Origin of the sequence: Oricola sp. (assembly GCF_022763245.1) — a bacterium.
GTDB lineage: Bacteria > Pseudomonadota > Alphaproteobacteria > Rhizobiales > Rhizobiaceae > Oricola.
Map to the genome: position 1 here is coordinate 788,122 of NZ_JALEGV010000041.1, position 92,358 is coordinate 880,479.

The 92,358-nt window shown below is 65.1% G+C and carries 97 protein-coding genes, 1 tRNA gene and 2 pseudogenes (1 of these 100 only partly in view); 59 read left to right on the forward strand and 41 right to left on the reverse strand.

The window, feature by feature from the left end:
• The 5 genes from MRY80_RS24385 to MRY80_RS24405 all read right to left on the reverse strand — a co-directional run.
• Positions 1–52: the beginning of a hypothetical protein gene (locus MRY80_RS24385; protein ID WP_293294002.1), read on the reverse strand. 293 nt of this gene lie to the left of the window's left edge; 52 of the gene's 345 nt are visible here — the first part of the coding sequence; the start codon lies at positions 50–52; its stop codon lies off the left edge, out of view.
• Between the two features lie 335 nt (positions 53–387).
• Entirely contained in the window at positions 388–885 is a 498-nt protein-coding gene (locus MRY80_RS24390; RefSeq protein WP_293294003.1) for a YHS domain-containing (seleno)protein, read from the reverse strand.
• A 222-nt stretch (positions 886–1,107) separates the two neighbouring features.
• Complete coding sequence (locus MRY80_RS24395) at positions 1,108–1,581, reverse strand: nuclear transport factor 2 family protein (protein WP_293294004.1); 474 nt, start codon at positions 1,579–1,581, stop codon at positions 1,108–1,110.
• A 2-nt stretch (positions 1,582–1,583) separates the two neighbouring features.
• Complete coding sequence (locus tag MRY80_RS24400; protein WP_293294005.1) at positions 1,584–2,207, reverse strand: pyridoxamine 5'-phosphate oxidase family protein; 624 nt, start codon at positions 2,205–2,207, stop codon at positions 1,584–1,586.
• 67 nt (positions 2,208–2,274) lie between these two features.
• Entirely contained in the window at positions 2,275–2,820 is a 546-nt protein-coding gene (locus MRY80_RS24405) for a peroxidase-related enzyme (RefSeq protein WP_293294007.1), read from the reverse strand.
• Between the two features lie 122 nt (positions 2,821–2,942).
• Between MRY80_RS24405 and MRY80_RS24410 the strand changes: the two genes are divergently transcribed.
• Both MRY80_RS24410 and MRY80_RS24415 read left to right on the forward strand, forming a co-directional pair.
• Complete coding sequence (locus MRY80_RS24410; protein ID WP_293294009.1) at positions 2,943–3,848, forward strand: LysR substrate-binding domain-containing protein; 906 nt, start codon at positions 2,943–2,945, stop codon at positions 3,846–3,848.
• Positions 3,849–3,926: 78 nt separating this feature from the next.
• Positions 3,927–4,961, forward strand: a complete 1,035-nt coding sequence (locus MRY80_RS24415) for a nucleotidyltransferase family protein (protein ID WP_293294011.1) — start codon at positions 3,927–3,929, stop codon at positions 4,959–4,961.
• On the opposite strand, the gene MRY80_RS24420 is transcribed toward MRY80_RS24415, so the two are convergent.
• Positions 4,958–7,258 (reverse strand): glycosyltransferase, encoded by a 2,301-nt coding sequence (locus tag MRY80_RS24420; protein WP_293294013.1) that lies wholly within the window; start codon positions 7,256–7,258, stop codon positions 4,958–4,960. The genes MRY80_RS24415 and MRY80_RS24420 overlap by 4 nt on opposite strands.
• Before the next feature lie 40 nt (positions 7,259–7,298).
• On the opposite strand from MRY80_RS24420, the gene MRY80_RS24425 reads away from it, so the two are divergent.
• A complete protein-coding gene (locus tag MRY80_RS24425; protein ID WP_293294015.1) occupies positions 7,299–7,700 on the forward strand; it encodes a hypothetical protein in 402 nt (133 codons plus the stop codon).
• Between the two features lie 210 nt (positions 7,701–7,910).
• Here the strand turns inward: MRY80_RS24425 and MRY80_RS24430 are convergent, their stop codons facing one another.
• On the reverse strand, positions 7,911–8,138 hold the full coding sequence (locus MRY80_RS24430) for a hypothetical protein (RefSeq protein ID WP_293294017.1): 228 nt from the start codon (positions 8,136–8,138) through the stop codon (positions 7,911–7,913).
• A gap of 193 nt (positions 8,139–8,331) precedes the next feature.
• Here MRY80_RS24430 and MRY80_RS24435 point away from each other — a divergent pair, with 193 nt between their 5' ends.
• Both MRY80_RS24435 and MRY80_RS24440 read left to right on the forward strand, forming a co-directional pair.
• On the forward strand, positions 8,332–8,595 hold the full coding sequence (locus MRY80_RS24435; protein WP_293294018.1) for a hypothetical protein: 264 nt from the start codon (positions 8,332–8,334) through the stop codon (positions 8,593–8,595).
• A gap of 196 nt (positions 8,596–8,791) precedes the next feature.
• Positions 8,792–9,079: a PqqD family protein gene (locus MRY80_RS24440; RefSeq protein ID WP_293294020.1), complete on the forward strand. Its 288-nt coding sequence runs from the start codon at positions 8,792–8,794 to the stop codon at positions 9,077–9,079.
• Positions 9,080–9,110: 31 nt separating this feature from the next.
• Here the strand turns inward: MRY80_RS24440 and MRY80_RS24445 are convergent, their stop codons facing one another.
• Entirely contained in the window at positions 9,111–10,325 is a 1,215-nt protein-coding gene (locus tag MRY80_RS24445; protein ID WP_293294022.1) for a tetratricopeptide repeat protein, read from the reverse strand.
• A 213-nt stretch (positions 10,326–10,538) separates the two neighbouring features.
• Here MRY80_RS24445 and MRY80_RS24450 point away from each other — a divergent pair, with 213 nt between their 5' ends.
• The 4 genes and pseudogenes from MRY80_RS24450 to MRY80_RS24465 form a co-directional block, all read left to right on the forward strand.
• A complete protein-coding gene (locus tag MRY80_RS24450) occupies positions 10,539–11,672 on the forward strand; it encodes an aminotransferase class V-fold PLP-dependent enzyme (RefSeq protein WP_293294024.1) in 1,134 nt (377 codons plus the stop codon).
• 359 nt (positions 11,673–12,031) lie between these two features.
• Positions 12,032–13,762, forward strand: a complete 1,731-nt coding sequence (locus MRY80_RS24455; RefSeq protein WP_293294025.1) for a DEAD/DEAH box helicase — start codon at positions 12,032–12,034, stop codon at positions 13,760–13,762.
• A gap of 108 nt (positions 13,763–13,870) precedes the next feature.
• Positions 13,871–14,731, forward strand: coding sequence for an abortive infection family protein (locus MRY80_RS24460; RefSeq protein WP_293294026.1), 861 nt, complete (start codon positions 13,871–13,873; stop codon positions 14,729–14,731).
• Between the two features lie 326 nt (positions 14,732–15,057).
• Positions 15,058–15,335 (forward strand): annotated as a pseudogene (locus MRY80_RS24465) (GIY-YIG nuclease family protein); the annotation flags it as partial.
• A gap of 175 nt (positions 15,336–15,510) precedes the next feature.
• Here the strand turns inward: MRY80_RS24465 and MRY80_RS24470 are convergent.
• The 9 genes from MRY80_RS24470 to MRY80_RS24510 form a co-directional block, all read right to left on the reverse strand.
• Positions 15,511–17,727 carry a 3-hydroxyacyl-CoA dehydrogenase NAD-binding domain-containing protein gene (locus MRY80_RS24470; RefSeq protein ID WP_293294027.1) on the reverse strand — a complete coding sequence of 739 codons (2,217 nt, stop codon included), beginning with the start codon at positions 17,725–17,727 and terminating at the stop codon, positions 15,511–15,513.
• Positions 17,724–18,368 (reverse strand): FMN-binding negative transcriptional regulator, encoded by a 645-nt coding sequence (locus MRY80_RS24475; RefSeq protein WP_293294029.1) that lies wholly within the window; start codon positions 18,366–18,368, stop codon positions 17,724–17,726. The genes MRY80_RS24470 and MRY80_RS24475 overlap by 4 nt, the downstream gene beginning before the upstream one ends.
• Positions 18,369–18,373: 5 nt before the next feature.
• Positions 18,374–19,582 carry an acetyl-CoA C-acetyltransferase gene (locus tag MRY80_RS24480; protein ID WP_293294031.1) on the reverse strand — a complete coding sequence of 403 codons (1,209 nt, stop codon included), beginning with the start codon at positions 19,580–19,582 and terminating at the stop codon, positions 18,374–18,376.
• A 21-nt stretch (positions 19,583–19,603) separates the two neighbouring features.
• A complete protein-coding gene (locus tag MRY80_RS24485; RefSeq protein WP_293294033.1) occupies positions 19,604–20,008 on the reverse strand; it encodes a DUF4259 domain-containing protein in 405 nt (134 codons plus the stop codon).
• 9 nt (positions 20,009–20,017) lie between these two features.
• On the reverse strand, positions 20,018–20,671 hold the full coding sequence (locus tag MRY80_RS24490) for a glutathione S-transferase family protein (protein ID WP_293294035.1): 654 nt from the start codon (positions 20,669–20,671) through the stop codon (positions 20,018–20,020).
• 1 nt (position 20,672) lies between these two features.
• Positions 20,673–21,845: an acyl-CoA dehydrogenase family protein gene (locus MRY80_RS24495; protein ID WP_293294037.1), complete on the reverse strand. Its 1,173-nt coding sequence runs from the start codon at positions 21,843–21,845 to the stop codon at positions 20,673–20,675.
• Positions 21,846–21,854: 9 nt separating this feature from the next.
• A complete protein-coding gene (locus tag MRY80_RS24500; protein ID WP_293294039.1) occupies positions 21,855–22,100 on the reverse strand; it encodes a hypothetical protein in 246 nt (81 codons plus the stop codon).
• A 72-nt stretch (positions 22,101–22,172) separates the two neighbouring features.
• Positions 22,173–23,969 carry an acyl-CoA dehydrogenase C-terminal domain-containing protein gene (locus MRY80_RS24505; RefSeq protein WP_293294041.1) on the reverse strand — a complete coding sequence of 599 codons (1,797 nt, stop codon included), beginning with the start codon at positions 23,967–23,969 and terminating at the stop codon, positions 22,173–22,175.
• A gap of 311 nt (positions 23,970–24,280) precedes the next feature.
• Positions 24,281–24,697 carry a MerR family DNA-binding transcriptional regulator gene (locus tag MRY80_RS24510; RefSeq protein ID WP_293294043.1) on the reverse strand — a complete coding sequence of 139 codons (417 nt, stop codon included), beginning with the start codon at positions 24,695–24,697 and terminating at the stop codon, positions 24,281–24,283.
• Between the two features lie 455 nt (positions 24,698–25,152).
• Between MRY80_RS24510 and MRY80_RS24515 the strand changes: the two genes are divergently transcribed.
• The 3 genes from MRY80_RS24515 to MRY80_RS24525 all read left to right on the forward strand — a co-directional run bounded on the left by MRY80_RS24515 (position 25,153) and on the right by MRY80_RS24525 (position 31,047).
• Positions 25,153–29,061, forward strand: coding sequence for a peptidoglycan-binding protein (locus MRY80_RS24515; protein WP_293294045.1), 3,909 nt, complete (start codon positions 25,153–25,155; stop codon positions 29,059–29,061).
• Between the two features lie 157 nt (positions 29,062–29,218).
• Positions 29,219–30,142 (forward strand): sulfite exporter TauE/SafE family protein, encoded by a 924-nt coding sequence (locus tag MRY80_RS24520; protein ID WP_293294046.1) that lies wholly within the window; start codon positions 29,219–29,221, stop codon positions 30,140–30,142.
• Positions 30,139–31,047, forward strand: coding sequence for a TIGR02186 family protein (locus MRY80_RS24525; protein ID WP_293294047.1), 909 nt, complete (start codon positions 30,139–30,141; stop codon positions 31,045–31,047). The genes MRY80_RS24520 and MRY80_RS24525 overlap by 4 nt, the downstream gene beginning before the upstream one ends.
• 13 nt (positions 31,048–31,060) lie before the next feature.
• Here MRY80_RS24525 and MRY80_RS24530 read toward each other — a convergent pair whose 3' ends face one another.
• Together MRY80_RS24530 and pdeM are read right to left on the reverse strand one after the other, a co-directional pair.
• Complete coding sequence (locus MRY80_RS24530) at positions 31,061–31,987, reverse strand: hypothetical protein (RefSeq protein ID WP_293294049.1); 927 nt, start codon at positions 31,985–31,987, stop codon at positions 31,061–31,063.
• A gap of 74 nt (positions 31,988–32,061) precedes the next feature.
• Entirely contained in the window at positions 32,062–32,784 is a 723-nt protein-coding gene (pdeM, locus tag MRY80_RS24535) for a ligase-associated DNA damage response endonuclease PdeM (protein ID WP_293294051.1), read from the reverse strand.
• A 116-nt stretch (positions 32,785–32,900) separates the two neighbouring features.
• On the opposite strand from pdeM, the gene MRY80_RS24540 reads away from it, so the two are divergent.
• Together MRY80_RS24540 and MRY80_RS24545 are read left to right on the forward strand one after the other, a co-directional pair.
• On the forward strand, positions 32,901–33,074 hold the full coding sequence (locus tag MRY80_RS24540; protein WP_293294052.1) for a hypothetical protein: 174 nt from the start codon (positions 32,901–32,903) through the stop codon (positions 33,072–33,074).
• Positions 33,067–33,363, forward strand: a complete 297-nt coding sequence (locus MRY80_RS24545; protein WP_293294054.1) for a type II toxin-antitoxin system RelE/ParE family toxin — start codon at positions 33,067–33,069, stop codon at positions 33,361–33,363. Before MRY80_RS24540 ends, MRY80_RS24545 begins: the two co-directional genes overlap by 8 nt.
• Positions 33,364–33,601: 238 nt before the next feature.
• On the opposite strand, the gene MRY80_RS24550 is transcribed toward MRY80_RS24545, so the two are convergent.
• A complete protein-coding gene (locus tag MRY80_RS24550) occupies positions 33,602–36,130 on the reverse strand; it encodes a ligase-associated DNA damage response DEXH box helicase (RefSeq protein WP_293294229.1) in 2,529 nt (842 codons plus the stop codon).
• A 121-nt stretch (positions 36,131–36,251) separates the two neighbouring features.
• Here MRY80_RS24550 and MRY80_RS24555 point away from each other — a divergent pair, with 121 nt between their 5' ends.
• A complete protein-coding gene (locus tag MRY80_RS24555) occupies positions 36,252–36,728 on the forward strand; it encodes a hypothetical protein (protein WP_293294056.1) in 477 nt (158 codons plus the stop codon).
• Positions 36,729–36,744: 16 nt separating this feature from the next.
• On the opposite strand, the gene MRY80_RS24560 is transcribed toward MRY80_RS24555, so the two are convergent.
• On the reverse strand, positions 36,745–37,773 hold the full coding sequence (locus tag MRY80_RS24560; protein WP_293294058.1) for a methyltransferase: 1,029 nt from the start codon (positions 37,771–37,773) through the stop codon (positions 36,745–36,747).
• Between the two features lie 150 nt (positions 37,774–37,923).
• Here MRY80_RS24560 and MRY80_RS24565 point away from each other — a divergent pair, with 150 nt between their 5' ends.
• From MRY80_RS24565 to MRY80_RS24585, 5 genes are read left to right on the forward strand one after another with little or no spacing between them, the layout of a single operon-like run.
• Positions 37,924–38,187 (forward strand): type II toxin-antitoxin system ParD family antitoxin, encoded by a 264-nt coding sequence (locus MRY80_RS24565; protein WP_293294059.1) that lies wholly within the window; start codon positions 37,924–37,926, stop codon positions 38,185–38,187.
• 1 nt (position 38,188) lies between these two features.
• Positions 38,189–38,515, forward strand: a complete 327-nt coding sequence (locus tag MRY80_RS24570; RefSeq protein WP_293294061.1) for a type II toxin-antitoxin system RelE/ParE family toxin — start codon at positions 38,189–38,191, stop codon at positions 38,513–38,515.
• A 40-nt stretch (positions 38,516–38,555) separates the two neighbouring features.
• Positions 38,556–39,566, forward strand: coding sequence for a ligase-associated DNA damage response exonuclease (locus tag MRY80_RS24575; RefSeq protein WP_293294063.1), 1,011 nt, complete (start codon positions 38,556–38,558; stop codon positions 39,564–39,566).
• Positions 39,563–40,435 carry a hypothetical protein gene (locus MRY80_RS24580; RefSeq protein ID WP_293294064.1) on the forward strand — a complete coding sequence of 291 codons (873 nt, stop codon included), beginning with the start codon at positions 39,563–39,565 and terminating at the stop codon, positions 40,433–40,435. Before MRY80_RS24575 ends, MRY80_RS24580 begins: the two co-directional genes overlap by 4 nt.
• A complete protein-coding gene (locus MRY80_RS24585) occupies positions 40,432–42,036 on the forward strand; it encodes a cisplatin damage response ATP-dependent DNA ligase (protein WP_293294065.1) in 1,605 nt (534 codons plus the stop codon). Before MRY80_RS24580 ends, MRY80_RS24585 begins: the two co-directional genes overlap by 4 nt.
• 201 nt (positions 42,037–42,237) lie before the next feature.
• Here MRY80_RS24585 and MRY80_RS24590 read toward each other — a convergent pair whose 3' ends face one another.
• A complete protein-coding gene (locus MRY80_RS24590; protein ID WP_293294067.1) occupies positions 42,238–43,740 on the reverse strand; it encodes an alpha/beta hydrolase in 1,503 nt (500 codons plus the stop codon).
• A gap of 208 nt (positions 43,741–43,948) precedes the next feature.
• Between MRY80_RS24590 and MRY80_RS24595 the strand changes: the two genes are divergently transcribed.
• The 10 genes from MRY80_RS24595 to MRY80_RS24640 all read left to right on the forward strand — a co-directional run bounded on the left by MRY80_RS24595 (position 43,949) and on the right by MRY80_RS24640 (position 51,040).
• The gene (locus MRY80_RS24595; protein ID WP_293294069.1) at positions 43,949–44,794 is read left to right on the forward strand and encodes a MurR/RpiR family transcriptional regulator; all 846 of its coding nucleotides are present in this window, start codon (positions 43,949–43,951) and stop codon (positions 44,792–44,794) included.
• 240 nt (positions 44,795–45,034) lie between these two features.
• A complete protein-coding gene (locus tag MRY80_RS24600; RefSeq protein WP_293294071.1) occupies positions 45,035–46,066 on the forward strand; it encodes a TRAP transporter substrate-binding protein in 1,032 nt (343 codons plus the stop codon).
• Positions 46,067–46,094: 28 nt separating this feature from the next.
• Positions 46,095–46,664, forward strand: a complete 570-nt coding sequence (locus tag MRY80_RS24605; protein WP_293294073.1) for a TRAP transporter small permease subunit — start codon at positions 46,095–46,097, stop codon at positions 46,662–46,664.
• A complete protein-coding gene (locus MRY80_RS24610; RefSeq protein ID WP_293294075.1) occupies positions 46,661–47,959 on the forward strand; it encodes a TRAP transporter large permease in 1,299 nt (432 codons plus the stop codon). The genes MRY80_RS24605 and MRY80_RS24610 overlap by 4 nt, the downstream gene beginning before the upstream one ends.
• Positions 47,960–47,961: 2 nt before the next feature.
• Complete coding sequence (locus MRY80_RS24615; RefSeq protein ID WP_293294077.1) at positions 47,962–48,621, forward strand: aspartate/glutamate racemase family protein; 660 nt, start codon at positions 47,962–47,964, stop codon at positions 48,619–48,621.
• Positions 48,622–48,705: 84 nt separating this feature from the next.
• Entirely contained in the window at positions 48,706–49,122 is a 417-nt protein-coding gene (locus tag MRY80_RS24620) for a hypothetical protein (protein ID WP_293294078.1), read from the forward strand.
• A 202-nt stretch (positions 49,123–49,324) separates the two neighbouring features.
• Entirely contained in the window at positions 49,325–49,582 is a 258-nt protein-coding gene (locus tag MRY80_RS24625) for a hypothetical protein (protein ID WP_293294079.1), read from the forward strand.
• 18 nt (positions 49,583–49,600) lie between these two features.
• Positions 49,601–50,203: an SCO family protein gene (locus tag MRY80_RS24630; protein ID WP_293294081.1), complete on the forward strand. Its 603-nt coding sequence runs from the start codon at positions 49,601–49,603 to the stop codon at positions 50,201–50,203.
• 100 nt (positions 50,204–50,303) lie between these two features.
• Positions 50,304–50,564, forward strand: a complete 261-nt coding sequence (locus MRY80_RS24635; protein WP_293294083.1) for a DUF6460 domain-containing protein — start codon at positions 50,304–50,306, stop codon at positions 50,562–50,564.
• Positions 50,565–50,569: 5 nt separating this feature from the next.
• A complete protein-coding gene (locus tag MRY80_RS24640; protein WP_293294085.1) occupies positions 50,570–51,040 on the forward strand; it encodes a CAP domain-containing protein in 471 nt (156 codons plus the stop codon).
• Here the strand turns inward: MRY80_RS24640 and MRY80_RS24645 are convergent, their stop codons facing one another.
• Positions 51,041–51,946: a histone deacetylase gene (locus MRY80_RS24645; RefSeq protein WP_293294086.1), complete on the reverse strand. Its 906-nt coding sequence runs from the start codon at positions 51,944–51,946 to the stop codon at positions 51,041–51,043.
• A gap of 76 nt (positions 51,947–52,022) precedes the next feature.
• On the opposite strand from MRY80_RS24645, the gene MRY80_RS24650 reads away from it, so the two are divergent.
• From MRY80_RS24650 to MRY80_RS24660, 3 genes are all read left to right on the forward strand, one after another.
• The gene (locus MRY80_RS24650) at positions 52,023–52,745 is read left to right on the forward strand and encodes an SDR family NAD(P)-dependent oxidoreductase (RefSeq protein WP_293294087.1); all 723 of its coding nucleotides are present in this window, start codon (positions 52,023–52,025) and stop codon (positions 52,743–52,745) included.
• Between the two features lie 96 nt (positions 52,746–52,841).
• A complete protein-coding gene (locus tag MRY80_RS24655; RefSeq protein ID WP_293294089.1) occupies positions 52,842–54,176 on the forward strand; it encodes an MATE family efflux transporter in 1,335 nt (444 codons plus the stop codon).
• Between the two features lie 107 nt (positions 54,177–54,283).
• Positions 54,284–55,327 carry a nucleotidyltransferase domain-containing protein gene (locus tag MRY80_RS24660; protein WP_293294091.1) on the forward strand — a complete coding sequence of 348 codons (1,044 nt, stop codon included), beginning with the start codon at positions 54,284–54,286 and terminating at the stop codon, positions 55,325–55,327.
• Between the two features lie 18 nt (positions 55,328–55,345).
• Here MRY80_RS24660 and MRY80_RS24665 read toward each other — a convergent pair whose 3' ends face one another.
• Together MRY80_RS24665 and MRY80_RS24670 are read right to left on the reverse strand one after the other, a co-directional pair.
• Complete coding sequence (locus MRY80_RS24665; protein WP_293294092.1) at positions 55,346–56,437, reverse strand: quinone-dependent dihydroorotate dehydrogenase; 1,092 nt, start codon at positions 56,435–56,437, stop codon at positions 55,346–55,348.
• Positions 56,434–56,781, reverse strand: a complete 348-nt coding sequence (locus tag MRY80_RS24670) for a DUF952 domain-containing protein (RefSeq protein WP_293294094.1) — start codon at positions 56,779–56,781, stop codon at positions 56,434–56,436. The genes MRY80_RS24665 and MRY80_RS24670 overlap by 4 nt, the downstream gene beginning before the upstream one ends.
• Positions 56,782–56,938: 157 nt before the next feature.
• Between MRY80_RS24670 and MRY80_RS24675 the strand changes: the two genes are divergently transcribed.
• On the forward strand, positions 56,939–57,367 hold the full coding sequence (locus MRY80_RS24675; protein ID WP_293294096.1) for a hypothetical protein: 429 nt from the start codon (positions 56,939–56,941) through the stop codon (positions 57,365–57,367).
• Positions 57,368–57,498: 131 nt separating this feature from the next.
• A tRNA-Phe gene (locus tag MRY80_RS24680) sits at positions 57,499–57,573 on the forward strand.
• Positions 57,574–57,645: 72 nt separating this feature from the next.
• On the opposite strand, the gene MRY80_RS24685 is transcribed toward MRY80_RS24680, so the two are convergent.
• The 4 genes from MRY80_RS24685 to MRY80_RS24700 form a co-directional block, all read right to left on the reverse strand.
• Positions 57,646–58,740, reverse strand: a complete 1,095-nt coding sequence (locus MRY80_RS24685) for a tyrosine-type recombinase/integrase (protein WP_293294098.1) — start codon at positions 58,738–58,740, stop codon at positions 57,646–57,648.
• A complete protein-coding gene (locus MRY80_RS24690) occupies positions 58,740–58,973 on the reverse strand; it encodes a hypothetical protein (RefSeq protein WP_293294100.1) in 234 nt (77 codons plus the stop codon). The genes MRY80_RS24685 and MRY80_RS24690 overlap by 1 nt, the downstream gene beginning before the upstream one ends.
• A 3-nt stretch (positions 58,974–58,976) precedes the next feature.
• Entirely contained in the window at positions 58,977–59,582 is a 606-nt protein-coding gene (locus tag MRY80_RS24695; protein WP_293294102.1) for a hypothetical protein, read from the reverse strand.
• Between the two features lie 82 nt (positions 59,583–59,664).
• Positions 59,665–60,372, reverse strand: coding sequence for a hypothetical protein (locus tag MRY80_RS24700; RefSeq protein ID WP_293294104.1), 708 nt, complete (start codon positions 60,370–60,372; stop codon positions 59,665–59,667).
• Between the two features lie 88 nt (positions 60,373–60,460).
• Between MRY80_RS24700 and MRY80_RS24705 the strand changes: the two genes are divergently transcribed.
• From MRY80_RS24705 to MRY80_RS24720, 4 genes are all read left to right on the forward strand, one after another.
• A complete protein-coding gene (locus MRY80_RS24705; protein WP_293294105.1) occupies positions 60,461–60,685 on the forward strand; it encodes a helix-turn-helix transcriptional regulator in 225 nt (74 codons plus the stop codon).
• Positions 60,686–60,690: 5 nt separating this feature from the next.
• Positions 60,691–60,945, forward strand: coding sequence for a hypothetical protein (locus tag MRY80_RS24710; RefSeq protein ID WP_293294107.1), 255 nt, complete (start codon positions 60,691–60,693; stop codon positions 60,943–60,945).
• Positions 60,946–61,093: 148 nt separating this feature from the next.
• The gene (locus MRY80_RS24715) at positions 61,094–61,501 is read left to right on the forward strand and encodes a hypothetical protein (RefSeq protein WP_293294109.1); all 408 of its coding nucleotides are present in this window, start codon (positions 61,094–61,096) and stop codon (positions 61,499–61,501) included.
• A gap of 31 nt (positions 61,502–61,532) precedes the next feature.
• Complete coding sequence (locus MRY80_RS24720) at positions 61,533–62,036, forward strand: hypothetical protein (RefSeq protein WP_293294111.1); 504 nt, start codon at positions 61,533–61,535, stop codon at positions 62,034–62,036.
• A gap of 56 nt (positions 62,037–62,092) precedes the next feature.
• Here the strand turns inward: MRY80_RS24720 and MRY80_RS24725 are convergent, their stop codons facing one another.
• From MRY80_RS24725 to MRY80_RS24755, 7 genes are all read right to left on the reverse strand, one after another.
• Positions 62,093–63,940, reverse strand: a complete 1,848-nt coding sequence (locus MRY80_RS24725) for a hypothetical protein (protein ID WP_293294113.1) — start codon at positions 63,938–63,940, stop codon at positions 62,093–62,095.
• Between the two features lie 142 nt (positions 63,941–64,082).
• Positions 64,083–64,328 (reverse strand): hypothetical protein, encoded by a 246-nt coding sequence (locus MRY80_RS24730; RefSeq protein ID WP_293294115.1) that lies wholly within the window; start codon positions 64,326–64,328, stop codon positions 64,083–64,085.
• 70 nt (positions 64,329–64,398) lie between these two features.
• The gene (locus tag MRY80_RS24735; protein ID WP_293294117.1) at positions 64,399–65,646 is read right to left on the reverse strand and encodes a phage major capsid protein; all 1,248 of its coding nucleotides are present in this window, start codon (positions 65,644–65,646) and stop codon (positions 64,399–64,401) included.
• 165 nt (positions 65,647–65,811) lie between these two features.
• Positions 65,812–66,327, reverse strand: coding sequence for a hypothetical protein (locus tag MRY80_RS24740; protein ID WP_293294119.1), 516 nt, complete (start codon positions 66,325–66,327; stop codon positions 65,812–65,814).
• A gap of 349 nt (positions 66,328–66,676) precedes the next feature.
• A complete protein-coding gene (locus MRY80_RS24745; protein WP_293294121.1) occupies positions 66,677–67,093 on the reverse strand; it encodes a hypothetical protein in 417 nt (138 codons plus the stop codon).
• Positions 67,083–67,622, reverse strand: coding sequence for a helix-turn-helix domain-containing protein (locus MRY80_RS24750; RefSeq protein WP_293294123.1), 540 nt, complete (start codon positions 67,620–67,622; stop codon positions 67,083–67,085). Before MRY80_RS24750 ends, MRY80_RS24745 begins: the two co-directional genes overlap by 11 nt.
• Positions 67,622–68,035, reverse strand: a complete 414-nt coding sequence (locus MRY80_RS24755; protein WP_293294124.1) for a hypothetical protein — start codon at positions 68,033–68,035, stop codon at positions 67,622–67,624. Before MRY80_RS24755 ends, MRY80_RS24750 begins: the two co-directional genes overlap by 1 nt.
• 77 nt (positions 68,036–68,112) lie before the next feature.
• On the opposite strand from MRY80_RS24755, the gene MRY80_RS24760 reads away from it, so the two are divergent.
• The gene (locus tag MRY80_RS24760) at positions 68,113–68,334 is read left to right on the forward strand and encodes an Arm DNA-binding domain-containing protein (protein ID WP_293294125.1); all 222 of its coding nucleotides are present in this window, start codon (positions 68,113–68,115) and stop codon (positions 68,332–68,334) included.
• Here MRY80_RS24760 and MRY80_RS24765 read toward each other — a convergent pair.
• Positions 68,304–68,447: pseudogene (locus MRY80_RS24765) on the reverse strand (transposase); the annotation flags it as partial. The gene MRY80_RS24760 and the pseudogene MRY80_RS24765 sit on opposite strands and share 31 nt — an antisense overlap.
• Before the next feature lie 74 nt (positions 68,448–68,521).
• Between MRY80_RS24765 and MRY80_RS24770 the strand changes: the two are divergent.
• The 9 genes from MRY80_RS24770 to MRY80_RS24810 all read left to right on the forward strand — a co-directional run bounded on the left by MRY80_RS24770 (position 68,522) and on the right by MRY80_RS24810 (position 78,627).
• Positions 68,522–68,704: a hypothetical protein gene (locus tag MRY80_RS24770; RefSeq protein WP_293294127.1), complete on the forward strand. Its 183-nt coding sequence runs from the start codon at positions 68,522–68,524 to the stop codon at positions 68,702–68,704.
• 628 nt (positions 68,705–69,332) lie between these two features.
• A complete protein-coding gene (locus MRY80_RS24775; RefSeq protein WP_293294129.1) occupies positions 69,333–70,700 on the forward strand; it encodes a CapA family protein in 1,368 nt (455 codons plus the stop codon).
• 84 nt (positions 70,701–70,784) lie between these two features.
• A complete protein-coding gene (locus tag MRY80_RS24780; RefSeq protein WP_293294131.1) occupies positions 70,785–71,837 on the forward strand; it encodes an ABC transporter ATP-binding protein in 1,053 nt (350 codons plus the stop codon).
• Positions 71,834–72,784: an oligopeptide/dipeptide ABC transporter ATP-binding protein gene (locus MRY80_RS24785; RefSeq protein ID WP_293294133.1), complete on the forward strand. Its 951-nt coding sequence runs from the start codon at positions 71,834–71,836 to the stop codon at positions 72,782–72,784. Before MRY80_RS24780 ends, MRY80_RS24785 begins: the two co-directional genes overlap by 4 nt.
• A gap of 4 nt (positions 72,785–72,788) precedes the next feature.
• Positions 72,789–73,739, forward strand: coding sequence for an ABC transporter permease (locus tag MRY80_RS24790; protein WP_293294135.1), 951 nt, complete (start codon positions 72,789–72,791; stop codon positions 73,737–73,739).
• A complete protein-coding gene (locus MRY80_RS24795; RefSeq protein ID WP_293294137.1) occupies positions 73,736–74,692 on the forward strand; it encodes an ABC transporter permease in 957 nt (318 codons plus the stop codon). Before MRY80_RS24790 ends, MRY80_RS24795 begins: the two co-directional genes overlap by 4 nt.
• A 24-nt stretch (positions 74,693–74,716) precedes the next feature.
• Entirely contained in the window at positions 74,717–76,390 is a 1,674-nt protein-coding gene (locus MRY80_RS24800) for a peptide ABC transporter substrate-binding protein (RefSeq protein WP_293294139.1), read from the forward strand.
• A gap of 64 nt (positions 76,391–76,454) precedes the next feature.
• Positions 76,455–77,411: a D-2-hydroxyacid dehydrogenase family protein gene (locus tag MRY80_RS24805; protein WP_293294141.1), complete on the forward strand. Its 957-nt coding sequence runs from the start codon at positions 76,455–76,457 to the stop codon at positions 77,409–77,411.
• A 1-nt stretch (position 77,412) separates the two neighbouring features.
• The gene (locus tag MRY80_RS24810) at positions 77,413–78,627 is read left to right on the forward strand and encodes an MFS transporter (RefSeq protein ID WP_293294142.1); all 1,215 of its coding nucleotides are present in this window, start codon (positions 77,413–77,415) and stop codon (positions 78,625–78,627) included.
• Positions 78,628–78,644: 17 nt separating this feature from the next.
• Here MRY80_RS24810 and MRY80_RS24815 read toward each other — a convergent pair whose 3' ends face one another.
• The gene (locus tag MRY80_RS24815; RefSeq protein ID WP_293294143.1) at positions 78,645–79,550 is read right to left on the reverse strand and encodes a LysR substrate-binding domain-containing protein; all 906 of its coding nucleotides are present in this window, start codon (positions 79,548–79,550) and stop codon (positions 78,645–78,647) included.
• 141 nt (positions 79,551–79,691) lie between these two features.
• Between MRY80_RS24815 and MRY80_RS24820 the strand changes: the two genes are divergently transcribed.
• The 4 genes from MRY80_RS24820 to MRY80_RS24835 are packed head-to-tail and all read left to right on the forward strand — an operon-like array spanning position 79,692 to position 82,541.
• The gene (locus MRY80_RS24820) at positions 79,692–79,859 is read left to right on the forward strand and encodes a rubredoxin (RefSeq protein ID WP_293294231.1); all 168 of its coding nucleotides are present in this window, start codon (positions 79,692–79,694) and stop codon (positions 79,857–79,859) included.
• Positions 79,860–79,861: 2 nt separating this feature from the next.
• Positions 79,862–81,028 (forward strand): FAD-dependent oxidoreductase, encoded by a 1,167-nt coding sequence (locus tag MRY80_RS24825; protein WP_293294145.1) that lies wholly within the window; start codon positions 79,862–79,864, stop codon positions 81,026–81,028.
• A 35-nt stretch (positions 81,029–81,063) separates the two neighbouring features.
• The gene (locus MRY80_RS24830) at positions 81,064–81,813 is read left to right on the forward strand and encodes a hypothetical protein (protein WP_293294147.1); all 750 of its coding nucleotides are present in this window, start codon (positions 81,064–81,066) and stop codon (positions 81,811–81,813) included.
• 5 nt (positions 81,814–81,818) lie between these two features.
• Complete coding sequence (locus tag MRY80_RS24835; protein ID WP_293294149.1) at positions 81,819–82,541, forward strand: transporter substrate-binding domain-containing protein; 723 nt, start codon at positions 81,819–81,821, stop codon at positions 82,539–82,541.
• A 575-nt stretch (positions 82,542–83,116) separates the two neighbouring features.
• On the opposite strand, the gene MRY80_RS24840 is transcribed toward MRY80_RS24835, so the two are convergent.
• Genes MRY80_RS24840 through MRY80_RS24850 form a run of 3 tightly spaced genes read right to left on the reverse strand, consistent with a single transcriptional unit; the run spans position 83,117 to position 85,603 of the window.
• The gene (locus MRY80_RS24840; RefSeq protein WP_293294151.1) at positions 83,117–84,364 is read right to left on the reverse strand and encodes a CoA transferase; all 1,248 of its coding nucleotides are present in this window, start codon (positions 84,362–84,364) and stop codon (positions 83,117–83,119) included.
• Positions 84,357–84,788, reverse strand: coding sequence for a PaaI family thioesterase (locus MRY80_RS24845; RefSeq protein ID WP_293294153.1), 432 nt, complete (start codon positions 84,786–84,788; stop codon positions 84,357–84,359). The genes MRY80_RS24840 and MRY80_RS24845 overlap by 8 nt, the downstream gene beginning before the upstream one ends.
• Positions 84,785–85,603, reverse strand: coding sequence for an IclR family transcriptional regulator (locus tag MRY80_RS24850; protein WP_293294154.1), 819 nt, complete (start codon positions 85,601–85,603; stop codon positions 84,785–84,787). Before MRY80_RS24850 ends, MRY80_RS24845 begins: the two co-directional genes overlap by 4 nt.
• Before the next feature lie 355 nt (positions 85,604–85,958).
• Here MRY80_RS24850 and MRY80_RS24855 point away from each other — a divergent pair, with 355 nt between their 5' ends.
• The 6 genes from MRY80_RS24855 to MRY80_RS24880 all read left to right on the forward strand — a co-directional run.
• Positions 85,959–87,515, forward strand: a complete 1,557-nt coding sequence (locus MRY80_RS24855) for an AMP-binding protein (protein ID WP_293294156.1) — start codon at positions 85,959–85,961, stop codon at positions 87,513–87,515.
• Positions 87,516–87,552: 37 nt separating this feature from the next.
• Positions 87,553–88,692, forward strand: a complete 1,140-nt coding sequence (locus tag MRY80_RS24860; RefSeq protein ID WP_293294158.1) for a MaoC family dehydratase N-terminal domain-containing protein — start codon at positions 87,553–87,555, stop codon at positions 88,690–88,692.
• Between the two features lie 75 nt (positions 88,693–88,767).
• Positions 88,768–89,271, forward strand: a complete 504-nt coding sequence (locus MRY80_RS24865; RefSeq protein ID WP_293294159.1) for a TRAP transporter small permease subunit — start codon at positions 88,768–88,770, stop codon at positions 89,269–89,271.
• Positions 89,272–89,290: 19 nt separating this feature from the next.
• Positions 89,291–90,295: a TRAP transporter substrate-binding protein DctP gene (gene dctP / locus MRY80_RS24870; protein WP_293294160.1), complete on the forward strand. Its 1,005-nt coding sequence runs from the start codon at positions 89,291–89,293 to the stop codon at positions 90,293–90,295.
• Positions 90,296–90,370: 75 nt separating this feature from the next.
• Positions 90,371–91,660 carry a TRAP transporter large permease gene (locus MRY80_RS24875; protein WP_293294162.1) on the forward strand — a complete coding sequence of 430 codons (1,290 nt, stop codon included), beginning with the start codon at positions 90,371–90,373 and terminating at the stop codon, positions 91,658–91,660.
• Between the two features lie 25 nt (positions 91,661–91,685).
• A partial coding sequence (locus MRY80_RS24880) for a carboxyl transferase domain-containing protein (protein WP_293294164.1) occupies positions 91,686–92,358 on the forward strand: 673 nt, incomplete at its 3' end.

Here is a 92,358-nt window from a genome sequence, read left to right on the forward strand (position 1 = left end):
CCATGAACAGCGTGGCGACGAGACCGATTTTCCTGATCGATATGGTTTTCATTACGCTCTCTCCTTCTCGTTAACCAAAGACTAGGTGCGGCTTTCATCTGCCCCTGTGTGATCGATCACAGGGCGGGAAGCCGATGACTTTTGGGGAAGGTGACGGAGAAGACTGGAGATGCGGCTGCGATTGCTTGGGGAGGTCAGTCGGCCCGGCTTGGAAAGGCAGGCACGCTGGTGACGCAGAGGGGGGCGCCACCAGCGACCTGGGGCCGGCATCCGGGGGGAGAGATGCCGGGGCCTGGAGGCCGCGGGCGAAGGGGGGAGGGCTTCGCGCGGCATGCGTCCAGGATCGGTCGATGCGGATGGTGCGAACCTGTCAGGTCGCATCCTGCATCAAAGGCCGTTCACGTCCTCCACGGTGCGGTGTTCCATGCCGGGCCAGTTGGCTTCGGCCTTGGCGATCGTGCCGGCCTTGTCCTTCTTGTAGGCCTCGAAGACATCGGCGTTGAGGAAGAGGTAGAGCTTGCCGTCGACCACGTCTGCGAAGCGCGGGCTGCCGTCCAGTTTCAGGCCCTTGGCGACGCCGAAGGCGCAGAAGCCGCCATATTGCGGGATGAAGGCGGCCGGGTCGGCCGAGAACTGCTTCATCGTCTCCCTGGAGGAGAAGTAGTAGGCGACATTGTCGTGCACGACGGTGAACTTGGCATGGCCGGGGGTCACGTCCAGGCCGGTGAACAGGGCGACGGAATCATTGCCGCGCAGCGCGACGCCGTGGCCGTCGACGGTGGTGCCCGTCGAGACGTTGTATTCGTCGGCGGCAAAGGCGGCGGAAGCGCCGGAGATCGTGCCGATGACGCAGGCGATGGCCATGATGGCGTTGAGGTTCTTCATGTCAGTCTTCCTTTCAAGTCGGCGCCGCGCAGGCGCCGGGTTGGAGCCGCAGGCCCCATGCCGGCGGCTGCGACGTGCAATCGAAGCGCCCCGATGGGCGATTGCGACGTCGACCTGTCTGGATCGGCCGGAAATCGGCACGATCGATCCCATGACCGCGAGCAAGGGCTCGCGGATCGAGGCGGCCTTGAAGGCCGCGAAACGAGTGATGTCCGGGTGGCCCTAGAGGCCGAGTTCGCTCAGGCCCGGGTGCTCTTGCGGCCTCGGTCCGAGCGGCCAGTGAAACTTGCGGTCGGCAGCGCCGATCGGCGCGTCGTTGATGCTGGCGACGCGGCGGCGCATCAGGCCGTGGGCGTCGAACTCCCACAATTCGTTGCCGTAGGAGCGGAACCAGTGTCCGCTGTCGTCGCGCCACTCATAGGCGAAGCGGACCGCGATGCGGTTCTCGCGAAACCCCCAGATCTCCTTGATCAGCCGGTAGTCGAGCTCGCGGTCCCACTTGCGCGTCAGGAAGGCGACGATGGCGTCGCGGCCCTCGAAGAATTCCGCGCGATTGCGCCACCGGCTGTCCGGCGTGTAGGCCAGCGCGACACGCTCGGGGTCGCGCGTGTTCCAGGCGTTTTCCGCGAGCCGGACCTTGGCGACGGCGTCCTCCATCCCGGTGAAGGGCGGCAGCGGCGGGCGTTCGGTTTCCATCGTCAGTCTCCTTTGCTGCTGGCAAGCTTGGCTCGCAGCTGTTCGTTTTCCGCTTCGAGAACGGCGAGCCGGTCTCGCAGCGGCGTGACCGCAGCGGCGACGTCCGCCTCGGTGAAACGGGGGGTGATGTGTTGTGCGCAGTTCCAGTCGAAGGCCGCGAGGCGGAGCACGAAGACGCGCTCAAGCCTTGCCTCGTAGGCCGGCTCGGCGACGAGCGCGGCGAGGTCGTCGTCGATCGCAACCGCCTCGACACGCGCATAGATCTTCAGGCGGGCGCGGGCCGGATAGTCGACGAGGATCAGCGCGGCGCGGGCCTCGGCGGCGAGGTTGCCGACGCTGATGTACTGGCGGTTTCCGCGGTAGTCGGCAAAGGCCAGCGTCTGGTCGTCCACCAGCTTCAGGAACCCTTTCGGACCGCCGCGGTGCTGGACATAGGGCCAGCCGGTCTCCGAAACGGAGGCCATGTAGAAGCTGTCGCGCGCCGCGATGAAGGCGGCTTCGTTCGGCGTGAACCTGTCGAAGGCGCGGTCGCCCCTGAAGTTGCGGTAGGCCCGGTCGCTGCCCATGGCCCGTTGCGCCGCGCGGACGCTTGGCGTCGATGCGATGTCGAGAAATCCGTAGGCCATGGCTTGGGTTCCTGGCGGGGTCCTGGTGGGTGTCGAGCGGGCCGGGCGAGCCCGCCCGTCTTGCGTGTCAGGCGGCGCGGTTGGCCTGGACGACGGGGAAGTCGATGTCCGTCTGCGCGACCACGTTGAGCAGGTTGGTGAAGATGTTCTCGGCGACGACGGCGACGATCTCGACGATTTGGCCGTCGGAGAAGCCGGCGTCGCGAAGCGCCGCGATGTCGAGGTCGGTCACGCGGCCACGGTCGCGAACCACGCCGGTGGCGAACCGGACCGCCGCGTCGGCCTTCGGATCGCCCGAACGGCCCATGCGGTTGAGCGCGATCTCCTCGCCGCTGATCTTCGCCATGTTCATGCCGAGATAGCTGTGCGCGGACAGGCAGTAGTCGCAGCCATTCACCTCGGCGACGGCAAGCGCGATGCGCTCGCGCGTCTTGACGTCCAGCGTCTTGGCGAGGGCGGCGTTGTTGGCGGTGTAGCCCTGAAGGGCCGCGGGGCTCGAGGCGATCAGCCGAAACATGTTCGGCACGACGCCGAGCTGCTTTTCGACGGCGTCGAGGATCGGCTTGGAGCCGGCGGGGACGTCGTCACGGGCGGGGATGGCGAGGCGGGGCATGATGTCTTCTCCTGTGCGGTTTCGAACCCGGTGCGGTTCGTTCGCAGGGAGGAGTATTCCATTCCACATCGAGAGATAATTCTGTAAGATTGGAAATCAGTATCTCGAATTTTGGAATAATGATGGACCGGCTCGAAGCGATGAGACTGCTGCTGAAAGTGGCCGAGAGGGGCAGTTTCTCGGCCGCCGGCCGCGACCTTGGCGTGCCGCTCGCGACCGTCAGCCGCAAGGTGAACGAGCTGGAGGGGCATCTGGGCGCGAAGCTCCTGATCCGCACCACGCGCAAGGTCGCGCTGACCGACACCGGCGCCGCCTACCTGGCGTCGGCCAGACGGATCCTGGAGGATGTCGAAGAGGCCGAACGCATCGCGGCGGGCGAGTTCCACGCGCCGCGCGGCGAACTGACGCTGACGGCGCCCGTGCTGTTCGGCCGGCTGCACATCCTGCCGGTCGTCACGCAATTCCTCGCCATCCAGCCGGACATCAACGTTCGCCTCGTCCTGTCGGACAGCAATCTCCATTTGCTCGACGAGCATGTGGACATGGCGGCGCGGATCGGCCGGCTGCCGGACAGCACGATGATCGCCACCACGATCGGCGCGATGCGAACCGTCGTCTGCGCAAGCCCGAAGCTGATCGAGCGATGCGGCACGCCGGAAAGGCCGGAGCGGCTGGCCGCGCTGCCAGGCGTCAATTTCGAGTTCCTGTCGCCGGCTTCGAGCTGGTTCTTCCGGTCGCCCGACACCGGCGAGGCGATCGACGTGCCGATATCGCCGCGCCTTGCCGTCTCGACCGCGGAAGCCGCCGTCGAGGCCGCCGTGCAGGGTGTCGGCGCGACGCGCGTGCTTCACTATCAATGCGCCGAGCGGGTGCGCGACGGCGCGCTCAGGATCGTGCTGGAGGAATTCGAGGTGGATCCGCTTCCCGTCCACCTGATCCATGCGGCGCGCGGTGCGCTGCCGTCGAAGATGCGGGTCTTCCTCGATTTCGCGGTTCCCATGCTGAGGGCGAGACTGAAATCGCTGTGAGACGGCTGCACCGGCCGCGCGGTCTCGTGGTAAGTTGCGGCTTTCACAGGCCATCGCGATGAGTGGGGCGTTCGATCCGTGACTGACACCGGCAGGGGACTGATCGCGCTGGAAATGCGCCTCTTGTGCGACCTCGCGGATCCGCAGGCGGCGCCGGTGGGCATCGAGGCGTTCGACGGGGCCGATGTCGGCGTGCTTCTCGACGCGGCGCGCGATCACAATGTCGAGCCGGTCGTGCTGCGCAAACTGAAGGGGCTGCGCTTTCCCGAGGCCGAGGGGTTCGAGGACGCGCGGCGCGCGGCGTCACGCGACCGGATGTATCTCGCCGCCGTCGCGCTGGCGCTGAGCGACCAGGCCGCGCGGGTGATGGCGGCGTTCCGCAAGGCCGGCGTGCCGCACGCGCTGGTCAAGGGCCAGGCCTTCGCCCGCGACCTCTATGACGAGGCCTCGGACCGGCCGTTCACCGATATCGACCTTATTCTGCCGGCAAGCGCCGCGGCGCGGGCGGGGGAGGTCATGGCCGAACTCGGCTATGTCCAGTTCAAGCGGGAGCGCTTCGACAAGTCCGAGCAGAACGAGGAGCAGAAATGGGGCCTGCAGGGCGACCGGCTGATGCTGGTCGAATTGCACGGAAACCTGGTGCATGTGCCCGCGCTGAGGCGCCGGATCTCCTTCGGCTACGCGGAGCATGCCGACGCCTGCGCCGGCGGTGACCGGCCGGTGGCCGGGCATTTCGTGACGGCGGTGATCCACGCCGCCGCCGGCCACAAGTTTCACCAGTTGCGGCTGCTGGTCGACGTGATGCAGGCGATGCGACGGCTGACCGGCGACGATCTCGACCATCTGGCCGGCGTGGTCGCGCGGCTGCGGATCCAGCCGGAGGTCGCCATGTCGCTCCAGCTGGTCGACGCGCTGTTTCCGGCGGTCCGGGCGACGGGCCGCGCGGGCGACATTCGCGAGAGGCTGCGGCTCAGGCCGGTCCCGCCGATCGTCGACGCGCGGTCGGTGCTCGACGCGCCGGGCGGAGCGTTCTGGCGCTCGAAGGTCAGGCGCCACGCCTTCCGGCTCTACCAGATGTCGCTGGCGCGCCGCAGAAGCCTGCCGCGGGCCTAGGCGCTTGCGGCAGTTGCCGCCTGGAGCCTGACCGCACCGGAGCGCGCGAAAAAGCGGTCGAGGCCGCCTTCGGCATCAAGCCATTGCGCCATCGCCTCGGGCGTCGCAGGAAGCGCCGCCAGCAGCCTGCCGAAATGCGGGCTGTTATGCGCGACGGCGGTGCCGCTGCCCCCAGGTGACAGCATGTCCCAGTCGTCGGCGTCGATGCGGCCGGCGAGGCGTTCGATCTCCTGCAGCGCATCGCCGTCGAAGACCGTGTCGTCTTCGAGGACGAGGACGTTCTTCAGGCCGCGCCGCTGCGCGTCGAGGATCGCGGCGCGGTGGGAGAGCGCGCGGCCGGTCTGGGTGTCGTCCGGCGTCGGGATCGCCGACAGCCGGCTGACGAGCTGGCCGATCCCCAGCGCCGCGAAACGCTCTTCCATGGTCTTCAGCCGGTCCGGCCTGGTGTCGAGATTGATCAGGCGGATCGCGTCGAAGCGGTTGAACGGGTTCGCCAGTTCGGCGTGCACCTCGGCGAGGATCTTCGCCGCCGGTTCCGCGCCGAGCAATTCCTCGAAATGCGCCGCGATCGGCGCCTCGTCGAGGCCGAGCTCGCGAAAGCCGATGACGTAGTTGCGCACGCGGTCTTCCCAGCTCACCTGGTAGGGCACGCCCATCGGCCGCGCGAAGCGGTGCAGCCAGCGCAGGAAGGGCAGGCACAGCGTGCGGCCGCCGCGCTGGCGGAACTTCTCGTGGATGTAGCCTTCTTCGCCGCCGAAACCGCGGAATTTCAGGTTGAAGCCGGGCCAGGCGTCGCGCCGGCAGGCAAACAGTCCCATGCCCTGCATCGGGATGTCGAAGGGCTCGGCGTCCGGATCGTCGGCCCGCGTGTCGGTGCCCCAGACGCCGTACATCCCGCCCTTCCAGACGGGCTCGAAATGGGTCGAGCGCTGGTCGAGCTGGTCATAGACTAGCGGCCCTTGCAGGAGGTCCGGCGTCTCCGGGTTGTCCTCGAAATAGCGCATCAGGCGCGGAAGGGCGCCTGGCGCGAGCAGGACGTGGCTGTCGAGGCACAGCACGAATTCGCCGCGCGCCTCGGTAAACAGCATGTCCTTGGCGATCGCCGTGCCGCGATTTCCGAAGAAGGGCACGTAGCGATAGGTCGGGCAGGCGTTCTCCAGCGCCTTCAGCGCCTCGGCGCAGCGGCCGGTCGGGTTGTTGTCGATGACGACGAACTCGATCTCGCCGGCCAGGTCCGGATTGTTGAGCCGCAGCGACTGCAGGGTGAAATAGGCGCCGTCGAAATCGTCATAGGTCGCCATGCCGACGGTGAGCTTGAAATCTCCGCGCGACGGCGTCGGCGCCTTGATGTCGACGGGCTGCGCCGCTGCCGCCGGCGCCGGTGAGGCCGGCGTGTGGCCGGGCGGCATGTCGGCCGTCCCGCCGCCGAAGGCGTCGTGGATCCGGTGCCAGGCCGTGGCGGACAGCCTGGAGGCGAGCACGTCGTCGACGACCTCGTCCAGGAAACCGTCGAGCTGGTCGAAAGTGGCGTAGGTGAGCCGGAAGGCGGGCAGGCTGCCGGCATAGCGCGCGAGCGTCGACAGGCCGCCATCGGCGAAATTGGCCGCGTTGAGATTGTTCTCCAGGAGCCCCCGGGCGGACCGGCCGCTGGTGAGCGGCTGGATGCGGAATTCGGCGTCCGGCATCCAGTTGGGAAACAGGATCATCCCGGCCGCGACCGGCGCCGCCTCTGGCGCCGGAATGGGCGCGAAGACCACCTTGTCGCCGCAGGTCAGGCGCTCGCTGTCGGGCGCGATGACGCCATGCGCCTCGAGCGCCGCCACCGCGTCGGTCCGAAGGGTCAGGGGGCGCCGGAAGGGCACGACGTCGAGCGACGCCTCGCCGGGCAGGATCACCAGCTCGTCGGTCAGGTGGCGGAAACCGTTGCGGGCCATCCAGGCGGTCAGCGTCGATTTGCCCGCGCCGGACACGCCGGCGACGAGGATCGCCTTGTCGCCGCGCGCCAGCGCCGCCGCGTGGATCGCCACGCCGGACGCCTGGTCCGTGACGAGGGCGCGGATGACCGCATCCATCAGGAAGTCGGCGAGGTCGGCGGATTTCAGCTTTTCGACCGGCGGGGCGACCGGCGAGACCAGCCGGAATTCGTCCTCGCCGGTCTGGGTGACCGTGATGGCGCGGCGGGGCCGCTCGGCGGGCGCGACGAGGCCCGCAAACAGGAAGGTGACGATCTGATCGATCGCCGGCGGATAGGTAAGGGACGCCGTCTGGCCGGCATATTCAAGGATCAGGCTGGGCATCGGGCGTCTGGTCGTTGGGGGGCAAGCCGACTCTGGCGCCATGCCGAGCCCATGCTTGCCGAAAGGCGCATCGGCGTGGCTTTCGTCCGTGCCGGAGATTCTGCGTCGGGCCGATCAGGCCGGACCGCTCGGTGCCAGGGTGGTCGTCGTCGTTGTCGTGGTCGTGGTCGGCTGCGCTGTCGTCGTAGTCGTGGTGGTGGTCGTCGTCGTAGTGGTCGTTGTCGTCGTGGTGGGCTCGGACGTCGTCGTGGTGGTCGGCGTGGACGTCGTGCCGGTGGTGGTGGGCGAGGACGTGGTCGCCGGTGCGGAGGACGCGGCATGCGCCGGGGTGACGACCAGTTCGACCACGGGCTTCGTCCATTTTCCGGGAAGCATGATCCCGGTCGCGACGCCGCCGATGACGACGGTCTTCATCATTCGCCGGCGTGTGGTCTTGTTCTGATCGTTACTCGACATGAAAAGTCCCCCGACTTGAACAGTGCCTGTGCAGGCTGTCTTTTAGCATTATTTGCTTTTTCGCACCAGCAGTTCACACCGGTGTGGGGCGATATTCTGCCCTAGCGGAAGCATAGAGCTGCCCGGCTTGCGGGTTTGCCGCCACAGTGCCCGGACGGCGGTGCGATCCGTGTGACGCCCCGTGACGCGAGCCGGCTCAGGTCGGCGTCGTCGGAACGGATGTCGTCGTGGTGGTCGTGCCGGTGGTTGTGGGCGAGGATGTCGTCGCCGGCGCGGAGGACGCGGCATGCGCCGGGGTGACGACCAGATCGACCACTGGCTTCGTCCATCTTCCGGGAAGCATGATCACGGTCGCGACTCCGCCGATGACGACGGTCTTCATCATCCGCCGGCGTGTGGTGGTGTGCTGATCCTTGTCCGACACAGTGAACCCCCCGGGTTGAACCGCCTCTCTGGTCGCTGTCTCCTAGCATTTTTCGCCCGTCCGCGCCAGTCGCGGCGGAAAATCCTGACGCAGCGTAATCGATCGCGCCGCCGTTCCGCTGCCATGCTCGCAAACTGCCGCCCGCCCGTCCGTCGCCGGACAGGCGCCGCACCTCACGCCGACCTATCCCGGGATGACCGTCGTCGTGGGAATCGGCGGCAGCGGCGGGGTGGGCGACGGCGAAGGCGTTGGCGTCGGAGTGGGCGCGGAGGTGGTCGTTGGCGGCGCGGAAGACGCGGCGTGCGCCGGAGTGACCACCAGATCGACCAGAGGCTTCGTCCACTTGCCCGGAAGCATGACCGTCGTGGCGACGCCGCCGATGACGATCGTCTTCATCATCTGCCGCCGCGTAATGCTGTGCTGCGTGTTGTCCGACACGGAAAATCCCCCAATTTGAACCATCCCGCTGCTAGCATCGTTCAAGGGTGCAGGCCAGCGTTTTCAGCAACCGCAGGTCGAAATGCTGGAACCGCGACGTCAAACGCTGTAGTGAGGGGACCGGATTCGGCGCCGCGCGCGCCGAGGGGGTCGGGATGGCCGTCAATGCGGGCCGCGTGTCGCGCGCCATCCCCTGTCAGACGGTTGCTTGGCTCATGATGAACAGGTCGCGGACGCTTCGGCAAAACAGCGCGTATTTCTCCGTCGAGGTGGATGGCGAGCGGCTGCTCTATCGGCCGGGCTCGCAGAACGCGATGCATCTCGACACGATCGCCGCGCTGATCTGGCAGATGTGCGACGGCACCCGCACCGCCGACGACATCGCCGCCGAATTGTCGTCCTTCTATCCGGACGACGCCGGCACGGTGCAGGGCGAGGTTCTGGCGGCGATCGAGAACCTGTTCGACGGTGACGCGCTCGTCCACGAGGCGGTCGGCGGCTGAACGCCGGTCTCCGGCCTGCCGCTCGGCGGCCTCAGAAGAGGCCGCGATAGCCGACGAGGGCGGCGGCGATCTCCTGGCTGAGCCGTGCCGCCGGCGCGTCATCCGGAGCGAGCGCGAGGCAGCGCTCGATCGCCCTCTGCGCGCCCTTGGCCATGCCGGCCTCCAGCAATGCCTTCGCCTCGCGGAAATGCGGCCGCGGCGACTGCGGCGCGCGCCGGGCGGCCAGATGATATTGCTCGATCGCCTCGCCGGTGCGCCCGGTCATGGCCAGCGCGTCGCCCTTGCGCAGATAGCCGATCAGCCTGTCGGGCCGCTTCTGCACATAGATGTCGAAATCGCGGATGGCGGTGTTGAATTTCTCCAGCGCCATGTGGATGTCGCCGCGCAGCGCATAGGCGCCTGACACGGCGGGGTCGCGGGCGATGGCGGCCTCGACGTCCGCCAGGGCGGCCTCGGCCTCGTCGAGCGACAGTTTCGCCTCCGCGCGCCACAGATAGAGCGAGGCGACGGTCCGGCCCAGCGCCTCGGCCCGGTCGAGCGCCGCGACGGCGCGTTCCGGCCGTTCGGCGCGCACCAGCGCCTCGCCCAGCACCGCCAGGTAGCCGGCATTGTCGGGTTCGCTGCGCACCGCCTGCTCCAGGTCGACGGCGGCGTCGTCGGGCTGGCCGCATTCCAGCCGGCAGATGCCGCGCCGGAAATGGACGGAAGCCGACCGGTCGCCGGCCTCGATCGCCCTGGTGAAGCTGAGGAGGGCGGCGGTGTATCGGCGCGCGCGCATCTGCGCGACACCGGCGAAGAAGCGCGCGTCGGCGGCCGGGGCGCCGTGCAGGCGTGCCTTGTCGAAATCCTCCTCGGCGGCGTCGAATGCGTCGCGGCGCAGGTGGCAATGGCCGCGCATTTCGAGCGCGCGCCAGTTGCGCGGCTGCAGGGCGATGACGCCGTCGAGCGCCTGAAGGGCCGCGAAATGGTCGCCCGCCTCGAACGCCGCCTTCGCCTTGCGCAAGCCCTGCCGGGCGCGGCTCTCGTCGAGGGCGACCGACGATGCCGCCGCCCGGTCGCGGGCGATCTCGATCGCCAGGTCGTGCATCCCCAGATGCGCCGCGCCCCACGCCGTGTCGCCGCGCCGGATGGCGGCCCCGGCCGCCGCCGCTTCGCGCTGATAGGCCTTCTGCGCCTGCTTGCGGTCCCAGTCCTGGTTGTCCCAGCGGATATGGTCGTTGCGCGCGCGCAGCTGATAATCGTCCATGGCCCTCGCCCCTGTTTCGCTTTGCCCCGACCCTATCGGCGCGCGGAAAGGCGGGGTGTGCGATATCGCTCATGGGGGTTGGGGCGGCTCGCGGGGCGAATGGTCGCCCCGCACCGCTATCTTGCCCGCCGTGCCTTCTCTGTGTCGTCAAACGGGTCTATAGCGTGCGGCGAAATCCGTGAATGTGTACATCTGGCATGAGGAGTTGAGGGCATGAACGTGGCGGCGGCACCGGTGGATCCGGACGGGCTGATGGAATTTTCGGTGGTCTTCACCGATCGGTCCCTCAATCACATGTCGAAGGTGTTCCAGGGCGTCATGAACGACCTCTACGCCATGCTGACCGAGGTCTATGGCGCCGAGGCGGCCGTGATCGTGCCCGGCGGCGGCACCTATGCGATGGAGGCGGTCGCCCGCCAGTTCGCCACCGACGCCAAGGCGATGGTCATCCGCAACGGCTGGTTCTCCTATCGCTGGACGCAGATCTTCGAGATGGGCGCCATCCCGTCGGAGACGGTGGTGGTCAAGGCGAGGCAGGTCGGCAACGAGAGCACCTCGGCCTTTGCGCCGGACGCCGCCGACGCGCTCGCCGCGCGCATCCGCGAGGAGCGGCCGGGCGTCGTCTTCGCGCCGCATGTGGAGACGGCGTCGGGCGTCATCCTGCCGGACGGCCACATCAAGGCGATCGCCGACGCGGCGCACGAGGTCGGCGCGCTGTTCGTGCTCGACTGCGTCGCCTCCGGGTCGATCTGGGTCGACATGGCGTCGACCGGCGTCGACGTGCTGATCTCCGCGCCCCAGAAGGGCTGGAGCGCCTCGCCGGCGGCCGGCCTCGTCATGCTGAGCCCGCGCGCGCTGGAGCGGCTGGGCGAGACGACGAGCACGAGCTTCGCGATCGACCTGCGCAAGTGGCACGACATCATGCAGGCCTATGTGAATGGCGGCCATGCCTACCACGCGACCATGCCGACGGACGCCCTGAAGGTGCTGCGCGACCGTATGGTCGAGACTCGCGATTTCGGCTTCGAACTGGCCCGCGAGCGGCAGTGGGAGCTCGGCCGCAAGGTGCGCGCGCTGCTCGCCGCAAACGGCTACGCCTCGGTCGCCGCCCCCGGCTTCGAGGCGCCGGGCGTCGTCGTCAGCTACACCAAGGACCCCGACATCCAGAACGGCAAGAAGTTCGTCGCCGAAGGCATGCAGATCGCCGCCGGCGTGCCGCTGATGTGCGACGAACCCGCCGATTTCCGCACCTTCCGCGTCGGTCTTTTCGGCCTCGACAAGCTGGCGGATGTGGACGGGACCGTGGCACGGCTGGAAGCGGTGCTGGAGACGATCGCGGAGGGGTGACCTGAGGGGGACGAACCTTCCTTCTCCCTTGATGGGAGAAGGTGGCGCGCGCAGCGCGTCGGATGAGGGTGATGGCTCGATTTCGGAGAACCCCTCATCCGTTTTCGCCCGTTCACGGAACGGACTAAAACACCTTCTCCCACAAGGGGAGAAGGGAGGAGCCTAGACGGAAAGCCCCGAAGCCCGCGTTCCCCCCCAAACAATTGCTGCCCAAAATGCGCGCAACATGATACTCGGCGTCTTTCACAGACAGGACCAAGACGCTGAGTACCGAGCCCACATCCCCCGCCATCCATCCGGCCCTCGCTTCCGCCCTCGAGGCGAAGGGCTATAGCCAGCTGACGCCAGTTCAGCTGGCGATGACGAACGCGGAGCATGGCGAGGCCGACCTCCTGGTCTCGGCGCAGACCGGTTCGGGCAAGACGGTCGCCTTCGGCATCGCGGTCGCGCCGACGCTCCTGGGAGAGGGCGAGCGCTTCGAGGCGGCCGGCGCGCCGCTCGGCCTGATCATCGCCCCGACGCGCGAACTCGCCATCCAGGTGAAGCGGGAGCTCGACTGGCTCTACGCGGCGGCCGAGGTGAAGATCGCCACCTGCGTGGGCGGCATGGACATGCGCACCGAGCGCCGCGCGCTGGAACGCGGCGCGCACCTGGTGGTCGGCACGCCCGGGCGCCTGCGCGACCACATCACGCGCGGCGCGCTGGACCTTGGCGCCCTGCGCGCGGTGGTGCTCGACGAGGCCGACGAGATGCTGGACCTCGGCTTTCGCGAGGACCTGGAATTCATCCTCGGCGCGGCGCCGGAGGAACGCCGGACCCTGCTGTTCTCGGCGACCGTGCGGCGCGGCATCGCCGAACTGGCCAAGACGGTGCAGAAGGACGCGGTGCGCATCGAGACGACCGCGCAGACCGAGCAGCACGCCGACATCGAGTACCAGCTGATGCTGGTGCGCCGCGACGAGCGCGAACACGCCATCATCAACGCGCTGCTGGACACCGACTCGACCAGCGCGCTGGTGTTCTGCCACACGCGCGAGGCGGTGCGCCATCTCACGGCGCGGCTTGCCAATCGCGGCTTTTCGGTGGTGGCGCTGTCGGGCGAGATGGCGCAGTCGGAGCGCTCGAACGCGCTGCAATCCATGCGCGACGGGCGCGCCCATGTCTGCGTGGCGACCGACGTGGCGGCGCGCGGCATCGACCTGCCGAACCTCGACCTGGTGGTCCACGCCGACGTGCCGAGCAACCCGGAGACGCTGCTGCACCGCTCCGGGCGCACCGGCCGCGCCGGCCGCAAGGGCGTCTGCGTGCTGATCGTGCCGGAACATCGGCGCGGCGCGGCGCATCGGGTGCTGAACATGGCCAAGTTGACGGCGACCATGCGCGCCGCGCCTGGCATCGCCGACATCGAGTCGCGCTATCGCCGGCGCATGCTCGACGCCGCCGTCTCGGCCGCCGCGCCCGACGAGCAGGAGGCGGAGATCGTCGCCGAGATGCTGGAGAAGGCGGGGCCCGAGCGCATCGCCGCGGCGTTCCTTCGCCTGCAACGCGCCGCCCACCCCGTGCCCGAGGAACTGTGGCCGCTGCCCGCCGAGGCCCTGCAGGACAAGCGTGGCGCGCGCGACCGCCGGTCGGCAAAGGACGGCGCGCCGACGCGCGAGCCGCGCCCGGAGATGCAGGGCGGCGTCTGGTTCACCATCTCGATCGGGCGCAAGCAACGCGCGGATCCGAAATTCCTGCTGCCGATGATCTGCAACGCCGGCGGCGTGACGAAACGCGATGTCGGCGCGATCCGGATCGACGACACCGAAACCCGCTTCGAGATCTCCGCCGACAAGGCCGACGCCTATGCCGAGCGCATCCGCCAGCCCGGCAGCGTCGAAAAAGGCATCACCATCACCCCGGCCGGCGCGCCGGGCGCACGGCCGAAGCCGGGCAAGCCAAGGGACGGGAAACCAAGGGACGGCAAACCGAGGGACGGGAAGCCGAAATTCCGCGACGGCGCCAAGCCGGGCCGCAAGCCCAAGGGCCCGCCGGCAGAACGCGGCCCGAAGCCGAAACACAAGGGCAAGAAGCCGAAGCGGCAGGGGTGAGCGGGGGAAGGGCCAGGATGTTAAAACGATACGCTGTCGTCCTCGCCAAGAAGGGCAAACGGCTCGCCGAAAGTGACGCCGCTCGGCACCGATTTGGCCTAGACGGTATTGCTCAAGATCGTTGACCGGACGGGCGAAAGCCACAACGATACCCACCGGGGCAAAGACGGGCATCGAGTTATGCAGGGAATCCCAAATTCGGTAATCGGCGCGGTGTCATCGGTGCTTGGCGCCTACTATTACAGCCACAGTCGGCTCAATGGCCTTTTCATGGAAAGCGGCGCTCCTGGAGATGTGCCGGATGGAAACTGCGAGGACAAATGTGTTCGGTGGTTGAAACGCTGTAATGATGACCCGGCTACTGACGCATTGGCGGTTCTCGGTCACATTATTGAGCCTTTCATGGATGAAGACCACTCGAATGACGAACACCGTCGCGGGCAAGATCGCATTACGAAAGCACTCGCCCGAAACCAGCTTGCCTACCACATGAATGGAGTCATCACGCGCGCGGGCGCTACTTCGGCGTCAAAAACCTTGGCAGATTTTTTCAAGATAGGCGATTTCGCCTCGATCGAGGCGGAATTTAGCAGGGCGATTTCCAATGTAGAAAGTGATCCACATGCCGCGATCACTGCCGCATCGTCGATCGTAGAAGCTTTCTGCAAGACCTACATCGACGTGCATGGACTGGAAATGCCTATGACACAGACAATAGGTCCGCTTTGGAAGACTGTCCAAAGGACGCTTGGCCTTAACCCAGATAGGCTTCTTGGTGATGACGAAAATCGAATACTAAGCGGATTGACATCGATAGTAGATGGAATCGGCACTTTACGGACGCATATAGGATCAGCGCACGGTAGGGGCATTGCACCACCACCAATTACGTCATCTGATGCCCGACTTGCTGTGAACGCAGCACACACGTTGGTTACGTTCGCGATGGAGAGATGGCACTCGAAATGATTCTGGCATTCTTATCGCGCCGGCCGGCGAGATACACGGCAAGCTGAGGCAAGCGAAACCGAGGGATGCGAAACCGAAATTCAAGAAGGGCTGCAAGCCGGGCGGCAGATTCAAGGGCCAGGAAAGCGATCGCGGCCCCAAGTTGAACACAGGGGGCGGAAGTCGAAGCGGCAGCGGTGATCGGGGCGCGAGGCTGGACCTGCCTTCTCACCTCGTGGGAGAAGAGAGGAGCCTGAAACGAAATCTCCGAGATTAGCCAAGGGCTCTAACCCAACCTCCGTCATCCTCGGGCTTGACCCGAGGACCCATTCCGTGAAGCTCGAACGATGGGTGGCTATGTCTACATGCTGGCGAGCAAGAAGGGCGGCACGATCCATATCGGCGTGACCGACGACCTGTCGCAGCGCGTCTACGATCACAAGGAACGCATCAACAAGAAGAGCTTTACCTCGACCTACGGTGCGGTCCGTCTCGTCTGGTACGAGGAACATGACGACATAACCGACGCGAGAAATCGCTGAAGCGTTGGCGGCGTCAATGGAAGATCGACCTGATCGAGTCGATGAATCCCGAGTGGAATGAGCTTTTTCGCGGCATTGGGTGGTCATTGTTCTGCATCACCACACCAAGTGGCGGCTTCACGGAATGGGTCCTCGGGTCAAGCCCGAGGATGACGGAGGTTGGAATTGGCCTCGGCGGATAGTCTTCGACATCAAGCCCAATCAAGAAACCCCGGAGCTCTCACCCCGGGGTCTCTCTAACTCAGTCAGGCGCCTCGCTTACGCCGCCTCGTCCATCTGCGCGTACGGATCGAACCGCGTGTAGAAGGTCTCGCTGTTTTCGGCCATTTCCTTCAAGAGCTTCGGCACCTTGAACTGCGCGCCGTATTTCTTGCGGAGTTTCTCGGCCAGCTTGACGAAATTGGCGACGCCCATGCCGTCGATGTAGGAGAGCGTGCCTCCCGTGTAGGGGGCGAAGCCGAAGGCGAGGATGGAGCCGACATCGGCTTCGCGCGGGTCGGTGACGATGCCTTCTTCCATGACGCGGGCCGCTTCCAGCGCGATCACCACGAGCAGGCGCTGCTTCAGCTCCTCGAAATCGACGCTGTCTGCGTCCTGCTGGGCGTAGAGCGTCTTCAGCTCGGGCCACAGGTGCTTCTTCGCGGGCTTCGCCGGGTAGTCGTAGAAGCCCTTGCCGTTCTTGCGGCCGTGGCGGCCATGCGTGTCGACCATGGTGTCGATCAGCTCCATGTGGCGCGGATCGACGGCCTTGTCGCCGAGGTCGCGGATCGTCTGGCGCATGATCTTCTGGGCGAGGTCGATGGCGGTCTCGTCGGTCAGCGCCAGCGGGCCGACCGGCATGCCGGCGAGCTTGGCGGCGTTCTCGATCATCGCCGGCGGCACGCCCTCGATCAGCATCGAGAAGGCCTCCTGCATGTAGCGCAGCACGCAGCGGTTGACGTAGAAGCCGCGCGTGTCGTTGACGACGATCGGCGTCTTCTTGATGGCGCGCACATAGTCCATCGCGACCGCCAGCGCCTTGTCGCCGGTGCGCTTGCCCAGGATGATCTCGACCAGCATCATCCGGTCGACCGGCGAGAAGAAGTGGATGCCGATGAAGTTCTTCGGCCGCTTGGAGTTCTTGGCCAGCGCCGTGATCGGGATGGTCGAGGTGTTGGACGCGAAGACGGCCGACGGCTTCAACTGCGCCTCGCCCTGCTCGGTCGCGGTCTTCTTGACTTCCGAATCCTCGAACACCGCCTCGATGATCAGGTCGGCGCCTTCCAGATCGGCGTAATCCGTGGTCGGCGTGATCAGCGACAGGAGCTGGTCCTTTTCCTCGGTGGTGGCGCGGCCCTTCTGCATCGCCTTGGCGACGAGGCCCTCGGAATGTGCCTTGCCCTTTTCGGCGGCTTCCATCGTGCGGTCGAGGAGAACGACCGGGATGCCGGCCTTGGCCGTCACATAGGCGATGCCGGCGCCCATGAAACCGGCGCCGAGGACGCCGATCTTCTTGAACTTCGTCGGCCGAACGCCGTCGGGACGGCGCGCGCCCTTGTTGAGCTCCTGCAGCGAGACGAAGAGCGAGCGGATCATCGAGCCGGCTTCCGTCGTCTGCAGCACATGGGCGAAATAGCGCTGCTCGACCTTGAGCGCCGTGTCGAAGGGCAATTGCAGGCCCTCATAGACGGCCTTCAGGATCGCGGCGGCGCCCGGATAGTTCATGTGGGTCTCGCGGCGCAGGATGGCCGAGGCCGCCGGCCACAGATTGGCGCCGGCCGGCGTGTAGATCTTGCCGCCGGGCAGCTTGAAGCCCTTCTCGTCCCAGGGCTGCACCGGCTTCAGGCCGGCCGCGATCATCGCCTTGGCGGCGGCGATCAGCTTCTTCGGCGGCACGACGTCGTGGATGAGCCCCATCGCCCTGGCGCGCGACGGCGTCAGCGACGAGCCCTGCGTCATCATCTGCAACGCGTCCTGCTGGTTGGTGAGCCGCGGCACGCGCTGGGTGCCGCCGGCGCCGGGGAAGATGCCGATCTTGACTTCCGGCAGGGCCATCTTGACGGCCGGGGAGTCGGCGGCGATGCGGCCGTGGCAGGCGAGCGACAGTTCGAACGCGCCGCCCATGCAGGTGCCGTTGATCGCCGAAACCCAGGGCTTGCCGCAGGTCTCGAGCTTGCGCCAGAGCCAGCTCATCCGGCCGGCGCCGTCGAACAGCATCTGCGTCGCCTTTTTCGGGTCCTTGGCCCTCTCGTTCTGGATGATGTCGAACATCTTCTTGAGCATGGTGATGTCGGCACCGCCGGAAAACGAGTCCTTCTTGCCCGACGTGAACACCGCGCCCTTGATGGCGTCGTCGGCCACCACGGCGTCGATGATGGCGTCGATCTCGTCCATCACCTCTTCGGTGAAGACGTTCATCGACTTGTCCGGCATGTCCCAGGTGACGAGCGCGATGCCGTCGGCGTCGGTTTCGACGGTGAAGTTCTTGTAGGTCACTTCTGTTCTCCCAAGTTCTGTCTGGTGCGGTCCATGCGATCGGCGACGCGCGAAGCGAGGGGGCCGGAACCCCGCAAGCCGTCGATCACGCCGTCCTGGTCCGCGTCATTCTTGTGCTGGTTCAGTTTCAGCGCGCCCTCGGCCCGTTCGACATGCAGTCGCAGGCCGACGATCGCGTTCATCATGCGTTCGGTGTAGGGGCGCGGCGCGTCGGACATCGCCCAGGGCTGCGGCTGCGCCTGTTCGTGCAGATCCGTCAGGTCGGCGAGAAGGCGTTCCAGCTCCCGCGGATCGGAGATCCGTTCCAGACGGCCATGCATGTGCACCGTGACATAGGTCCATGTCGGCACGACCTTGCCGGTTTCCGCCTTGGTCGCATACCAGCCCGGATGGATGTAGGCGTGGTCGCCCTGGAAGATCGCGACGGTCGGCGCCGCCGGGTCGATCTGCCAGTGCCGGTTGGCCTTGGCGACGTGGAACTCCACCAGATAGCGGCCGCCATCCTCGCGGATCAGGCAGGGCGCATGCGTCGCGTAGAGCGCGTCGCCTTCGCCCGTGACGATGCAGCCGAACTGGATCTCGCGCGCCAGCGCCGCCAGTTTCGCCGGATCGTTCTCCTGAAAGGCTGCGGGCTGGTACATGAGGGTCAGACCCGCTCGATGATCGTCGCGGTGCCCATGCCGGCGCCGATGCACAGCGTGACGAGCGCGGTGTTCAGATCGCGGCGTTCCAGCTCGTCGAGCACAGTGCCGAGGATCATCGCGCCGGTGGCGCCCAGCGGGTGGCCCATCGCGATCGCGCCGCCGGCGACGTTCATCTTCGCATGGTCGACCTCGAAGGCCTGCATGTAGCGCAGCACGACGGCGGCGAACGCCTCGTTCAGTTCGAAGAGGTCGATGTCGCCGATCGACATCTTCGCCTTCTTCAGGAGCTTCTCGGTCACGTCGACCGGGCCGGTGAGCATCAGCGTCGGGTCGGAGCCGATATTGGCGAAGGCCCTGATCTTCGCGCGCGGCGTCAGGCCCATCGCCTTGCCGCCGCGCTTGGAGCCGAGCAGCACGCCGGCCGCGCCGTCGACGATGCCGGACGAGTTGCCGGCATGGTGGACATAGTTGATCGCCTCGACCTCCGGATGGCCGGCGATGCCGACGGCCTCGAAACCGCCCATCTGGCCGGGCATGACGAAGGAGGGGTTGAGGCTGGCGAGCCCCTGCATGTCGGTGCCGGGACGCATGTGCTCGTCACGGTCGAGGATCGTCAGGCCGTTCTGGTCCTTCACCGGAATGACCGATTTGGCGAAATGGCCCTTGTCCCAGCTTTCCGCCGAGCGCTTCTGGCTTTCGACCGCATAGGCGTCGACGTCGTCGCGCGAAAAGCCGTATTTGGTGGCGATCAGGTCGGCCGAGACGCCCTGCGGCATGAAATAGGCCGGGATGTTGACCGAGGGGTCCATGTACCAGGCGCCGCCGGACGCGCCCATGCCGATGCGCGACATGGATTCCACGCCGCCCGCGATGACGATGTCGTCGGCGCCCTGGGCGATCTTCGCCGCGCCGAAATTCACCGCGTCGAGGCCGGACGCGCAGAAGCGGTTGATCTGCATGCCGGGCGCCTCGGTGGCATAGCCCGCCTCGAAGACGGAGGCGCGCGCGATGTCGCCGCCGGCCTCGTAGACCGGATCGACGCAGCCGAAGATCACGTCGTCGACCTTGGACGTGTCGAGACCGTTGCGGTCGCGCAGCGCTTCCAGCACCTTGGCGCCGAGGCGCGGCGTCGGAACCTCGTGCAGGCTCCCGTCCTTCTTGCCGCGCCCGCGCGGCGTGCGCACGGCGTCATAGATGAATGCGTCAGCCATCGTGTGTCTCCTTGATCTTTTCTAAAGGCGCTTTTTCAGCGCTTCGATTTCATTCTTGAACTGCTCGAGAGCCTCGGCATCGGCCTCCTCCCAAAGCTCCAGGAGTTCGGAATTCCCGGACATGATCCGGTCAAGTGCCGAAACCGCTTCCGGCTTGAGGGAGGCGAGTGTCGCGGTCTCACCGTCAAAGCCCTGCCACGCATCCGCTGCGACCTCATCGAGGGCGGAACTGTCTCCAATCGCCGCCGCGACAAACGCGCACGCCGCGATGGCGCGTTGCGCTTCAGGTCCTTCCAGGTAGTCCTCGGAACCCGAGGTCACGGTACGGATGGCATCAACGATTGCGTCCGCGCCCATTTCTCCGAACTCATCGACGAAATCGGCCGCATCGTCGTTCTCGAAAGGTTTCGGTCCCCAGGTGCCCATGTCGCGCTCCTACGCCGTCGCCGTGTCCGGCTCGCGGCCGGAGGGCATCAGGTCTTCGGCGCGGCTGTAGCCGGGCAGGGCGGCGATGCGGGCGAGCCAGGCCGACACGTTGGGCAAGTCGTCAAAGGTGATGCCGATCTGGTCGGGCCAGAAGAGGTAGCCGCACAGCGCCAGGTCGGCGATGGTCGGCCGGTCGGCGGCGATCCAGTCGCGGCCCTCCAGCCGGGCTTCGAGGATGTTGAGCGCGGTCAGCAACCGGGCATGCAGGAACTGCACCTCGTCGGTCTCGCCTTTCTTCATGAAGAAGCGCAGGAAGCGCAGCGGCCCGGCATAGCCCGACAATTTCTGGCTGTCGAAGAGGAGCCAGCGCATGACCTCGAATTCCTCCGCCTCGGTCTCGGGGCCGAAGCGGCCGAGCTTGCGGGCGAGATAGGTCAGGATCGCGCCGGACTGGGTGACCGTGAAGTCGCCGTCGTCGCGGTGATGTTCCAGCACCGGCACCTCGCCCATGACGTTGAGGTCGCGAAACGGCTCGCGGCGCGTCTCGCCTGTGAAGAAGGCGACGCGGCGCACCTCCCAGTCGGCGTCGCACAATTCCAGCAGCAGCGCCGCCTTGTAGGCGTTGCCGGATTCCCAGAAGCAGTGAAGCGTGTATTCGGCCATTTCAAAGGCTCCTTGCGATCAGAAGCTTCATGATCTCGTTGGTGCCGCCATAGATGCGCTGCACCCGCGCGTCGCGAAACATTCGTGCGATCGGATACTCGTTCATGTAACCGTAACCGCCATGCAACTGCAGGCATTCGTCGACGATCTTGCCCTGCAGGTCCGACAGCCAGTATTTCGCCATGGAGGCGAGTTCGGGCGTCAGCCGCCCCTCGACGTGCTCGCCGACGCAGAAATTGTAGAAGGTGCGGCCGACGGTCGCCTCCGTCTTCAGTTCCGCCAGCTTGAACTGGGTGTTCTGGAACTCGATCACCGCCTTGCCGAAGGCCTTGCGCTCCTTGACGTAGTCGATGGTGACCGCCAGCGCCCGCTCGATCATGGCGATCGCCGCGCCGCCGATCTGCAGGCGTTCCTGCGGCAATTGCTGCATGAGCTGGACGAAGCCGAGTCCTTCCTCGTGGCCGAGCAGGTTGGCCGTCGGCACCCGCACCTCGTTGAAGAACAGTTCCGAGGTGTCGTTCGATTTCAGCCCGACCTTGTCGAGGTTGCGGCCGCGCTCGAAGCCGTCCGCGTCGTCGGTCTCGACCACGATCAGCGAGGTGCCCTTCGCGCCGGCCGACGGGTCGGTCTTGGTGACGACGACGATCAGGTTGGCGAGCTGGCCGTTGGTGATGAAGGTCTTGGAACCGTTGAGGACGTAGTGGTTGCCGTCCTTCCTGGCCGACGTCTTGACGCCCTGCAGGTCGGAGCCGGCGCCGGGTTCCGTCATCGCGATGGCGCCGATCAGTTCGCCGCTCGCCAGTTTCGGCAGCCAGCGCTGCTTCTGTTCTTCGGAGCCGTAATGCTGGATGTAGGGCGCGACGATGGAGTTGTGCAGCGGGATGCCGAAGCCGTCGACGCCGACATGGCCGATCGCCTCGATGATCGCGCTTTCATGGGCGTAGGTGCCGCCCGAGCCGCCATATTCCTCCGGCATGGAGGCGCAGAGCAGCCCGGCCGCGCCTGCCTTTTCCCATGTCGAGCGGTCGAAGATCTCCGCCTTCTCGAAGTCCTCGTAATGCGGCAGGATCTCCTCGGTCATGAACCGCGTCGCCATGTCCTGCAGCATGACGACGTCGTCCGTCGCCCAGGCCGGTCTCGGAACGCCGAGAATAGTCGCCGGATTGCTCGCCATGTCGTCCTCCTAGACCGATTTCAAGGTCCACTTGCCGCGCCGGTCTTCTTCTGCTGGAACCATAATTCCGCGGCGCCTCAATTCAGTCGCAGCCCAGCGCATGTCATATTGCCAAGTGTAGAAAAGATCGTTTTCTCTCAGTTGGGTCTCGTAGTTATTCCAGATGAACTGCGCGACATAGAGAAGGCTCGCGGAGCCTCCCGCTGACTTCAGCGCCATCTGAACCCAATCAATGAGATTACCTTTCGTTGCCATGAAGCTCCTCCCGAGTTCTGCGCGCACCAAGCAGGCGCTTCAAGGCTAGGGCCGATTCTCTAGTTTAGCGAATCAAAACGGCTCTTCGGGCAGCGCCATCATGGAGTCCGCGCCGGTGGAGATGCGTGCCAGATGCGCCGAGGTTTCAGGCATGACGCGCTCCATGAAGTAGCGCGCGGTGGTCAGCTTGGCCTCCAGGAACGCCCTGCGGCCCTCGTCGCCTTCCGCCAGCTTCGCCTGCGCGGTCTTCGCCTGCAGCGCCCACATGTAACCGAGCGCGACGAGGCCGAAGAGATGCATGTAGTCATGGCTGCCGGCGCCGGCATTGTCGGGCTTGGCCATGGCGTTCTGCACGAACCACATGGTCGCCGCCTGCAGGTCGTTGAGGCCTTTCTTCAGGTGCTTGGTGAAGAAGCTGAGATTGTCGTCGCCGCGATTGTCCTCGCAGAACTCGCCAACCTCCTTGAAGAAGGCCTGGATGGCGCGGCCGCCATTGGCCGGCAGCTTGCGGCCGACGAGATCGAGCGCCTGGATGCCGTTGGCGCCCTCGTAGATCATGGCGATGCGCGCGTCGCGCACATACTGGCTCATGCCGTGTTCTTCGATGTAGCCGTGGCCGCCGAAGACCTGCTGCGCCATCACCGCGTGGTCGAAGCCCTTGTCGGTGAGCACGCCCTTGATGACCGGGGTCAGGAGACCCATCATCTCCTCCGACAATTCGCGCTCGGTCGCGTCCTCGGAGCGGTGGGCGACGTCGGATTTCAGCGCCGCCCAGAGCAGGAAGGCGCGGCCGGCCTCGTTGAAGGCGCGGATCGTCATGAGGTTCCGGCGCACATCCGGGTGGACGATGATCGGGTCGGCCTTCTTGTCGGGCGCGGCCGGGCCTGTGAGGGCGCGGCCCTGGATGCGCTCCTTCGCATAGGCGACGGCGTTCTGATAAGCGGTCTCCGCGATCGACAGGCCCTGCAGGCCGACGCCGAGCCGGGCCTCGTTCATCATCGTGAACATGGCCCGCAGGCCCTTGTTGGCCTCGCCGATCAGGTAACCGGTCGCCTCGTCGTAATTCATGACGCAGGTGGCGTTGCCGTGGATGCCCATCTTCTCTTCGAGCGAGCCGCAGACGACGCCGTTGCGCGCGCCGAGCGAGCCGTCCTCGCCGACCATGAATTTCGGCACGATGAACAGCGAGATGCCCTTGGTGCCCTCCGGCGCGCCCTCGATTCGGGCCAGCACCAGGTGGATGATGTTCTCCGCCATGTCGTGCTCGCCGGCCGAGATGAAGATCTTCTGGCCGGAAATCCTGTAGCTGCCGTCGTCCTGCGGCACGGCTTTCGAGCGCAGCAGGCCGAGATCGGTGCCGCAATGCGGTTCGGTCAGGTTCATCGTGCCGGTCCAGCGGCCCTCGACCATGGAGGGCAGGTAGGTCGCCTTCTGGTCGTCGGACCCGTGCACCTGGATCGCCGCCATCGCGCCCTGGGTGAGGCCCGGATACATGGCGAAGGCCATGTTGGCCGACGAGAAATATTCGCCGATCGCCGAATGCAGCACATAGGGGAGGCCCTGGCCGCCATAGTCCGGATCGAAGGCGAGCCCCATCCAGCCGGCTTCCTTGTACTGCTCGAACGCCTCGCCGAAGCCCTTCGGCGTCGTCACCGAGCCGTCGTCGGCGCGCGTGCAGCCCTGCTGGTCGCCGATCTGGTTGATCGGGAAGAAGACTTCCTCGGCCATCCGGCCGGCTTCGCGCAGCACGGCTTCGACGATGTCCGGCGTCGCGTCGGCGAAGCCCGGCAGGTTGTTGAAGCGCTGATAGTTGAGAACGTCGTTCAGCACGAAGAGCGTGTCTTCGACCGGGGCGCGATAGGCGGGCATGGGATCCTCCGAAAGCGATCGGCGCGCGCGGGAAATCCGCGAGAGCCGGGTTCGGCGCGTGGCTATCAAATTTTGACGTTTCCGTAAACGTCAAAATTTTGAAAAATCGCATCATGAAGCGGCAAGAGCGGGCCGGAGCACGCATGCTGAGGACGAAAAGCGGTGATTTCGGGCCTGTTTCGGGCGAGCGAACGAAAAAAACCCCGGCGATCCTTTCGGATGCCGGGGTCCGGGAAACCGGTCCCCATTACCGATTTCCTTGTCGGTGTCCCGTGGTCGGGCCGCCGCCGGTGCCGGCGCGGCCCGCGCGGTCAGCCGGAAATGCTGGCGATCATGCCGCGCACGGTGGCGAGGCTGCGGTCGAGCTCGGCGATCGAGGTCTCGACTTCCTCGCGCTCCTTCTTGAGGATGATCATCTGCTCCTCGCCCTTCTCCAGAGCGGTTTCGAGCTGGCGGCGGTTGTCGCCCTTCGGGTCGTAGAGATCGAGGATCGCCTTGACGTCGAGCAGGGACATGCCCACGCGCTTGCCGAGCAGGATCAGCTTCAGGCGGGCGCGGTCGGCGCGCGAGTAAAGCCGGGTGTTGCCGATCCGGCGCGGCGACAGCAGACCCTTGTCCTCGTAGAAACGAAGCGTGCGCAACGTTACGTCAAATTCCTTGGAAAGTTCACCGATCCGGTAGACGACTTCAGAATTCTGGAATGTGTCCTGGCTGGTGGCGCTGTTCATCTACAGGCTCTCCTTAATCGCGCTGTGCATCGCGGGCGGAACGTTGCTTGGTCTTGAAGACAGTTAACGTCAACGTCGGTCGTAACGGCATGCCGCCCCCAGCCGCCGTTACACTGCATCCGAAATAGACCTCTTAATTGACGTAACGTGAAGGTAACGCATGGTTACCTTGCGGTTACACAGGCCTCCGAAGGCCCGGTGTTCCGCGAATCCCGGGCGTCGGTCGCCGGATCGCGTCAACCGGAGTCAATTGGTCGCAAATTGCGGGAAATCAAGCTTGGTTAACCGGTTGTTTACCAGGATTTGAAAAATCTTAACCATGAAAGGTCGTGGCGTGGTTTGGTGTGCGGAGTGCGCGCTCGGTTTTCTGAAACAATTCGTTTCGTGACGCCTGTTGCCTGAATGGTCCCGACCTTCCCGGCGACGCTGCAGGCATCGCGAGAAATGGGCGAGACATGCACGACAGGCAACTGCATCCCGGTCAGGACGCCGTTTCGCGGCGCTCCGCGAACATGACCCTGGACAAGCTCGACGAAGCCCTCTCCAATCTCGAACGGCGCATGGGCATCCATTCCGCCGCGCGCTCTGCCGCCGCCGCTCATCCCGTTCACCGTGAAGAAGACATCGCCGCCATCCGCGCGCGCCAGGAAGCGCTGGCCCGCCGCGAGGAGCCGGCGCCGCGCTACCAGCCCGCGCCGCCGCCGCCCGCGATGGGCTTTGACGTCTCCGCGTTGCGCGCCGAACTGGGCGGCCTGCGCGAGGAACTCAACCGCGAGATGTCGTCGACGATCGCGGCGCAGTTCGCCGACATCCGCAACGACCTGCGGGCGCTCGACCGGCCGGGTGAAACGGTATCGGCGGCCGATCTGGCCGACGGTTTCAGCCGCGTCACGCGCGAACTGGGCCTTGTCGCCTCGCGCGTCGAAAACAGCGACATGGGCGCGCTGCGCGCCGAGGTCGAGGACCTGAAGAACCACGTCTCCGCCCTGGCCCGCGAGGATACGCTGCGCGACATGGCCGACCGCTGGGCCGTGATCGAGCGCGAGATCGGCGCACTGCCGCAGACGCTTGGCACGCGCGAAGACCTGAACGTCATTCTCGACCGCATCGCCGATCTCGGCGGCGCGCTGCGCGGCCTGCCCGGCAGCGACTCCATGAACGCCATGGAACACCAGATGCGCCAGCTCGCCGAGGCGGTCGAAAGCCTGGCCGGACAGAGCGCGTCTCTCGCGCCGGGCCATCTGGGCTCGATCGAGGAACGCCTCGACGAGATCACCCGCGCCATCGTCTCGGTCTCCGTGTCGGCACCGCCGGAAATGGACACCGCGCCCTTCGAGCGCATCGAGGCGCGCCTGGCGACGCTTGCGCGCCAGTTCGAGGAAGGCGCCGCGCCGCAGGGCGGTGGCGTCGAGGACCGGCTGGTGGAAATCGCCGACCGCCTGGAAAGCCTGCACCAGTCGACGGCCGCCGGCGCCGCGCAGAACCAGGCGATCGCCGCCGTCGCCGACCGTCTCGACGAACTGACGCGCCGCCTCGACGAGGCGCGTGGCTCGGCCGACCTGCCGGCGGGCATGGTCGAGAGCATCGAGGCCCGTTTCGCCGAGATCGCCCAGCGGCTCGACACGCATCACCAGTCGGCCGAGGAAAAGGGCCGGCACATGTTCCAGTCCCTCGATCAGCGCATGGAGGACCTAGCCCGGCGCATCGAGGAAAACGAGCGCGAGCCGGCCGAGGCGCCGACCTTCGACCACATGGAACGGCGCATCGAGGAAATCGCCCAGATGCTGACCGCGGGCGACGGCCTGTCGGTCGCGGGTTCGGCGCAGCCCGACATGCGCGGGTTCGAGAACCTGGAAGCCCAGATCGAGGCGCTGTCGCAGAAGCTCTCCTCCGTCGCCCTGCCGACCGCCGACAACGGGCCGCTCGCCGATCTCGCGCCGCGCCTGACCGCGATCAGCGACCAGCTGGCCATGGGCCGCGAGGACATGATCGTCGCCGCGCGCGAGGCCGCCGAGGAGGTGGTGTCGAAATTCTCCACCGGCGCGTCGACCGAACAGAAGCAGATGCTGGGCCAGCTGGCCGGCGACCTGCGGGCGCTGGAGGACCTGGCGCGCAATTCCGACGACCGCAACTCGCGCACCTTCGAGGCGATCCACGACACGCTGGTCAAGGTGGCCGACCGCATCGCCGGGCTCGAAGCGAGCCTGCAGCCGGCAGGGGCCGCCGCCCCGCAGGCGCAAGCCCCGGCCTTCGACCCGGCGCCCGCGCCGCAGTCGCCGCCCGCCGCATCCAAACCCGCAGCGCCCAAAACCGCAGCGCCCGCACCGCATGACCTCGGGCGGTCCTACTCGCCCGCCTATCCGCCCGCGCCGGAAACGGACGCCGGGATCATGGCGCATGTGGACGACGCGCCGCCGGTCGATTTCGCCGCCGGCGAGGAGCCGTTCCCGACGCAGCGTCCCGGACGCGTGATCCGCCAGGGCCTGGGCCCGGCCGAGGCCGCGGCCATGGCCGCCCGCGCGGCGCTGAAGGACGCGCTCGACGAAGACGAGGACGACGCCGAAGACGACGCGCCGCAGGCCGATGCCGGCAAGAAGAGCCTGCTGCGCGGGCTGCGCGGCAAGATGCGCCGCGGCGGCAAGGACAAGGCTGCCAAGGCGAAGGACAAGAAAAAGGCGCCGCAGGCTGCGGCGGGACCGATGCGCCGCGAGCCGGTCGCCTACCAGGCGCCGCATGCGGACGCCGACGGACCGCTGGCGCCGGCCGCCGGAGGCGTGCGGCCCGAAGCCTCGACGCTTTCCGACGAACCGATCGAGCCGGGCGCGGGCGGGGCGGACCTCGCGGAGATCATGCGCCGCGTGCGCGCCGCCAGGGGCGGCCCTGAAGGCGAACGAGCCGCCGTCGAGGCCGTCGACGAGACCGGCAAGTCCGACTTCATCGCCGCCGCCCGCCGCGCCGCCCGCGCTGCCGCCGACGACGTGTCGCATGCCGACAAGGCCACCGGCCCCGATGCCGCCGCCAAGACGGGCCTGGGCGGCGTCTTCGCCGCGCGCCGCCGTCCGCTGATGGTCGCCGCCGCCGCGATCCTGCTCGCGCTGCTCGCCTTCCCGCTCGGCCGCGGTTACATCCTCGACCGCGGCGGCGTCCCCGCCGAGGTCGCCGACATCTCCACCGACGACGTGACCGTTACCGACGCCGAACCGGCGCCCGCGGATGTCGATGCCGGTGCCGAAACCGGCACGGATGCCGGGACCGAGGCCGAACCGGCCGCCCGCGCCATGCGCATCGTCGACACCTCGCCGTCCGCCTCGATGCTGCCCACGGCCGAGAACGCGATGACGGCGTCCGCCTCCGGCATGACGGCCGGACAGTCCTTCGAGCCGACGGATGGCGACATGGTTGCCTCGTTCGACGAGCCGACGCTCGACGAACCGGCAATGGAGGAGAGCTTTTCCGAGGGCGGCTACGCGCCGGTCACGCTGGCCGACATTCCGGGTGAAATCGGCCCGATCGCGCTGCGCGAGGCCGCCGTCGCCGGCGACGCCAAGGCGCTGTTCGTCATCGGCGACCGGCTGATGGGCGACGGTCCCGGCGCGCCGAACAGCGACATGGCCGCGGCCGCGACATGGTACGAGCGTTCTGCCGAGCACGGCTACGCCCCGGCCCAGTACCGGATCGGCAACGCCTATGAGAAGGGCCTGGGCGTCGAGCGCGACATCGCCGCCGCCAAGCGCTGGTACGAACTGGCCGCCGAGCAAGGCAATGTCAGCGCCATGCACAATCTGGCCGTGCTCTACGCGACCGACATCGACGGCGACCGCGACATGGCGGAAGCCGCGCGCTGGTTCGTCGAGGCCGCCGAACGTGGCGTCAAGGACAGCCAGGTCAATCTCGGCATCCTGTCGGCGCGCGGCGAGGGCGTGCAGCAGGATCTCGCCGAATCCTACAAATGGCTGTCGCTCGCCGCCCAGGCCGGCGACAAGGACGCCGCCGCCAAGCGCGACGAAGTGGCCGGCTACATGCGCCCGGACCAGCTGAAGACGGCCGAAGCCGCCGTCGAATTGTGGAAGGTCCGGCAGGTGGACGTCGCCGCCAACACGATGAACGTGCCCGACGTTTGGACGACCGGCAAGGAAATGACGGCGGCGGCCCCGATGTCCAACGACGACATGAGGAAGGCCGTCCGCAACATCCAGGCGATCCTCAACAACAACGGTTACGACGCCGGCCCGGCCGACGGGATCATGGGCGCGCGCACCCGCGAGGCGATCATCTCGTTCCAGACGGACAACGGCATGGTGCCGACCGGCGAAGTGGATCGCGCGCTCGTGGACAAGCTGTTGGAAGTCAACCAGCAATCCTGATCGAAGGCTCCCGCGGGCGCCGATGTGAGCGGGCCGGAGACGCATTGTCGGCCACTGGACAATCTGACAGGAAAATTTCCTCTCCCCGGTGTTTGACACTGCGCTTTCGGGGGCGCATGAACAGTCCATTCTGAATTCTGGATGAGAGGAGTTTCGGGTGGCGCTTTACCTGCCGATCGCGGAAATGTCGGTGAACATTTTCGTGTTGCTCGGTATGGGCGCCGCCGTGGGATTCCTGTCGGGCATGTTCGGCGTCGGCGGCGGCTTCCTGATCACGCCGCTGCTGATCTTCTACAACATCCCGCCCGCCGTCGCGGTGGCCACCGGCGCCAACCAGGTCGTCGCCTCCTCGGTGTCGGGCGTGCTGTCGCATTTCAAGCGCGGCACGGTCGACGTGAAGCTCGGCGTCGTGCTGCTGATCGGCGGTATCGGCGGGTCCAGCATCGGTGTCTGGATCTTCTCGCTCCTGCGGTCGCTCGGCCAGCTCGACCTGATCGTCTCCGTCCTCTACGTCGTCTTCCTCGGCACGGTCGGCGGGCTGATGATGGTGGAGAGCGTGCGCGCCATCGCCCGCTCGCGCGGCGGCGGCACGGTGAGCTTGAGGCGGCCCGGCGCGCATAACTGGGTCCACAAGCTGCCCTTCAAGATGCGCTTCAAGGCCTCCAAGCTCTATGTCAGCGTGATCCCCGTCCTCGGGCTCGGCCTGATGATCGGCATCCTCTCGGCGATCATGGGCGTCGGCGGCGGCTTCATCATGGTGCCGGCCATGATCTATCTCCTGAAGGTGCCGACCAACGTCGTCATCGGCACCTCGCTGTTCCAGATCATCTTCGTCAGCGCCTACACGACCGTCGTCCAGGCGATGACCAACCATTCCGTCGACGTGATCCTGGCCCTGCTCCTGATGCTCGGCAGCGTCATCGGCGCGCAATATGGCGCCAAGGCGGGTCAGCGCCTGCGCGGCGAACAGCTGCGCGCGCTGCTGGCGGCGCTCGTCCTTCTCGTCGCGCTGCGCCTCGGCTACGCGCTCTTCGTCGTGCCCGACGAGATCTATTCGATCGCAAGGGGGCTGGCGCTGTGAGGGCTTCCGGCGCATGGCTGATCCTGCTGGCCGCCTTCGCGACATCCGCGAGCGCGCAGGAGGCGGCCGCGCCGGAACCGGCGGGACTGGAAGCGCCCGCGCAGGACACGACTGTTCCCGAAACGCCCGCACTGGACGCGCCGGACATAGAGACCGCCGAGCCGCAGCCGCTGACGACGCAGGCCGAATTGCTGCCGGAGCGCATCGAGATCGGCCTGTCGACGGAAACCATCGCCATCACCTCCGACTTCGCCGGCGCCGACCTGACCATCTTCGGCGCGGTGGACAATGTCGATCCGCTGATCCAGCGCCAGTCGCGCTACGACGTCTTCGTGGTGCTTGAGGGGCCGCACGCCAACCTCGTGACGCGGCGCAAGGCGCGCGTGCTCGGCGTCTGGGCGAATGTCGATTCCCAGGGCTTCATCGACGTGCCGGAATCCTTCCTGATCGCGTCGACCCGCCCGCCGCAGGACGTCACCGACAGCGACAACCTCGCCCGGCTTTCGCTTAATGTCAGCCAGATGCGACTGCGCCCGATGAGCGACGGGATGATCGATGTCGACGAGATCGACGAGTTCTCGCGCGAACTGCGCCGGCTGAAGCAGGAGGGCGGGCTCTACCAGGAGTTCCCGACGGGGGTGCGCTTCATCTCGCAATCGCTGTTCCGCGCGACGCTGCGCCTGCCCGCCAACGTGCCGCTCGGCCGCCACTTCGCGAAGGCCTATCTGTTCCGCCAGGGCGTTCTCGTCGCGCAGACCCAGGCGCCGCTGGAGATCAAGAAGGCCGGCGCGGAGTTCCAGATCTACAAGGCGGCGCAAGACCAGTCGCTGCTCTACGGGCTGGCCGCGGTGCTGCTCGCCTTCGTGGTCGGCTGGCTCGGCCGGGTGATCTTCCGCCGCGACTGAGGCGCGGCGCGCGCTATTTCCCGTAGATCGCCTCCAGGCCGGCCATGAGCGCCAGCGCGGGCGCGCGCGGCGGCATCGGCTGCAGCCCGAGATTGGGGCTCTTGTCCCAACGCACCTCGTGGCTGGCGCAGCTCATCGGAACGAAGGCGCTGAACGGATAGCCGTACCAGCGCGGCTGGTTCATGAAAAAGACGACGGTGGCCTGCAGGTCCCGCCTCTTGGTGTCGAAGGCCTTGGCGATGAAGCCGATCCGGCCCGCTCTCGCCGAATCCACCTCGGTGACCGTGTAGCGCATGCCGTGGAGCAGAAGCTCCTGTTCGGCATCCGACAGGCAATGCTGGTTGTCGGCAAGACCCGGCACGCCGCGGTGGCGCTGCTCGGCGGTGCCGTAAAGCACGCCCTCGGATTCGGCCACGTAGACGCAGTCGGGGTGGGCGGTCGCGTCGGTTCCGTCGATGCCGAAGAAGGAAACGCGCTTGCGCACGTGAAGGACCTTCGCATAGCGGCCGGTGGCCTGCGGATGGGTTCCGCTGGTGCGGTCTTCGATCAGTTCGGAGCCGGGGTCGATGCGCTGGATGCGGGTGTCCTCATGCGGCTGCGGCGGCGACATCACGACATGCGTCACCCGGAACGGATCGATCGAGCCCGGATCGGCCGCGATCGCCGCCAGGCGCTGGCAGGGGCGCGGCACGAAGGTCACCGCGGCCGCCGTGGCGACGAACAATGCCGACAGGCCGATGACGACCGCCAGCGTGCGCAGCCAGCTCGCGACGCGCAGCGCCACGCAGATCGCGACGCTCAGCCCCAGAACGATGACGAGGCTCGCCGGATTGAACGCCAGCGCGGCCATCAGATACATCGGCTCGGTCGCCAGCAGGACGCCGACGAGCACGATCCCCGCAAGGACGATCAGCAGGATCAGTTTGAAGATCGGCAGCATCGCTCAACTCCGGCTTGCAGTGGTGCGCCGGTGAACGTTAGGGGCGAATGCGGCCGGTGGCCAGTGCGATGGCGTCAGCCGGCGGCCAGTTGCCGCGCGCCGACGGCGTGGACCCTGTCGGTGCCCAGCATGTAGGCGCGCAGCCGCGACAGGTCGAACAGCCCGGCAAAGGCCTCGTCGCGCAGGTTGAGCCCGCCGGTGAACACGCCGAAGCTCGGCATGACGAGGCGCACCGCGTCGCTCGCAAAGCACGGCCGGCGAACGGCGCGGCCCTGTCGCACGAGCCGCGCGCTCGGATGCAGGTGGCCGCTGATTTCGTGGCCGGTTTCGGTCGCTTCGGGAATGTGGCGGAAGACGACGCGGCCGAGCGCCAGCATCTCGACCGTCTCGCCCGGCACGCCCTCGGGCGGCGAGGGATCGTGATTGCCGGCGACCCAGATCATCTCGCGGCCGCGCGCGATCGCGTTGATCGTGGCGATCGCGTCGCCGCCGAGCCGTTCGCTCGCCTCGTCGTCGTGGAAGGCGTCGCCGAGGCTGACGATCACCGCCGGATCGTATTTCGCCACCATCGCCGCCAGCCGCGCCAGCGTCGCCGCCGTGTCGTAGGGCGGCAGGAAGACCCGGCGCCGGGCGAACGAGGAGGCTTTTTCCAGGTGCATGTCGGAGACGACGAGCACGCGATCGGCGGAAAAACAGGCGACGCCGGCCGGATCGAGCAGCAACTCGGCGCCCGCAAAGTCGATCGCCAGCGCCTCGCCCGCCTTCGCCTGTTCCACCGTCTTCAGCGCCGCGCGCATGATTCTCCGCTTCTCGTCTGTGCCGCTGCATAGAGCGAGAGTCGGTCCAACGGGTCAAGTCGCAAGGCGGGCTGGATCAATCCAATGATGGCAATTTCTCGCGATGGTGCTATCTTATGCGCATGGCTGAGAAAGCGAAGACGGCCGAAAAGCATCCCGACTGGCCGAACACGATCCGTACTCGTGACGAGTTGGACGCGGCGCTTGAGGCCGGCCTGAAAAGCGGCGAATCTGATCGAAACATAGATGAGATCTTCAAGGCGACCATCGTGCGCCTGAAGAATGGCTGAAGCGCGTTTTTCACGGCTGGCCGATCTCGATCTTGAAGGCATCGCCGAATATACGTTCCTGACCTACGGTGAGGGGCAGGCGGACGCCTATCGTGCCTTGCTCGTGCAGGCCGCGCGCTCAGCTGCCATTTTCCCGCTGATTGGAAGGCCGTATCTGACGAAAGGCGGGCAACTCCTTCACAAGCACAATGCGGGCCGTCATGCCCTGTTCTATCAACCAACCGAATACGGGATCTTCGTCGTTCGGGTGCTCCACCTGATGATGGATTTTGACCGTCATTTGGATTGATCTGGCGGATAGGACTCTTTCCATGCCCGCTTGAGAAAGAGCCAAACTCCGTAGAGGCTGCCGACGAATACGCAAATGCTTGCTGGACGAGTGAGAAGTTCGCCCAGATTGATCGTGAGTCCATTCTTTCGCTCGCCGCTGAAGAGGTTAACGAATGGCAAAGGTCGTGACGAAATTTTGACTTAACGCCCTTTTCGATCTCTGCACTGCATCCCGATAAGAATTCCAGTTCCACGGCTCAGATATCCGCCCCAATCGCGTCGCGGATCAGGTCTTCGGCGGCTTCGGCCATCAGGGCTTCGCTGGCGTCGGCGCCATGCACCGGCTCCTTGCCGATTTCCAGCATGACGGGCACGGCGAGCGGCGAGATCATCTCCAGGTCCTTGTGCACGATGCGGCCCTTGATGCGTGACAGCATGTCGCCGAGCCGGCCGATGTCGAGCAGGCCGGTGCGCGCGTCGTTGCGGGTCGCCTGCAGGAGGATGTGGTCGGGCTCGTGTGAGCGCAGGACGTCGTAGATGAGATCGGCCGACACCGTCATCTGCCGGCCGGACTTCTCCTTGCCGGGATGCCGCTTCTCGATCAGTCCGGCGATGATGGCGCAATTCCGGAAGGTGCGCTTGAGCAGGTAGGATTCGTCCAGCCAGGCCTCCAGGTCGTCGCCCAGCATGTCCTCGTCGAACAGGCCCGCAAGCGACAATTCGCCCGTCTTCAGCATGCGGCCCATGTCGCGCAGGCCCCAGATGGCGACGGCGTAATCCGAGGCGACGAAGCCGAGCGGGCGGGCCTTGGCGCGCTCCAGCCGACGGGTCAGCAGCATGCAGAGCGTCTGGTGGGCGAGCCGCCCCTCGAAGGGGTAGGCGACCATGTAGAAGCGCGCGCCGCGCGGGAAGGTCTCGACCAGAAGATCCTTCGGTCCGGGCACCACGGATTTCGCCTTCTGGATCGCCAGCCAGTCGGAGACCTGTTTCGGCAGCCGGTCCCAGCCGGACGGGTCGGACAGCATCTTGCGCACCTGTTCCGACAGATAGGTCGTGGTCGGGAACTTGCCGCCGGCATAGGCGGGCACCTTGGCGTCGAGGTCGCTCGCCTTCGACACGATGCAGTCGTTCTCGTGGATGCCCTCGAAACACAGGACCTTGCCGGCGAAGAGGAAACTGTCGCCCGGCGTCAGCGCCTCGACGAAGCCCTCCTCGATCTTGCCGAGCACCGGGCCGCCGCGCACGGCCGTTCCCTTGCCGCGATGCCGGGTCAGCCGGATGTTGAGCATCGGCGCCTCGATGATCGTGCCGGCATTGAGGCGGTATTGCTGCGCGACGGAGGGATGCGAGACGCGCCAGGTGCCGTCCTTGGTCAGCCGGATGCGGGCGTAGCGCTCGTAGCTTTGCAGCGCATAGCCGCCATGGGCGACGAATTGCACCGCCTGGTCGAAGATGCCGCGCGGCAGGCCGGCATAGGGCGCGGCGGTAGTGATCTCGGCATAGAGATCGTCGGCATGGAACGGTTCGGCGCAGGCGGTTCCGAGAATGTGCTGGCACAACACGTCGAGCGCGCCGTCGACGAGCGGCGGCGTGTCCTGGGCGCCGAGATAATTGGCGTCGAGCGCGGCCTGGCACTCCATCACCTCGAAGCGGTTGGCCGGCACGAGGATCGCCTTCGACGCCTCGTCCATGCGGTGGTTTGCCCGGCCGATGCGCTGCGCCAGCCGCGACGCGCCCTTGGGCGAGCCGACATGGACGACGAGATCGACGTCGCCCCAGTCGATGCCGAGATCGAGCGTCGAGGTGGCGACGATGGCGCGCAGCGAATTCGACTGCATCGCCTGTTCCACCTTGCGCCGCTGGCTGACGTCGAGCGAGCCGTGATGCAGGGCGATCGGCAGGTTGTCGTCGTTGATCTTCCAGAGTTCCTGGAACAGCAATTCGGACTGCGAGCGCGTGTTGACGAAGAGCAGGGTCGTCTTGTGGGCGCGGATCGCCTCATAGACCTCCGGCATGGCGTAGCGCGCCGAATGGCCGGACCACGGAACCCGCTCCTTCGATTTCAAGATGGCGATGTCGGGCTTGGCGCCGCCGGCCACCGTGACCAGTTCCGCCATCTCGCCGCCGGCGCGCTGCGGCACCAGCCACTGGCGCAGGAGGTCGGGCTCCGACACGGTCGCCGACAGGCCGATGGTCTTCAGTTGCGGGCACAGACGGTGCAGCCGGGCGAGGCCGAGCGACAGCATGTGGCCGCGCTTCGATGTCACCAGCGAGTGCAACTCGTCCAGCACCACATGGCGCAGGTCCGAAAAGAAGCGTTCGGCGTCCTTGTGCGACAGGAGCAGCGCCAGCTGTTCCGGCGTCGTCAGCAGGATGTCGGGCGGATTGAGCTTCTGGCGCTGGCGGCGCGCCTGCGGCGTGTCGCCGGTACGCGTCTCGATCTCGACCGGCAGGCCCATCTCCTCCACTGGCGTGGAGAGATTGCGGTGGATGTCGACCGCGAGCGCCTTCAGGGGCGAGATGTAGAGCGTGTGGACGCCGGGCTTCTTCGTGCCCGGTTTCGGCCGGCCGCGCCGCGCGAGATCGACGAGCGCCGGCAGGAAACCGGCGAGCGTCTTGCCGGCCCCGGTCGGCGCGATCAGCAGCGTGGAGAGGCCGGCCTCGGCCTTGGCCAGCAATTCGAGCTGATGCGCGCGCGGCTGCCAGCCCTTGCCGGCGAACCAGTCGAGGAAGGGCTTCGGCAGGTCGATGCCGCCTGATGACGGCCGGGGCGGGGGCGTCGCGATGCTCACGGGACGACCTTAGGGCGGCGCCGGCCTCGCGCCAAGCGCAATGTTCACGTTTTCTTCCGGTAGGCAGGGCGATGTGCGACAACTACTACTCAGCCGCGAATCACAAGAGAGCGCCGTGACCCTGCCCGAACCGATCCAGTCCTTTTGGACGCTGATCCTCGCCCATCCGGGCGCCTTTGCCGCGCTCGGACTTCTGGCGCTCGCGCTTGGCCTCGGCATCGGCCTTGCGGCGGGGCGGACCATCGGCGGCCGTCGCATCCGGCACCTGTCGGCGCTGCTCGACCAGCGCGGCAAGGACTATTCCAAGCTGAACGCCCGCGCGATCGCCTTTGCGCGGCTGGCGAAGGATCCCGACGGGCTGCGCCAGAACGGCGAGACGGTGGGCAAGGCGCGCGCCTTCGTGACGAAGCCGGAGGAGGGCGTCCTCGTCTTCGACCGGATCGAGGGCAATGGCGATTTCAAGCCGACCGAGACCTTCGTCTTCCGTGGCAAGTCATACCGCATCGATTCGGTCGAACAGCTGGCCGCCGGCCAGATGAACGGCGTGCGCACGCAGGTCTACGGCAAGGTGACGGCCAGGCCGGTGACCTGACCGCGATCGCCGTCTCCTACGGTTCGATGTCCTCGTCGCGCAGGTCGAGGTCGATGCGGTTCGGCATGTCCGCCACGGGCGCGTCGAGCGCAGGCGACAGGGTCGTCAGCGCGATCGCGGCGTCGGCCTTGCGCGCCACGACCAGATGCCCTTCGATGCGCGCCGTGCCGTCCATGCGCAGGAAGACACGTTTCAGCGTCAGCACGTCGAACCCGGTTTCGGCGAGCGCCCGGCGCAGATAGGCCGCGCCATGGGCGTAGCGCAGTGACGACCGCAGGGCGTAATCCTCCGGCCCGTCATGCGCCTCCACCGTGAAGGCGTAGAGCCCGCCGGGCTGCAGAAGCCGGGCGGCGGTCCGCATCGCCGGCGCGAGGTCGCCGAGATAGATGTAGACGTCGGCCGCCACCGCGAGGTCGGCCCTTCCCGGTTCGCTGTCGGGCGCCGGTACGGCGACGTCACCCTTCTCGAGGCGGTCATAAATCTTCTTGGCGGCGGCCCGGCGCAGCATGCCGGCCGACAGGTCGAGGCCTTCCAGAAAGCTCGTGCGACTGCGCAGGTGCTCGCCCATCAGCCCGGTGCCGCAGCCGAGATCGACCGCATGGCGGATCGCCTGGGCGTCGGGCCCGAGCGCAGCGAAGACGGCCGCGGCGACCTGTTGCGGCGCGTGATAGTCGAGGCGCTGCACCAGCGACCGATCGAAGGTCGGCGCGAAATCGTCGAACAGGCTTTCCACGTAGGCGGCGGGCGGGGCGTCCGGCGTTTCGGTCAGGCCGAGGCTGGCGAGCTTGAGCTGCGCGCCGAACCGGTCGGCGGCGTCGAGCCGCAGCATGGCGCGCCATACCTCGGCTGCGTCCGCGGCGCGTCCGGCCTTCGTCAGCCAGTCGCCCTTCAGTGCGAGGAAGGGCAGGTGGTCGGGCGCGAGGTCGAGCGCCTGGCCGATCAGGTCGGCGGCGGCCTCGAAATCGCCGGCCTTGGCGTAATGGCGTGCGAACTCGGCGCGGCGGTCCGCCGTCAGGTCGCCCGAGCTTTGATTGGCTGCGGTCATGGGATGTCCGAAAAGGAATGCGTTGGCGGCATATGTTGCGCCGCGCGGATTTTTTCAATCGGAAAGTGAAGGCGCGTCGATCACGGTGGAATCCGGTAGGAACTGTTCCTACCTTGTGGCATGATGCGCTGAACGAAGGATGGAAGCGCGATGTCCGGAACGAACACCAAGAAATCCTACGTTGTCGGCGACCGCTACGAGGCGTTCATCGCCCGGCAGGTCGAGGAAGGGCGTTACAACAACGCCAGCGAGGTCGTCCGCGCCGGCCTGCGGATGCTCGAGGATTACGAGACCCGCCTGAACGGCCTGAGGAAGGAGATCGCCAGGGGCGACGCCGATGTCGAGGCCGGCCGCGTCGTCGCCTATCCCAGCGCCGAAGCGCTGATCGACGACATCATGGACGACGGCGCATAGGGTGGGGCCGAAACGGCTCGAACTGACCGAGGCCGCCCGCGACGATCTGCGCGACATCCGCCGGCACATCGAGAAAGACAGCCCCGGCAACTCCCGCGCCTTCGTTGCCGAACTCGCAGAGAAGATGGCGTTCATCGCCCGGACCGGCTTCACCGGGTCGCCGCGGGACCATGTCGCGCAAGGCTTGCGGGCTTTTCCCTACAAGCGCCGCTGCATCTATTTCAGGCTCTACCCGGACCGCGTCGTCATTGTGCGTGTCCTGCATGGTGCGCAGGACGTCGCCCGGCAGAGTTTCGATGAAAGCGGCGATACGCCGCCCGAACCGTGATAGACGGGGGCGTGGAGAAAACGGCAAACTGACACACGCCATGCGCTTCGAGGACCTGCTTCGCCCGACGCCCAAGGGGCTCTATTGCCCGCCGGGCGACTTCTACATCGATCCCGTGCGCCCGGTGGAGCGGGCGCTGATCACGCATGGCCATGCCGATCACGCAAGGCCGGGCCACGCCCATGTGATGGCGACGCCAGAGACGCTGGACATCATGGGCATCCGCTATGGCGAGACCTTTGCCGGCGCCACGCAGGCGGCCGCCTATGGCGAGACGGTCGCGGTCAACGGCGTGACGGTGAGCTGGCATCCGGCCGGCCATGTGCTGGGCGCGGCGCAGATCGCAGTGGAAATGGACGGCACGCGCATCGTCGCGTCGGGCGACTACAAGCGCCGCCGCGACCCGACCTGCGCCTCCTTCGAGCCGGTCGACTGCGACGTGTTCATCACCGAGGCGACGTTCGCTCTGCCGGTGTTCCACCACCCCGACGATCGCGGCGAGATCGCCAAGCTGCTGGCGAGCGCCGCGCAGTTTCCCGAGCGCACGCATCTCGTCGGGGCCTATTCGCTCGGCAAGGCTCAGCGCGTCATCGCGCTTCTGCGCGAGGCCGGTTACGCCGAGACGATCTACATCCATGGCGCGATGCAAAAGCTCTGCGACTATTATGTCAGCCGCGGCGTCGAACTCGGCCCGCTGGCGCCCGCAACCGACGACGACGCCGACCGCGACCGGTTTGCCGGCGCGATCGTCATCGGCCCGTCGGCGGCCTTCGCTGACCGCTGGGCACGGCGCTTTCCCGACCCCATATCCTGCTACGCCTCCGGCTGGATGCGGGTGCGCCAGCGCGTGCGCCAGATGGGCGTCGAACTGCCGCTGATCCTGTCGGACCATTGCGACTGGGACGAGCTGACGGACACGATCCGCGAGATCGGGCCGCAGGAGGTCTGGGTCACCCATGGCCGCGAGGAGGCGCTTGTGCGCTGGTGCGAACTGAACCAGATTCGCGCCCGGCCGCTGAACATTGTCGGATATGAGGACGAAGCGGAATGACATCGCCTAACCGGATCGCGCGCTTCGCCGCGCTCTTCTGCCTCGTGGCGCTCGCCATGTCGGGCGGCCATGCGGTCGGGGCCGACGGCGCGCCCGAGGGCGACATGGCCGCGACGCTGCGCAATGCCTGCCTGGCGCTCGCCGCGCCGCGCATGAGCGTCGGCGCCCTGCGCGTCGATCCCGCCGGCACGCGCGATTTCGCCTTCGCGCTGGTCACCGACGCCCGAACCGGGGCCGAGCATGTCTGCGCCCATGAAAAGGCGAGCGGCCGGACCGTGCTGGGCGGCCCCCTGGAGGCGATCGTCGATCCCCAGAAGCCGTTCTCGCCGCAGGACGCGACGCAACTGTCGGAACTGCGGGCGCAGGTTGCCGCGACGCTCGCCGACCTCGACGCCCGGAACCTGAAGTCCAATGGCGAGGCCTCCACGGTGGCGGCGCTTCTGTCGGGCAGGGTGAAGCCGGACGATCTGGCGAGCTTCCCGCCGGGCCCGTATCGCTGCACGGTCTACTGGTACGGCTTCCTGGAGGAGGGGGCGCAGCGCGTCGGCGCGCATCGCTGCACGGTCTCGCCCGCGCCCGATGGCGGCCTGATCATCGACAAGGCGACGGGCGACCGTTTCCACGGCCAGACGACGGAATGGGAGAACGGCCTCAGCGCCTTTTACGGCCGCACCTGGCTGGAGGGCCAGTCGGAGCGCCGCTACGACCCGGCCCGCCCCGACAATGCCGACAACGACAATTTCGGCAACAAGGTCGGGCTTGCGCTGCGCTCCGGCGAGCGGCTGTTCCTCGTCTCCATCGACGAGCGCGGCATGACGGAGCCGGACCCGACCTTCTTCGAGATCCTGGAACTGGTGCCGCAGCTTTGAAGGGCTTCGCCGACCTCCTCGACCGTCTCGTCCTGACGCCGTCGCGTAACGCCAAGCTGACGCTTCTGACCGGCTATCTCGCCGCGACGCCGGATCCCGACCGCGGCTACGCCATCGCGGCGATCACGCGCGATCTGGACATCCTGTCGGTCAAGCCGGCGATGGTGCGCGCGCTGGTCGCCGAGCGGGTGGACGAGGTGCTGTTCGCCTATTCCTACGATTTCGTCGGCGACCTCGCCGAGACGGTGTCGCTGATCTGGCCGGCGACAGAGGGGCGCGCGTCGGATCTGCCGACGCTTTCGCAGATCGTCGAAACGCTGCAATCCGCCTCGCGTTCCGACGGGCCGAGATTGGTGGAGCGCTGGCTCGACGAGCTCGATCCGTCCGGCCGCTATGCGCTGTTGAAGCTGATCACCGGCGGCATGCGCGTCGGCGTGTCGGCGCGGCTGATGAAACAGGCGCTCGCCGATTACGGCGGCGAGGACGTCGCCGAGATCGAGGAGCTCTGGCACGGGCTGACGCCGCCCTATCAGCCGCTGTTCGACTGGCTCGACGGCCGCGCCGACAAGCCGGCCAATCTCGCCGCCGCGCCCTTCCGGCCGGCCATGCTGGCAAATCCGGTCGATCTGGACGAACTCGCCCGCTACGACCCGGCCGACTATTCTGCCGAATGGAAATGGGACGGCATCCGCGTCCAGGCGACCGGCGAGCGCGGCGAGCGGCGCATCTATTCGCGCACCGGCGACGACATTTCGGGCGCGTTTCCCGATCTCCTGGCGGCGATGGAGTTCGACGGCGCGATCGACGGCGAGTTGCTGGTCGGCCATGTCGAGGACGGCGCGATCCGAACCGGCACGTTTTCCGACCTGCAGCAGCGGCTGAACCGCAAGACCGTGCCGGCGAAGCTGCAGAAGCAGTATCCCGCGATCCTGCGCGCCTACGACCTGTTGCAGGAGGGCGGCGAGGATCTGCGGCCGCTGCCCTTCGAGGAACGCCGCGCCCGGCTGGAGCGCTTCGTCGCCGACCTGCCGTCCGACCGCTTCGACCTGTCGCCGCTGGTCGCCTTCGAAAGCTGGGAGGAGGTCGCGCAGATGCGCAACGCGGCGCCCGACCCGGTGATCGAGGGGCTGATGCTGAAGCGCCGCGATTCCGCCTATGTGCCGGGCCGGCCGAAGGGGCCGTGGTTCAAGTGGAAGCGCGATCCGTTCCTCGTCGATGCCGTGCTGATGTATGCCCAGCGCGGCCACGGCAAGCGCTCCAGCTTCTATTCCGACTACACGTTCGGCGTCTGGACCGGCCCGGCCGACGATCCCCTGCTGGTGCCGGTCGGCAAGGCCTATTTCGGCTTCACCGACGAGGAACTGAAGCAGATCGACAAATTCGTCCGCGACAACACGATCGAGCGTTTCGGCCCGGTCCGCTCCGTGCGCGCCGAGCCGGACAAGGGCCTCGTGCTGGAAGTGGCCTTCGAGGGGCTGAACCGTTCGAGCCGGCACAAATCCGGCATCGCGATGCGCTTTCCCCGCATTTCGAGGCTGCGGTGGGACAAGCCGCCTGGCGAGGCGGACCGCCTGGAGACGCTGGAGGCGATGCTCGAGTGACCGCGCGCGACACGTGCAGGGCGGTCGAACGACCGGCCCGCCGGGCAGCTCTAGGGCTCGAGCGCCACGTATCGGGCCGGTCGCCGGGAGGTCGGACCACGCCTCCGGACGGATGCGTCGGACCGGCGCGTCCGTGGTCATTGAACATCGCCGCGCGCCGTTGCGCATGACCCAATTGGGCCATGCGACACGCGTCCGGGCCTATTGCGTCAGCACGTCGCCGAGCAATTCGTCGAAGCGCTCGTACTGGAACAGGTGGCCGACGCCGGCCACCTCGGTCTTCGGCGGCGCGCCGGCGAGCGCATGCAGGCGCCGCATGTCCTTCGGCGGGTGGATGGTGTCCTGGTCCCCATGCACGAAACGCACCGGCGTCTGCAGCGCCTTGACCTGTTCCCAGTCGAAATGGACCTGGTTGAAATAGTCCTGCCGCAGGCTGGTCTCCGAATTGAGCACGGCCTCCATGATGCGCGCGCCCTGGTGCGGGGCGTCGAATTCGCGGTCCAGCACGGCCATGTCGGGCGCGCTGCCGGCGAAGATGCGCTTGATGGTCGGCTCGAAGCGCTCGCGCGGGGCGAACTGCCGCTTGAGCATCGCCATCGTCTTGGTCAGCAGCGTTTCGTTGCGCAGCGCCAACTCGGCCACGCTGGCGCCGAAATAAGCCGCGCTCGGCCGGTAGTGGCCGGCGGAAAAGCAGGTCGCCGCATAGGTGACGGAACTGGTCTTTTCGGGGTGCTTGCGGGCGAAGGCCGTCGCCAGCGCGCCGCTGGAGACCATGGCGACGAGCGGCGTCGGCACGCCGCACATCTGCGTCCACGCGGTCTCGACGCCGGCCAGCGCCTCGCTGTGGTGGGACATGTGGTCCTGGCGCGGCGCCTCCAGTTCCAGGACGCCGGGGCGCAGCGGGAAGATCACCCGGGCGTTGTTCTCGACCGCGAAGGCGAGGTTCTGCGCCGTGATGTCCGGAAAGATCATCGGATGCAGCACGATTACCGGCCGTCCGGCCAGCGGACCGTAATCGAGGATCCGCACCGGCGGCCCCTTGCGCTGGTTGAGGATGGAGACGCGCACGCCCTCCGGCAGGAAACGGTCGGCATAATCGTGCAGGAAATCGTCCTCGCGCGACGAGGCGATGGCGGGCATCAGGGCGAGCAGTATGTCCTGCAGCAGCACGCGCACCACGTCCTGCTGGCGCGACAGGCGCATCCGGTTGGACAGCGACTTGAACTGGTTGCGGCGCGTCTCGTAGGCGACGCCGTCGATCTCGGCGGCCTCCGACAGCGAGTGCCCGGCGAGCAGCAGGGCCGCGAGGCGGGTTTCGGCCGGGCTGGGCGTGTCGAGGCCGGCATTGCGCATCGTCGCGCCGATGATGTCGACGGGCGCGACCACGACCATCGCGCGGCCGCCCGCGCGGCAGCACACGCCGATATGGCCGGCCGACACGATGATGTGGTTGGCCTCCAGCGCGGGTGTCATGTCGGCGGCCGGGAAGGGCGAGATGTCTGCCGGCGTGTCGGCGTCCAGCATGTAGCGCCAGATCGGGACGCCCTCGTAGTCGGTCGAGGGAGCCGGCTCTTGCCGGTCGATGCTGTCGAGGAAGCCGAACAGGTGCTCGGAATCAAGGTCGGGCACCGTGCGCACCGCCTCGACGGCTATCGCTCTCGCCTTGAAGTCCTGCACCGCGTCTGCCTCCTGATCCCCACTCACGGTTGCAATTGCCGCCCGCGATGGCAAGGTTTTCGCGACCCGTACGTCCCGTCCGGGCCCGCATTGCGAGGATAGCGCGAAAACCGCCGCGCCGAATGACCCGTTTGGATCAAGACGGTGTCATCGGCCGGTTCCGGTTATTCGCGCCTTGCATTGCGCCTGAATTCGGCCGATGTCAGAAGAAACCCCGGTTTCACGAAAGAGCGAAATGAAACAGGATCGCAGGGATTCCTTTCTGGCGCGGGTGCGCAGCGCCTTGCCCGATCTGCATCCGGCGGAACGCCGGCTCGGCGAATTCGTCTGCGACTTCCCCGGCGAACTGGCGAGCTACGACGCGCAGGAACTGGCCCGGCTGGCCAACGTCTCCAAGGCGACCGTGTCGCGCTTCGTGCGGCGGCTGGACTACGCCAATTACGACGAGGCGCGCAAACACGCCCGCGAGGAGCAGATGACGGGCTCGCGCCTGTTTCTGACCCTGCCGAGCGAGGACAATCCGGACGGCACGCTCGCCGCCAACCTCACCCAGGGCAAGGCCAATCTCGACCGCACCTTCGGCGCCATCCCCCAGGCGGAGATCGACGCGGTGGCGCAGGCGCTGCTCGACGCGCGCAAGGCGTGGGTGATCGGCTTTCGCGCGGCCCATCCTCTGGCCGATTACCTGCGCTGGCAGCTGATCCAGGTGATCGAGAACATCATAGCCATTCCCGGCAGCGGCGAGACGCTGGGCGAGTCGCTCGCCAGCATCCGGCCCGACGATTGCGTGGTGCTGTTCGGCCTGCGCCGGCGCATCGCCCAGACCGACACTATCCTCGACCAGATCGCGGCGAGCGGGGCGAAACTGCTCTACGTCACCGACGAAGGGGTGGAGCCGGACCGGCGGCCGCGCTGGCATTTTCGCTGCCACACGGCGGCGAGCGGGCCGCTGTTCAGCCATGTCTCGGTGATGGCCGTCTGCCACCTGATCGCCATGCGCGCGATCGAGCTTGCCGGCGGCAAGGCACGAGCCCGTCTGCGCGCCATCGAGACGATGAACGACCAGCTCGGCGAGCTGTAACTGACGCGCAATCCATCACCACGCAGCAAGCGCTGCTTAATTCATATGCAGAATCACCGGCGCGCGACGCGGGGCGATTTTGCGTTGATTTCGGTCAACATCATGATATCAATGTGAAATCACAGTTTCATATAAGTTTGGCATGAAATCTGTATCGTCAAATGCGTCGGCGAAAGCCGCTCACGTCACGCAAGACAAGTGTATCTCGCGCTGATATGGCGCAAACGGAAGGCGAAGCAGATGACCAAAACGTTCCTGATTGCATCCCTCACGGCGGTTCTTGCCGCTTCCGCCGCGCATGCGGAAACCATGAGCCTGAAAGTGCTCGGCCAGCCGGCCGGCTCGGGCCTCATCGCCCAGAACAAGGAAAAGCCCTTCTTCGAGAGCTTCTCCGAGAGCACCGGCATCGACGCAACGGCCGAATACCTGCCGGTCGACGTCGCGGGCGTTCCCGATTCCGACGGTCTGCGCGTGCTGAAATCCGGCCTCTTCGACATCGTCTCGATCCGCGGCCCGCAGGTCAGCCGCGACGAACCCTCGATCCTGGGTCTCGATCTCGTCGGCCTCAACACAAGCTATTCGGCCGGCCGCGCCCATATGGACGCCTTCGTCGATACGGTCGGCGCGCGCATCGAGGAGAAGTTCAACGCCAAGCTGCTCGGCGTCTGGCCGGCCGGCCCGCAGGTCGTGTTCTGCAAGCCCGAGATCTCCGGCCTCGCCGACCTGAAGGGCCTGAAGGTGCGCGTCGGCGACCAGAGCGCGGCCAATTTCGTCTCCGGCCTCGGCGCGACCGGCGTTCCGATGCCCTTCGGCGAAGTCCAGCAATCGCTGGCGCGCGGCGTCGTCGATTGCGCCATCACCGGCCCGGCTTCGGCCAATTCCGCCGGCTGGCCGGAAGCCACCACCACGGTGCTGCCGATCGCCCTGCAGCTCGCCGTCAACGGCTATGCCGTCAATCTCGACACCTGGAACAAGCTGTCGGCGGAGGACCAGGAAAAGCTGAGCGCCTCCATCACCGAACTGACCGATGACATCTGGGCCTATTCCGAAGAGCTCTATGAAGACGCGATGAACTGCAACACCGGCAAGGAGTGCAAGCTCGGCAAGCCTTACAGCCTGAAGAGCGCGCCCGTCTCCGACGCCGACATCGCCATGGTCGCCGAAGCGGTCGGCAAGGTGTCGCTGCCGGTCTGGGCCGAACAGTGCAACGCCGTCTTCCCCGAATGCGAGGCGACCTGGAAGGCGACGGTCGGCGCGCAGCTCGGCCTGTAAGAACGCCGCCGCGCCGGGGAGAAGCGAAATGAACCATGTGACCCGAATTTCGGGGGTCATCTTCGGAACGATCATGATCGCGCTGTCGGTCACGATCGTGGCGGAGATCCTCTTGCGGAAGTTCTTTTCGGTCTCGCTCGGCGGGGTGGACGAACTGGGCGGCTATGCGGTCGCCGTCGTCGCGCCGCTGGCCTTTCTGGTCGCCGCCGCCGACAGCGCCCATATCCGCATCAACCTGCTGCACGCCCGCCTGCCCATGCGGCTGCGGGCGGTGCTCAACCTGGCGGCGGCGCTGGCGCTGGCGCTGCTTGCCCTCTTCCTCTTCTATTTCACCGTCCAGACCGTGCGCGAGACTTTGGAATACCGCTCCATCGCGCAGACACCCTGGGCGACGCCGCTGATCTATCCGCAAGCGCTGTGGCTGGTCGCCATGGGCGTCTTCGCCCTCGGCATGCTGGTCATCGCCGGCGGCGCGGTCGGCGCGCTGGCGAGGGGCGAGTGGCGCACGCTCGATCTGCGCTACGGGCCGGAATCGGTGTCCGACGAGGTGCTGGCGGAGCTTGAGGATCTCAAGAAGCGCCAGGAGGCGGCGTCGTGAACATCACCGTCGTCGCCATCGGTTTCGTCTCCATGCTCGCCCTGATGTTTCTCGGCATCCCGGTCGCCGTCGCGATCGTCGCCGTGGGCGCCTTCGGCGGCTATCTGTTCTTCGGCTTCCCGCTTGTCGACATGATGGGCGGCGTCATCTGGTCGAGCCTCAACAGCCCGTCCATCCTCGCGATTCCACTGTTCATGCTGCTCGGCGAATTGCTGCTGCGCGGCGGCATCGCCGACCGCATGTATGACGCGCTCGCCGTCTGGCTCAACCGGCTGCCCGGCGGGCTGCTGCACACCAACATCGCCACCTGCGCGCTGTTTTCCGCGACCTCCGGCTCGTCGGTCGCCACCGCGGCGACGGTCGGCACCATCGCGCTGCCGGCGCTGGAGGAGCGCGGCTACAGGCCGGGGCCCTCTCTCGGCTCGCTGGCGGCCGGCGGCACGCTCGGCATCCTCATTCCGCCGAGCATCAACCTGCTGGTCTACGGCTCGCTCGCCAACACCTCCGTCGGCCAGCTCTTCGCCGCCGGGCTCGTGCCGGGCATCCTGCTGGCGGCGCTGTTTTCGGTCTACATCTTCCTGTTCGAGGGCAGGGGACAGGCCGCCGCGACGCCGGTTCCGCTCTCCGTCAAGCTCGCCCATCTGCGCTTCCTGGTGCCGCCGATGATCATCTTCGGAGTGGTGATGGGCTCGATATACGGCGGCTTCGCCACGCCGACGGAATCGGCGGCCATGGGCGTCGTCGTCGCGCTGATCCTCGTGGCCGCCAATGGCCGGCTGAACCGCGAATTGCTGGTCAACTGCTCCATCCAGGCGGCGCGTACCACGGGCATGACGGTGATCGTGCTGGCCTGCGCGCTGCTCTTGAACGTCACGATCTCGATGCTCGGCGTCACCCAGGCCGTCACCAAATGGGTGGCGACCTTCGGGCTCGACCAGATCGGCCTGATCCTCGTGCTGATCGTCTTCTATCTGATCCTCGGCATGTTCATGGACGCCATGTCGATGCTGGTCCTCACCGTGCCGATCACGGTGCCCCTCGTGGTGGCGGTCGGCATCGATCCGATCTGGTTCGGCATCTTCATCGTCCTGATGTGCGAACTGGCGCTGATCACGCCTCCGGTCGGCATGAACCTCTTCGTGGTGCAGGGGATCAGGCGCGACGGCGGATCTTTCTCCGACGTCATCCGCGGCGCGGCGCCCTATGCGGCGATAATGATCGGCTTCACGGTTCTGCTGCTCTTCGTGCCGGGCATCGCCATGTGGCTGCCGGACACGCTCTCGGCCCGGATGTGATCATGCTGGAGAGCGCGAAGACGCGGGATTGCCGCCTTCTGGTGATCAATCCCAACACGAACCCGGGCGTGACCCGCCGCATCGCCGAGCACATGGCGCAGCACGCGGCCGACGCCACGGTCGAAGTGGTCAATCCGGCAAGCGGCCCGTTCTCGATCGAGACCGCCGCCGACCGGGACTGCGCGGTACCCGCCGTGCTCGACCTGATCCGCGCCAACCCCGGCCATGACGGCTACATTCTCGCCTGTTTCGACGACATCGCCGTCGACGAGGCGCGCGCCCTTGTCGACGCGCCGGTGATCAGCATGGCACAGGCGGCGATCGAGGCGGCGGCCGCGACCGGCGGACCCTACACGATCGTGACGACCGTCGAGGACCAGGTGCCGACCATCGAGGCGCTGATGCGCAGATACGATCCCGGCCAGGCGGGCACGGTCCGCGCCTGCCGCGTGGGCGTCGCGGCGGCATCGGCGCGCAGCGCGGAGGCCGAGAGCCTGCTCGACCGCCACATCCGCGCCGCCATCGCCGACGACGGGGCAGGCACGGTGGTGCTCGGCTCGGGCGCCTATGTCGGCCGCGCCGGTGACCTGGAGAAGCGCTACGGCATCCGCTTCATCGAGGGGCTGATGGCCGCCGCGGAGCGACTTGCGCGGCAGCGATAGCCGGCGGATTGTGCCTGCGCGGCGAGATGACGCGGTTCGCGGGGCGGAGCGCGCCGCGCCACCGGTTGCCTCGAACCCTCTTCTGTGGGCATCGTGAACCGGAGGGGGCAATCTCGATTGAAGGTTCGGCGGCGACACCTGTTTTCCGGCTTCGTGCGCGCGTTCTGCGTGCTGTCGCTGATTCTGGCCGCCTTCTCTCATCGCCCGGCCCTTGCCCGGGATACTGACGCGGCCGCGCAGGCCTTCGTCTTCCCGGACGGCTCCGTCGCGACCAACTGTCTGACGGGCGGCGGGGACGATGGCGGGCATGGCGGTGCTCCCGAAAGCTGCGAGTTCTGCCGCATCGCCGGCTCCGTCGCGGTGCCGGCTCCGCCGGCCGAATTCGAATATTGCACCGCGCTCGCCCGTGACTGGCTGCCGCTGCCGACGCGCAGGCCGCATGCCCGCCAGGCGCTGCGAGTCGTCGCTGCGCCGCGCGGCCCGCCCGTTTCACGCAGCTGAACATCCTGAACGCGCGGGTCTGAACCCGACCGCGCCTGCCCGGACAATCGCATGGTCTGTCGCTCGACGTGACGAAGGCCGCGCGTACCGCTGCAGGCGGTCGCGCCCGTGCCGATCCACCCTTTCAAGCGTCAGAGGCGCCCCGCGACGCGGGGCCGTCCTCGATCCATCCCTCCATTCGGAGACAATTGGGACCCCCGATATGAAAACCTTTCGCACTGCAATCTATCTCGTGCCGGTGTTCGGCTGGCTGCTTCGCAGCGCCGCGCACGGCGATGTCCGGGAGAAAGTGTTCTTTCTCCTCAACCTCATCATGATCTGGGCCTTCGCCATCACGCAGCTCGGCTACCCGGCGCTGATCGTACCGGCTCTGGCCTTCGCCGGAACCTATCTTGCCTTTCTCGTGGTCTTCACCGCCGGCGACCTGCGCGCCGGCGTCGAGATTCCGGCCCGCGCGTGATCGTGAAAGGACATTCAGATGCGTAATCTCAGGATCTGGCTCTATGCGGGCCTTGCCGTCTGCCTGGTGGTGGTGGGAACCGTGCTGGCCTATCAGGCCGTCAACCGCGGCACCGAGAACTCGTTTGCGTCCGGCACCCGGCTCGGTGCGCCGTTTGAGCTGATCGACCACAACGGAAACCCCATCACCGAGGCCGCGTTCGCGGGACGGCCGACGCTGCTCTATTTCGGCTTCACCCGCTGTCCGGAAGTCTGTCCGACCACGCTCTACGAGATGGCCGGTTGGTTCGAGGCGCTGGGCGAGCAGGGCGAGGCGCTGCAGGCCTTCTTCATCACGGTCGATCCGGAGCGCGACACGCCCGAGATCATGAAGGGATACGCGGAAGCGTTCTCCGATCGGGTGACCGGCATCACCGGCGATCCGGCCGAGGTCGAGAAACTGCTCGCCGCCTGGCATGTCTACTACGCGAAGATCTACGACGCCGACGACGACACCGACTACACCATGGACCACACCGCGTCGGTGTTCCTGCTCGATCGCGACGGCGATTTCAAAGGCACGATCAGCTATGGCGAGAACACGGCCACCGCGATCGAGAAGCTGAAGCGCCTGGCCGAATGAAAGACGCGGCGGGCGCGCAGGGCCGCCGCTTCGCCGGCGCCCTTGCGCCCGCCGCATTTTGCCCCTAGCTGACAGGCTCCCTGTTGCCGGAGCGCGCGCCATGTCGGTCAATCGTTTCCTGGGCGATTCTGTCGCCCGGACCATCATCAAGCTTATCGTCGTCTCGATCCTGGTCGGGATGGTGATGAACGTCTTCGACATCTATCCGCTCGACATCTTCTATGCCTTCCGCAATTTCGTGGTGAACCTGTGGGAGAAGGGCTGGGCGGCGCTCGGCCGTTTCGGCGACTGGCTGATCCTCGGCGGCATGGTCGTCGTGCCGGTCTTCATCCTGTTGCGCATTCTTAATTACAGGCGGTGACGGCAATGGACCGGCGTTTCTTCGTGATCGGCGGCGTGGCCGCGCTGGGCCTCGGCGTCTCCGGTTGCAGCACGGCGGGGCTTCTGGACCTTTCCGTGTCGGGCGGCGACAGCGAGATCGTCACCGGCAAGGTGCTGGCGAGCGTCAACCGGCTGCGCGCCGCCGAAGGCAAGCCGCGGCTTTCCTCCGACCGCAATCTCGGCCGCCAGGCGCGCGAGCACGCGGAATACATGGCTCGCAAGGGGCGCATGTCGCATGACAATTTCGCCCGCCGCATGAAGCGGTGGAATATCGACCTGCCGGCCGCCGAAAACGTGGCCGAGGGCCAGAAGGACGCCGCCGGCATGTTCGAGGCCTTCCGGCGCTCGCCGAAACATTTCGACAACATGCTGGTCGGCGACTTCCGCAAGCTCGGCGTCGGCGTCGCGCGCGACCGCAACGGCCGCAATTACTGGGTCATGGGGCTCAGCGGCTGATCAAAAGACGAACTCGCTCGCCACGCGGTGCAGGATGACGTGCCGGCGCGCGATGGCCGCGGCGTCCTTCGAATAGCCGCCGCCGATGACCCCGCAGACCGGGATGCCGCGCTGGCGGAAATGGGCAAGCACCATGCGCTCCCGCTGCTCGATGCCGCGATCGGTGAGCGACAGCCGGCCGAGCCGGTCCTCGGCATGGACGTCCACGCCGGCATTGTAGAAGACGAGGTCGGGCGTCACCCGGCCGCGCAAGTCTTCCAGGACCAGCGCCAGCGTCTTCAGATAGGCGAGATCCTCCATGCCGTCCGGCAGGCCGAGATCGTAATCCGAAACGGCCTTCACCGTCGGATAGTTGCGTTCGGCATGGACCGAGGCGGTGAAGACGCGCGGGTCGTCTTGAAAGATCTCCGCCGTGCCGTCGCCCTGGTGCACGTCGAGATCGAGCACCAGCGCCTGGCCGATCTCGTGATCGGCGAGGAGCAGCCGCGCCGCGACTGCGACGTCGTTGAAGGTGCAGAAGCCCGCCCCCTGGCGCGAATTGGCGTGATGGCTGCCGCCGGCCGTGTTGCAGGCGACGCCGTGTTCGAGCGCCAGCCGCGCCGCCATCACCGTGCCGGCCGTTGCGCATTGCGCGCGCAGCGCGGTGCGCTCGGTTACCGGAAAGCCGATGTCCTTCTCGATCGCCGCCGGCACCGCGACCGAATAGACCTGGTCGACATAGGCCGGGTCATGCGCGAGCTTCACCCAGGAAGCCGGTGCCGGCGCCGGCACATGGAAATCGCCCGGTCCGGCCAGCCCCTCCTGCATGATGGCCTCGGCCAGGAGCTGGTATTTCGACATCGGAAAGCGGTGATCCGGCGAGAATTTTGCGTCATAGGCCGGATTGTGGACGATGGGCAGGCGCATGGTCTTTTTGACCTATTGTATTCCTGACAAAAAGCAATCAAGCCAATTCCGCAGAAAACAGGGGAGGATTGTATACATGAAGGTTCTGATCACGGGCGCCAGCGGCGGTATCGGCTTTGCGACGGCGTGTGAACTGGCCCGCCGCGGACATCATGTCGTGGCCGGCGTGCTGAACGCAAGCGAACTCGACGCCTATGAGGGCGTCTCCGGCGTCGAGACCATGCTGATCGACATCACGAAGGCAGAGGATCGCGCCGCCGCCGCCGCGCATGCGCCCGACGTGCTGATCAACAATGCCGCCGTCGGCATGATCGGCCCGCTGGCGCTCTTCCCGATGGATCGCGTCCGTGCACTCTTCGAGGTGAACGTTTTCGCCACGCTCGAAATGACGCAGGCGGTCGTTCCCGCGATGCTGGCGCGGGGCTCCGGCCGCATCGTCATCGTGTCCTCCGTCGCCGGCGTGCGCGCCTCGGCGATGGCCGGGCCTTACGCGATGAGCAAGCACGCGCTGCAGGCGATGGGCTCCAGCCTGCGCGCCGAACTCGAGCCGCAGGGCATCGACGTCGTCCTGGCCAATCCGGGCGCCTACGGCACCGGCTTCAACGATCGCATGGTCGCCTCCGTGCGCGAATGGCTGAAGCCGGAAGACGCCGCACCCTACGAGCCCTTCATAGAGCGCATGTCCGGGATCATCACCATCGACCAGATGGACCCTGCCGGCGCCGGGCCGCACATGGCCGATCTGTGCGAGGCGAAGGAAACGAAACTCGTCAATCCGATTCCGCCCGGCCTGTTCTGATCCGCCGGCGGCGGGATTGCGAAGCCGGCGGTTCGGGGATAACCAGCAAGTCTCCGCCGATCCTTCCCGCCACCCCGCATCTTTCCGGGTTCCCGCATGTCCGATGCACTTTCCCCGTCGCGCCCGTTCGAGGTGACCAACCGCATGGTCTTCGCGATCGCGGCGCCGATGACGCTGGCCTTCCTGACGACGCCGATCCTCGGCATCGTCGACACCACGGTGATCGGCCAGTTCGGCGACGCGGCGCTGATCGGCGGCCTCGCGGTCGGCGCGCTGATCTTCGACATCGTGTTCGCGACCGTGAATTTCCTGCGCTCCGGCACGACCGGCTTCGTCGCCCAGGCCGTCGGTCGCGGCGACGAGGCGGAACAGCAGGCGGTGTTCTGGCGGGCCGTCATCCTGGCCGCCGGCCTCGGCGTCGCCTTCCTGGCGCTCGCCTGGCCGATCCGCGAAATCGGCATCCTTCTGATCGATCCCGGGCCAGGCGTCACCGAGGCGACGCGGGCCTATGTGACGATCCGCATGTTCTCCGCGCCCTTCGCGCTGGTCAATTACGCCATTCTCGGCCTGTTGCTGGGGCAGGGCCGGGCGATGGCGAGCCTCGGCCTGCAGACGCTTCTGAACGGCATCAACATCGTCGCGTCGGTCTATCTCGGCCTCGTTCTGGGCTGGGCGATCGAGGGCGTGGCGCTGGGCACGATCCTCGGCGAGGCCACGGCGGCCGTGGTCGGGTTCTGGTGGCTCCTGCGCGGCTTCGACCCCGCTCATCGACCGTCATGGCGCCGTGTCTTCGAGCGCGCCGCCTTCCTGCACCTCGCCTCGGTCAATCGCGACATCATGATCCGGTCCTTCGCGCTTCTGGCGGGCTACACGCTGTTTACCCGCATCGGGGCGCATTTCGGCGCGGTGACGCTGGCGGCCAATGCCATCCTGATGAACTTCTTCATGATCGCCGGCTACTATCTCGACGGTTTCGCCACCGCCGCCGAACAGATCGTCGGCCGCGCCGTCGGCGCCCGCCACGCGCCGGCCTTCTGGCGCGCGGTCAAGCTGACTTGCCTGTGGGGCTTCGTGCTTGCCGGCTTCACCACCGTGGTTTTGCTGGCCGCCGGCGGCGCGGTGATCGATTTCATGACCACGGCCGAGGGCGTGCGCGAGATCGCCCGGACCTATCTGCCCTGGGCAGCGCTGACGCCGGTTGTCGGCGTCCTCGCCTTCCAGATGGACGGCGTCTATATCGGCGCGACCTGGTCGCGCGACATGCGCAACATGATGGTGTCCTCGCTGGCGCTGATGGTCTTGCTGATCCTGGCGCTGACCCCGTATTTCGGCAATCACGGCCTTTGGTTCGCACTCCTCGCCTTCCTGGGCGCCCGAGGCCTGAGCCTGCTGGCCAAACTGCCGCGCCGCGCGGGCACGGTGTTTGTATAGGGTCCGCGCGGTCTTCCCGATGTGGCGCAGGCTCGCTCGAAGGCAGGGTTTTTGACACAACAGCGTTTTGCCAATATGAATTGGAAATTCAACGTGAATTGGCAAAAATGAGTGATATCAAGCTTTTGGATGGCGAGAGCATACGCGATTCCGTGGATGCACGGGATCGCTATGAACTCTTGCGTGCCGCCCGGATCGAAGCGCGCCACAGTTTTGGCGGATCGATGAAGTTCGAAAGCCGGGGGGAGGCCGAATACCTCATTCGCAGGCCATATGGCAGCTCCACTCGAAAGTCCCTCGGCCGGCGCAGCCGCGAGACCGAGGCGATCCTGGCGAAATTCACGGAAGGAAAGGCGCGTGTCGATGAGCGGATCGAGGGTCTGCGCAAGCAACTGGAGGATCGCGCGCCGATCTTGCGGGCGCGCGGTCTCGGGCGTGTGCCGCTTCTGGCCGCCCGCGTGATGCGCAAGCTCGACGATCTGGGCTGGCTCGGGATCTCTCTGATCGTCGTGGGAACGAATGCGCTCTACGCCTATGAGGCAAGGGCCGGGGTCAGGATCGAAACGGGGATGCTTGCGACCGGCGACGTGGACGTACTCTACGACGCCAGGCGGAAACTGGTCATGTCCGGCGAAATCCGGGAGAACGGCCTGATCGGCGCGCTGCAGGCTGTCGACAGATCCTTCAGCCGTTCCGACGCCAAGACCTACACTGCCGCCAACAAGGACGGTTACATGGTCGATTTGATCGAGCCGCAGGACCATGACAGGTTGATGCGCGGCGGCCCGTCGAAATTGTCCGATCATCCCGATGACCTGGTCGCAATCAGCACGGACAGCAGCAAATGGCTGCTCAACGTGCCGAAATTCGAGGGAACGGCCTTCGATGAACGCGGGCTACCGGTCCGTATCGTCACGCTGGATCCGCGGGTCTATGCATTGCAGAAGCAGTGGATCGTCGAGAACGACTGGAGCCGCGATCCGGCCAAGCGTACTCGTGACTGGCAGCAGGCCCAACTCGTCGCGCTGATGGCGACCCGGCATCTGGGATTGAGTTTCGATGACGACGCGCTTTCAGGCCTGCCGAAATCCTTCCGCGACCTGGCGCAGGGATTTGACGATTCCGCCGGCTCCGGGACGGCAGAATGGTAGGCGCCAGCGCCCTGAATGTCAGGCCGGAATAGCCTTTGCCGCCCAGTCGGCGACGCGGCTGCCGCGCAGGTCGAGCAGGGACGCGGCGGCGCGGTCATCGAGCAGGGCCGAGAGTTCGCGGTTGATCGCGTTGGCGATGTCCGGGCCGCGAAAGATCATGCCGGTGTAGAGCTGCACGAGGTCGGCGCCGGCCTCGATCTTGGCGAGCGCGGTCGCGCCCGAATCGACGCCGCCGACGCCGATCAGCGTCTTCGACGGACCGAGCCGCTCGCGCGTCTTGGCGAGCACGATGGTGGAGCGTTCGAAGACGGGACGGCCGGAGAGGCCCCCGGCCTCGCCGGGATCGCGCGAAATTCCCTTGCGTGACAGCGTCGTGTTGGAGACGATCATACCGTCGAGCCGCTTGTCGGTCACCTCGGCGACGATGTCGTCGAGATCGGCTTCGGCGATGTCGGGCGCGATCTTCAGGAGCACCGGCACGGCGCGCTTGTGGATTTCCTCCTCCGCCCGGCGTGCCTCGTCGAGCCGGCCCAGCAACTCGGCGAGTTGCGCCCGGCCCTGCAGGTCGCGCAGGCCCGGTGTGTTGGGCGAGGAGATGTTGACCGTGAAATAGCTGGCGAGCGTGTAGAAGCGCTTCAGCCCGGTCACATAGTCGGCGATGCGGTCTTCGGCATCCTTGTTGGCGCCGATATTGACGCCGACGATGCCCCGCCCGTGCCGCGCGACGAGGCGCTCGAACGCCGCGTCATGGCCCTCATTGTTGAAGCCCAGCCGGTTGATCACCGCATGGTCGGCAGGCAGGCGGAAGATGCGCGGGCGCGGATTGCCCGATTGCGGCTTCGGCGTGGTCGTGCCGATTTCCGCAAAGCCGAAGCCGATACGCAGCAGCGCGTCGGGAACCTTGGCGTCCTTGTCGAAACCGGCGGCCACGCCGACCGGGTTGGGAAAGGCGAGCCCCGCCGTCACCACTTCCAGCCGCGGATCAGGCTTTTCCGTGCAGGCCGGCAGCAGCCCGCTCTTCAGCGCGTTCAGCGCCATGGCATGCGCCGTTTCCGGTTCGAAGCGGAAGCTGAGCCAGCGCCCGGCACGGTCCCACAGGCGGTCCCTCATCGGCCCATGTCCGGAAAGACATGCGCGCCGTCGTCGCCGATCGGCAATGCGCGCACCCATAAGACGGCGTCGAGCGCGAGCGGCGCGTAGAGATGCGGAAACAGGTCGCCGCCGCGCGAGACCTCGTATTTCAGCGCGTCGCCCAAATGTGCGGTATCGACCGCGACGAGCCGCAGGCCGGTCTGCCCGGCGAAATGCTTCGCCGCCGTTTCCTTCACCTGGCTCGCCGTGGAGAAATGGATGAAGCCGTCGGCATGGTCGATCGGCGCGCCGTCGAAACGCCCCGCCGCCTCGGCCTCGGCCCATTGTTCGGCTGTCGCGATCTTGTAGATGATGGGATCCATGCCGATTGCATAATCCGCGCGCGCGCATTGGAAAAGGGCAGGCCGCCGAAACGGACAGCTTTGTTGGCCGGTTTGACGCGCCTGTCGCATTTCCCCCGGATTTCGCGGCTAGGCTTTGCGGCGAAACACAATCGAAACCGAAAAAGGGATCGACGAGATGAAATTGTCTGAACGCGGCCTGTTTGCCGCCGCCACGCTGGCGATCGCCGCAAGCGCCGTGCAACCGGCGGCGGCCGACGCCGGCCGCTACGTGATGGAGACGACCGAGGACGGCTATGTCCGCATGGACACAGCCACCGGCGAGATGTCGATCTGCGCCGAGAAGAACGGCCAGCTGATCTGCAAGCTCGCCGCCGACGAGCGCGCCGCGTTCCAGGACGCGCTCGACCGGCTGGAGGAGCGCGTGTCGCGGCTGGAGGACAAGGCCGCCCGTTCGCTCGCCGTGCCGAGCGAGGAGGAGTTCGACCGCGGCCTCGACAATATGGAGCAGTTCTTCCGCCGCTTCCTCGGCATCGTGGAGGAGTTCGACAGGAAGCGCGAGGACGAGCCCGCCGGGTCCGAGGAGCCGCCCGCCGACCGAACCTGAACACGGCGCGGGTCACACTGCGCGCAAATGCCGAAATTGGCGCTTGCCTGCGCCAAATCACATGCTATAAACCGCGCACTTTCCGGCGGCTCGCCTCCGGAAGTGCCTTCACCCAATGTTGTGAAGTGATTGCCCGGGTAGCTCAGGGGTAGAGCAGCGGATTGAAAATCCGCGTGTCGGTGGTTCAAATCCGCCCCCGGGCACCAGCCCATCCTATTGAAACCGTTAGGTTTTTCGTCGTTCATCGGTCGTCGCTTTCGGTCCGGTTTGACACTTTTTCACTCGGGTTTGACAATTTTCGTTCCCCGCCTGTTCATCTCGGCGGTGAAATCGACCATCACACCCTCCAATTTCCGGCTCTTGTCGGCATCGCGCGAATAATGGCGCGCCATCGCCGTGGTCTTCTGCTGGAGCATGTCGGCGATGGTTCTCTCGTCGAAGCCAAGCTCCGCCAAGACGGTCGCCACGGTGTGCCGCAGGCCCTTCAACGTCAGCCCCTTGCCAATCGCGCCGGCTTCCTCCAGCGCGATCCGCACCGGCGCCCAGGAGGCCCGGAAGCCGGAAACGGTCCACGGCTTGCCCCGCGAGTTCGCGCAAAGGGTAATGGCGTCGTGCTGGGGCGCTGCCTCGATCGCCTCGGCGACCGGCGCGGGCAGGGAGATCAGGCCGCCGGTTCCGGTCTTCCCGCGCCGGGTATCGATCTTGCCGTCGCGCACGGCGGTGCGGGGCAGCGACAACGCGTCCTGCGGATCGAGGGCGCAATACATCATGAGGGCCACGGGAACGCGCATGTGCGCCGGCAGCGCCTGCCAGACGGCGTGGCGTTCCTCGTCGCTCCACGGCCGATTCGCGCGCGCCAGGGACTTCGGCCGCTTGATCGCCTTGAGGCGGAAAGCCGGGTTCGTCGTCATGTGGCCACGCTCGCGACACCATTCGAACAGGAGCGACATCACGGTCCGGGTGTAGTTCCCCCAGCGCCAACCGTGCTTCGCCGCGATCCGGTCGCGGATCCTGACGACGAGCGGCGTGTCGAATTTGACGAGCGCCGTGTCGCCGATCGGCTGGAGGAAGTCGAACACGCGCTGGTAGTCGTGCCGGGTCCGATCGGCGAGGTCGGTGAAGGCGTTGCTTTCGCGAAACAGCTTGATCGCCATGCCGAGCGTGCCCGGCTTTTCCGAGGCCGTCTTCTCGACCAGGGCGGCGACGCGCGCGCATTCGGCATACCACTCCATCGTGTACGGTTCGAACTTGCGGCAATTGACCGTCTGCCCGCTCGCGCGGTGACGGGTGCGCCAGGCATAGGGCAGCTTCTTGTCGCGCCAAACTTGGAAGCCCGGCGGGTTTGGCCCTTGCTTGCGCCTGTCCACGATCATTAGAGCCGATCCACGATCTCGTCGGCTTCCGTCCCACCGCCGGCCTTCAGACTGTCGATCCAGCGATCCAGATCCTGCAAATCCCACCGATGCGATCCGTCCGGCATGGCCACGGGCGAGACACCGCACAGCGCCTTGAAGCGCTTTTCAGCCATCCCGCAATAGTGCGCGGCCTCGCCGATCTTCATCATGCGGCGAGGCGACAGGTTGAGGTTCAACGTCGCCGACTGCATTGCCTATGCCTTTGCATACTTTGCTGGTTCGTCCCGCTCGGAGAGTTCAAGCGCGATCTGATGCAAGAGTCCTCCGCCGATGACAAAGCAACGCCTCGCCGAGCTATCAAACTGCCGTGAGTAGGCGTCCGGGTTTTGAGTGACCCAATCGCGAACAGCAGTGTTGGAGGTGAAGAGAATGTCGAGCCCCGACATCCGCAACCACGCAAATTCGCCGTTTTCTTCGACTTCCACCCGGTCTACGGCCAGCCCATCAGTCCAATTGTCCGGTGTGCTGATGATCGAGGCGAGAACGCCGCCAAGCTTTGCGCCGTTCAGGAAATCCCGACCACCCGCCTTGCGAGAGATCGCCTCCAATGAGTTCGCGCGAACGAAAACGGTTTCGGAGTCGGCCGCTCGACGGGACACCATCACCATCAACATGCAGGCAGCCTCAAGAGGGGTGATATTCGGTGCACCATGGCCGCGCGGGCCTGTTTGGAGAACTCCAATCTCTCGAAGAAAACGTGTCCGTTGGTCGACTTCGCCAAGCGTTGCTCCGGTTGCCATGGATAGCACTTGGTGAAATTCGCGAGCTCGCATGTCTGATTCCTTTATGGTGATTTTCACCGTATATCGGGCCGCGGCAGATCGCAACGGTGACTTTCACCGAAAGGCGTGGAAAAGGCGAGTGACCCCGCCTCAACCGTCTCTATTGCTGGTCTCCCCGAATGCGGACGAAGCTCGCCAACAGCGCCTGACCATCCTCGGCACCGAACTCGTCGCCGGTCTCTGCGATCGAGCGCAGCCAGGCGGCTTTGGCGGCGACGTCTTCGGCCGTCAGAGCCGGGTACGCCATCGCCGCCTGGCGGGCCGTTCTCCACGCCGCCAGGGCATTCCTGTGGCCGTCCTCGGCCGCGTCTATCCCGAAGGCGGCGCGCTTGGCTGCAATCCGCATGTGCAGCATGTTCCATGCGGCACAGTCGGCGGCGCAGTCCTCGTCCAGCGTTCGTTTCGCTATGTCCAGCGCACGACCCTTGACGAGGGCCGTCTCGATCCGGTCGAAGGCACTCGCGCGTGCCGCCATCAACTGGTCCACACCCTCGGCGCGGTCGGTGAAGAACGGATTCAGGAATTTCCCGATCCGGCTTTGGAACGTGACCCCGCGCGATCGGCGCTTCCAAGCTTCGAAGCGGCGCATGCGCACGTCAAGCAGGTCCGACGTCGCGTCGAGGAAGGCGGCGGCCTCGCGCTCGGCGGCGATCAGGCGCGCCAATTCGGGCGACGGCTCGGCGGGCGCTGCCTTCACACGGCAGGTGCCCCCAGCTGCGAAGCCTGTGACAAGCGCGCCTTTAAGGACAGAGCGACGGTGGATTGCGGGCAAACCTTCGGCGGCTGCCGGAAGAGATGTCTTCGGCATCGAAAAATCCTTGTTCGGTTTTCGTAACAGGGGTACGATAACCGGAAATTTTCCGGATTGTCAAACGATATCGTAACAGGGTTCTGATATGCAGGCGATTCAATGCAAGATGGCGCGCGCGGCGACTGGCATGGGAGTGCGTGAACTTGCAGAGCGCGCCAAGGTGTCACCTGACACCATAGCCCGCCTCGAACGCGGGGAGGAACTGCGCGAGCGGACCGTCGAGGCCATTCAATCCGCCTTGGAAGAAGCCGGCGTTGAGTTCATCGCCGAAAACGGCGGCGGCCCGGGCGTGCGACTTCGCAAAGACTGAAGCGCATGGGACGCCCGCTTTCTCCCGACCCGATCGCCTATCCGCCGCGCGGCATGAACCGCGACGAGGCAGCACGGTGGATCGGGGTTTCGACGACCAAGTTCGACGAACTGATCGCACGTAATTTGATGCCCCGCCCCAAGCGCATCGACGGCCGCGTGATCTGGGACCGCTATGCCCTCGACGCTGCGTTCACGGATCTGCCCGACCAGCGCGTCAACGCAATCGACGCCGCGATCGAAAATGCAAGAGCCCGTTGATAACGCGGGCTATTCGTTAGTCCAAAGAAGACTGAAGATGTGCGCGCGGAGATTTGAAGAATCCCGCCTCGGCTGCATCTGGATCATTTGTTAAGCTAGTAGGTAGTGTGTCGAACACGAGAGCGTTTAGCCAAGGATGGGGTGAAGGATGGAGCTGAGGGAATTCATTTCAGAAACACTTGGTCAGATTATTGACGGAGTAAGATCCGCACAGGCAAACGAGGGCGGTGAAGCTATCAATGCCAAAGCATGGTCTGATAACCCGGGCGGCAACTTAGTGTTCACTGGCAAATACGGTCTTTTTACACGAGTGGATTTCGACGTCGCTGTCTCTGCTGAGACGAGTGGAGGGGGTGCCGCGAAGCTCACGGTGTTCGGTGTTGGGTTCGAGGGTGAAGGTCAGAAGACCGCCTCGTCTGCTAATCGTGTGACGTTCAGCGTTCCAGTCCGCCTTCCCGACGGAGACACAAGTGTGGCTGAGGCCGTCGCGGAACAGATACGTGAGAATAGGGAACAGCTTGCTGAGGCGCGGAAGAAGCGCTTCCGCGGGTCTTAAGTCGGGCACGCGCCATGCGGGGAGATTGCGCATGAGTGAGACGGAGCAGGAGCGGGTGATCAGGGTTCGTGCGGCAGAGCGCGCTCACGATGATTACTATAAGGGCACACTGACCCTGTTTGATTCGATAATGACATTTTCAATTGCTGCGATGCGCACGCCCGGCTTGGCTGCCGCTGGTGGTATCGCTGCCACGTTGGGGTTCTACAGCGCAAACTACGCTCGGCTTAGAGCTGTTCCTGAAGCATTGTTGGAATTCAACGCGGTTCTCTTTTGGATGTTTCTGAGTCTGCTCGCCACCATTTGCGCGCCTGGATTGGCGTACTTCTCGCAGAGCTTCTTTCTCTGGGGTGAAGGGGCGAAAAAACTGTCTTGGGAATGGCCATATGTGGGTACAAATCGCCGATCAAAGATTCTCATTCGTGTCGGGATAGGTTTTCAAGTCGCGACAGTTCTGTGCGTTTTGGCATCGATCGTATTGATGATCGTAGGAGGTGTACGGTTTCTACATCTCGTTGCGGTGTTGCCAACATAACGAGTGATAGTCTCGCAGACGGTTCCTCATTCGATCGGCGAAGATCGTCTGATATTTCAGCCGCCGACCCCGGTCTTTGCGCGCCTGACGCCGTAACGTGCGTTCATCACCTCGTCCGCCTCGCCACGCGCTATCTTGGAGATCGCCCTGCTCGCGCCCGCCTCGACGGTGGCAGGCTGGCTAGCCCGCACGATCTCGAAGGTCTGGCCGGCGCTCTTCTCCAGCATGCGCGCCTCAAGCCCTTCGCCAAGCTCGATGCGGACGGTCGAGTTGCCGCCGCGACCCGACATCATCGCCTCCGACACGTCGTTCGGGTACACCTGTGCGCCGCGCGGCAAGTTCACAAGTTCCGGCCCCCGTTCGCCGACCCATGACAGCCCGCCCCGCCAGTTTTTCGTGCCGTTGGCGTTGGCGCCGATTCGCAGCCCCGCCCATGGATCGCCCCCGCCGCCACCGCCACTGAAATTGAGAAGCCCCGCCAGCGCGCCGAACAGGCCGCCGCCCTTGCCGTTTCCGTTTCCGTTGAACAGGTTGTCCAGCGCCATCTCCTGAAGGCGGTCGATCAACTTGTCGAGCGCGTTCGACATGATGTCGGCCGCCGACTTGCCGTCCCGAAGATCGGAGATCACGCCGGAGAGCGCATCACGACCGACATCGCGCAATTCCTCGGCGCTGCGACGCACCTGGTCCTGCGCTTCCGCCGCCTTGTTCGCCTCGGCCTCGGTCACGCCATAGGCATCGGCGAGTGCGCGGATCTGCGCCTCAAGTTCCGGCGTAATCTCTACTCCAGCCTGCATGGCGGCGCTCAACAAGTCCTGCTCGGCCTGCGCAGTGGCGACCGCGCGTCCGTAATCCTCGACAAGCGGATTGAGATTAGCGAGCGCCACGGCCTCGGCTGCGATCGCTGCCGTGCGGTCTTTGATCGACTGAACTTCGCGCTCATATGAGTTCGCGGTGTCAGAACCAGGGGGAGATAGCGGTGTGAAGCTCTGCGAAGTGTCGGTTTCCTTGGTGGACCCGGTGTCGTCACGGTCCTTCAAGATCGCCATGATCCGCTTTTCTTCGGCGGCGATGGCCGCCATGCGTGCTTCAAGTTTGCGAATTTGCGTTTCTCGGCGCTTCGCGCTGCGATCCGTCATCTGGGTCTCGCGGTTGCGCAATTCGAGGATCTCGTTTTCGACCTCCAACCGTTCCAGTCCGAGGGATTGCAGTCTCTTTTCGAGAACGCCGGCACTCTTGTTGTCGATCTCGCGGAACTTGTCGATGAGCGCTTGCAGTTCGCCAGCCACAGTGACGATCGCGGTCTTCATCCCAGTTCCGATCTGCTGGGTAATGAGCTGGAATTGCCGGTCGATATCCGCCGCCTTCTCTGCGATATCATCCGACAGCACCAACCCGAAGTCGCGGGCCTCCTGGCGCCCGCGGCGTATCGACTCGACGCCCTCGTCGAGCAGCTTCACAAACTGCTCGCCACCCGTTCCACCGAAGATCTCGTCGGAGATCCGGATTTGTGATGCCCTATCGAGCTGCTCCAGCCGCCCGATGATAGTCTCGAACAGTTCGTCCGGCTTCGACAGCCCCTCCTTCAGATCTGTGGCGGCGATCCCTAGCCGAGCGAAAGCCTCCGCTGCCGGGCCCTTGCCCGTCTCGATGAACTCGTCGGCCCGCAAGTTCATTTCCTTCAGACCGTCGGTGAGAGCATCCACGCTCACCTTGGATTTCTCGGTCGAGTACCGAAGCTCCTGGAACGCCTCGAAAGACACGCCCGCCATCTCTGCTTCGCCGGACATCTCGGCGATGCTGCTCGTCACCTGCCGGATGGTCTCCACGATGGCCGCAGGCGCCAACGCGGCAGTCAACGCACCGGAAAACCGCGCTCCGGCCGCCGCGCCGATCTTCGACAACCGGCGCTCCATCTCCCTGCCACGCTTCTCGATCCGCGTGAACTGATGATCGGTGTTCCGCGACGCCTTTTCGAGCGTCTTGAGATAGCCGTCGATTTTCGCTTCAAGCGTCGCGACGAGGCGTTCGACTTTGACGGTCATGCTAGTTCCCCTTTTCGCCACTCGCGCGCTGAAGGATAGTCACCAACCCCGTGCACATGGCGACAAAGTCGTCGCGGCGCGCGCTGCGCATTGCATGCGCGTGAAAGGCGGTCAGCAAGGCCACCGCCACGTCGTCGTTTGTCGCGCCACCCCGCTTGGCGGCGAGGGAAATCTCGGCCAGCTCTTCGAGAACGATCTCCGCCGCTGGTGTGAGAGGTACAGCTTCGAACAACTGATCTTTTGCCATCGGGCATCTCCTTCAGGTTGCAGTTGGCCGGCAGCTTACACTAGTGCTGCCGGCCATTCGCGCATGCCGATTAGGACGTCGCGACCTTGAGAAGCTTAATGGCTTCGGAGTTCGCGATGTCGCCGCCAACGCGCTTGGTCGTGTAGAAAATTACGTTCGGTTTGTTGGTGAACGGGTCGCGGAGCACCTGGATCGAGGCGAGCTCCACGATCACGTAGCCCAGGGCGAAGTTGCCGAACGCGATCGGGAATTCGCCTGCGCCGACGTCGGGCATGTTCTCATCGAACTCGACCGGATAGCCGAGAAGCGACGGCGGCGCGCCGGCCGTCATGCCCATCCGCCAGATATAATTTCCGTCACCATCCTTGAACTTGTCGATCTTGGAGGCGGTGTTGGAGTTCATCAGCCACACCGCGCCGCGCCGGTAGGGCGCCCGCAGCCCCCAGACCATATCGCGCAAGGCGTCGGCCGGGCTCGACGACGCGAAGCCAGCCGCCGCGCCGGTCGCGAAGTATTGCAGCGTCCCCCACGCGCGAGTGGCGTCGCCGGTGGTCACGGGCGTGCCCGAGAGCACTCCATTCGGCTTCAAGATCCCGTCACCGGAGATGTAGGCCACGCCTTCCGATCGGCCGAACTTGTCGGTGATCTTGGCTTCGAGCCACTCGCCAATATTGAAGAACGAAGTGTCCAGCAATTTCTGGGTGGTCTTCGGAGAGGCATGAAGCTCATGCAACGGCACGATCAGCTTGCCGAGCCGAGGCGTGTCCGTCGCGTTGCGTGCTGCGGTCTCACCGACCCATTCCGCGCCGGCTTCGTCATGGTCGATCACCTCCTCCCACGCGTCGCCGCTCTCGATCGTGACGATGCGCGCCAGGCGCCGCATGGCCGACTGGTCCCAGATCTTCGTGGTCATCGAATCCGACATGGCGGGCAGAACGAGAAAGCCGCCATTCGCGTCCTCGCCGGTCGACATGGCATTCACATTGATCAGCGCCGACGGATCGCCTGCCTTGATGAACTGACCGATCGCCTCACGCTCGAGGCGCAGATTGACGGCGTTCGGGCCGGAAGGCATGGAGCCGCCTCCGATCTGAGCAGCGGCGAGGCGGGACGCCATATCGTCCATGCTTGCGTTGACCTGATCCATCTCGCGGCGCTGGGCACTGATGAAGTCGGCGAATGTGGTCTGCAGCTCGGCGAGTACGGCCGAGGGGTTGCCATTTGCGCTGACCGTTATCGGTCCGCGGATACGGGAGTGCATGGTCATGACGATGACCCTTTCCAGATGGTCCGGTAGGCGCTGGCTGTCGCTCGACATACCTTCGGCGCCTCCTGGGAGGTGAATTTTCGGAAATTGTGCGGCAGCGTCCTGCAATGCCGGTTCCGGCAGCGTTGTGCATGCCGGCTGTTCGCCTGATCCCGTGATCGTGCCTGACAGCGCGAAGCATGAAAGGCGATCCGACTCGGTTCGGAGAAATCACACTTACTGTACGACATGAAGATTCGGTCTGGCAAGGTCGCGAAAGCTGTGAGCGATGTTCTCCAGAAGGTCCGCGACATCTGCGGCTGTTGCGTCGGTGTGCGCCATGATCGTTGCGGCCGCGCCCTTGATGGCACCTTCGAACACAGCTTCTGGCCGACAGGGATGTGGCGCGGCCGGCGTGGTGAGCTTGGCCAATGCTGACATCACCGCGCGGACTTCGCGATCGTGTCGCTCGATGTCGTCAGATTGGGGCTTCGTTTTCTCGTTCATCGCCTTGTTCTCCTTCAACTGAGGCTCATCGTGATTGCTTTGGTCCGCGCCGCCGGCGGGCGCGATAGGTCGCTTCGCGGGCTCGGGTTCCGGCGCGGCGGCATGCGTGCGAGCAGAAATGCGGCACGCGGCCGGCAGCGGGCTTTTCGACCGCAAACGCAGAGCCGCAGGCTCGACATCTGAGCACGGTGCGGTCAACGCTTGCCGCATCGGAGGCGAGCCAAGCGCTGCGCTGCGCGGCAGCATGGGCCTTCCGGCAAGCATCCGTGCAAAACCGCGCGGGCCGACCACGCGTGACCACGGCCGGCACATCGCTTCCGCACTCCAGGCACGGCCGCGCCGGCTCTGGCAGGCCCGGCAGATCGGCTTGCTCCGGAGTGCAAGAAAATCGGGAGAATTTCCCCGAATTCGGCCCCGGAGTTTCGGTCAAGATAGATAACGGATTGTTTTTACATTGCTTTTTCATTTGCCACCTGCCTTGAGCCGGAAAAAGGCCGCTGCGGAGGACGAAAACGCCCCGGGGAGAGAAAAAATCCCTGAATGAGGGGGGCGGCGGCACGCGGCGGGAGGGGGTGTAGAGATTTGACCCACCCCCCTAACGCCCGTCACTCTGGGGCAGGGGCTCGCCCCGCTTGAACGCGTCCACCATCGCCTGCACACGCGCTCGTGCCTCTGGCGACGGGCGCGGGATCTCGCGGTAGCGGTGCGCCTCATCGCGCCAGCGCTGCTCTGCAGCGTGCCGGGCACGTTGCTCGGCCTCTGCCTTCGCCGCCCGGTCCGTTTCGATGCGCAGCTCGGGAGGGGAGGGCAGGAAGCCGTGGCCGAGCGAGCCTCGTACGATCGCCGTGATGGCAAGCTGCAGGTGGTCTAGCCGCGCGCCCTGCAGCGCGGTGATGTACATCTCTAGGTCGCCGGCCGCGTCCTCGCTCGCCCTCGTCGGCAGTGATCCGAGCCGCACAAGCGCGGCGGTCACGTCCTGCCTGGTCACCGTGCGCTGTTCGCTATTCGACATCCGCCGCTCCTTTCGCCAACTCTGCCCGTGCGGCCTCGACGACATTGCGCGGCTTCCGATCGACAGATCGCTTTCCGCGCGCCCGTCGGTCCGCGTTAGCGGACGGTCGTTCAGAGAAAGGGTCGTTCTTATTAAGGGTGCACGTGGGCGTGGGGGTCCCCTGCATCTGTGCGTGGGGGTCCCCCCCATCTCCACGTGTAGGGGGGGCATCCGAAATCGCGTCTTCCAGAAGCTGTTCGGATGGCTCTCGATCCATCACGACCTGGTAGAAATTCGCGAGGCGCGCCCCGTTGCTGCCGCGCCGCTCGCGACGGCGAATGTAGCCACGCCTGTCCAGTTCACGGAGCGCGTTGCGAATGCTCTCCTTGGTCGAATCGAGTTTCTCGGCCAACGTGGTGTGCCTGACGATGCACCAACCGTTGTTGTCCGCATGGGTGCCAAGCGCCGCGAGAACGTGCAAAGCAAGACGCGAGAGCTTCTTGTCGACCACTGCGTCGGCGGGGATGATGCTATAGCGAGGGCCGCTCATCACGCGCCCCCGCCGTTGGCGATCCGAATGGCCTCGATCGCCTGGCGCGCCGTCAGCGAGAACATATCGCGCAGCATCGCCACGGCCGGCCGCGTCAGGGTGTTCCTGTTCGCCTCATACCAGCGCGCTGCCATCTCAATTTCGGGGGAAAAACCTTCCCGCCGGGAATGTTTTCTCTCAACCCGCGAGTTTGACAGCTCGTCCGTAAGTGCTTGTTTTCCAGAACCCAGTTTGACAGCGGATTTTTCGTAAGTGCTTGAATTTACGTCTTCAACACTGGATTGAAAATCCGCGTGTCGGTGGTTCAAATCCGCCCCCGGGCACCATTTGCTCTTCTCATAGATCAACATTCGAAAACAAAAAACCTTGTTTTTCAATGGATTGACGCAAGCAAGGTGAGCGTTGCTGCTCATAGCTGCCCCCTGCTTTGCGGCCAAAGGCGGGTAACGCCTCGCGGGTAATTCTCCATTACCCGAAGCGTTACCCGCCTTTGGCTCTTTCGGAATTCGCAATCAAGAACGCTAATCCACGCGAAAAGGCATTCAGGCTTTCTGATGGAGACGGGCTGCACCTGCCTGTGCAATCGAGCGGGTCAAAGCTGTGGCAACTGCGGTACAAGCACCAGAAGAAGGAGAACATCCTCTCCTTCGGTCGCTATCCGATCGTGTCTCTTGCTGAAGCCATGCCGCGATACTTGGAACGCCATTTGTAGAAGGTCGCATCGCTTACGCCGTATTTGCGGCACAGATCGGTGGCCGACATGCCCGCTTGGCGCTCCTTCAAAATGCCGATGATCTGCTCATCAGAACATCTGGATCGTTTCATTGCCTGTCTCCTTCTTCAGAGAGCAAGCTAACCTCAAAGCGGGGACAATTCAGGGGAGCAGGTCACGAGCTCTCGTGCTTTATGAGAAGGCTTGGAAATCGCATGTCGAGTTCGAAGTCGAACTAGTACAGCCGCGCGCCAACGCCGATAGCGTGTCGGTTCCCATCCTTCAATTGCTGGCGACCACGGATCTGTGCTTGAAGAAGACCACGGACGCCGACCTGCGGGTCATCGTCAACGCGGGCGGGGCCGATTGATGTAGTCCGAGCCGCTTCAAGCGAACACAACGCCGGCTCACCCACAGCTCGTAAGACCCGTGCCGCAGTTGCGGTGGGCGAGTTCTTACGCGCACCCCGGCGCTCACGGGCTTTTTTCAACTTGGCCGTCTGATGAATGGTAGTTTTACCGGTTTTCTCCCTAGAACCGGACAGTCAGCAGACGGCCCCTCTTTTGACGGTCCGAAATGCGCCCTCGAAGCGGACTCATCGACACCGGCCGCGAAATGTCTGCTTTTGACCCGAAGTAGCAATGACGTTAACGCGCCAGAGGGCCGAAATGCAAAAGAAGCTGAGAGCGATCGCGCAGTCCGACGACATTGGATTACTGGATTAATCCCACACTTTTGACACAAGAGAATACTCGAACATCCGCGCGCGCCTACAGGCAACCCAATGCCGCGCTGCGAGATCCGTGCCATGCTTATTTGGCATATCTGAAAGGTCGGTAGTCCTTCTGGTGATATCAATGCGCCCTCGATAGTCTCACTTCGTCGGGTGCGGATGAGCGCGTCCCCAAGAGTAAACGAAGGCGGGATGCGGGGGAGGACCACGCAAGTGCCGGTGCCGATGAAGCCGCCAGCCCCGTCCCCAGAGGAGAATGCCAAGAATGAAGCATAAGGGTGAATGGCGGGTGTCTCTCGCTGGTGAGTGCATGGTGACGCGCCCGTTTTCGATGCATGACGAGCCTGAATTTCTCGGCATGTGGGACCTGATCAGGGACTCCGATGTCGCTTACGGCCACCTCGAGATGAACTTCGCCGAACCCGAGGAATTGAAATGGCCTGCGCGCGGCCAGGGCATCGGCTCGTTCATGATTTCGGAACCGGCGGTCGCCGGCGACCTCAAATGGGCCGGATTCGACATCATGTCCGCGGCACACAATCACAGCTTCGACTTCGGCGCAGAGGGAATAGCCGCCACCAGGAAGCACATGAAGGTGGCGGGGATCGCCACCGCGGGGACAGGAACCGATCTCGAACGCGCCTCCGAACCCGCCTATGTGGAAAAGAAGAACGGGCGTGTGGCGCTCGTCGCCGCATCGTCCGGCAACCAGCATTTCATGTGGGCCAACCACGCCAAGGGCGCCTTCATGGCGCGGCCCGGCGTCAATCCGCTTCGGCTGAAATACGAGTTCGTCGTCGATCCGCAGACCATGGCGAACCTGAAGGACTTCGCCGCCAAGCTGAACATCGCCAAGCCTCCCAAGCACGGACCCGAAGGCGCATTCGGGTTCCTGATTCCTGCCGCGCAGCAATGGGGCGATCCCGAGTGTTTCGTCGAGGGCGAGAAATGCGAGATCGTCTCCAAATGCGACCGGCGCGATCTGGAGCGCAACCTGCGTTCGATCGAGGAAGCGCGGTGCATGTCCGACCTCGTGATCGTCGCGCATCACTTCTCGGTGTCCGACGGACCGCGCGGCGACACGCCGCCGCGTTTCGTCGAGGAATTCGCACGCGCGTCGATCGACGGCGGCGCCGATATTTATGTCGGCCATGGCTGGCACCGCACGCTTGGAATCGAAATTTACAAGGGCAAGCCGATCATCTACGGGATCGGGAATTTCTTCGCCCATTCCGAGTTCCTGCAGCATGTGCCCTATGACAGCTACGACGCTTGGGGGCACGACGTCGACAGGCTGCAGACGCTGCACCCGGCGCTGCACCCGCTGCATCCGGGTCTCGACCATTCCGCCGAGACTTGGTGGGGCTCCTGCATCATCAAGCTGGAAATGAAGGACGACAGGCTGACCAGGCTGTATCTGCACCCGGTTGAAATGGGTCGCGATTCGACGCCCGAAGCGCCGCTTCACAGGCGTACCGGAAGCGGCGAGCACCCGTTGACCGAAGGCAGGCCCATATTGGCGAAGGGCGATAATGCCGCCCGGATTCTCGAGCGCTACAAGCGGCTTTCCGCGCCATTCGGGACGCAGGTCGAAATTCGCGACGGGGTCGGAATCGTCGATCTCGAAGCCTGAAAACCAGGAACAGCGTCTGGCCCGGCGGAGGAGCGGGGCCAGGTGAACGGCCGGACCGAACCGGTCCGGAATTCGGAGGAGAGCATGGGGCTCGATGTAGCCGGGATTGATACGCGCAAGGCGACGCGCTCTGCCGACAGCGGCGGTGGCGCGGCCGATCCCGCAAGGATCCGGGCGACGGAGCCGTTGCTTGCCGTCCGGGACCTGCGGGTCGCATTTCCCGGAAATGGGCGGGAAGCGAGTCCGGTGGTCACCGGACTCGGATTCGAGATTGCGCAGGGCGAAACGCTGGGCATCGTCGGCGAATCCGGCTGCGGCAAGACGATGACATCGCTGTCGCTGCTGGGTCTGGTCCCCGGCCGCGGCCGTGTCACCGGCCAGATCCTGTTCGACGGACGCGACCTGCTGACCCAGAGCGACCGCGCGTGGCGTGACATGCGCGGGCGCGACATCGCCATGATCTTCCAGGAACCGATGACCGCCATGAACCCGGTGATGACTGTCGGTGCGCAGATCGCCGAGGTGCTGAGCGTACACGAGGGGCTCGGCAAGCGCGCCGGATTCGACCGCGCTGTGGAATTGCTCGAAGCCGTCGGTATCCCTTCGGCGCGCCACCGGGCCGGGGATTTTCCCCATCAGCTTTCCGGCGGCATGCGGCAGCGCGCGATGATCGCGATGGCGCTGGCCTGCCGCCCGAAACTCCTGGTCGCCGACGAGCCGACCACCGCGCTCGACGTGACCATTCAGGCGCAAATCCTCGACCTGATCCTCGAACTCCAGGAAGACACTGGCATGGCGGTGCAGTTCATCACGCACAACCTGGCGGTGGTCTCGGAGCTCGCGCATCGGATCCTGGTGATGTACGCCGGCAGGGGCGTTGAACTTGCTCCCTCCGAAAAGCTCTTCGACAATCCGCAGCATCCCTACACGCGCGGACTGATCCAGACGCTTCCCGATCCAGACCGTAAGGTCGATCGGCTGCATGTGATCAGGGGCAGCCTGCGAGTCCAGCCGGATCGGGGATGCCGCTTCGCGCCGCGCTGTCCGCTGGTCAGCGACAAGTGCCGCGCGGCCGAGCCACAATTGCGCGAGGTCGATCCCGGCCATTTCGTCGCTTGCGTCGAGGTGACGGCATGACCTCGCTGCTCCAAATCGAGAATGTCTCCGTTCACTTCCCGACACGGGGCTCGCTGCTCCGTCCCGGCCCGGTGCTGCGTGCCGTCGACAATGTCTCGCTGAACCTCAGCCGCGGCGAGACGCTCGCCATCGTCGGCGAAAGCGGGTCGGGCAAGAGCACGCTCGGCTACGCTGTGGCCGGGCTGAGGGCGCCGACGTCTGGCAGCATCCAGGTAAATGCCCAGCGCCGGCATCGGGACGGACGCCATCCGGTGCAGATCATCTTCCAGGACCCGTTCTCCGCGCTCGATCCGCGCATGACGGTGGAAGACATCGTCGGCGAACCGCTGCGGTTGAGCGACACGCCTGTAGCGCGCCGCCAGCGGCGCGAGCGGGTGGCTGATGTGCTTGAGCAGGTGGGTATGCCCGCCGACGCGGCCAACCGCTATCCGCACCAGTTTTCCGGCGGCCAGCGCCAGCGCATCGCCATCGCCCGCGCGTTGATCGGCGATCCCGAGTTGATCGTCGCCGATGAACCGCTCTCCGCGCTCGATGTGTCGATCCAGTCCAAGATACTGAACCTGATGGACGAGATCCGTGAAAAGCACGGATTGAGCTATTTCTTCATCAGCCACGATTTCGGCGTCGTCCGACATCTCGCCGACCGCGTGGCGGTCCTCTATCTCGGCAACATCATGGAGGTGGCGTCCGCCGACGACATCTTCTCGACGCCCAGCCATCCCTATACACGGGCTCTCTTCGAGGCTGTGCCCCGCATCGGGCGAGGGCGGCGTAAGCGCGGCACGCTCCTCAAGGGCGAAATACCAACCCCGCTCGATCCGCCTTCCGGTTGCGTCTTCCACACGAGATGCCCGCGCGCCACGGCGATCTGCACCACCACCAGGCCGGCGCTGGAAAGCGCCGCCGGACGGCCCGGCCATCTTGCCGCGTGCCATCACAAGGACTGACAGGATGCTCAGATATTCCCTCTCGCGTCTCTCCCAAGCCGTTCTCGTGATTGCCATCATGTCCTTCATGCTGTTCGCGGTGATCGGCCTGATGCCGGGCGATCCGCTGGAGAACATGTTCGAGGGCAATCCCTCCCTGACACCGGAACTCATGGCGCAGATGCGGGAACTCTATGGCGTCGATCAGCCCATCACCACGCGCTACTGGAACTGGTTGACCGCTGCGCTGCAGGGCGACCTGGGCTATTCGAGCCTGTATTTCCGGCCCGTGCTGGACGTCCTCGTGCCGGCGATGTTCCAGACTGCCAAGCTCCTGGTCCTGACGCTCATGGTATCGGTGCCGCTGGCGATGATCCTCGGCACCCTCGCCTCCCGCAAGCCGAACGGGATGATCGATACCTTGGTGGGGCTGTTCTCCTTCGCGGCCATCTCGCTGCCGAATTTCTGGGTGTCGCTGCTGCTGATTATCCTGTTCTCGGTCAAGCTCGGCATCCTCCCGGCATCCGGTTCCCCGATGAGCGACGACGCCGGCTTCTGGATCCATGTAAGGCATCTGGTTCTGCCGGTCGGTGTGCTGGCGATGTTCCATGTCGGTCCGCTGATCCGCTACGTGCGTGCGGCGATGATCGAGACGCTGTCCGCCGATTTTGTCCGAACGGCCCGCGCAAAGGGGCTGAACGAACGCACCGTGATCGTTCGGCACGCCCTGCGCAACGCGCTTATTCCGATGGTGACGGTGCTCGCGCTCAGCTTCGGACATTTGTTCTCGGGCGCGCTGGTGATCGAGACGATCTTCGGCATGCTCGGCATGGGCAAGCTCATCTACGACGCGATTTCCAATGTGGATTTCAACCTCGCCCTCGTCGGTCTGCTGATGGCGACGATCGTGGTGCTGGTCGCCAATCTGCTCGCGGATCTGGCCTACGCGGTTCTCGATCCGAGGATCACGCTATGACGGATGCGATCGATATCCGCTACGAGCGCGCGCCTCTGCCGCCGGCGCAGTCGATCTGGCGCCTGCGCTACGAAAAATTCCGCAGCCACCGGGTGGCCACCTATTCACTGCTCTGCCTCGCATTGCTGATCCTGGTCTGCCTGAGCGCATGGCCGCTCGGCCAGATGCTGGATATCGATCCAAACAAGACCAATCTGCTCGCACGCTTCCGGCCGCCTTCCGCCCAGCACTGGCTTGGCACGGACGATCTGGGCCGCGACGTGCTGCTCCGGTTGCTCTACGGGGGCCAGGTTTCGATCGCGGTCGGTGTGTTGGCGACCGGATTGATGTCCATCGTCGGGATCGCCATCGGCGTTTCTGCGGGTTTCCTCGGCGGGCGCGTCGACAGCGTGCTGATGCGCATTACGGACGTCTTGATCGCACTGCCGCTTATCCCGTTGCTGATCGTGCTGGGATCGATCGACCTGACCAAGCTCGGGCTCAGCGCCTCGGCGGCGAACTCCCCTCTTTTCATCTTTCTGCGCATCGTGATCATCATTGCGCTGGTCGACTGGACGACCATGGCGCGGATCGCCCGTGCCGGCACGATCCAGATGCGCAGCCGCGACTACGTGCGCGCTGCCACCGTCAGCGGCGCCGGCCGCATCTACAACGTGTTCATCCACGTGCTGCCCAATATCTCGACACCGTTGATCGTCGCCGCGACGCTGACGGTCGGACGCGTCATCCTGCTTGAATCGACGCTGAGCTTCCTCGGCTTCGGAATCGTTCCGCCGACCCCGACCTGGGGGAACATGCTGACCAATGCGCAGCAGCTCATCATCTCTGCTCCGCACCTGGCGATATATCCGGGGATTTTGATCTTCGTCACCGTCATGGCCGTCAACTTTGTCGGCGACGGCGTGCGTTACGCATTTGACCCTCGCGCGGAAAACGAGGGCGGATCTCAGTGAGCCGTATCCAAAAGGGAGGATAACATGAGGATAACCAAATCGATGATGGCCAGCGTTGCGATCGGGCTTACGCTCTCGCTCGCCGGCAGCGCCATGGCGCAACCCGACAAGTCGCAGCTTGTCGTCGGGCAGTTGCAGTTCCTGAAGAACTTCCATCCGCTCATCCAGGTGAACAATACCAAGCGCCTGCAGATCAATTACGGACTGCTTCCGCTCACGGCGTACAACTGGGACGCCGAGAATGAATGCATCCTGTGCGAAGAGGTGCCGACACTGGACAACGGGCTCGCGGAGATCGTCGACAATGCGGACGGATCCAAGGGCATGCGGGTCACCTTCAAGCTGAAGGAAGGGCTGTCGTGGGGCGACGGCGAACCGGTGACGAGCAACGATGTCGCTTTCACGCTCAAGATGGCCAACGATCCCGACATCGGCTTTTCGGAGTTCAACCCGTGGACCCGGGCGAGCGAGATCGAGATCGTCGATGACCGTACCTTCACGCTCGTCCTGCCGGAGCTGACGCCCAGCTTCGCTTCGTGGGACCAGGTTCTGCCCGAGCATATCGAAGGGCCGGTCTATGCCGAAAACGGCGACAACGAGAGTTACGTCAAGCAGACCCACTACAACACCGAACCGACCAATCCGGGCCTGTGGAATGCGCCGTTCATGCTGTCGGAATACCAGATCGGCACGCGCCTGACCTGGGTGCCCAATCCGCACTGGCCCGGCAAGAAGCCGGGCTTCGAGAAGGTCACCTTGAGCTACCGCGACAACTCGTCCGCATTGGTGCAGAACCTGCTCGCTGGCGAGATCGACGCTGTGCCCGTCAGCCCCGGCGGCATCAGCTTCAGCCAGATGCTCGACGTGAAGAAACAGCGCGCCAACGACCTGAAGTTCCACGTCATCGATGGCACGAATCTTGAGCGGATCGCCGTCAATCTCGACAATCCGATCCTCGCCGACATCAAGGTGCGTCGCGCGCTGCTGATGGGTATCGACCGGGAAGCGATCACCGAGGCCCTGTTCGAGGGCCAGCAGAAGGTCGCCAACGGGCTTCTGTCCGACTCCAACGCGCTGTTCAATCCGGACATCGCCAAATATTCCTTCGATCCCGAGGCGGCGAAGGCGCTTCTGGCGGAGGCCGGTTGGACGCCCGGTAGTGACGGGATTTGCACCAACAGCGCCGGCGACCGGTTGTCGCTCGATCTGGCGACGACAGCGGGAAACCAGACGCGTGAACAGATCGCGCTGGTGATCCAGGACCTGCTCAAACAGGTCTGCGTCGAGATCAACCCGCAATTCGTGCCGCTGCAGGAATATAACGGCACGCTGTCGCGCCGCCGGGAGTTCTCCGGCCTGATCATGTCCTCGATCCGTTTCTCGCCGTCGACGTCGCCTCGCATCGCCGTGGGCTCGGACCGGATTCCCACCGAGGCGAACAACTGGGTCGGCAACAACTTCTCGGGCTATACCTCGGAGAGGATGGACGCGGCGCTGGACGATTTCCAGTCGTCGCTGTCGTCCGCGCAAACCCGTGCGGCATGGGCCGACATCCAAGAGATCTTCGCCGAGGATCTGCCGATGCTGCCGCTGTATTTCTATGCGGAATCCTACGTGACTGTTCCGGATATGCAGGACTTCCACCTCAACACCTTTGACCCGCTGATGATCTGGGCGGTCGATTGGCACCGGCAATAGCGGCGAAACACAACCAGGCGGACCCCATCGGGGCCCGCCTTTTTTTGAATGCGGGACCGTCCGAATGAATATTGCGCTGCTCGATGACTATCTGCGACTTGCACCAACCCTGACCGACTGGTCGGCAATCGAGGCACGCGCGACGATCGACGTGATCGATCATCCCCTGCACGATATCGACACGGCTGTCCGTGAACTGGCCAGATACGACATCCTCTGCACCTTGCGTGAACGCACGCCGTTTCCCCGGGCACTGATCGAACGGCTGTCGCGTTTGCGGTACCTCTGCGTGACGGGCAAACGATACGACACGGTGGATTTGGATGCCTGCGCCGAGCGTGGCATCGTGGTCTCCAACACGCCGGTGTCGGGCGCGGGCTCTGGCGCCGTCGCCGAATTGACCTGGGGGCTGATTCTTTCGCTTGTTCGGCACATCGCCTTCGAGGACCGGCACATGCGCGACGGCGGTTGGCAGCATTTCGCGGGCAACACGCTGCGCGGCAAGACCCTGGGCATTGTCGGGCTCGGCGGGCTTGGGCGCGACGTGGCGCGGATCGGTCTGGCGTTCGGCATGCGGGTGCAGGCGTGGTCGCCCAACCTGACCGAAAAACGTGCGGCCGACGCCGGCGTGAGCCGTGTCACCAAGCACGAGCTATTCTCCGGTTCGGACGTGGTCTCGTTACATCTCGCGCTGGCCGAGACGACGAGAGGCATCATCGACGCGTTGGCCATCGACGCCATGAAGCCGACCGCATCCCTCGTCAATACGGCCCGCGCCGGACTGCTTGACGAGAACGCGCTGATTGCGGCCCTACGCGGAAACCGTATCCGCGGAGCCGGACTGGATGTCTACTCGGTGGAGCCGCTGCCCGCCGATCACGAATTGCGTCGTCTGCCCAATGTCGTTCTGACGCCGCATCTCGGCTATTTCACCGTCGAGATGCTGGCCGCCTATTATTCCTATGCGGTCGAGAACATCGCGGCCTTCCTGGACGGGAGCCCAATCCGAGTCGTGTCATGACATGAATTCGCGCAAACTTCCCGCATCGATTCGGGTCCTTCTTGAAGGCCAGTACGGGCTATTTTTCGCGGGAAACGGGCTATCACTTGTCGGTACCTGGATGCAGCGCATCGCGTGCAGCTGGCTGGTGTGGGACTGGACCGGGTCGGCGTTCTGGCTGGGTGTCCTGGCGGCCGGCGATCTGCTGCCCGTGATGGTCGTGGGACCTGTTGCGGGCGTCGCCGCGGATCGATGGGACAGGTTGTTGCAGAACCGGATCGCGCAGGCCATTTCGGCCTGTCTCGCCATCTCGCTTGCGGTCCTTTTGTGGCTCGACTGGCTGACGCTTTTCGTGCTGGTGGTTTTCGTGACCCTGCAGGGCACGGTTGTGGCGGCCGTGCAGCCGGCCCGACTGGCCATGGTTCAGCAGATGGTTCCGCGCGAGGACATGAGAGTCGCGGTCGGGCTCAACTCGGTCAACGTCAACCTGGCGCGGCTGTTGGGACCGGCGGCGGCCGGGCTGATTATCCTGCATCTTGATATCGTCTGGATTTTCCTTCTCAATGCCGTGGTCACGTTCGTTTTCGTCCTCATACTGGGTCGTCTGAGACTGGCGCCGCGCGATCGCATGCCCGAGCGCCGTCCGTTTCTGTCGCTGATGGGCGAAGGCTTTGGCTTCGTCTTGCGCACGCCGGCCCTGCTTCTGATCCTCGGCGTTTTGCTGGCGGGCGGGATTGCGGTGCGGTCAATGCTGGAGCTGGTGCCCGCGATCGCTGCCGAAACCTTCTCCGACACGGCGGCGGGCCTCGCCATTCTGACCGGCGCGTCGGCGGTGGGGGCGGTTGTTTCCGGTCTGACTGTCGGATCGGTGCCGGTCGGGCGCCAGATATTGTCTGTCCTCTTGTATTGGGGTGTTGGGGCCTGCGCGGTGCTGGTCCTGACGAATGCGCCGACATCGGTGGTTGCCGTCATCTCATCCGCCGTCATGGGGGCGGCGATAACCCGGGGGCTCGTGGGGACGCAGACCTATGTTCAGCTGACCACGCCCGATGCGCTGCGCGGCCGCACGCTGTCGGTGCATGGCCTGATCGCCCGCGGCAGCCCCGCGCTCGGCGCGCTTGCCATCGGCTACGCCGCGGACCGGGTCGGCCTTGCCGCGGCCGTGGCTGTTTCGTCGGTCGTGCTGGTGGTGCTTGTTGGCGTTCTCGTGCTCTTCCCCACTGTCCGCCGCCTCTGAAACGCCCGAGCGACCGATCAAGGCGTGAGGATTTCGAGGCAGAGATCCCGAAGCAGCCGGAAGGCCGCATCATGCAACTGGTTGTTGAGACGGCGTGCCCTCAGAACGATCTGCACCTTGAGACCCAGTTCCGGTTTCACGATCTTGCGGGCGCGAACGCCTCTTGCGGTGTTGACCGTCCGGTGGGCGCGCAGCGTGGCAACCGTTTTTCCTGATCCGTCCGACACCAGAGCGAATGTCGTGTCCAGCGCATCCACTTCGCATTCCACCAGCAGTTTTCGCCCGTCACGTGCCAGCGCGTTCTCAAGGGTTTCTCTGACGCGGTTGGGGCGGCTGTTGATGATGATCGGCTGGTCCACCAGTTCGGATAGCGGGATGTCGGGTCCCATCCGGATGCTTTCGCTGCCGGGCTCGGGTTCGTAGAAATGGAGCTTCTCGTCGAGTAGCTCGTGTATCTCCAGCATGGGCGAATTCGGAGCATCGAACAGCACCGCCATATCGAGCCGCCCGGCAAGCAGCCATTCCTGCAATTGCGTGGATCGGCCGGTCAGAACATGAACCTTGGCGTCGGGCAACTCGGAATGGAGCTTGCGCACCAGTGCGGTGGCGATCGCCGTCGACAGGGTTCCCGGCATTCCGATCGCGACGGATCCCGTGCGGCCGAGTCGCGCATTCTCCATGTCTTCATAGGTGCGTTCGAGCAACTGAAGAATTGATCGTGCATGCCCCAGCAGACGCTCACCGGCCTCCGTCGGCGTTACGCCGCGTCCGTTGCGGATCAGGAGCCGTTCCTTGAGTTCGACTTCGAGGCCGTTGACCTGGCGGCTCAACGCCGGTTGGGCGATGTGCAGATAGGCGGCAGCGCGACTGAAGCTCCCCATTTCGACGACTTTTACAAAGTAGGTGAGTTGCCGGATGTCCATCTGCAGATTCTCGATTATATTATGCCGGAATGGTATATCTGATACGTCGCTATGAAGAATAGTAATGGGTTTTCGGCGTCTGTAAAGTTCAAGAAAGCAGGCGGAAAAAGGCGGGAAATGCCCCGAAGCGACGGTTCGACGATGAGAATTTGGGAATGCGTGCTGTGCGGCTGGCGTTACGATGAAGCCGAGGGTGATCCCGATGGCGGGATTGCTCCGGGCACGCGCTGGGAAGACATCCCCGACGATTGGGTTTGCCCGGATTGCGGCGCCGCCAAGTCGGAATTCGATATGGTTGTGGTGGCCTGATCGTGTCGGCGACAGATCGAGCACCAGTCGTCATCGTTGGCGCCTCCCACGCGGGTGTTTCAGCGGCGTCGGAGTTGCGCGCCGCCGGCTACGCTGGGCCGCTTATGCTTGTCGGCGCGGAGTCGATTCTGCCATATCACAGACCGCAATTGTCGAAGGAATGCCTGGTTGGCGAGATGCGCGAGCCGGCCCCGATAAGGCCTGAAACCTTCTATTCCGATCGCGACATCGCCTTGCGCCTCGGGGTCGAGATCGATTCCATAGACCGGGCAACCGGCGAGTTGACCTGTGTCGGTGGAGAACGGATCGGCTACCGTTCTCTCATCCTCGCTACCGGCGCCCGCGCCCGCGCGCTGCCTTCGGCCATCGACGGCGCCGAAAGGGCGCACTTGCTGCGGAATAGCGGTGACCGGAGGCGTTTCGCTCATGCGTTAAGACATGCGACTTCGCTCGTGGTTGTCGGCGGCGGGCTGATCGGCCTGGAGGTTGCCGCGACCGCACGGGCCAGAGGCTTGGCCGTCACTGTGGTCGAGGCCGGACCTCGGCTGATGGCGCGTAGCCTGTATCCAGAAATCGCCCAGCGTGTGCTCGAGCATCATCGCGCTGCGGGAGTTGATGTTCGGCTGAATTCCCAGGTCCATGCAATTCGTGACGACCGCGTCGAACTGTCCGACCGAAACGCTGTCGCGGCCGATGTCGTGCTCGCATCGGTCGGAAGCGCGCCGCGTGTGGCGTTGGCGAGCGACGCCGGACTTGCCTGTGACGATGGCATCGTCGTCGACGCGTTCGGCCGTACATCGGCCGGCGATATCCTCGCGCTGGGCGATTGCGCGCGATGGCCGGAAGTCGGCGGAACGAGGCGTCACGAGAGCATCGCTGCGACGGCCGCGCAGGCCAAGGCCGTAGCCGCGGGCCTGCTTGGATCGGCGGCACCCGAAATCGGGCCGCTGAAGCTATGGTCCAACCAGGGCGATCTGCGCGTTCAGATGTGCGGGCCTGTTATCGAGAGCGTCTCCACGAGGATAGAGGAAGTGGAAGGCGACGGTTGCGTTATGCGCGCCTATGCCGGCAATCGTTTGGCTGCCGTGCAGGCTCTGAACGCCCCGTGGCCCTTCAATGCAGCAATTGGCGAGATTACGCGGGACATTGGCACATTCGCGGATGCCTGACCCGTACCTGTAAAATCGAATTATCGGAGGAAGCCATGCAGAGGGTGCGCTACAGCGAAAAGGAACCGGATCGCTTCAAGCGGGGGCGGGGCTGGAAGGTCAATCTCTTCGGACAGAATTCTGACGTTCCGGCAAAGGACCTCCAGGCGTTCCGCATTGACATGAGCGCGAACATGCAGCTCGACAGCCACTTCCATATCGTCGACCAGTTCCAGATCTTCATCGCCGGCAGCGGCACGATCGGACGCGACACGGCCAACATGATCACCGCTCACTATGCCGACCACCATACAGGTTATGGGCCTCTGATCGCCGGGGAGCAGGGCATGTCCTATCTCACCCTGCGATCGAAGACCGATGCGGGGCTTGTAAAGCTTTCCACGCCCAACGTGCGTGAACAGCTCAGGCCGACCAAGCGCCGCCATCGGGTTTCGTCCCAGGTCACGCTCTCTATCCCGCCGGTCCTGCAGCACTTGGAGGAGCCCGCCGTCGAAACCGTGATGGAGGAAAAGCTCGGCGACGACGGGATGACGGTCAAGGTCTTCCGCCTCGGTGGCGGAATGACTGTTTCCGCTCCAACGACCGAGGGGACTGGCGGCTACTATATTGTCGTGATGAACGGCTCCCTTATTCACGACGGGCATGAATTCGAACCCTGGTCGCTGATCTGGGTCAGCCACGAGGAGGCCGCGCCGGTGCTGGCGGCAGGTTCTTGCGGGCTTGAGGCGATGGTCGCGGTGTTTCCTGCTTGGGACGACTGGATGAGCGAGCTGGGAGAAGAATGAAGCCCGTGACCGATGAGCTGCGCCGGACCTTCGCACCGACCGAAATCCTGCGGGCGGCCCTGAATCATGGGAACCGGGTGTTGGTTTCGCGCAATGCTTCCGGTCAGGCAGAGGGGATAACGGTCGACCTGGCGAGGATAGTGGCCGAACGACTCGAGCTTCCGCTGGAGTTCGTCCATTACGAACGGGCGATCGATGTGTCCTCCTCCGCAACGGACGGCTCGTGGGATATCTGTTTTCTTGCCGTCGATCCCGGGCGCGCGGAAGTGATCCATTTCACGGATCCATATGTCCGGATCGAGGGCAACTACCTCGCGTCTCCCCTATGCAAGATGTCGGATGCTGTAACTCTTGTGCGCGATGGAGCGAAAGTCGGCACCGTCGATGGAAGCGCCTACACGCTTCATCTGAAGCGACAGGAGGGAGCGGAAAACCTCGTTGTCTACCGTGATATCGTTAGGGCGCTTGCGGCGATGGATTGTGGCGATGTGGAAGCGATTGCCGGCATCAGTGCGGCAATGGAGATCGAAGCTGCAACTCGGCCTGGAGCGCGCGTGCTGCAGCCGCCATTCATGGCGATCCTCCAAGCCATGGGGACGCCCAAGGCGCATACAGCAGCAGGTGCTTGGCTAACGGAATTTGTCGCAGAACTAGCGCGGTCCGGTTCAATAGGGGAAATCCTTGACAGACACGGGGTTGCCTCCGATTGTGCGGTCGTTCCGCAATGAATCCGGCGCGATTGAGGTGTGGCATCCCCAACTCTGGGGATTTATCTTGGCTTGAATTTCTGCTGTTCTGATCGTCCGCTTCGGGATAACTGCGCAGGTCATGGGAATGTCTGCTTCTGGCACGTCGTGAACTGGGACACAGGAAACCGCTTCTGCTTCAACAAGGGTACCTAATCGCCCCTGTTCTACGGCGGCATATGAAGAGTGGCCGTGTTTCCAAGGTCGCGCGCACCGCGTCAGAAGCAATGTTGCTGTAATTCCCAAACGCGGATGGAAGAGCCGGTAGGAAACGAGGGGCTGCTTTTGATACTTCGACCCCGTAGGCAGACAGTCCGCACCTGGCCACTTTTCTTGACGGTCCGAAATGCGCTCTCAATTCAGACGTTCGTCCGCGGATCGTGAGATGTCTGCTTTTGACCCGAAGCGGAAGTTGATGCCTCCTTTTGGGCAGAATATTATGGGCCCAAGTGTCTTGGAAGTTGGTGCCACCTGTCTTCACACCGCGCTGTGTTCACGCGGGAATTGGTGCAAACCTCGCTGGCTTCGATAGCCAAGTTCTCGCGAGAAGTTCGTTCTTATCGCCGAGGTGTTTGTTGCCCGCTCTGCTGAAGCACCACCGAGTCCTCCGTTAGGGAGCCGATTTCGCGGCTGTCGATACCGAGCACCCTAGACAAGATCTCGGTAGTCTGTTCGCCGAGTAGCGGCGGCGGGCTCGATGCGTCCAGCGGGTGGCCGTCGAGGCGAATCGGTGTGCGCAGCACTTTTATCTCGCCGGCCGCCGGATGGCAGGTGGTGTCGATCAGGTCGCGTTCGCGGGTGTGGGCCTGTTCGAGCGCCTGGCCGACATCGAGGATCGGAGCGCTCGGTACGTCGTATTCCTGCAGCCGGGCGAGCCAGTAGTCGGTGTCGTCGCGCCGCATGCGTTCCTCGATTATGGCTTCGAGCGTGTCGCGGTTTTCCAGTCGCCGCGAATATTCGCAAAACCTCTCATCGGAGACGAGATCGGGCAGGTCGAGTGCCTTCGCGAAATTGCACCAGAACTGCTCGGTCAGGCAGGCGACGATCACATGACCGTCGCTGGTTGGATAGGCGCCATAGGGCACGATGCTCGGGTGTTTCGTTCCAACCGGTTCGGGCGCTTTGCCGGTGACGAAATAGATCTGGGCCAGATAGCCGAGCATGCCGATCAGCCCGTCCAGCATGGATATGTCGATGCGCTGGCCCTTGCCGGTCGTCTGGCGCTGGACCATTGCGGCGAGAATGCCGAAAAGGGCGTAGATGCCGCCGGCCATGTCGCCCATCGGGATGCCGAGGCGATTGGGCGTTCCGCCGGCCTCGCGGTTGACGCTCATGATGCCGGACAGCGCCTGCGCGACAATGTCGAAGGCAGGCTTGTCGCGCAGCGGGCTGTCGTCGCCAAACCCGGTGATCGAGCAGTAGACGAGGCCGGGATTGTCTGCCGAAAGCGTCTCGTAACCGAGCCCGAGCTTGTCCATGACGCCCGGCCGGAAGTTCTCCACGACGATATCGCAGTTCTTTGCGAGATCCCTGGCGATTGCCGCGCCTTTTTCCGATTTCAGGTCGAGAGCGATGCTCAGTTTGCCGCGGTTCAGGGCGATGAAATAGTGGCTGAACGGTCCCTTGAAGGGCGGGAAGCTTCGAGTCTCGTCGCCCTTGCCGACGGTTTCAATCTTGATCACCTCGGCGCCCAGATCGGCGAGGATCTGGGTGCAATAGGGGCCGGACAGGATCCGGGAGAAATCGAGGACGCGGAGGCCGGAAAGCGGCCCGGGCCTGCGGCCCGCGGTCTTGTCATCATCCATGCCGTTCCTCCCGTTGGCGCGGTTTGACTGTCTTCATGATGCAGCTTGCCCGGATCACCTCCTCGCCCGCGCGGGTTACGATGGTTTCGACGAACAGCATCGATCCTTTTCGGGCGGTGATCCGCGCTTCGGCCTCGAGGAAATCCCCCGGCGACGCGGTGCTCATGAAACTCGTGGCCATATGAATGGTCACGACTGGCTGGCGTTCGGACGCCTCCCAGGCGACCATCGACATGACCTGGTCGGAGAAGGCGGACAGTGTGCCGCCATGAATGACGCCGATCGCATTGGCGTGGCGCGCATCCGTGGCAAGCCCGTATATCCAGCGGTCGCCGTTGCGTCTCGCGAGCACGGGGCCGATGGCCTCCATCAGTCCGGCGCCCTTGAGCGTTTTCCATTCGGACGCGGTCGCTGTCTCGTTCATCGCGCACTCGCCCGGTTTCCTGCGCTGGCAACGCCATCGCTGCCGATCAAGAGCGACGACACTTCGTCGCGAAGCGCAAGCATTTCGGCTGCAATCGTGTCGATGCCGATCGCATCGATCTTTTCGGAGATGCCGATCGTGACGACGCTGCGGATCATGCGGCCGGACTGGTCGAAAAAGGGCGCCGCCACGATGGTTACGCCGCCGATATAGGTTCCCTTGTCGACTGCGTATCCGCGCTGCCGCGTCTCGTCGACCTGCGCCTTCCAGTCTTCATAGGCAGGGGGGTGCTCCCAATGCAGCCGGGCGAAGCTCTTCTTCAGTTCGGCTTCCGGGATGGCGCTGAATGCCGCGAAGCACCGGCCCGTCGCGCTGATCAGCGCGGGAAAGCGGCTGCCGAGATCGACCTGGAGCCTGAACGGCAACGGTGCCTGCGAGAGCGCCACCACGACCATGTGGTCGGCGTCGCTCATCTGTGTCGCGATGCCGGTCACGCCGAAATTCATCGAAAGGTCGGTCAGCCGCCGCTCGACGATATTGGCGAAATTGTTCTTTTGGATGGCGCTTCGTGCTATCGGCAGGATGCCCACATCGATCGAATAGCGTTTCGAGACGGGATCGAATTCGACAAGGCCCTCGTCCACGAGCACGCGCAAGATGTGCAGGCAGGTGCTCGGGATCAGTTCGAGCTCGCGTGCGATCTGGTTGACGCCGACCGGCTCATTGGCCTTGCCAAGCTGCCTGAGGATGCAGATCGCGCGGGTAACCGCCGGCACCTGACGCCGCCGCATTTCCCGGTCGCCCGTTTCCGTCATTCGTGAACCTCCCATGTTGTATATGTACAACAGCCTGCGCTGCTGGACAACAACGCTGAACGGATTATCCGCTTTCGGATTTCAATGCAACCGCGGCGTTGTTGCACATATACAAGAACTCGCGAGCGGCCCGATTTCGCTTTGTGTCCGGCTCATTTCAGTCCTAGAGGGGGGTAAAATAATACATTAATATCAATCGTTTGCGTCTTTATTCGGCAGGGCTTTCCAAACAGGCGCGCTTGCGCCGGGGTATTTTGCTCATGTTGTATATAGACAATAAAAAAGCGTATTGACAACAAATTGCGCCGATCACTAATGTCTGCCCGACCGACGATGAGAGTGGAGGAGAACCGTCGTGAAGCTGACCGACTACACGTCGTATGCGGATGCGCACACGCACTATTCGAAGGAGGCTCTCTGGGCGCTCTTCGACGGGACGCGCGAACGGTTCAACATCGCCCATGAATGCATCGACCGGCATGTGGATGGCGGCAATGTCGCGCTGCGCATCGCGCATGCGGACGGTCGCGACGAGATCGTCACCTTTGCCGAGCTCGGCCGGCGCTCCTCGCAATTCGCGCATTATCTGACCGGCGGTGGCGTCGGGAAGGGCGATCGCGTCGCGGTCATGCTCGAGCCGTCTCTCGGCTATTATTGCGCCTTGTTCGGGGCCATCAAGGCGGGCGCCGTCGCCGTGCCGATGTTCACGCTGTTCGGGCCCGAAGGCATTCGCCTGCGCGCCGAAGACTGCAAGCCGAAGCTGATGTTCACTAATGGCGAGAAGGCCGCTGATGCGCGTGAGGCCGGCAATCTGGACGTGGTGGTGGTCGACGACGCCTTTCTGGCCTCGATCGACGATCTGCCCTCGACCTTTGAGTGGGACACCGCCGGCAACGACCTCGCGGTACTCCAATATACTTCCGGCACGACGCGGCAATTGCCGGCCGCGGTCAGGCACACCCATCGTTCGATCGTGACGCTGATGGTCGCAGCGCTCTATGCGACCGGCATCCGCCCCGGCGACCGCTTTTTCTGTCCGTCGTCGCCGGCCTGGGGGCACGGGCTATGGCACGGCACGCTGGCGCCGCTCGCGCTCGGCGTCTCGACGGGAACCTTCTCCGGCAAGTTCGATCCGGTGCGCCTTTTGAAAGCGCTGCAGGATTTCGAGATCACCAATCTCACGGCCGCGGCAACCCACTACCGGATGATGCGCAACAGCGGTCGCGCCGAGGATTTCACCTATCGCTTCGAGAAGCTGACCTTTACCGGCGAGCCGATCGACAGCGAGACCGCCGCCTATGTCGAACGGGTCTTCGGCGTGAAGGTGCGTTCCATGTACGGCACGACCGAGATCGGGGTGATCATCGCCAACTATCCCGGCGCGGACGATCTCGAAGTGCGCGACGGCGCGATGGGCAAGGCGGTGCCGGGCGTCGAGGTCGAGGTCCAGGACGCCGACGGCAGGCCCGCGAAGCCCGGCGAGATCGGCGAACTGATGGTCAGGAAGGGCGACGAGTGGTTCCCGACCAAGGATCTCGGGCGCGTCGACGAGGACGGCTATTTCTATCATGGCGGCCGCGCCGACGATGTCATCATCTCGGCGGGCTGGACCATCGGCGCCATCGAGATCGAGGACGCGATCCTGAGGCATCCCGACGTCGCCGAGGCGGCCGCGATCGGGGTGCCCGACGAGGTTCGCGGCCAGGTGGTCAAGGCCTATGTCGTCCTTCGCGGGGCGGAGCGTTCGGGGCTGGTCGAGGAGATCCAGGACCTCGTCCGCCAGAATCTGAGCCGCCACGAATATCCGCGGCAGGTCGAGTTCGTCGACAGCCTGCCGAAGACGCCGGCCGGAAAGGTCAATCGAAAAATCCTGCGCGACGAGGTCGCGCAAGCAATAGCCGGCGCGGCCTGACCGCCGCGCCTCGCGAGTTCCTGAACGAGAGGGTCACATGAACGAGATCGTACACAAGCAATTTCCGAAAATCAGCGAGGAGGGCCTCGCCGATCTGCGCCAGCGCATCGGGGTGAAGATCGAAAAGACGGTCGAGCCGTGGTGCTATGAGGCGACGCGCGACAACATCCGCCATTACGCCCATGGCATCGGCGACGACAATCCGCTGTGGTGCGATCCCGACTATGCGAAGACCACGAAATTCGGCGATGTCATCGCGCTTCCGAGCTTCCTGTTTGCGACCAGCCGCATCATTTCCGGCTATGTCGGCGGGCTGCCCGGCGTGCATGCGATGTGGTCCGGCGCGGACTGGACCTGGCACAAGCCGATTGCGCGCAACACGGAGATCCGCACCGAGGCCTATCTGAAGGATCTCGTCGAGCACGACACCCGTTTCGCCGGGCGCGCGATCCAGCAGATCTATCATGTCGATTTCTTCGATGCGAGGACCGGTGACATGCTCGCCGAGGCCGACAGCTGGTGCTTCCGCACCGACCGCGACCAGGCACGCGAGAAGGGCACCAAATACAAGGAAGTGCGCGAGCGTGCGCCGCGCGTCTACACGCAGGAAGAACTGGACGCCTATTACAAATATTACGAGCAGGAGAAGATCCGCGGAGCCGACACGCTCTACTGGGAGGACGTCGCCGAGGGCGAGGACCTGCCGACCATGGTCAAGGGCCCGATGACGGTCACCGGCTTCATTGCTTACGCGCAGGGCTGGGGCGGTCTCTATATCCGCGCCAACAAGCTGGCCTGGCAGTTGCAGCAGAAACATCCGGGCGCCGGCATCAAGAACCGTTTCGGGATTCCCGATTGCCCCGAGCGGGTGCATTGGGAAGAGGAATTCGCGCTGATGGTCGGCGCGCCTGGTGCCTATGATTACGGTCCGGAACGCTGCTCGTGGCTGACTCACCAGATCACTAACTGGATGGGCGACGACGGCTTCCTGCGCAAGGCGAAAAGCCAGGTGCGTCGTCACAATCCGGAGGGCGACGTCGTGCTCATCAATGGCCAGGTGACGCGCAAATTCGTCGAGAACGGCAAGCATCTCGTCGAGATCTCGCAGCGCGCCGTCAACCAGGACGATGAACTTTCGGCGATCGGCACGGCCATCGTCGAACTGCCGAGCCGCTAGGCGAATGCATTGCGGGCGTCATCAGGCGTCCGCCATGGCTTCGCTGACCCGGGAATGACTTTGGGAGGAGGTCCCGTGCAAAGACTGGACGGACTATTGAGCAGGATCGAGGACGCGCTGCATCTGCTCGGCTGCGCCTCGCTGGTGCTGATCGCTGTCCTGATCAACGGGGACATCTTCGGCCGGCTGCTATTCAGCACGCCGCTGCAGTTCCAGTTCGAAATGGTCGAATTCTATCTGATGCCGGCGGTCGCGACGCTGTCGCTGTCGCGGGTCTTCCGCGATGGGGGCCATCTCGCGCTGGAATTCATAACGCCCGAAATATTCGGTTCGTTCTGGCCGGCAGTGCGTATCTTCATGCTGGTTGCGGCCGCCATCTTCTTCGTCGCCGTCACGATCATGTCCGGCCAATTGGCCGCGCACGCCCTTTCCGAGAACCTGGTCTATTTCGGCATCGTCGATTGGCCTCTCGGTTGGGCCTATCTCTCCGTTCCCGTCGGCTGCGCCGTGCTCACGGCGCGCCTGCTGTTCGAAACCACAACCACAAGAAGCGTGCAAAGCGCCACCGCTCATCATTAGTTATCGAGGAGGAATACCAATGAAGAACCTTGCTTTCGGCCTTCTGGCGGCGGTTGCCGGCTTGGCCCTGATACCGGCGAATGCCGCAGAACTTCGCCTCGGCGATTTCCAGTCGACCACCCATATCGTCTCCAAGGAGGGAACGCAGAAATGGATGGCCGAAGTCAATGAAATGACTGGCGGGGAGGTGGCCTTCCAGCATTTCCCGGCCGAGCAGGCGGCGAAGTCGAAGGAAATGCTCGACGCGGTCAAGAACGGGATCCTCGATGCCGGCCTGATCGGGCCGATCTATCATGCCGAGGAACTGCCGCTGAACTCGGTGGTCGGCCTGCCCGGCTTCTATACGTCGGCGGTGCAGGGCACCGAAGCGCTACAGACCATGATGGCCGACGGTCCGTTGCGCGGGGAAATGCTCGCAGCCGGCGTGGTGCCGATCTTCGCTTTCGTGCTGCCGCCCTACCAGATCCTCTCCAAGGACGTCCGGCTGGGCATGCCGGACGAGTGGAAGGGCCTGCATATCCGCACCAGCGGCGCGACCCAGGCGATGATCGCACGCGATCTCGGCGCTGCCGGCGTCAGTATCGGTGGGCCGGAAGTCTATTCGGCGGTCGAGACCGGACGTCTCGATGGCGTGCTGTTCCCGCTCGCATCCGTGCCGGGCTACAACCTTCAGGAAGTGGTCAAGCACATTTCGACCAACGGCTCCTTCGGCGGCTACAGCTTCGTGATGGTGGTCAACAAGGACAGCTATGACGGTCTTTCGCAGGAGGCAAAGGACGCCATGGCGAAGGCCGGCGCCGATGCGGCCGCGCATGTCGCCAAGGTGCAGGACGAGTCCGTGTCGAAGCTGACCGCGGAATGGGCGGCCAATGGCATCGACATCTACAGCTTCACCGACGAGGAACGCGCCGCCATCAATGAAGCGATTGCCGGCGCGCAGCAGGAGTGGCTGGAAAGGATCGGTGGACGCAATCCCAAGGCCGCCGATGTCGTCGCGCAGTACAAGACGCTGACGAGCGACTGACGCCAATCGCGGACAAGGCGCCGTAACCCGCCATCGGCCGGTTGCGGCGCCTTCGCCCAATCCACGGGATCGACGATGCTCTCTTTGCTGCTTGTCATGCTCTTCATGATCGCGCTCATGCTGATCCGCATGCCGATCGCCTTTGCGGTCGGGCTGGCCGGGATCGTCGGGCTCATCGTTCAGCTCGGCCCAAAACCGGCGCTGTCGGTGCTCGCGCGCACCTATTACACCTCGTCGTCGGGCTTCATCCTGGTGGCCATTCCGCTGTTCATCCTGATGGCACATCTGCTGACGGCCGGAGACGTAACACGGCGCGCCATTACCGCCTGCCAGGCCTGGATCGGGCATCTCAGGGGCGGTCTTGCCATGGCAGCGATCGCGGCTTCGGTGCTGCTCGCGGCGCTAGTCGGCAGCAGTACGGCGTCCGCTGCCGCCATGGGCGCGACGGCGTTCCCCGAAATGCGCCGGCACGGCTATAGCGATCAGCTCGCGGCGGCCGTGGTCAGCGTGGGCGGGACGCTTGCCGTCATGGTTCCGCCGAGCATCGTGCTCGTCGTCTACGGGGTTCTCACCGAGACCTCGATCGGCAGCCTGTTCATCGCCGGGCTCGTGCCGGGCCTGCTGACTGCGCTCGGGCTCGCGGCGGTCGTCAAGTTCATCGCCGTCACGACGGATCAGGCGCCGAAGGGGCCGCCGCTCCAGCTGCGCCGGGCGATCGGTGAATCTCGCCACATCTGGCCCATTTCAGTGCTGATCGTCTTGGTCATCGGGGCGATTTATGGCGGGCTTGCCTCGCCGACCGAGGCCGCGGCCTTCGGCGTGTTCGGGGCGCTGCTGCTCGGGGTCGCCCAGCGCAGCATCAGCTTCAAGGGGTTCAGTTCAGCGGTCAGCGCAGCCATCGCCTCGACGGTGATGATCATCGCCATCGTTGCCTGCTCGGCGATCTTTTCCAACTATCTCGCCTTCACCCGCATCACCCATACGGTTCTGGAAGCGGTCAACGGCTCCGGCTTGCCGCCCTACGCGATCCTTATGCTGGTCGTCCTCGCTCTGCTGCTGCTGGGCATGGTCATGGACCAGCTCGCCATCCTGTCGCTGACCATGCCGCTGGCCTTCCCGGCGATCATGGCGCTCGACTTCGACCCGATCTGGTTCGGGATCATCGTGACGAAGACGGTCGAGATCGGACTGCTGACGCCGCCGCTCGGCCTCAACGCCTATGTGACGGCCGGGCAGACCAAGGTCCCGCTGGGAACCGTGTTCAGAGGGATCGTTCCCTTCATCGTCGTCGATCTGGCGATCCTCGGTATCCTGATCGCATTTCCCGAAATCACCCTCTTTCTGCCGAGCTTGATGAAGCATTGAACGGCCCGGTACGGAATTTACGATCATGAGCAAGCTGGAAAGCGCGATGGCGCATGGGTCTTCGAATTTCGCGGCGAATGCGGCTTCGATGGAGGAGCAGTGTTCGGCGATCGCTACGGAAGCGGCGCGCGTCATGGCGGGCGGCTCGCCGGCCTCGCGCGAGCGCCATGTCGCGCGCGGCAAGCTTCTGCCGCGCGACCGGATCGCCGGCCTGCTCGATCCCGGCTCGCCGTTTCTGGAGATCGGCCTGTTCGCCGCCTCGGGCGTCTATGAGGACGACATTCCGTCGGCCGGCGCGATCGCCGGCATCGGCCGCGTCGAGGGGCGCGACTGCATGGTGCTCGTCAACGACGCGACGGTGAAGGGCGGCACCTATTATCCGCTCACCGTCAAGAAGCACCTGCGTGCCCAGGAGATCGCCGAGGAGAATCGGCTGCCCTGCATCTATCTGGTGGATTCGGGCGGGGCGAACCTGCCCAACCAGGACGAGGTGTTTCCCGACAAGGAACATTTCGGCCGCATCTTCTTCAATCAGGCGAACATGTCGGCCAAGGGCATCGCGCAGATCGCGGTTGTGATGGGCTCGTGCACGGCGGGCGGGGCCTATGTGCCGGCGATGAGCGACCAGACGATCATCGTCAAGAAACAGGGCACGATCTTCCTCGCCGGTCCGCCGCTGGTGAAGGAGGCGACGGGCG

Bases quoted from the DNA above. Each gene is read 5' to 3' on its own strand.
- MRY80_RS24390 (WP_293294003.1), bottom strand. From the start codon at position 885: ATGAAGAACCTCAACGCCATCATGGCCATCGCCTGCGTCATCGGCACG.
- MRY80_RS24395 (WP_293294004.1), bottom strand. From the start codon at position 1,581: ATGGAAACCGAACGCCCGCCGCTGCCGCCCTTCACCGGGATGGAGGAC.
- MRY80_RS24400 (WP_293294005.1), bottom strand. From the start codon at position 2,207: ATGGCCTACGGATTTCTCGACATCGCATCGACGCCAAGCGTCCGCGCG.
- MRY80_RS24405 (WP_293294007.1), bottom strand. From the start codon at position 2,820: ATGCCCCGCCTCGCCATCCCCGCCCGTGACGACGTCCCCGCCGGCTCC.
- MRY80_RS24410 (WP_293294009.1), top strand. From the start codon at position 2,943: ATGGACCGGCTCGAAGCGATGAGACTGCTGCTGAAAGTGGCCGAGAGG.
- MRY80_RS24420 (WP_293294013.1), bottom strand. From the start codon at position 7,258: ATGCCCAGCCTGATCCTTGAATATGCCGGCCAGACGGCGTCCCTTACC.
- MRY80_RS24425 (WP_293294015.1), top strand. From the start codon at position 7,299: ATGCCGAGCCCATGCTTGCCGAAAGGCGCATCGGCGTGGCTTTCGTCC.
- MRY80_RS24435 (WP_293294018.1), top strand. From the start codon at position 8,332: ATGACCGTCGTCGTGGGAATCGGCGGCAGCGGCGGGGTGGGCGACGGC.
- MRY80_RS24440 (WP_293294020.1), top strand. From the start codon at position 8,792: ATGATGAACAGGTCGCGGACGCTTCGGCAAAACAGCGCGTATTTCTCC.
- MRY80_RS24445 (WP_293294022.1), bottom strand. From the start codon at position 10,325: ATGGACGATTATCAGCTGCGCGCGCGCAACGACCATATCCGCTGGGAC.
- MRY80_RS24450 (WP_293294024.1), top strand. From the start codon at position 10,539: ATGAACGTGGCGGCGGCACCGGTGGATCCGGACGGGCTGATGGAATTT.
- MRY80_RS24455 (WP_293294025.1), top strand. From the start codon at position 12,032: ATGACGAACGCGGAGCATGGCGAGGCCGACCTCCTGGTCTCGGCGCAG.
- MRY80_RS24475 (WP_293294029.1), bottom strand. From the start codon at position 18,368: ATGTACCAGCCCGCAGCCTTTCAGGAGAACGATCCGGCGAAACTGGCG.
- MRY80_RS24480 (WP_293294031.1), bottom strand. From the start codon at position 19,582: ATGGCTGACGCATTCATCTATGACGCCGTGCGCACGCCGCGCGGGCGC.
- MRY80_RS24485 (WP_293294033.1), bottom strand. From the start codon at position 20,008: ATGGGCACCTGGGGACCGAAACCTTTCGAGAACGACGATGCGGCCGAT.
- MRY80_RS24490 (WP_293294035.1), bottom strand. From the start codon at position 20,671: ATGGCCGAATACACGCTTCACTGCTTCTGGGAATCCGGCAACGCCTAC.
- MRY80_RS24495 (WP_293294037.1), bottom strand. From the start codon at position 21,845: ATGGCGAGCAATCCGGCGACTATTCTCGGCGTTCCGAGACCGGCCTGG.
- MRY80_RS24500 (WP_293294039.1), bottom strand. From the start codon at position 22,100: ATGGCAACGAAAGGTAATCTCATTGATTGGGTTCAGATGGCGCTGAAG.
- MRY80_RS24505 (WP_293294041.1), bottom strand. From the start codon at position 23,969: ATGCCCGCCTATCGCGCCCCGGTCGAAGACACGCTCTTCGTGCTGAAC.
- MRY80_RS24510 (WP_293294043.1), bottom strand. From the start codon at position 24,697: ATGAACAGCGCCACCAGCCAGGACACATTCCAGAATTCTGAAGTCGTC.
- MRY80_RS24515 (WP_293294045.1), top strand. From the start codon at position 25,153: ATGCACGACAGGCAACTGCATCCCGGTCAGGACGCCGTTTCGCGGCGC.
- MRY80_RS24530 (WP_293294049.1), bottom strand. From the start codon at position 31,987: ATGCTGCCGATCTTCAAACTGATCCTGCTGATCGTCCTTGCGGGGATC.
- pdeM (WP_293294051.1), bottom strand. From the start codon at position 32,784: ATGCGCGCGGCGCTGAAGACGGTGGAACAGGCGAAGGCGGGCGAGGCG.
- MRY80_RS24540 (WP_293294052.1), top strand. From the start codon at position 32,901: ATGCGCATGGCTGAGAAAGCGAAGACGGCCGAAAAGCATCCCGACTGG.
- MRY80_RS24545 (WP_293294054.1), top strand. From the start codon at position 33,067: ATGGCTGAAGCGCGTTTTTCACGGCTGGCCGATCTCGATCTTGAAGGC.
- MRY80_RS24560 (WP_293294058.1), bottom strand. From the start codon at position 37,773: ATGACCGCAGCCAATCAAAGCTCGGGCGACCTGACGGCGGACCGCCGC.
- MRY80_RS24565 (WP_293294059.1), top strand. From the start codon at position 37,924: ATGTCCGGAACGAACACCAAGAAATCCTACGTTGTCGGCGACCGCTAC.
- MRY80_RS24575 (WP_293294063.1), top strand. From the start codon at position 38,556: ATGCGCTTCGAGGACCTGCTTCGCCCGACGCCCAAGGGGCTCTATTGC.
- MRY80_RS24580 (WP_293294064.1), top strand. From the start codon at position 39,563: ATGACATCGCCTAACCGGATCGCGCGCTTCGCCGCGCTCTTCTGCCTC.
- MRY80_RS24595 (WP_293294069.1), top strand. From the start codon at position 43,949: ATGAAACAGGATCGCAGGGATTCCTTTCTGGCGCGGGTGCGCAGCGCC.
- MRY80_RS24600 (WP_293294071.1), top strand. From the start codon at position 45,035: ATGACCAAAACGTTCCTGATTGCATCCCTCACGGCGGTTCTTGCCGCT.
- MRY80_RS24605 (WP_293294073.1), top strand. From the start codon at position 46,095: ATGAACCATGTGACCCGAATTTCGGGGGTCATCTTCGGAACGATCATG.
- MRY80_RS24615 (WP_293294077.1), top strand. From the start codon at position 47,962: ATGCTGGAGAGCGCGAAGACGCGGGATTGCCGCCTTCTGGTGATCAAT.
- MRY80_RS24625 (WP_293294079.1), top strand. From the start codon at position 49,325: ATGAAAACCTTTCGCACTGCAATCTATCTCGTGCCGGTGTTCGGCTGG.
- MRY80_RS24630 (WP_293294081.1), top strand. From the start codon at position 49,601: ATGCGTAATCTCAGGATCTGGCTCTATGCGGGCCTTGCCGTCTGCCTG.
- MRY80_RS24635 (WP_293294083.1), top strand. From the start codon at position 50,304: ATGTCGGTCAATCGTTTCCTGGGCGATTCTGTCGCCCGGACCATCATC.
- MRY80_RS24640 (WP_293294085.1), top strand. From the start codon at position 50,570: ATGGACCGGCGTTTCTTCGTGATCGGCGGCGTGGCCGCGCTGGGCCTC.
- MRY80_RS24645 (WP_293294086.1), bottom strand. From the start codon at position 51,946: ATGCGCCTGCCCATCGTCCACAATCCGGCCTATGACGCAAAATTCTCG.
- MRY80_RS24650 (WP_293294087.1), top strand. From the start codon at position 52,023: ATGAAGGTTCTGATCACGGGCGCCAGCGGCGGTATCGGCTTTGCGACG.
- MRY80_RS24655 (WP_293294089.1), top strand. From the start codon at position 52,842: ATGTCCGATGCACTTTCCCCGTCGCGCCCGTTCGAGGTGACCAACCGC.
- MRY80_RS24660 (WP_293294091.1), top strand. From the start codon at position 54,284: ATGAGTGATATCAAGCTTTTGGATGGCGAGAGCATACGCGATTCCGTG.
- MRY80_RS24665 (WP_293294092.1), bottom strand. From the start codon at position 56,437: ATGAGGGACCGCCTGTGGGACCGTGCCGGGCGCTGGCTCAGCTTCCGC.
- MRY80_RS24670 (WP_293294094.1), bottom strand. From the start codon at position 56,781: ATGGATCCCATCATCTACAAGATCGCGACAGCCGAACAATGGGCCGAG.
- MRY80_RS24675 (WP_293294096.1), top strand. From the start codon at position 56,939: ATGAAATTGTCTGAACGCGGCCTGTTTGCCGCCGCCACGCTGGCGATC.
- MRY80_RS24685 (WP_293294098.1), bottom strand. From the start codon at position 58,740: ATGATCGTGGACAGGCGCAAGCAAGGGCCAAACCCGCCGGGCTTCCAA.
- MRY80_RS24690 (WP_293294100.1), bottom strand. From the start codon at position 58,973: ATGCAGTCGGCGACGTTGAACCTCAACCTGTCGCCTCGCCGCATGATG.
- MRY80_RS24700 (WP_293294104.1), bottom strand. From the start codon at position 60,372: ATGCCGAAGACATCTCTTCCGGCAGCCGCCGAAGGTTTGCCCGCAATC.
- MRY80_RS24705 (WP_293294105.1), top strand. From the start codon at position 60,461: ATGCAGGCGATTCAATGCAAGATGGCGCGCGCGGCGACTGGCATGGGA.
- MRY80_RS24710 (WP_293294107.1), top strand. From the start codon at position 60,691: ATGGGACGCCCGCTTTCTCCCGACCCGATCGCCTATCCGCCGCGCGGC.
- MRY80_RS24715 (WP_293294109.1), top strand. From the start codon at position 61,094: ATGGAGCTGAGGGAATTCATTTCAGAAACACTTGGTCAGATTATTGAC.
- MRY80_RS24720 (WP_293294111.1), top strand. From the start codon at position 61,533: ATGAGTGAGACGGAGCAGGAGCGGGTGATCAGGGTTCGTGCGGCAGAG.
- MRY80_RS24730 (WP_293294115.1), bottom strand. From the start codon at position 64,328: ATGGCAAAAGATCAGTTGTTCGAAGCTGTACCTCTCACACCAGCGGCG.
- MRY80_RS24735 (WP_293294117.1), bottom strand. From the start codon at position 65,646: ATGTCGAGCGACAGCCAGCGCCTACCGGACCATCTGGAAAGGGTCATC.
- MRY80_RS24740 (WP_293294119.1), bottom strand. From the start codon at position 66,327: ATGCTGCCGCGCAGCGCAGCGCTTGGCTCGCCTCCGATGCGGCAAGCG.
- MRY80_RS24745 (WP_293294121.1), bottom strand. From the start codon at position 67,093: ATGTCGAATAGCGAACAGCGCACGGTGACCAGGCAGGACGTGACCGCC.
- MRY80_RS24750 (WP_293294123.1), bottom strand. From the start codon at position 67,622: ATGAGCGGCCCTCGCTATAGCATCATCCCCGCCGACGCAGTGGTCGAC.
- MRY80_RS24755 (WP_293294124.1), bottom strand. From the start codon at position 68,035: ATGAGCAGCAACGCTCACCTTGCTTGCGTCAATCCATTGAAAAACAAG.
- MRY80_RS24775 (WP_293294129.1), top strand. From the start codon at position 69,333: ATGAAGCATAAGGGTGAATGGCGGGTGTCTCTCGCTGGTGAGTGCATG.
- MRY80_RS24780 (WP_293294131.1), top strand. From the start codon at position 70,785: ATGGGGCTCGATGTAGCCGGGATTGATACGCGCAAGGCGACGCGCTCT.
- MRY80_RS24785 (WP_293294133.1), top strand. From the start codon at position 71,834: ATGACCTCGCTGCTCCAAATCGAGAATGTCTCCGTTCACTTCCCGACA.
- MRY80_RS24790 (WP_293294135.1), top strand. From the start codon at position 72,789: ATGCTCAGATATTCCCTCTCGCGTCTCTCCCAAGCCGTTCTCGTGATT.
- MRY80_RS24795 (WP_293294137.1), top strand. From the start codon at position 73,736: ATGACGGATGCGATCGATATCCGCTACGAGCGCGCGCCTCTGCCGCCG.
- MRY80_RS24800 (WP_293294139.1), top strand. From the start codon at position 74,717: ATGAGGATAACCAAATCGATGATGGCCAGCGTTGCGATCGGGCTTACG.
- MRY80_RS24805 (WP_293294141.1), top strand. From the start codon at position 76,455: ATGAATATTGCGCTGCTCGATGACTATCTGCGACTTGCACCAACCCTG.
- MRY80_RS24810 (WP_293294142.1), top strand. From the start codon at position 77,413: ATGAATTCGCGCAAACTTCCCGCATCGATTCGGGTCCTTCTTGAAGGC.
- MRY80_RS24815 (WP_293294143.1), bottom strand. From the start codon at position 79,550: ATGGACATCCGGCAACTCACCTACTTTGTAAAAGTCGTCGAAATGGGG.
- MRY80_RS24820 (WP_293294231.1), top strand. From the start codon at position 79,692: ATGAGAATTTGGGAATGCGTGCTGTGCGGCTGGCGTTACGATGAAGCC.
- MRY80_RS24830 (WP_293294147.1), top strand. From the start codon at position 81,064: ATGCAGAGGGTGCGCTACAGCGAAAAGGAACCGGATCGCTTCAAGCGG.
- MRY80_RS24840 (WP_293294151.1), bottom strand. From the start codon at position 84,364: ATGGATGATGACAAGACCGCGGGCCGCAGGCCCGGGCCGCTTTCCGGC.
- MRY80_RS24845 (WP_293294153.1), bottom strand. From the start codon at position 84,788: ATGAACGAGACAGCGACCGCGTCCGAATGGAAAACGCTCAAGGGCGCC.
- MRY80_RS24850 (WP_293294154.1), bottom strand. From the start codon at position 85,603: ATGACGGAAACGGGCGACCGGGAAATGCGGCGGCGTCAGGTGCCGGCG.
- MRY80_RS24860 (WP_293294158.1), top strand. From the start codon at position 87,553: ATGAACGAGATCGTACACAAGCAATTTCCGAAAATCAGCGAGGAGGGC.
- dctP (WP_293294160.1), top strand. From the start codon at position 89,291: ATGAAGAACCTTGCTTTCGGCCTTCTGGCGGCGGTTGCCGGCTTGGCC.
- MRY80_RS24875 (WP_293294162.1), top strand. From the start codon at position 90,371: ATGCTCTCTTTGCTGCTTGTCATGCTCTTCATGATCGCGCTCATGCTG.